General features: G+C 34.9%; 85 protein-coding genes, 4 tRNA genes and 5 pseudogenes. 54 read left to right on the forward strand and 40 right to left on the reverse strand.

The genetic code is table 11. The features are described 5' to 3' along the window. Positions 1 to 178 precede the first annotated feature (178 nt). The 5 genes and pseudogenes from EKM01_RS06785 to EKM01_RS06800 all read right to left on the reverse strand — a co-directional run bounded on the left by EKM01_RS06785 (position 179) and on the right by EKM01_RS06800 (position 1,594). Positions 179 to 568: a hypothetical protein gene (locus EKM01_RS06785; RefSeq protein ID WP_126767528.1), complete on the reverse strand. Its 390-nt coding sequence runs from the start codon at positions 566 to 568 to the stop codon at positions 179 to 181. Between the two features lie 333 nt (positions 569 to 901). Next, positions 902 to 1,000: pseudogene (locus EKM01_RS14930) on the reverse strand (heavy metal-binding domain-containing protein); the annotation flags it as partial. A gap of 327 nt (positions 1,001 to 1,327) precedes the next feature. Next, positions 1,328 to 1,401 (reverse strand) — tRNA-Arg (locus tag EKM01_RS06790). A 21-nt stretch (positions 1,402 to 1,422) separates the two neighbouring features. Further along, positions 1,423 to 1,497 (reverse strand) — tRNA-Pro (locus EKM01_RS06795). Between the two features lie 13 nt (positions 1,498 to 1,510). Beyond that, a tRNA-Ser gene (locus EKM01_RS06800) sits at positions 1,511 to 1,594 on the reverse strand. A gap of 230 nt (positions 1,595 to 1,824) precedes the next feature. Between EKM01_RS06800 and EKM01_RS06805 the strand changes: the two genes are divergently transcribed. Both EKM01_RS06805 and EKM01_RS06810 read left to right on the forward strand, forming a co-directional pair. Then, on the forward strand, positions 1,825 to 3,003 hold the full coding sequence (locus tag EKM01_RS06805) for an acetyl-CoA C-acyltransferase (RefSeq protein WP_126767530.1): 1,179 nt from the start codon (positions 1,825 to 1,827) through the stop codon (positions 3,001 to 3,003). Positions 3,004 to 3,074: 71 nt separating this feature from the next. After that, entirely contained in the window at positions 3,075 to 3,836 is a 762-nt protein-coding gene (locus EKM01_RS06810; protein WP_126456224.1) for a C40 family peptidase, read from the forward strand. Positions 3,837 to 3,897: 61 nt separating this feature from the next. On the opposite strand, the gene EKM01_RS06815 is transcribed toward EKM01_RS06810, so the two are convergent. Together EKM01_RS06815 and gyrA are read right to left on the reverse strand one after the other, a co-directional pair. Beyond that, entirely contained in the window at positions 3,898 to 5,166 is a 1,269-nt protein-coding gene (locus EKM01_RS06815; RefSeq protein WP_126767533.1) for a tetratricopeptide repeat protein, read from the reverse strand. A gap of 121 nt (positions 5,167 to 5,287) precedes the next feature. Then, positions 5,288 to 7,909, reverse strand: coding sequence for a DNA gyrase subunit A (gene gyrA, locus EKM01_RS06820; protein WP_126515427.1), 2,622 nt, complete (start codon positions 7,907 to 7,909; stop codon positions 5,288 to 5,290). Between the two features lie 256 nt (positions 7,910 to 8,165). Here gyrA and EKM01_RS06825 point away from each other — a divergent pair, with 256 nt between their 5' ends. The 3 genes from EKM01_RS06825 (at position 8,166) to EKM01_RS06835 (ending at position 12,796) form a co-directional block, all read left to right on the forward strand. After that, a complete protein-coding gene (locus EKM01_RS06825; protein WP_126462449.1) occupies positions 8,166 to 10,712 on the forward strand; it encodes an ATP-dependent Clp protease ATP-binding subunit in 2,547 nt (848 codons plus the stop codon). Between the two features lie 138 nt (positions 10,713 to 10,850). After that, complete coding sequence (rimK, locus tag EKM01_RS06830) at positions 10,851 to 12,221, forward strand: 30S ribosomal protein S6--L-glutamate ligase (protein ID WP_126462452.1); 1,371 nt, start codon at positions 10,851 to 10,853, stop codon at positions 12,219 to 12,221. Positions 12,222 to 12,280: 59 nt separating this feature from the next. Next, on the forward strand, positions 12,281 to 12,796 hold the full coding sequence (locus EKM01_RS06835) for a DUF421 domain-containing protein (RefSeq protein WP_126462455.1): 516 nt from the start codon (positions 12,281 to 12,283) through the stop codon (positions 12,794 to 12,796). 229 nt (positions 12,797 to 13,025) lie between these two features. Here the strand turns inward: EKM01_RS06835 and EKM01_RS06840 are convergent, their stop codons facing one another. The 3 genes from EKM01_RS06840 to hutH are packed head-to-tail and all read right to left on the reverse strand — an operon-like array spanning position 13,026 to position 16,547. Beyond that, positions 13,026 to 14,309, reverse strand: a complete 1,284-nt coding sequence (locus tag EKM01_RS06840) for an inorganic phosphate transporter (protein WP_126743093.1) — start codon at positions 14,307 to 14,309, stop codon at positions 13,026 to 13,028. A 29-nt stretch (positions 14,310 to 14,338) separates the two neighbouring features. Continuing rightward, the gene (locus tag EKM01_RS06845; protein ID WP_126462461.1) at positions 14,339 to 14,983 is read right to left on the reverse strand and encodes a DUF47 domain-containing protein; all 645 of its coding nucleotides are present in this window, start codon (positions 14,981 to 14,983) and stop codon (positions 14,339 to 14,341) included. Positions 14,984 to 15,032: 49 nt separating this feature from the next. Then, positions 15,033 to 16,547 (reverse strand): histidine ammonia-lyase, encoded by a 1,515-nt coding sequence (hutH, locus tag EKM01_RS06850; protein ID WP_126462464.1) that lies wholly within the window; start codon positions 16,545 to 16,547, stop codon positions 15,033 to 15,035. 917 nt (positions 16,548 to 17,464) lie between these two features. Between hutH and thrA the strand changes: the two genes are divergently transcribed. The 4 genes from thrA to EKM01_RS06870 all read left to right on the forward strand — a co-directional run bounded on the left by thrA (position 17,465) and on the right by EKM01_RS06870 (position 24,433). After that, a complete protein-coding gene (thrA, locus tag EKM01_RS06855; RefSeq protein ID WP_126739993.1) occupies positions 17,465 to 19,912 on the forward strand; it encodes a bifunctional aspartate kinase/homoserine dehydrogenase I in 2,448 nt (815 codons plus the stop codon). Positions 19,913 to 20,019: 107 nt separating this feature from the next. Further along, the gene (locus EKM01_RS06860) at positions 20,020 to 20,946 is read left to right on the forward strand and encodes a homoserine kinase (RefSeq protein ID WP_126462470.1); all 927 of its coding nucleotides are present in this window, start codon (positions 20,020 to 20,022) and stop codon (positions 20,944 to 20,946) included. 124 nt (positions 20,947 to 21,070) lie between these two features. Beyond that, positions 21,071 to 22,360 carry a threonine synthase gene (thrC, locus tag EKM01_RS06865; RefSeq protein WP_126767536.1) on the forward strand — a complete coding sequence of 430 codons (1,290 nt, stop codon included), beginning with the start codon at positions 21,071 to 21,073 and terminating at the stop codon, positions 22,358 to 22,360. A 663-nt stretch (positions 22,361 to 23,023) separates the two neighbouring features. After that, complete coding sequence (locus EKM01_RS06870; protein ID WP_126743098.1) at positions 23,024 to 24,433, forward strand: hypothetical protein; 1,410 nt, start codon at positions 23,024 to 23,026, stop codon at positions 24,431 to 24,433. A 102-nt stretch (positions 24,434 to 24,535) separates the two neighbouring features. On the opposite strand, the gene EKM01_RS06875 is transcribed toward EKM01_RS06870, so the two are convergent. Then, complete coding sequence (locus EKM01_RS06875; protein ID WP_126767539.1) at positions 24,536 to 25,444, reverse strand: SH3 domain-containing protein; 909 nt, start codon at positions 25,442 to 25,444, stop codon at positions 24,536 to 24,538. A 217-nt stretch (positions 25,445 to 25,661) separates the two neighbouring features. On the opposite strand from EKM01_RS06875, the gene EKM01_RS06880 reads away from it, so the two are divergent. The 7 genes from EKM01_RS06880 to EKM01_RS06910 all read left to right on the forward strand — a co-directional run bounded on the left by EKM01_RS06880 (position 25,662) and on the right by EKM01_RS06910 (position 36,339). Then, positions 25,662 to 25,961, forward strand: coding sequence for a transposase (locus EKM01_RS06880; protein ID WP_126767541.1), 300 nt, complete (start codon positions 25,662 to 25,664; stop codon positions 25,959 to 25,961). 510 nt (positions 25,962 to 26,471) lie between these two features. Continuing rightward, positions 26,472 to 27,080, forward strand: coding sequence for an RNA polymerase sigma factor (locus EKM01_RS06885; RefSeq protein ID WP_126577054.1), 609 nt, complete (start codon positions 26,472 to 26,474; stop codon positions 27,078 to 27,080). Between the two features lie 79 nt (positions 27,081 to 27,159). Next, positions 27,160 to 28,266, forward strand: a complete 1,107-nt coding sequence (locus EKM01_RS06890) for a FecR family protein (RefSeq protein ID WP_126767544.1) — start codon at positions 27,160 to 27,162, stop codon at positions 28,264 to 28,266. A gap of 143 nt (positions 28,267 to 28,409) precedes the next feature. Then, the gene (locus EKM01_RS06895) at positions 28,410 to 31,976 is read left to right on the forward strand and encodes a SusC/RagA family TonB-linked outer membrane protein (protein ID WP_233589306.1); all 3,567 of its coding nucleotides are present in this window, start codon (positions 28,410 to 28,412) and stop codon (positions 31,974 to 31,976) included. Positions 31,977 to 31,986: 10 nt separating this feature from the next. Beyond that, positions 31,987 to 33,417 (forward strand): SusD/RagB family nutrient-binding outer membrane lipoprotein, encoded by a 1,431-nt coding sequence (locus EKM01_RS06900; RefSeq protein ID WP_126554161.1) that lies wholly within the window; start codon positions 31,987 to 31,989, stop codon positions 33,415 to 33,417. Between the two features lie 16 nt (positions 33,418 to 33,433). Then, on the forward strand, positions 33,434 to 35,116 hold the full coding sequence (ggt, locus tag EKM01_RS06905; RefSeq protein WP_126767547.1) for a gamma-glutamyltransferase: 1,683 nt from the start codon (positions 33,434 to 33,436) through the stop codon (positions 35,114 to 35,116). Positions 35,117 to 35,247: 131 nt separating this feature from the next. After that, on the forward strand, positions 35,248 to 36,339 hold the full coding sequence (locus tag EKM01_RS06910) for an alpha/beta fold hydrolase (RefSeq protein ID WP_126767550.1): 1,092 nt from the start codon (positions 35,248 to 35,250) through the stop codon (positions 36,337 to 36,339). 231 nt (positions 36,340 to 36,570) lie between these two features. On the opposite strand, the gene EKM01_RS06915 is transcribed toward EKM01_RS06910, so the two are convergent. Continuing rightward, entirely contained in the window at positions 36,571 to 36,711 is a 141-nt protein-coding gene (locus tag EKM01_RS06915; protein WP_126462499.1) for a transposase, read from the reverse strand. Between the two features lie 171 nt (positions 36,712 to 36,882). Here EKM01_RS06915 and EKM01_RS06920 point away from each other — a divergent pair, with 171 nt between their 5' ends. After that, the gene (locus tag EKM01_RS06920) at positions 36,883 to 37,836 is read left to right on the forward strand and encodes a Fic family protein (protein WP_126767552.1); all 954 of its coding nucleotides are present in this window, start codon (positions 36,883 to 36,885) and stop codon (positions 37,834 to 37,836) included. Between the two features lie 104 nt (positions 37,837 to 37,940). On the opposite strand, the gene EKM01_RS06925 is transcribed toward EKM01_RS06920, so the two are convergent. Beyond that, positions 37,941 to 38,984, reverse strand: a complete 1,044-nt coding sequence (locus tag EKM01_RS06925) for an NAD(P)-dependent alcohol dehydrogenase (RefSeq protein WP_126462502.1) — start codon at positions 38,982 to 38,984, stop codon at positions 37,941 to 37,943. A 182-nt stretch (positions 38,985 to 39,166) separates the two neighbouring features. On the opposite strand from EKM01_RS06925, the pseudogene EKM01_RS14760 reads away from it, so the two are divergent. Next, positions 39,167 to 39,599 (forward strand): annotated as a pseudogene (locus EKM01_RS14760) (DUF6526 family protein). A 101-nt stretch (positions 39,600 to 39,700) separates the two neighbouring features. Then, on the forward strand, positions 39,701 to 40,270 hold the full coding sequence (locus EKM01_RS06935; protein WP_126462505.1) for a pentapeptide repeat-containing protein: 570 nt from the start codon (positions 39,701 to 39,703) through the stop codon (positions 40,268 to 40,270). Here the strand turns inward: EKM01_RS06935 and EKM01_RS14975 are convergent. Further along, positions 40,220 to 40,396, reverse strand: coding sequence for an ATP-binding cassette domain-containing protein (locus tag EKM01_RS14975; RefSeq protein WP_317125144.1), 177 nt, complete (start codon positions 40,394 to 40,396; stop codon positions 40,220 to 40,222). The two genes, EKM01_RS06935 and EKM01_RS14975, sit on opposite strands and share 51 nt — an antisense overlap. Positions 40,397 to 40,598: 202 nt before the next feature. Beyond that, complete coding sequence (locus tag EKM01_RS06945) at positions 40,599 to 41,009, reverse strand: OsmC family protein (RefSeq protein WP_126462508.1); 411 nt, start codon at positions 41,007 to 41,009, stop codon at positions 40,599 to 40,601. Positions 41,010 to 41,250: 241 nt separating this feature from the next. Here EKM01_RS06945 and EKM01_RS06950 point away from each other — a divergent pair, with 241 nt between their 5' ends. Genes EKM01_RS06950 through EKM01_RS06960 form a run of 3 tightly spaced genes read left to right on the forward strand, consistent with a single transcriptional unit; the run spans position 41,251 to position 42,780 of the window. Next, positions 41,251 to 41,871, forward strand: coding sequence for a hypothetical protein (locus EKM01_RS06950; protein ID WP_126564041.1), 621 nt, complete (start codon positions 41,251 to 41,253; stop codon positions 41,869 to 41,871). A 43-nt stretch (positions 41,872 to 41,914) separates the two neighbouring features. Continuing rightward, positions 41,915 to 42,298, forward strand: coding sequence for a hypothetical protein (locus EKM01_RS06955; RefSeq protein WP_126462513.1), 384 nt, complete (start codon positions 41,915 to 41,917; stop codon positions 42,296 to 42,298). Between the two features lie 14 nt (positions 42,299 to 42,312). Continuing rightward, the gene (locus tag EKM01_RS06960; protein ID WP_126462516.1) at positions 42,313 to 42,780 is read left to right on the forward strand and encodes a PEGA domain-containing protein; all 468 of its coding nucleotides are present in this window, start codon (positions 42,313 to 42,315) and stop codon (positions 42,778 to 42,780) included. Between the two features lie 248 nt (positions 42,781 to 43,028). Here EKM01_RS06960 and EKM01_RS06965 read toward each other — a convergent pair whose 3' ends face one another. After that, positions 43,029 to 44,087, reverse strand: coding sequence for a sensor histidine kinase KdpD (locus tag EKM01_RS06965; RefSeq protein WP_126462519.1), 1,059 nt, complete (start codon positions 44,085 to 44,087; stop codon positions 43,029 to 43,031). Positions 44,088 to 44,722: 635 nt separating this feature from the next. Here EKM01_RS06965 and panB point away from each other — a divergent pair. The 6 genes from panB (at position 44,723) to EKM01_RS07000 (ending at position 50,422) form a co-directional block, all read left to right on the forward strand. After that, a complete protein-coding gene (panB, locus tag EKM01_RS06975; protein WP_126462522.1) occupies positions 44,723 to 45,541 on the forward strand; it encodes a 3-methyl-2-oxobutanoate hydroxymethyltransferase in 819 nt (272 codons plus the stop codon). 91 nt (positions 45,542 to 45,632) lie between these two features. Further along, the gene (locus EKM01_RS06980; RefSeq protein ID WP_197037243.1) at positions 45,633 to 46,322 is read left to right on the forward strand and encodes an RluA family pseudouridine synthase; all 690 of its coding nucleotides are present in this window, start codon (positions 45,633 to 45,635) and stop codon (positions 46,320 to 46,322) included. 71 nt (positions 46,323 to 46,393) lie between these two features. Next, positions 46,394 to 47,734: a hypothetical protein gene (locus tag EKM01_RS06985; protein WP_233589307.1), complete on the forward strand. Its 1,341-nt coding sequence runs from the start codon at positions 46,394 to 46,396 to the stop codon at positions 47,732 to 47,734. Positions 47,735 to 47,760: 26 nt separating this feature from the next. Beyond that, positions 47,761 to 49,089: an aldehyde dehydrogenase gene (locus EKM01_RS06990; RefSeq protein WP_126462528.1), complete on the forward strand. Its 1,329-nt coding sequence runs from the start codon at positions 47,761 to 47,763 to the stop codon at positions 49,087 to 49,089. A 263-nt stretch (positions 49,090 to 49,352) separates the two neighbouring features. Continuing rightward, positions 49,353 to 49,607 (forward strand): nitroreductase family protein, encoded by a 255-nt coding sequence (locus EKM01_RS14765; RefSeq protein ID WP_255416381.1) that lies wholly within the window; start codon positions 49,353 to 49,355, stop codon positions 49,605 to 49,607. A 32-nt stretch (positions 49,608 to 49,639) separates the two neighbouring features. Further along, positions 49,640 to 50,422, forward strand: a complete 783-nt coding sequence (locus EKM01_RS07000; protein ID WP_231507442.1) for a hypothetical protein — start codon at positions 49,640 to 49,642, stop codon at positions 50,420 to 50,422. A 543-nt stretch (positions 50,423 to 50,965) separates the two neighbouring features. Here the strand turns inward: EKM01_RS07000 and EKM01_RS14770 are convergent. Beyond that, entirely contained in the window at positions 50,966 to 51,151 is a 186-nt protein-coding gene (locus EKM01_RS14770; protein WP_233584064.1) for a hypothetical protein, read from the reverse strand. Positions 51,152 to 51,173: 22 nt separating this feature from the next. On the opposite strand from EKM01_RS14770, the gene EKM01_RS07005 reads away from it, so the two are divergent. The 3 genes and pseudogenes from EKM01_RS07005 (at position 51,174) to EKM01_RS07015 (ending at position 56,448) form a co-directional block, all read left to right on the forward strand. Next, a complete protein-coding gene (locus EKM01_RS07005; RefSeq protein WP_233589308.1) occupies positions 51,174 to 54,554 on the forward strand; it encodes a PAS domain S-box protein in 3,381 nt (1,126 codons plus the stop codon). 126 nt (positions 54,555 to 54,680) lie between these two features. After that, positions 54,681 to 54,941, forward strand: a pseudogene (locus EKM01_RS07010) (neutral zinc metallopeptidase); the annotation flags it as partial. A gap of 226 nt (positions 54,942 to 55,167) precedes the next feature. Beyond that, positions 55,168 to 56,448, forward strand: coding sequence for a DEAD/DEAH box helicase (locus EKM01_RS07015; RefSeq protein ID WP_126515451.1), 1,281 nt, complete (start codon positions 55,168 to 55,170; stop codon positions 56,446 to 56,448). An 808-nt stretch (positions 56,449 to 57,256) separates the two neighbouring features. Here EKM01_RS07015 and EKM01_RS07020 read toward each other — a convergent pair. Beyond that, the gene (locus EKM01_RS07020) at positions 57,257 to 58,612 is read right to left on the reverse strand and encodes a RagB/SusD family nutrient uptake outer membrane protein (protein WP_126767557.1); all 1,356 of its coding nucleotides are present in this window, start codon (positions 58,610 to 58,612) and stop codon (positions 57,257 to 57,259) included. 11 nt (positions 58,613 to 58,623) lie between these two features. Then, positions 58,624 to 61,644, reverse strand: a complete 3,021-nt coding sequence (locus EKM01_RS07025; RefSeq protein ID WP_126554148.1) for a TonB-dependent receptor — start codon at positions 61,642 to 61,644, stop codon at positions 58,624 to 58,626. 665 nt (positions 61,645 to 62,309) lie between these two features. On the opposite strand from EKM01_RS07025, the gene EKM01_RS07030 reads away from it, so the two are divergent. The 3 genes from EKM01_RS07030 to EKM01_RS07040 all read left to right on the forward strand — a co-directional run bounded on the left by EKM01_RS07030 (position 62,310) and on the right by EKM01_RS07040 (position 66,137). Next, positions 62,310 to 62,525, forward strand: coding sequence for a hypothetical protein (locus EKM01_RS07030; protein WP_126462544.1), 216 nt, complete (start codon positions 62,310 to 62,312; stop codon positions 62,523 to 62,525). 189 nt (positions 62,526 to 62,714) lie between these two features. After that, complete coding sequence (locus tag EKM01_RS07035) at positions 62,715 to 65,243, forward strand: serine hydrolase (RefSeq protein WP_199749411.1); 2,529 nt, start codon at positions 62,715 to 62,717, stop codon at positions 65,241 to 65,243. Positions 65,244 to 65,285: 42 nt separating this feature from the next. Then, positions 65,286 to 66,137 (forward strand): cyanophycinase, encoded by an 852-nt coding sequence (locus tag EKM01_RS07040; RefSeq protein WP_126462550.1) that lies wholly within the window; start codon positions 65,286 to 65,288, stop codon positions 66,135 to 66,137. Positions 66,138 to 66,783: 646 nt separating this feature from the next. On the opposite strand, the gene EKM01_RS07045 is transcribed toward EKM01_RS07040, so the two are convergent. Continuing rightward, positions 66,784 to 67,569: a pseudouridine synthase gene (locus tag EKM01_RS07045; protein WP_126767560.1), complete on the reverse strand. Its 786-nt coding sequence runs from the start codon at positions 67,567 to 67,569 to the stop codon at positions 66,784 to 66,786. Positions 67,570 to 67,697: 128 nt separating this feature from the next. Continuing rightward, a complete protein-coding gene (locus tag EKM01_RS07050) occupies positions 67,698 to 69,233 on the reverse strand; it encodes a YifB family Mg chelatase-like AAA ATPase (RefSeq protein WP_126462556.1) in 1,536 nt (511 codons plus the stop codon). A gap of 234 nt (positions 69,234 to 69,467) precedes the next feature. Here EKM01_RS07050 and EKM01_RS07055 point away from each other — a divergent pair, with 234 nt between their 5' ends. From EKM01_RS07055 to EKM01_RS07070, 4 genes are all read left to right on the forward strand, one after another. Next, a complete protein-coding gene (locus EKM01_RS07055; protein ID WP_126767563.1) occupies positions 69,468 to 72,464 on the forward strand; it encodes an amidohydrolase family protein in 2,997 nt (998 codons plus the stop codon). Positions 72,465 to 72,508: 44 nt separating this feature from the next. Next, the gene (locus EKM01_RS07060; RefSeq protein WP_126462562.1) at positions 72,509 to 73,813 is read left to right on the forward strand and encodes an amidohydrolase family protein; all 1,305 of its coding nucleotides are present in this window, start codon (positions 72,509 to 72,511) and stop codon (positions 73,811 to 73,813) included. A gap of 8 nt (positions 73,814 to 73,821) precedes the next feature. After that, positions 73,822 to 74,199: a PH domain-containing protein gene (locus EKM01_RS07065; protein WP_126462565.1), complete on the forward strand. Its 378-nt coding sequence runs from the start codon at positions 73,822 to 73,824 to the stop codon at positions 74,197 to 74,199. A 321-nt stretch (positions 74,200 to 74,520) separates the two neighbouring features. Further along, on the forward strand, positions 74,521 to 75,837 hold the full coding sequence (locus EKM01_RS07070) for an ammonium transporter (protein WP_126462568.1): 1,317 nt from the start codon (positions 74,521 to 74,523) through the stop codon (positions 75,835 to 75,837). A 251-nt stretch (positions 75,838 to 76,088) separates the two neighbouring features. Here EKM01_RS07070 and EKM01_RS07075 read toward each other — a convergent pair whose 3' ends face one another. Continuing rightward, complete coding sequence (locus EKM01_RS07075; RefSeq protein ID WP_126767566.1) at positions 76,089 to 77,936, reverse strand: CocE/NonD family hydrolase; 1,848 nt, start codon at positions 77,934 to 77,936, stop codon at positions 76,089 to 76,091. Between the two features lie 494 nt (positions 77,937 to 78,430). Between EKM01_RS07075 and EKM01_RS07080 the strand changes: the two genes are divergently transcribed. Genes EKM01_RS07080 through EKM01_RS07100 form a run of 5 tightly spaced genes read left to right on the forward strand, consistent with a single transcriptional unit; the run spans position 78,431 to position 83,693 of the window. After that, positions 78,431 to 79,903, forward strand: coding sequence for a sodium:solute symporter (locus EKM01_RS07080; protein WP_126462574.1), 1,473 nt, complete (start codon positions 78,431 to 78,433; stop codon positions 79,901 to 79,903). Continuing rightward, positions 79,884 to 80,318 carry a GNAT family N-acetyltransferase gene (locus tag EKM01_RS07085; protein WP_126515464.1) on the forward strand — a complete coding sequence of 145 codons (435 nt, stop codon included), beginning with the start codon at positions 79,884 to 79,886 and terminating at the stop codon, positions 80,316 to 80,318. Before EKM01_RS07080 ends, EKM01_RS07085 begins: the two co-directional genes overlap by 20 nt. A 6-nt stretch (positions 80,319 to 80,324) precedes the next feature. After that, entirely contained in the window at positions 80,325 to 81,479 is a 1,155-nt protein-coding gene (locus EKM01_RS07090; protein WP_126767569.1) for an amidohydrolase, read from the forward strand. Next, the gene (gene alr / locus EKM01_RS07095) at positions 81,469 to 82,620 is read left to right on the forward strand and encodes an alanine racemase (RefSeq protein WP_126462583.1); all 1,152 of its coding nucleotides are present in this window, start codon (positions 81,469 to 81,471) and stop codon (positions 82,618 to 82,620) included. The genes EKM01_RS07090 and alr overlap by 11 nt, the downstream gene beginning before the upstream one ends. Then, positions 82,620 to 83,693, forward strand: a complete 1,074-nt coding sequence (locus tag EKM01_RS07100) for an alanine/ornithine racemase family PLP-dependent enzyme (protein WP_126462586.1) — start codon at positions 82,620 to 82,622, stop codon at positions 83,691 to 83,693. Before alr ends, EKM01_RS07100 begins: the two co-directional genes overlap by 1 nt. Before the next feature lie 172 nt (positions 83,694 to 83,865). Here EKM01_RS07100 and EKM01_RS07105 read toward each other — a convergent pair whose 3' ends face one another. The 3 genes from EKM01_RS07105 to EKM01_RS07115 are packed head-to-tail and all read right to left on the reverse strand — an operon-like array spanning position 83,866 to position 88,514. Next, on the reverse strand, positions 83,866 to 85,890 hold the full coding sequence (locus EKM01_RS07105; protein WP_126767571.1) for a thioredoxin family protein: 2,025 nt from the start codon (positions 85,888 to 85,890) through the stop codon (positions 83,866 to 83,868). Then, the gene (gene tilS, locus EKM01_RS07110) at positions 85,890 to 87,200 is read right to left on the reverse strand and encodes a tRNA lysidine(34) synthetase TilS (RefSeq protein ID WP_126767710.1); all 1,311 of its coding nucleotides are present in this window, start codon (positions 87,198 to 87,200) and stop codon (positions 85,890 to 85,892) included. Before tilS ends, EKM01_RS07105 begins: the two co-directional genes overlap by 1 nt. Positions 87,201 to 87,227: 27 nt before the next feature. Continuing rightward, positions 87,228 to 88,514 carry an anthranilate synthase component I family protein gene (locus tag EKM01_RS07115; protein WP_126462592.1) on the reverse strand — a complete coding sequence of 429 codons (1,287 nt, stop codon included), beginning with the start codon at positions 88,512 to 88,514 and terminating at the stop codon, positions 87,228 to 87,230. A 142-nt stretch (positions 88,515 to 88,656) separates the two neighbouring features. Between EKM01_RS07115 and EKM01_RS07120 the strand changes: the two genes are divergently transcribed. Both EKM01_RS07120 and EKM01_RS07125 read left to right on the forward strand, forming a co-directional pair. Continuing rightward, a complete protein-coding gene (locus tag EKM01_RS07120) occupies positions 88,657 to 89,061 on the forward strand; it encodes a VOC family protein (protein WP_126462595.1) in 405 nt (134 codons plus the stop codon). Positions 89,062 to 89,097: 36 nt separating this feature from the next. Further along, entirely contained in the window at positions 89,098 to 89,478 is a 381-nt protein-coding gene (locus tag EKM01_RS07125) for a DoxX family membrane protein (protein ID WP_126462598.1), read from the forward strand. Between the two features lie 77 nt (positions 89,479 to 89,555). Here the strand turns inward: EKM01_RS07125 and lpdA are convergent, their stop codons facing one another. The 3 genes from lpdA to EKM01_RS07140 form a co-directional block, all read right to left on the reverse strand. After that, positions 89,556 to 90,959 (reverse strand): dihydrolipoyl dehydrogenase, encoded by a 1,404-nt coding sequence (lpdA, locus tag EKM01_RS07130; protein WP_126554111.1) that lies wholly within the window; start codon positions 90,957 to 90,959, stop codon positions 89,556 to 89,558. A 127-nt stretch (positions 90,960 to 91,086) separates the two neighbouring features. After that, the gene (locus tag EKM01_RS07135) at positions 91,087 to 91,311 is read right to left on the reverse strand and encodes a hypothetical protein (protein WP_126767574.1); all 225 of its coding nucleotides are present in this window, start codon (positions 91,309 to 91,311) and stop codon (positions 91,087 to 91,089) included. 347 nt (positions 91,312 to 91,658) lie between these two features. After that, positions 91,659 to 92,117, reverse strand: coding sequence for an Lrp/AsnC family transcriptional regulator (locus EKM01_RS07140; RefSeq protein ID WP_126462604.1), 459 nt, complete (start codon positions 92,115 to 92,117; stop codon positions 91,659 to 91,661). A gap of 280 nt (positions 92,118 to 92,397) precedes the next feature. Here EKM01_RS07140 and EKM01_RS07145 point away from each other — a divergent pair, with 280 nt between their 5' ends. Continuing rightward, positions 92,398 to 93,603, forward strand: a complete 1,206-nt coding sequence (locus EKM01_RS07145; RefSeq protein ID WP_126462607.1) for an aminotransferase class I/II-fold pyridoxal phosphate-dependent enzyme — start codon at positions 92,398 to 92,400, stop codon at positions 93,601 to 93,603. A 104-nt stretch (positions 93,604 to 93,707) separates the two neighbouring features. On the opposite strand, the gene EKM01_RS07150 is transcribed toward EKM01_RS07145, so the two are convergent. From EKM01_RS07150 to EKM01_RS07165, 4 genes are all read right to left on the reverse strand, one after another. Then, a tRNA-His gene (locus tag EKM01_RS07150) sits at positions 93,708 to 93,783 on the reverse strand. A gap of 74 nt (positions 93,784 to 93,857) precedes the next feature. Further along, on the reverse strand, positions 93,858 to 94,574 hold the full coding sequence (gene bshB1 / locus EKM01_RS07155) for a bacillithiol biosynthesis deacetylase BshB1 (protein WP_126554109.1): 717 nt from the start codon (positions 94,572 to 94,574) through the stop codon (positions 93,858 to 93,860). A 52-nt stretch (positions 94,575 to 94,626) separates the two neighbouring features. After that, entirely contained in the window at positions 94,627 to 95,703 is a 1,077-nt protein-coding gene (locus tag EKM01_RS07160; protein ID WP_126767576.1) for a chorismate-binding protein, read from the reverse strand. Beyond that, positions 95,703 to 96,140 carry a PaaI family thioesterase gene (locus tag EKM01_RS07165; protein WP_126462616.1) on the reverse strand — a complete coding sequence of 146 codons (438 nt, stop codon included), beginning with the start codon at positions 96,138 to 96,140 and terminating at the stop codon, positions 95,703 to 95,705. Before EKM01_RS07165 ends, EKM01_RS07160 begins: the two co-directional genes overlap by 1 nt. Positions 96,141 to 96,255: 115 nt before the next feature. Between EKM01_RS07165 and EKM01_RS07170 the strand changes: the two genes are divergently transcribed. The 6 genes from EKM01_RS07170 to EKM01_RS07195 all read left to right on the forward strand — a co-directional run bounded on the left by EKM01_RS07170 (position 96,256) and on the right by EKM01_RS07195 (position 106,636). Further along, positions 96,256 to 97,782, forward strand: a complete 1,527-nt coding sequence (locus EKM01_RS07170; protein WP_126462619.1) for a hypothetical protein — start codon at positions 96,256 to 96,258, stop codon at positions 97,780 to 97,782. Between the two features lie 151 nt (positions 97,783 to 97,933). Then, on the forward strand, positions 97,934 to 99,709 hold the full coding sequence (locus tag EKM01_RS07175) for an endonuclease (RefSeq protein WP_126462622.1): 1,776 nt from the start codon (positions 97,934 to 97,936) through the stop codon (positions 99,707 to 99,709). 309 nt (positions 99,710 to 100,018) lie between these two features. Then, positions 100,019 to 101,854, forward strand: coding sequence for an endonuclease (locus EKM01_RS07180; RefSeq protein ID WP_126577066.1), 1,836 nt, complete (start codon positions 100,019 to 100,021; stop codon positions 101,852 to 101,854). Positions 101,855 to 101,945: 91 nt separating this feature from the next. Beyond that, positions 101,946 to 105,698: a phosphoribosylformylglycinamidine synthase gene (gene purL, locus EKM01_RS07185; protein ID WP_126767579.1), complete on the forward strand. Its 3,753-nt coding sequence runs from the start codon at positions 101,946 to 101,948 to the stop codon at positions 105,696 to 105,698. Positions 105,699 to 105,971: 273 nt separating this feature from the next. Next, complete coding sequence (locus EKM01_RS07190; RefSeq protein ID WP_126577068.1) at positions 105,972 to 106,325, forward strand: type II toxin-antitoxin system RelE/ParE family toxin; 354 nt, start codon at positions 105,972 to 105,974, stop codon at positions 106,323 to 106,325. Between the two features lie 5 nt (positions 106,326 to 106,330). Beyond that, positions 106,331 to 106,636, forward strand: coding sequence for a helix-turn-helix domain-containing protein (locus EKM01_RS07195; protein ID WP_126462634.1), 306 nt, complete (start codon positions 106,331 to 106,333; stop codon positions 106,634 to 106,636). A gap of 155 nt (positions 106,637 to 106,791) precedes the next feature. On the opposite strand, the gene EKM01_RS07200 is transcribed toward EKM01_RS07195, so the two are convergent. From EKM01_RS07200 to EKM01_RS07220, 5 genes and pseudogenes are all read right to left on the reverse strand, one after another. After that, positions 106,792 to 107,193, reverse strand: coding sequence for a group II intron maturase-specific domain-containing protein (locus tag EKM01_RS07200; protein WP_370274238.1), 402 nt, complete (start codon positions 107,191 to 107,193; stop codon positions 106,792 to 106,794). A 291-nt stretch (positions 107,194 to 107,484) separates the two neighbouring features. Further along, the gene (locus EKM01_RS07205; protein ID WP_126460856.1) at positions 107,485 to 108,072 is read right to left on the reverse strand and encodes a hypothetical protein; all 588 of its coding nucleotides are present in this window, start codon (positions 108,070 to 108,072) and stop codon (positions 107,485 to 107,487) included. 65 nt (positions 108,073 to 108,137) lie between these two features. After that, positions 108,138 to 109,052, reverse strand: a pseudogene (locus tag EKM01_RS07210) (IS1595 family transposase). A gap of 835 nt (positions 109,053 to 109,887) precedes the next feature. Then, complete coding sequence (locus EKM01_RS07215) at positions 109,888 to 110,451, reverse strand: helix-turn-helix transcriptional regulator (RefSeq protein ID WP_126767582.1); 564 nt, start codon at positions 110,449 to 110,451, stop codon at positions 109,888 to 109,890. 42 nt (positions 110,452 to 110,493) lie between these two features. After that, on the reverse strand, positions 110,494 to 110,829 hold the full coding sequence (locus tag EKM01_RS07220; protein ID WP_126767585.1) for a type II toxin-antitoxin system HigB family toxin: 336 nt from the start codon (positions 110,827 to 110,829) through the stop codon (positions 110,494 to 110,496). Positions 110,830 to 111,263: 434 nt separating this feature from the next. Here EKM01_RS07220 and EKM01_RS07225 point away from each other — a divergent pair. After that, a pseudogene (locus EKM01_RS07225) lies at positions 111,264 to 111,758 on the forward strand (transposase); the annotation flags it as partial. Between the two features lie 268 nt (positions 111,759 to 112,026). Here EKM01_RS07225 and EKM01_RS07230 read toward each other — a convergent pair. The 3 genes from EKM01_RS07230 to EKM01_RS07240 all read right to left on the reverse strand — a co-directional run bounded on the left by EKM01_RS07230 (position 112,027) and on the right by EKM01_RS07240 (position 113,415). Next, positions 112,027 to 112,311, reverse strand: coding sequence for an addiction module antidote protein (locus EKM01_RS07230; RefSeq protein WP_126563982.1), 285 nt, complete (start codon positions 112,309 to 112,311; stop codon positions 112,027 to 112,029). Positions 112,312 to 112,314: 3 nt separating this feature from the next. Next, entirely contained in the window at positions 112,315 to 112,614 is a 300-nt protein-coding gene (locus tag EKM01_RS07235) for a type II toxin-antitoxin system RelE/ParE family toxin (RefSeq protein WP_126577069.1), read from the reverse strand. Positions 112,615 to 113,058: 444 nt separating this feature from the next. Further along, positions 113,059 to 113,415 carry a hypothetical protein gene (locus tag EKM01_RS07240; RefSeq protein ID WP_126767588.1) on the reverse strand — a complete coding sequence of 119 codons (357 nt, stop codon included), beginning with the start codon at positions 113,413 to 113,415 and terminating at the stop codon, positions 113,059 to 113,061. Positions 113,416 to 114,183: 768 nt separating this feature from the next. Between EKM01_RS07240 and tgt the strand changes: the two genes are divergently transcribed. Continuing rightward, entirely contained in the window at positions 114,184 to 115,314 is a 1,131-nt protein-coding gene (gene tgt, locus EKM01_RS07245) for a tRNA guanosine(34) transglycosylase Tgt (RefSeq protein ID WP_126460838.1), read from the forward strand. Positions 115,315 to 115,343: the final 29 nt, after the last annotated feature.

Below are 115,343 nucleotides of genomic sequence, written 5' to 3' on the forward strand. Positions count from 1 at the left end.
AAGTCTAAAAACATTTTAGTTATGGAGTAACCTAAAACTCTTAAACGTCTAGTTAGTGATGAATGCTAATGGAATTGATACAACGTATCGTTCGCTATACGTAAATAGCAAAGTATATTTTAAAATAGCAATCAGAAATATTTAAAATATAACTAATTATGGTTTAAAATAAAATTAATTAACTCAACTTAGGGGGAAGCCAGATAGAGGTAAAAACGCTGGAAATGTAAAAATCCTGACTGAAAGCTACAGTGCGGTTTAGATAAATAATAGTAGGCTTGCGAAAAGAAAACGTTGTTTGGTTTATAAAAGCAAGAACCGTATTTACATTTGTATTAATTGTCTTGAAAGGTAAATTTTGATGACTATCTTTTTCTTTACTTGAATGTTGATGACTATCATTGTAATGAATAGCTATAAAATCAAGTAATGAAATATTCTGACCAATGTTATCTTCTTGGTGATCTGAAAAGTGTTGTAGTAAGTTCGGCAATTTAAATAACTGTCCAATCTCTGTGTTAGCACACAAAAAAGCAAAAAGGAATGATATGACAACTATTTTTTTCAAGATTGTAAAAGTACTAAATTTTATTGATTGCCAAAAATTTAAAATTGTAAGTAAATCTTGATCTACAGAAATTCCTAGCTAATGTGTCTGATGACACATTATTTTGGTTTTCTTTTTGATTGCAGTATTTATTATAATATTTCGTGTCCAAAAATCAACGAATCTATTTGATGCAGTATTAAAAACTCAAGCGAAATGATGGAACACCAGGAGCAACATCATATCATTTTTGGATTCTTAAGCTCCATAAAGTATTGTGTTTTTTGGTGAACCTGTAACTACTTTTGTGGGTACTACTTTATTTTGAACCATCAGTTACTAATAGAATTTTCACTCTTTTTTCTCCACTAAATTCATTCCGCATTTGGGACATTTTCCGGGTTTATCCAACGTAACTTCTGGATGCATTGGACAGCTATACGTTTTTTGAGTTTCCATTTTTTTTCACTACTAACCGACTAAATAAATTCAAGACAAAGGGCCACTTTTAACAGTAAGCCCTTTTTTTCATATCTTTTGGTTACCAAATCAAAAAAACATTATAGCGGAATGAGCGTAATAAGAAACAACAGCCAAGAAGATACACCGCCCGACGCAATAATAATTGATTTTACAGATTAATCAAAAAAGCCCCGATAAACTAAAATGTTATCGGGGCTTTTTGTCTAGTAAAAAGTTATCAACATGTACAAAAGGCAACTAAACTGGCAACTAGAAATAAAAAACCCTCATAATCAATAGATTACAAGGGTTTTATCGTGAAGGCAGAAGGATTCGAACCTTCGACCGCCTGCTTAGAAGGCAGGTGCTCTATCCAGCTGAGCTATGCCTCCATTGCTCATGTAAAAAACTAGTCGGGGTGGCAGGATTCGAACCTGCGGCCTCCTGCTCCCAAAGCAGGCGCGATAACCGAGCTACGCTACACCCCGAAAAAATATAAAGCGGAGGGACAGGGACTCGAACCCTGGCACCGATTGCTCGATGACAGTTTAGCAAACTGCTCCATTACCACTCTGGCACCCCTCCAAGCTCAAAGAAACGTGTCCTGTTTTGCGGTTGCAAATTTAACACATCTTTACGTTCCTCACAACTATTTAGACCTTTTTTTTAAATATTTTTTATCCTAATTCTAAAAAGACTTCACAATCAAACATATAGAATATAAATAAATTTTTAAAAGAGATTATCCCAACATCAAAATACGAAATTGTTTAAAAAAGATTAAATTTGCTACATAAACCAACATTATATAAATCATGAACAAAAGAGTTGTTATCGTTTCTGCCGTTAGAACACCTATCGGTAGTTTTATGGGAGGATTATCTACAGTTACCGCTCCTAGATTAGGTGCTGTGGCTATAAAAGGAGCTTTGGACAAAATAAAATTGGATCCAAATTTAATTGATGAAGTATTTATGGGTAATGTAGTTCAAGCTGGTGTAGGACAAGCTCCTGCTCGCCAAGCTGCACTATATGCTGGTTTACCTAATTCTGTTGCTTGTACTACAGTCAACAAAGTATGTGCCTCTGGAATGAAAGCTGTAATGCTAGGTACTCAAGCCATTTTATGTGGTGATGCTGAAATTGTTGTTGCGGGTGGAATGGAAAACATGAGTTTAATTCCTCACTATATGAATTTGAGAACAGGAACTAAATTTGGTCCAGCAACATTTATTGATGGTTTACAAAAAGATGGACTTGTTGATGCTTACGACAACAACGCAATGGGCGTTTGTGCGGACTTATGTGCTGCTGAATATAATTTTACCCGAGAAGACCAAGACAACGCCGCAATTCAATCCTACGAGCGAAGTGCAAAAGCTTGGGAGACTGGAAAATTTGATAATGAAATTGTCTCTGTAACCGTTCCTCAAAGAAAAGGAGATCCTATTATAATTTCTAAAGACGAAGAGTTTTCTAATGTAAAATTAGACAAAATACCTTCATTAAATCCTGTTTTTACAAAAGACGGTACAGTTACCGCAGCAAACGCTTCTACAATAAACGATGGAGCAGCAGCTGTGATATTAATGAGCGAAGAAAAAGCAATCTCTTTAGGATTGAAACCTCTGGCGTATATAAAAGGGTATGCAGATGCCGCACAAGAACCAAAATGGTTTACAACAAGTCCATCAAAAGCAATTCCTAAAGCATTAGAAAAAGCAGGAATAGCCATTACTGATGTTGATTATTTCGAATTCAATGAAGCTTTTGCTGTTGTTGGCCTAGCCAATGCCAAAATTTTAGGACTAAAGAGCAGCACGATTAATGTGAATGGTGGTGCTGTATCATTAGGACATCCTTTAGGTTGCTCCGGAGTAAGAATTATTGTTACTTTGATCAACATATTAGAACAAAATAATGGTAAAATTGGAGCTGCTGCAATCTGTAATGGTGGTGGTGGTGCTTCAGCAATTGTTATTGAAAGAGCTTAAAATAATTATAAATTAGGAGTTGTATTTTAAAAACATATAACTCCTAATTCTAAACTCATAAATTACCCTAAATGTTCGGAATTTGTAATCTAGCAATGATACCACTTCGGTTTGAACCCAGTGATAAAAGCGAAATTGTTTCTCAAATTTTATTTGGAGAACATTTTGAAATTTTAGAGCAAATGAAACAATGGTCTCGCATCAAAGTACAGTACGACGAGTATGAAGGCTGGATCGATTCTAAACAATTACAGTTGATTTCAGAATCAAATTTTAATCAATTATCCGCAGAAACGATCATATTGAATTCCGATTTAATTGAATATATCACTACTCCAGATAATCAATTAATTCCTATTCCGCTCGGATCCTCGGTTTCATTTATAAATAACAGTGAGATAAACATTTCGAATTTTGAGTTTGATGGAACAAAAACAAGTGGCAAAAAAACAAAAGAGCATTTGATAAAAACTGCCTTTATGTATTTAAACGCTCCTTATCTTTGGGGAGGGAAAACTCCTTTTGGAATTGATTGTTCAGGATTTACTCAAATGGTGTATAAACTGAACGGATATAAATTGCTTCGTGATGCCTCTCAACAATCAAAACAAGGGGAAGCTTTAAGTTTTATAGAAGAAAGTGAACCAGGAGATCTCGCTTTTTTTGATAACGAAGAAGGCAACATAATCCATGTAGGAATAATTATGGATGATAATTACATCATTCATGCCAGTGGAAAAGTACGAATTGACAGGCTTGATCATTTAGGAATATTTAATGCCGAAACCAATAAGCATACACACAAATTAAGAGTCATTAAAAAAATCATATAAAAAAAACCTCTCTCAAAATAGTAATTCGAGAGAGGTTATTTTTAAATTTAAAAATCTAGCATTAATTCTTTGCCTTCAATGCCTTGTATTCAGCTGTCATTTCTAAAGCGCTATATACGCCTAAAAGTGTTTTTGAAACATCCTCATTTTTAGGATCTAGTTCAACTGCTTTTGCAAGAAAAGGAATTGTAGCTTTGAATAAATTTTCTCTTTTCTTTTTCAATTCATCATAGCGCCTCATATCCTTAGTAGAAGTTCCTAATTTATTCATTTCATCGATAATTACCTTTTCATCCTCTAACTTCATGGCCGCTAAATTGATGTAAGCATTAATGTATTTAGGATTAATTTCAATAACTTTTAAATAGTACTTTTCAGCGTCTACCTGATTTTTTGCATTAGCACTAAGAACTCCTAAATTAAAAACTAAATCAGCATCATTAGGATTTTTCTCTAATACTTGAGCGATCAGCTTTTTATACATTTCAAAATCTTTTGTTTCTAAATAAAGATTTGCTTCTGTCAAAACCAATGAAGTATCTTCAGGATTTGCTTGTCTTGCATCCGATATTGCTTTTTTAGCCTCTTCAATTTTTCCGTTTTGCACTAAAATTAAAGCTATGTTTTTATAGATCTCTCCTCTTTTAGAAGGAATAGCCTCTGTTCTTGGTTTTTCGTGAGTCCCTATTTTCACTACTCTGTCTCTTTCCGGAGCCGTTGTAAAAAGATCTTCTTCATTAGTGATTTTATTCACCGCAAAAAAACTGGTTCCTTTTCCAGAATAATTTAAGTTTTTCAAATCATCATACAACTTAAGTGCTGTGTCATATTCTGCTGCATTCACATAAGTAGAGGCCGCATAATACAAATTGATAGTGTCTTTTTTATCTAATAAATATGCATCATACAGTTTTTTTGCACTATTTGAATGCTTATTGATTTTTGAATCCGCTATGGCAGCATTAATCAATTTATATTTAATTTCTGTAATTGAAGCTGCAGCTTCTGTAGAAAATTTCAATTTACCGGAAACTTTTTCAGCATCAATTAAATCTTGATATGCTTTTGCCGCAAGCGAAAGATTAGCATCTGCATCCACTTTTTTATTGGCTAAATCCAATAAAGCTTTTCCTTTTACAAAGAAAAATTGTGCTTTCTCCGCCTCTTTAGCATTAGCGATGAGAGATTCGGCTTCCATCAAAATGGTAACTGCTTCTTGAGATTTACCCCCTTTTAATGCTTTTTCAGCGGCTTTAATTTGATCTTTTTGAGCAAAAGTGGCTACTGAAATCACTAACGCTGATGCTAGTACTACATATTTACTTTTCATGGTATTCGATTTTGTTTAATAGTTCTTGTTTAATAGTTCTTTTTTAATCTACACTTATTTAATTTCAAAATTTCCAATCCAATTGGATTGGAAGTTTTGAAACCAGTTATTAGTATTCATACTAAGCTTCGTCATCTGAATCGTCTTCGTCTTCAGTGTCTTCGTCTTCACTTTCAGAATCGTCCTCTTCATCCTCCTCTTCAACTACACCATCCTCTTCAAGAACTTCAAGGACAGGTTTTACTCTTTCGATAGCTTCCGACTCAATAATATTTCCGTCTTCATCAACAACTACTTCCGCCACATCGTCTTTCATTACTTTAGTGACTGCAGCTATGGAATCGTTTCCTTTTATATTGATCAGTTTTACACCTTGCGTAGCACGTCCCATTACTCTCAAATCCTCTACAGCCATTCTGATAGTCAATCCAGATTTATTAATAATCATTAAATCATCCGCATCAGTAACGGCATTAATAGAAATCAGCTTCCCAGTTTTCTCCGTAATATTCAAGGTTTTTACTCCTTTACCCCCACGATTTGTAATTCTGTATTCGTCAAGGCTTGACCGTTTTCCATAACCGTTTTCAGCAACTACTAATATTTCGCTGCTCATATCGTTTACAGTGACCATGCCAATTACTTCATCCGTATCATCCTTAAGTGTAATTCCGCGAACTCCTGAAGCTGTTCTTCCCATTGGACGGGTTTTAGTTTCTTCAAAACGAACTAATTTACCAGATTTCACAGCTAAAATAATTTGGCTTTGCCCGTTCGTTAATTTTGCTTCTAATAACTCATCCCCTTCTTTAATAGTAATTGCAGCAACTCCATTCACTCTGGGTTTAGAATATTTCTCTAAAGATGTTTTCTTAACCTGCCCTTTTTTAGTCACCATAATAAGGTTGTGACTTTTGATGTAATCTTGATCTTTTAAATCCTGAGTACAAATAAATGCTTTTACTTTATCGTCGCTTTCTATATTTACCAAGTTTTGGATTGCTCTTCCTTTGGCCGTTTTACTTCCTTCTGGTATTTCGTAAACACGCATCCAGAAACATTTCCCTTTTTGGGTAAAGAACATCATATATTGGTGATTCGTAGCCACAAACATGTGCTCTAAGAAATCCTGATCCCGTGTTCCTGCACTTTTTTGTCCAACTCCGCCTCTGTTTTGAGTTTTGTATTCCGTAAGATTTGTACGTTTAATATATCCTGCATGTGAAATCGTGATAACTACATTTTCATCGGCAATTAAATCTTCAATACTAACATCTCCTCCTGAATATTCAATTACAGAACGGCGTTCATCTCCATATTTATCACGAATTTCAGTTAGTTCTTCTTTAATCAAGGCTATTCTTAAGTTTACATCTGCTAATAAAGCTTTTAGATGCTCGATTAACTTCATGATTTCATCGTATTCTGTTCTTAACTTATCTTGTTCAAGACCTGTTAATTGACGCAAACGCATTTCAACAATGGCTCGAGATTGAATATCGGATAAATTGAATCTTTCGATTAATTTTTCTCTTGCTTCTTCGGTGCTTTTTGAAGCTTTAATTAAAGCAATTACTTCGTCAATATTATCCGAAGCGATAATCAAACCTTCTAAAATATGGGCTCTTGCTTCTGCTTTTTTCAATTCAAATTGCGTTCTGCGAGTCACTACATCATGACGGTGCTCTATAAAATAATGAATCAGATCTTTCAGATTCAACATTTGCGGACGCCCTTTTACAATGGCAATATTGTTTACACTGAAAGAAGACTGTAATTGTGTAAATTTATAAAGTGTATTCAAAACTACGTTTGGCGTAGCATCTCGTTTCAAGATATAAACGATACGCATCCCGTTTCTATCCGATTCATCTCGGATATTCGCAATTCCATCAATTTTTTTATCGTTAACCAAATCAGCCGTACGCTTAATCATATCGGCCTTGTTAACTTGATAAGGAATTTCGGTAACGATAATACATTCTCTTCCGTCCACTTCTTCAAAACCTACTTTGGCACGCATTACAATACGTCCTCTACCTGTTTTGAATGCTTCACGAACGCCTTCATATCCATATATAACACCTCCTGTAGGAAAATCTGGGGCTTTGATATGCGTCATCAACTCATCAATCTCAATATCGCTATTGTCCATGAAAGCCAATGTCCCGTTTATCACCTCAGTCAAGTTATGAGGGGGCATATTAGTGGCCATACCTACTGCAATTCCTGTTGCCCCATTTATTAATAAGGTAGGAACGCGTGTTGGCATAACTGTTGGCTCCTCCAGCGTATCGTCAAAATTTAATTTAAAATCAACAGTTTCTTTATCTATATCCGCCAAGATTTCTTCTGAAATTTTACGCATTCTAGCCTCTGTATAACGCATTGCTGCAGGACTATCGCCATCTACTGACCCAAAATTACCCTGGCCATCAATCAATAAGTAACGCATACTCCATTCTTGTGCCATACGAACCATTGCATCATAAACTGAGGTATCACCGTGTGGGTGATACTTACCAAGAACTTCCCCAACAATTCTTGCGGACTTTTTGTGGGCAGATCTAGAATTTACACCCAAATCATGCATTCCAAATAGGACTCTTCGATGTACTGGTTTCAAGCCATCTCTAACATCTGGAAGTGCTCTTGATACAATTACCGACATCGAGTAATCGATGTAGGCCGTTTTCATTTCATCTTCAATGTTAATAGGAATTAACTTTTCTCCTTCAGACATAAGTTGTTATATTAAAAAATTATATTAGTTTCAAAACGTGCCAATATACATCTTTTTGAAATTTTTAAACCTATTTTAAAACACTAATTTCAATGATTTATTAACAAATAAAACTTCGCTTTTAGTTGATAATTTAAGGTAAATTTAACTTTAATATCTTGATAATTTTTGTCACTTAGCTGACACGACTTCATATAGGAATGGTTTTTGTTTTTCTATCACTAATTCACTAAATTTACGATATCAAATATATATTATGGATGATAATTTTTCACCAAGAGTAAAAGACGTTATTACTTACAGCAAAGAAGAAGCTTTGCGACTAGGACATGACTTTATAGGAACAGAACACTTAATGCTGGGAATTCTAAGAGACGGTAACGGAAAAGCAATTCAAATATTGAATAACCTTGACGTCGATTTAGACCATTTACGCAGAAAAGTAGAGATCTTAAGCCCCGCAAGTCCTAGTGTAGAAGTAAATGTTGAGAAGAAAAACCTGCACCTGACACGCCAGGCAGAACGGGCTTTGAAAACCACTTTTCTAGAAGCTAAGGTTTTTCAGAGTTCCTCTATCAGCACCGCACATTTATTGTTATGCATATTAAGAAATGAAAATGATCCAACAACCAAGCTATTGAATAAACTGAAAATTGATTATGATATAGCTAAAGAACAATATCTAAACATGACTCCAAACGAAGAAGAATTTATAGAGAAATTGCCAAGAAACGAATCATATAATGACGATTCAGGACAAGATGACAGTCTAAAAGAAGGCACCTTTAACAATCCAGCCAACAAATCCAATAAAAAATCGAAAACCCCTGTTTTAGATAATTTTGGAAGGGATTTAACAGAAATGGCCGAAGAAGGAAAACTGGATCCTGTTGTAGGGCGTGAAAAAGAAATCGAACGCGTTTCGCAAATTTTGAGTCGTAGAAAAAAGAACAATCCATTACTAATAGGAGAACCAGGTGTGGGAAAATCAGCCATTGCCGAAGGTCTAGCGTTGCGAATTATTCAGAAAAAAGTATCACGTACTTTATTCAACAAACGTGTTGTTACCTTGGATTTAGCCAGTCTTGTTGCCGGAACAAAATACCGTGGGCAGTTTGAAGAGCGTATGAAAGCAGTGATGAATGAATTGGAAAAAAATGATGATATCATTCTTTTTATAGATGAAATTCACACCATTGTAGGTGCTGGTGGTGCAACTGGATCTCTGGATGCATCTAATATGTTTAAACCGGCATTAGCGCGCGGTGAGATTCAATGTATTGGCGCTACAACATTAGACGAATACAGACAATACATAGAAAAAGATGGTGCATTAGAGAGACGTTTTCAAAAGATAATTGTAGAACCTACATCCGTCACTGAAACGATTACAATTTTGAATAACATCAAAAATAAATATGAAGACCACCATAATGTTACTTATACACAAGAAGCTATTGAGGCTTGTGTAAAATTAACTGACAGGTACATGTCTGAGCGCTTCTTACCGGACAAAGCCATCGATGCTTTAGATGAAGCAGGCTCCAGAGTTCATATTACCAATATTGAAGTTCCCAAACAGATTTTAGATTTAGAGCGTCAATTAGAAGATGTTCGAGAACTGAAGAATGTTGTGGTAAAAAAACAAAAATATGAAGAGGCCGCTAAACTTCGTGATGACGAAAAACGTATTGAAAAAGATTTAGCTATTGCACAAGAACAATGGGAAGAAGATTCAAAAAACAACAGAATAGAAGTTACGGAAGACAATGTAGCCGATGTTGTATCGATGATGACCGGAATACCTGTGAACCGAATAGCACAAACCGAAAGCAATAAATTGGCTAAATTACCAGAACTTATTGAAGGAAAAGTTATTGGACAAAGAGAGGCCGTCATGAAGATTGCACGTTCGATACAACGAAATCGCGCCGGGTTAAAAGACCCAAATCGACCTATTGGATCCTTTATCTTTCTAGGACAAACCGGTGTTGGTAAAACACAACTTGCTAAAGTATTGGCTAAAGAGTTATTCGACTCTGAAGATGCTTTGGTACGCATTGACATGAGTGAATACATGGAGAAATTTGCTATCTCTCGTTTAGTTGGTGCACCTCCGGGATATGTAGGGTATGAAGAAGGCGGTCAACTGACTGAAAAAGTGCGAAGAAAACCCTATTGTGTGGTCTTATTGGATGAGATCGAAAAAGCGCATCCTGATGTTTTCAATATGTTATTACAAGTGCTGGATGACGGATATTTAACGGATAGTTTAGGCCGAAAAATTGATTTCAAAAATACCATAATAATCATGACTTCGAATGTTGGTGCCAGACAATTAAAAGATTTTGGACAAGGAGTCGGTTTTGGAACTGCTGCCAAAGTAGCGCAGGCTGATGATAATTCAAAAAGTATTATTGAAAACGCCTTAAAGAAAACTTTTGCTCCTGAATTCCTTAATAGAATTGATGATGTAATTGTATTCAATGCTTTAGAAAAACATGATATTGATTTAATTATCGAAATCGAATTAAAAAAATTATTCGCCCGTGTTGCCGAATTAGGGTATCAATTGAGTCTTTCTGACAAAGCAAAAGCATTTATAGCTGAGAAAGGTTTCGACAGGCAATTTGGCGCAAGACCACTAAAAAGAGCCATTCAGAAATATGTTGAAGATACCCTTGCAGAAGAAATTATCACTTCGAAAATAACAACCGGAGATGAAATCTTCATGGATATCGAAGAAGGGGCACAAGAATTAACGGTTCAGGTTCATAAAGCCGGCGAAGCCACAAATCCTTAAATAATTCCTTTGAATCTTAACCATAACCCGTTACGTTTTTATAACGTAACGGGTTTTTTCTTTATGATAAAATACACTTTTTTTGAAAACAAATATTTACATTTGGTTTTTATAACATTGATCCATTAAAATTACTTTATGTCTGAAAACAAAGTTATCCTAGGTAGTGAAGAATGGTGCTCATTCCCTGAAATAGGGATTCCAACCATTAAAGCACGTGTTGATTCCGGTGCTAAAACATCTGCGCTACACGCTATAAATATTGCTCCATTTATTAAAGACGAAAGCAATTGGGTGAAATTTGACATTAACCCAATCCAAAATAATTTAAAAACAATAATTCATTGTGAAGCGCCTTTAATTGATAAACGCATCGTTAAAAGTTCAAGTGGCTTTAGAGAACAACGCTATGTAATTCAAACAAATCTACAAATAGGAAGTTCAAAATGGCCTATTGAGATGACATTGACCAATCGAGATTCCATGGGTTTCAGAATGCTTTTAGGCCGTGAAGCCATGAGCGGAAGAGTATTGGTTGATCCGGAGCAAAAATATCTTTTAGGACAACCCACACCCGACAGTCTAAAAGAATTGTATAAAAATTCCGAGAAAGCAAGTTCCGGATTACGCATCGGACTTTTGGCCAGTAATCCTGAATTGTACAGCAACAAGCGTATAATGGAGGCTGGCGAAATGCGTGGTCACGAAATGCACTTTCTGAACATCAAGGAATGTTATATGAAACTGGATGCAAAAACGCCAGAAATTCATTATCGTGGCGGTAAGATACTAAATCAATTTGATGCCATTATACCCAGAATCAGACCTAGCATTACATTTTACGGTTGCGCTTTGACCAGACAATTTGAAGCATTAAAAGTATATTGCTTAAATTCATCGAATGCTATTACGCAATCACGTGATAAATTATACTCTTTGCAATTACTATTGAATCATGGGGTTGAAATTCCTACCACCGGTTTTGCTAATTCCCCTTTGGATACGGATGATTTGATAAAAATGGTGGGCGGTTCTCCACTAATCGTGAAATTACTAGAAGGAACACAAGGAAAAGGAGTCGTGTTGGCAGAAACAAAAAAAGCCGCAGAAAGTGTCATAAATGCTTTCAAAAGCTTAAATGCCAATATATTAGTTCAAGAATTCATCAAAGAAGCCAATGGAAAAGACATTCGTTGTTTTGTAATTGATGGAAAAGTAGTGGCTGCTATTCAGCGTGAAGCAATGCCGGGCGAATTCAGGGCTAACATTCATCTTGGAGGAACTGCATCTATTATAAAAGTAACCGCTGAAGAAAAACGTATTGCCATCAAAGCAACCAAAGCAATGGACCTCAAAGTGGCAGGTGTAGACATTATTCGTTCCGCTAAAGGCCCGTTGTTATTAGAAGTAAATTCATCGCCAGGACTAGAAGGAATTGAAGGAGCTACCAATAAAGATATTGCCGGCGAAATGATCAAAGCAATCGAGAAAAATTTTAAAATAAAATAGCAGTCAGTAGCCGTTTACAGTCTATTGAAAACTTTTAAAATTACTTTAAAACTAAAAAAATGAACGAATATCTTGATATAATTCTTCGAAGTATTTTCGTTTATTTTTTTATGGTTATTGCCTTGAGACTTTTTGGCAAGAAAGAATTGTCTCAACTAAACACTGCTGATGTAATATTAATTCTGCTAATCAGTAACTCTGTTCAAAATGCAATGGTAGGAAACGACACCAGTTTATCGGGAGGTTTAGCTGCGGCAACTGTATTGTTTACCATCAATTTTATTTTAAAAAAATTGATGTTTAAGTACCCAAGATTCAGTGATTTCATGCAAGAAAAACCAGAAATCCTTATACACAACGGCAATTTGGATTTTAAGACTCTTAGCAAATTAAATATCACTTCTGATGAATTAAAAGAAGCCATGCATGAACATGGAGTCGAATATTTTAAAGATGTAAAATTAGCAATCCTAGAAATAGACGGAAATATTAGCATTATATCCGGAGATGCTAATTTAAAACAGACCCATTACAAACGAAGACGCATTCATAAAAATTTGAGTGGAATAAATTAGACATAAAAAACTCAATATATATTCACGAAATTTATTTTCTTGAAATAAAGTGCTGTTAAAAAATTAAACACACCTATAAAATTACAAAATTTGACCTTAACGCCTTTTAATAAAAAACATATTTAACGAAAGAAAGATAAGATCTTCTGTTTTAAACAAATATATTTTTGGAGCATAAAAAAACCATTCTCAGTAAGAATGGTTTTTTATTATGATTTTTCTTTTAGTATTAAATAAAAATACTAAAAATATAGTAAATGATTGCTGCTAATATTGCTGAAATTGGAATGGTTAAAACCCAAGCCCATAATAAACTTACGGTCATTCCCCATCGCACGGCTGAAACTCTTTTAGTAAGTCCAACTCCAATTATAGATCCAGTAATAGTATGCGTTGTACTTACGGGCACTTTAAAATGCTCTGTAAAATATAAGGTCAGTGCCCCAGCAGTTTCTGCGGCAACACCTTCAAAAGAGGTCACTTTTGTTATTTTAGAACCCATTGTTTTCACGATCTTCCAACCGCCGCTTAAAGTCCCTGCTGCAATAGCAGAATAACAGGCAAGTGGAATCCAAGTTGGCATTTTAAAGGCTCCTTCGTCATTAGGAAGCACCACATCTAACCAAGCAGGAAGCGATTCCTGAGCAACACCACTGGTGTGAATATAAACCGCAACCGCTGCTGCAATAATACCCATTACTTTTTGGGAGTCATTCCCTCCATGCCCTAAACTAAAGGCTGCTGAAGACAGTAATTGCATTTTTTTTAACCAGGCCGTAGCTTGATTTAAATTTAAACTACTAAATATCAAACAAAATGTACTTATAGACAGAACGATGAATGCCACTAAAAACCATTTGATATTATGGGATTCAAACGCAACACTCCAAAAAGGAGAATCAAAACGAGGGTCTTTAATCTGGTCGTAATAGATCATTTGACTTTCTACAAACCAGATGGTCAAAATCATTAAAGAAGCTGTAAATATTTTAGGATAAATGCTTTTTTTAGAGGCATTTAGTAACCAAATTGATATTAAATAAGACATTAAAGCGCCTAACAAAGGTGCCAATATAATAAATGCAATGATGATCAAAACACCCGAAGGCATTCCTCCATCTTTTCCAACATTGTACCAAGAAACCACACCAAATCCGGCATGAGCGATAGCTGCTCCGGCAAAACCACCAATTAAGGTATGTGAAGAACTAGAAGGAATTCCTTGCCACCAAGTGAATAAATTCCAAATGATAGCGGCGATTACACCCGCTAAAATAACGACTAAATTGATATCCATCGTATTGGCTGTTTTTGCCACAGTATCTGCAACACCAAAACCAAAAACCCAATACGCCAAAAAGTTAAAAAAAGCGGCCCAAACAACTGCTTGAAAAGGAGTTAATACTTTTGTGGCAACAACGGTTGCTATAGCATTGGCAGCATCATGAAAACCATTAATGTAATCAAAAATTAAAGCCAGGACTATAATAACTATAAGTAGAGTAAATTCCATAATTATAATTTCAGAATAAAACGAATGAATTAAGAATGTTTTACAGAAATGGATTCTAAAACACTCGCTACACTTTTACATTTATCAGTAGCCGTCTCTAAAACTGACAATACTTCTTTGTACTTGATAATGTTTTTTGCATCCGTTTCATTTTCGAATAAATCAAGAACTGCTTTATCATAAACATTATCTGATTTATTTTCTAATTTGTTAATTCTGACGCAGGCATCCGTGATGTTCTTCATATTTTTTAAATCTCTCAATTCTCTTACCGCTACATCAATATTTTGACATGCTTCAAGATTGATTTCAGTCAATTTTCTAATGGATTTCGTGATTTTATCAACTTGATACAATTTCATCCTGCTCGCTGCACCATGAAGATTATCCGCTACATTATCAATTGAAGTGATTAGAGAGTGTATGTCCTCTCTGTCAAATGGAGTAATAAAATTTCTACTCAACTCTAAACTTGTTTGACGTGTTATATCCTCTCCTTTTTGTTCTAATGCATCAATTTTTCGAAAAAGATCCTCACGCTCCTTTAATGGAAGGTTTACAGCTTCGTGCAAATTTGTAGCAATTTCAATTAAATTACTTGATGCTTGTTCAAAAAGCGGAAAAAACTTTTTGTCTTTAGGAACCAAAAATTGGAAAAAATTATTTATGTTCATTTCATTAAAATTTAGTCCGGCAAAATTAATTCATTATTAATTGTTAATGTTAAGCTATTGTTAACAAATCATTTTCTATTTGAAAACTGTTCAAAAAAGAAACCGTCTTTTCAATATCATAATGCAAAATTCGATCTTCTTTAATCAAAGGAACTTCTTCACGATAGGCCTGTAAAAACATTTCAATAAAATCACTTGACAGCATTGGCCGTCTGTATTCAATGGCTTGCGAAGCATTCATCAATTCTATTGCTAAAATGCGTTCCAGATTATCCAAAACCCGCAATGCTTTAGTAGCAGCATTTGCCCCCATACTCACATGATCTTCCTGCCCGTTGCTGGAAACAATACTATCTACACTGGCGGGAGTTGCTAGTTGTTTATTTTGGCTGGCAATACTGGCAGCTGTATACTGAGGAATCATCAAACCAGAATTCAAACCGGGATTATCTACTAAAAATGCCGGAAGATTTCTAGTTCCGGAGATCAATTGATACGTTCTTCGTTCAGAAATACTTCCCAACTCAGCCAAAGCGATTGCCATAAAATCTAAGGCTAAAGCCAAAGGTTGTCCGTGAAAATTACCTCCGGAAATGATTTGGTCACTTTCAATAAAAATATTAGGATTATCAGTAACGGAATTGATTTCAGTCTTGAACACTTTTTTTACATAATCAATTGCATCTTTTGAAGCCCCATGCACTTGTGGCATACATCGGAACGAATATGGATCTTGGACATGATTTTTTTCCTGTTCGATAATTTCGCTCCCTTCCAAAAATCCTTTTATGCGGTTAGCAGTTACAATTTGCCCTTTGTGAGGCCTTATAAAATGGATCAATTCATTAAAAGGTTCTATTCTTCCATCAAATCCTTCAAGTGAAATAGCACCTATTAAATCTGCTAAATAAGAAAATTTGCTGACTTTCATTAAGATATGTACTCCATAAGCACTCATAAATTGTGTTCCGTTCAATAAGGCCAATCCTTCCTTAGACTGCAGTACTATTGGCTCCCAGCCAAAATGTTTTAGAACTTCGCTGGAATGCACTTTCTTACCTTCAAAATACACATCACCTTCACCTAATAAAGGCAATGATAAATGCGCCAAAGGAGCCAAATCTCCCGAAGCGCCAAGCGATCCTTGGGTATAAATTACCGGAAGAATATCATTGTTATAAAAGGCAATCAATCGTTCCACTGTTTGCAATTGAATGCCGGAATGACCATAACTCAACGATTGAATTTTTAGCAACAACATTAGTTTCACAATCTGAGTTGGTACTTCCTCTCCCGTTCCGCAGGAATGCGATTTGACTAAATTTTCCTGAAGTTTTGATAAATTTTCATTCGAAATCTTAACATTACAAAGCGACCCAAAACCTGTATTTATACCGTAAATGGGATCCGAATGTGAAGCCATTTTTTTATCTAGATAATCGCGACATTTTTGAATATTTATTTTTGCTTCATCGGACAAAGCCAATGATTTATGATGTGAGACAATTTCCTCTAGCGTTTCCAGGCTAAGTAACTCAGTACTAATGTAATGCGTATTATCCATTTTGATAGTGTTTAAAAGGTAAAATTGAATAAATCTTTATAAATACACAACATTTATTGCTAATAATTTACATTTCATAACCCGTTGGGTTCAATTAATTTTTGATGATAATTTTCGTCAGTTCGAGTGATCCCGCTTTTGGGCGGGATTATATCGAGAACTAGAAAATTAGTATTAAAAACGGTTCTCGATACATTTTTTGTTCCGTTTTTACTACACAAAAAAACACTCGAACTGACGTTTTGAATAATTACACCCAACGGGTATTTTATAGTTAAACAAAAACCAAATAATAGCTTTCAGATAACGATAACTATATGACTTTAACAGATCAAATTTTGATTGTTCCTTTCCTTTTCCTTAGAACATTAAAGCACTAATTCATAAAAACACAAACCCATTAACCTGCTTGGAATGCAAATTAAGGAGAATTAAATTCTTTAAGCACTACAAAAAATAGAACTTCAGCTGCATACATTTTTATAAACTTTAGAGATTTATACGAATAGCTTTATCTGAGACTGAATATATCATACAATATTTCATAATCCGCAAATAGCCTCTCCTATTTTAAAATATTCGCAAAAAGACTGTCAAACGCTTTGTTTTTTATAAAAAACTGTACTTTTGAAAGATCAAAATGGAAAACAACAAAGCTACATATCACGCTTCGATAACAACTCAAATCTGGGTTAGCACTGCTGTTACGTTTACTACAACAACTACAACTACCCCTTTGGGGTAAATTTTCAACATATAATCATATTTATCATATTTTTTTCACAAGAAAGAAAGACCTTGAGTGTATAACAAACATTACATTTTTCAAAAAAAACAACACACACCATTAGATCTCCTGCAGGCAATTAATCCTGAAAATGGCGACTCCCCATTACATTAAAAACAAATAACTTGCTATGAAAGTATTAAAATTTGGCGGAACTTCGGTTGCCAATGCACAAAATATAAAACTGGTTTTAGCTATCGTTAGCGATAAAGCAAAAGAAGAAAAATTAATCGTTGTGGTTTCTGCTTTCAGTAAAGTTACTGATTTGCTTCAAATTGCCTCCCAAAAAGCGGCCGCTGGAGACGAAAATTTCAAAGTTATCCTTGCCGATATAGAAAAAAAACACTTAGATACCTTAAAAGAACTTATACCAGTAAGCGAACAAAGCAGTCTTTTGAGCCATATCAAAAGAATCATCAATCACCTGGAAACCTTATTGGATGGATGTTACCTTTTAGGCGAATTATCTCCCAGAACTTCAGATACTATTTTGAGTTTTGGTGAATTACTGTCCTCGTATATCATTGCTGAAGCATTAAAACAAGACCTAAAAAACAGCTGTTATAAAGACAGCCGAGAATTAATAAAAACCAATAACCATTTTGGAAAAGCAATTGTTAATTTTGATGCTTCCAATGAATTAATTGTTGCTTTTTTTACTTCGAATGAGAGTCAGGTAGTGGTTATGCCCGGATTTATTGCTGCCTCTTTAGACGGAATCAATACTACTTTAGGGCGCGGTGGATCTGATTATACAGGCGCTATTCTTGCAGGCGCTCTTGATGCAACTGACTTGGAGATTTGGACTGACGTCAACGGAATGTATACTGCAAATCCAAAAATTGTAAAACAAGCACAACCTATAGCTTACATTTCTTACCAAGAAGCCATGGAGTTGTCACATTTTGGTGCCAAAGTCTTATATCCGCCAACAATTCAACCGGTATTAAGAAAGAATATCCCAATTCTGATCAAAAACACTTTTGAACCTAAGGCTGAAGGAACCTATATTTCAAATCAGGTTTTTGCGCAATCCAATCCTGTAAAAGGAATCACACATATTGATGCTATTACCTTAATTACGCTTGAAGGCTCCGGAATGATTGGCGTTTCCGGTTCATCCAAAAGACTTTTTGAAGTATTATCCAATAAAAACATCAACGTAATTTTCATCACTCAAGCCTCCTCAGAGCACTCGATTTGTATTGGAATTCTAAATTCGGATGCCGATGTGGCGCAAGAGGCCATCAACAAAGCTTTTGAAGTGGAAATTTTACAAAATAAAATAGACCCATGCATTGTTGAAAATAACCTTTGCATCATTGCTTTGGTTGGCGAAAATATGAAAAACCACCAAGGATTGAGCGGTCGAATGTTCAGTACTTTGGGTAAAAACAACGTCAACATCCGAGCGATTGCTCAAGGTGCTTCCGAAAGAAATATTTCGGCAGTAATCAACGAAAGAGATGTGAAAAAAGCATTGAATTCATTGCACGAAAACTTTTTTGAAGAAAATACCAAACAGTTAAACCTATTTGTAATGGGCGTTGGAAATGTGGGGGAGAAATTCATCGAACAAATTCACCAACAAAAGAAATTCCTAAAAGAGAAGCTCAAGATAAACCTGCGCGTCATTGCGTTGTCAAATTCCCGAAAAATGCATTTTGATGAAGACGGAATCTCCTTAAAAGAATGGAAATTTGCTTTAGAAACTGGAGAACCTGCGGATAAAGAACAGTTTATTGCAAATGTAAAAGAGCTCAATTTACGCAATAGTATTTTTGTGGATATCACGGCAAATGAAAGTGTGTCTAAAACCTACGAACAGTATTTAAAAAGAAATATTGCCGTAGTAACCTGCAACAAAATTGCCTGCGCCTCCGAATACGACAATTATAAAAAACTAAAAAAATTATCCAGACAGTTCAATGCGCCTTTCCTATTTGAAACCAATGTGGGAGCTGGATTACCAATCATTGATACGGTAAAAAATCTCGTTGCCTCCGGCGATAAAGTCAATAAAATCCAAGCCGTTTTATCTGGAAGTTTGAACTTTATTTTTAATAATTTTGATGAAAATAACACTTTTCATGACGTTGTTAAAGAAGCTGGTGTACAAGGATTTACAGAACCTGACCCGAAGATTGATTTGAGCGGAATTGACGTTGCCAGAAAGATATTGATTCTGATACGAGAAAGCGGTTACAAAATGGAAATCGATGAAATCACAAACGAATCGTTCCTGCCAGCAGAATGTTTGAATACGACTTCAAATGAAGCATTTTTCGAATCTTTACAGACACATGCCGCTCATTTTGAAACTATTTATAAAGAAGCGTTAAGCAAAGAATCTCGTTTGAAATACGTAGCGCAATTCGAAAACGGGAAAGCAAATGTTGGGTTGCGATTCATTCCTAAAGACCATCCCTTTTACAATTTGGAAGGAAAGGACAACATCGTATTATTCTTCACAGATCGTTACGTAGACCAACCTTTATTAATAAAAGGTGCTGGTGCCGGAGCTGCAGTTACCGCATCAGGAATATTTGCAGATGTAATTAGAATAGGAAACGTATAAATTAGTCGTAAAGTCAAATGTCGTAAAGTCTGAAAGTTAGCCACTTGATTTTATGTTCATTCCTAAGACTTTACCACTTTATGACTTTAGAATTTAAGACTACTATTATGAATGAAATAAAAATATTTTGCCCTGCCACAATCGCCAATCTTTCTTGCGGGTTTGATGTCCTTGGTCTGTGTTTAGAAACTGCTGGTGACGAAATGATTATTCGGAAATCAGACATAAAAGGGATTCGCATCACTAAAATTGTGGGTGCCGACTTGCCTTTAGAAACCGAAAAAAATGTGGCTGGTGTATCCGCTTTGGCTATGCTGGAAGCTGTTGAAACGGAATTTGGATTCGAAATCGAAATCTACAAACACATCAAAGCCGGTAGTGGAATTGGCAGCAGTGCCGCCAGTTCAGCGGGAGCAGTTTTTGGAATCAATGAATTATTAGGGCGTCCATTTACACGCAAAGAGTTGGTTTTATTTGCCATGCAGGGCGAAAAACTAGCCAGTGGAAATGCTCATGCGGATAACGTTGCTCCTGCCCTTTTGGGTGGATTCACGCTAGTAAGAAGTTCCAATCCATTGGATATTATCAAAATAGAAAGTCCCTCTGAATTGTATGCCATCGTGGTTCATCCTCAAATTGAGTTGAAGACTTCGGATGCGCGATCGGTGTTGAAGCAAACAGTTTCCTTGAAAAGTGCGATTATGCAATGGGGAAATGTAGGCGGATTAATCGCTGGATTGTACACCAAAGATTATGACTTAATTGGTCGATCATTGCATGATGAAATCGTAGAACCGTTGCGTAGCGTTTTGATTCCGGGATTTGATTTAATCAAGCAAACTGCTTTAGAAAACGGAGCTTTAGGTTCCGGAATATCAGGTTCTGGTCCTTCTATTTTTGCTTTAAGCAAAGGAAAGGAAACTGCCGATAAAATTGCCAAAGCCATGAGTGTTATTTACGAAGAAATGTATTTACCATATGAAATTCACGTTTCTAAAGTGAATGATGAAGGAATTAAAATAATAGCCCCCTAACCCCCTAAAGAGGAATAAAAAAAAACAGCGATTTTAAAATTACAATAAATACATTCTAAATCCAGTTTCGTCTCCCTTCCCTTTGGGGAGGGTTGGGGTGGGGATTCTATAAATACTATACACAATGAAATATTACAGTTTAAACCATAACGCACCAAAAGTTTCTTTCAGAGAAGCCGTAGTACAAGGATTAGCCACAGATAAAGGATTGTATTTTCCGGAAACAATTACCCCATTAGCACCTGCTTTTTTTGATACCATCGAAAACTTAAGCCATGAGGAAATTGCTTTTGAGGCGATTAAACAATTTATAGGTGACGAAATTCCCACAGACACTTTAAAACAAATCATTGCCGAAACCCTGTGTTTTGACTTCCCCGTGGTCGAAGTCGAAAAAGATATTTATTCCCTTGAATTATTTCATGGACCAACAATGGCTTTCAAGGACGTAGGCGCGCGATTCATGTCGCGTTGTTTGGGGTATTTCAATAAAGATAACGCCGACAGTAAAAACACGGTTCTTGTTGCCACTTCCGGTGATACGGGAGGTGCTGTCGCCAGTGGTTTCCTTGATGTAAAAGGTGTGGAAGTGATTATCCTTTATCCATCAGGAAAAGTGAGCGACATCCAGGAGCGACAATTGACTACTTTAGGACAGAATATTAAAGCGCTTGAAGTGGACGGCGTTTTTGATGATTGTCAGGATATGGTAAAGAAAGCGTTCTTGGACGAAAGTCTAAAACATAAAAACTTAACATCAGCGAATTCAATAAATATTGCACGCTGGCTGCCACAGATATTTTATTTTTTCTTTGCGTACAAAGCATTAAAAAAACGAAATAAACCATTCATTTTCTCTTGCCCAAGTGGGAATTTTGGGAATATCTGTGCGGGGATCATTGCTAAAAAAATGGGCTTGCCTGTTCAACATTTTGTAGCGGCTACGAATGTAAATGATACGGTTCCTCGCTTTTTAGAAAACGGAATTTACTCCCCAAAACCTTCTATAGCTACTATTTCGAATGCGATGGATGTGGGGAATCCAAGTAATTTTATCCGAATTCAGGAAATGTATCACAATGACTTAGAGCAATTCAAAAAAGATTTCTCTTCGTTTACTTTTTCTGATAAAGAGACTTTAGAAGCCATGAATACCATCTATAATACATCCGGCTATATTACTGAACCTCATGGAGCAGTGGGTTATTTAGGATTGAAAAAAGAATTACAAAATTACCCAAATGCTATTGGTATTTTCTTAGAAACCGCCCACCCTATTAAATTTTTGGATACGGTTGAACCAACATTAAACGTAAAACTCCCAATTCCTACCCAAATTGAAAGTGTTTTAGGAAAGGACAAAGTAAGCGTGAAAATTAAAACCTATAAGGAATTGAAAGCATTTTTGGAATAAAATTTTCTCAAAACAATTAAACTACTATGGCTTAAATATCCATAGATTTGGTTTGGCAGACTAAAGTCTGCAAGGTTAAAATGGGAACAAAAAAATCAAACCGCAGATTCGCAAATTAAACACATCAAAGCTGAATAAATAATTCGCATGTTCTTGGTGAAATTTTTAGAAGCGAAAGTGAAATGTACCAAAGTGCATAGTTTTAACTATATTCTGTATGAAATAATAAAAAACGACTTAGAATTCAATTTTAGTCATTTTTTATATCCAAATAAATCTGGTCTTAAGATGGTTCTAAACTTTTGTTTTAGAACACAAAAAAAACAATTCTACCAATTTAACGCATCAATTTTAAATATATAATTATGAGTAATTTACAGGAAAACAAAGCGATAAATTCTGTCACAGAAAAATAAAATTCAAGATCTAAAAATATAGCTTGAATATGACTTATTTAATACTTACTTTTGCAAAAAAATTGAGTTGTCTTCTTTAGGCCTTGTATGGGTATAAAAAACAACATCAACCCCATTAAAAAAACGAAGTATTTAAGAATCTGTTTAAATGTAACTAAAACAACAGATAAAAACACTCCAAAAAAACTACCTGATAAAGTAGCTTCCCATATCAACATAATTTATTAAAAAAAGGAGAAAAAAGTGTATGACGGATCATAGCATGAATGCTGTTAGTTTTGAAATTGAATTATTGGATAAACACAAAGACTATAGAAATCATTACAGATCAAATGATTTGTATTGGGGCGTAGGAATCGAAAATGAATGCTATTTAGAGTTTGAAAACCATCGTGTGGTGGACAAAGATTTTTTGCTTACTAAAGGACTTCATGAAAAGTATAGTGTTAATCATTTTAAGAATTACAAAGAAAACATATACCAGAATTCATTGCTGAAAATATTATCCGATAAAGAATATTATTTGCCGGTACTGATGAATTCCCATTCGTTTACAAAAACGGACATTAACAACCAACATAAGACTTTTGATCCCATAGATAATGAACCAAATCCTGACTATTCAGGGGAAAGTATCTTTGAAATACTACAAAAAAACAATCCTTATTTTATAGATGAGCTTCAAAAAGAATTCATTTTTGATGGTGACACAGTTGAATTTGTTACGCAAAAATTTTACAAAACAGATGTTGACTCGGTTATTGCTGAATTAGCTACAATAAAACAAGGTTTCATACACCATTTACAAAACGCTTTTGATAAAGACAAAATCTTTACGGAATACGGCCCTGTAAAAATATGTGCTGTAAACCATCCCTTTGCCATATTTATTTCAAACGATACGAATTATTCTGTTTTTAATAATATGACCTATCACTTCAATTTAACTATTCCAACTGAGTTAAATAGTGATGGAGAAATTAAGGACAAATTAGGTTTTATAAAAAAACACCAGAGGGCTATTCGATTATTCCAATGGCTGAGCCCCTTGTTTATGATAAAATTTGGTTCTTCTGATTATTTGTCGCACAATGACAGCAGCGTCAATTTGACAAAAGCATCACAACGATGTGCTATGTCAAGGTACATTGGTGTGGGCACTTATGACACCAATGTGATGAAAACCGGGAAGATTGTCCAGATGAATTTTGACGAACATCCCATGCATGAAAATCCAATGTGGTGGGTGAACCGTTATTCTGAAATATCAGATTACGAAAAGATTGATAAAATTGGCCTAGACATCAATTTTCACAAGCACAAAAATCATGGTATTGAGTTTCGAATATTTGACTATTTCGACGAAAAATACCTACAGGAGGTTTTGAATTTTCTTGTTTTTATTCTGGATCATGCCCTATTACACGAAATAGAAAATCCTATTTGCGATTTAGAATGGAATAACTTTGTTTATGAATCTATTATACACGGCAAAGAAACGGATGTACCAGCAAACCTTATCGCACTTTTAGAAAACATATTGTCTATTACAATTGAATCAAATGATCCTTTAGCAATTTACGAACAAATATACAACAGTTTACACGCTCGTTATTACGAAAATGGCTTTTGCAGTTCTTTACTAATTAAAAAGTAAGTACTGCAAATGCACTAATGTCTTTTTAGAAAAACCTGAAAGTATGTATACTTCTTAGTGACTTAACCCCACAAGAAGTAAACTATTTACAAGAGATTTTAATTAATCATGATAATAAAAAATAGCAGAAGCATACCCACTTTCAGGATCATTATTACTCCACCAATCTGCTCTAATTTCTGAAAAATAATTATAATTATCAGCTCCTGCCTGAGACTGCAGCGGATAAATTACTTTGCCCTCTTTCCTGTAGGCTTTATCAGTATCTGTTTCTGGCACCACTACTACTATATGCCCGGATTTATTCAAAATAATTCTTTTGGCACAGATGATTCCTACGCCACCATTCGCATTTACTTTCTCTTGAAGTTCAGCAACATCCGCGATTCTTTCCCATCCAAATTTATTTCCTGATTGTAAAAACCAATCATAGATATAATTTGAATAAAAAGGCCTTACCGTTTCATCAAAAACAACAGCCACTTCGTTCCCTTTCTCCAGTTGTTCGATGGCCTTATCCGTCCATCTCAATCTGGGAATATAGACCTTGGCAAAAAAGCAATAATCAAAAGTATAAATATTACAATAGGTATCCGATGCGTCTTTCTGATACCGAAAACTTTTTGAAACATCCAGTGCAGTGATGATGTTGCGAATTGACGTCAGTTTAGACTCAAGACTAGTTAAATCCCTAAAAGGAATTGAAGGATCACCAATAGGTTTGTACGTTTCCTCTTTACTGTCCAGACTTGCTCGTGCACCCAGTTCAAAATTAGGCACTTCAATATCCGTACTTTTTTCAGTGGTTTCATCTACGAGCTCAATATCTTTTGATAATACAAAACCCTCTTTTTCAGTGTTCAAAAGCTTTACTTTCCACCAATCTGATGCAGTTTTTTCAATTAATTTAACGGTATGTCTAAACGGTATTTTTATTAAAATTTTGGAATTATCATGCGTTGCCGGAAAATCTCTTAGATTTAATGACGGGGTAGCTACTCTATATTTCATACTAATCAGTTTCTTATAAATGATTCTACTGCCAAAATACTAAAAACAACTAAGAAAGTATCACCAGAAGCCGTTAATTTAAGATTTTTTTTAGAAACTAATAGTCTCCAATAACAATAAGGAGCGCTATCTAGCCTGTAATAAAGAGTGTGCACATTCTGGACATGCTAACTTTACCAGCATAAAAAGCTAAGAATAAAAACCTTAATTTTAACTTATGAAACAAGTGCGAAAAATTTATGACCGAGTTCTTAAAGAGAAAGCAATTCAATTGAGTTATGAGAGACATAATATCTCCGAACTTGCCAGAGAATTAGGTATAACTGCTTCACAGTTATATAAGTGGCGAAAAGAGTATGAAGAGTTCGGACAAGGAAGTTTTCCAGGTAACGGCAATTTAAAGCAAACGCCAGAACAGGAACGAATTTCTGAACTTGAAAGAAAACTAAAAGATGCGGAACTAGAGCGAGATATATTAAAAAAAGCAATTGGCATCTTTTCCAAAAACGGTCGATGATTTATACTTTCATCAGAAACAATGAAAAGATATTTCCGATTGAAAAGATGTGTAAAGTATTGCAAGTTGGTCAAAGAAGTTATTATCAATGGAAAAGTTTTATGAATGTAAAATTAAAAACAAACAATTATTCTTTTAAAACATTTTTTTAATTAAGTTATTATTAAGAGTTTTGTTAATAACAAATTAATATTTAATTAAATTAATAAAATAATCAAACAATCTTAATAATGTAAAAGTATATGTTTTTTCTTAAAAAAATTACAACAAAAACTTATTTTTTTATTTAAAATGATACCCGTACTATTAATTAACCGTCTTGCAAAGAATATTTATAACATACAAAAAGTCATATTACAGTCATTTATAAATGTAGTTTTTAGGCAACCAATAATTAATTACGACTTACTACTTGTTAACTATCTTATTACCAAGACCTAAAAGCTGATTTAACAAAAACCTATGTTATAATTTTTATATAAAAACAATACTCTAACGCCAAAATTAATTTTGAATAGCCAAAAACTACTTGTTGATAATTTAGATGATTCTGTCCTTTGGAAAGCTTTAAAATCAGGAGACGAAAAGGCTTTTTCATCACTTTTTAAAAAGTATTACAGTCATTTAGTGCGATATGGGAATTCGTTTACTCCTTTTCCTGAAAAGGTACAAGATTGTGTGCAGGACGTTTTTACAGACGTATGGGTTTACAAAAATTCCCTTAATGATAATGTTGTCGTAAAAGCTTATTTGTTATCAAGTGTCCGAAAACGTATTGCCAGACTTCACGAAAGAGACCATATTTTCAGAAAGTCCACTACTGTAGATTTGATTCCGTTTACTTTTGATTTTACCATCGAGGATATTCTTATCGCTGATGAATCTATGGCTGTCAAAGTTTTAACACTCAACCAGCTCATCAATAATTTACCAGCACGACAGAAAGAGGCTTTATATCTGCGATACCATCAAGGACTAAGCGTTGAACAAATTGCAGAACTACTCGGAGTTAATTATCAGTCAGCAAACAATTTGATTCACAGGTCTTTACTAAATATTCGTAAAAATTGGAAAGAAAATAAGTCTCTTCTTTTTTTATTGTTATCTCAAGTATTTTAAATTTTTTGAAAAAATTTAGAATTAAGTGAGTATCAATTTAAAAAAATGTCCTCTTTCATTTTATAACCCATTTTTATTCATGCAAAACCGTAATAATTATATTGAAATAGGCGAATTTTTGGCCGATGAATCCTTCAAAAGATGGGTACTACAACAAAACGACCAACAAAATTGGGAGCTTTGGACTTTGGAAAACCCCGTAAGAGCTAAATTAGTTGAAGAAGCGCGCGTATTGATTTTTGCAATGAAAGTTCCCGCAGACGATTTATCAGCTGATGCAGTTCAGACTGCTTTAGAAGCTACTTGGCATAAAATTGAGAATAAAAAGAAAACCACTCGCAAAACCAAAGTGTTGTTTTTAAGAAACAATTGGATTAAAGGCATTGCAGCAACACTTGTATTTGGGCTGATATCAACTTGGTTTTATCATAATTTTTTTAATGCCAATGATGGAGAGCTTAATTATAATGAATTAATTAAAGAGAATTCCGATGGCCTGTTAGAGCAAACAAACAACTCCAATAAGTCCCAAGTTATAATCTTGTCAGATGGCAGTTCGGTTTTATTACAACCAAAAAGTAAATTGAGTTATCCTAAAATATTTGTCGGAAACGAACGAAAAGTTTATCTGTCTGGTGAAGGTTTTTTTGAAATAAGCAAAGATGCTAAAAAACCGTTTTTGGTTTATTCAAATGAAATAATAACTAAAGTTATAGGAACAAGTTTTAGAATAAAATCCTATGAAAACGATTCTAATGTGGAGGTAATAGTTAGAACAGGTATTGTCAAAATCCATTCCAATAAATCTGCTTTTAATTCAACAAAGAAAGAAGTGATTTTATTGCCTAATCAAGCACTTCGTTATGGTAGAAAAACCCTTATATTCAATAAAATTACCAATATAACACAAGATGAATCATTAACTAGTGCTCTTGGTGACGTAGAAAAATTAAGTTTTGAATTTACCGATATTCCGGTAGTCCAAATTTTTAGAACTATAGAGCAAGCGTATTTAGTAGATATTGATTTTCCAGAAAATAAGTTAAAAGAATGTCATATTACTACTTCACTAACTGACCAGCCCTTATCTGAAAAATTAAAAATAATCTGTAAAAGTATTGGAAATAACACAACGTATCAAATGAATGGTAACCAAATTAGTATTCAATCAATTGGTTGCAACTAAATTACAATTTATATTAAATTAAAAAAAGCGCCGAAAATGCTGTAACATTTACGACGCCGTAAAAAATCAATTGATCTCCTGTAAAAGACAATTGTAATGTTTCGCTAATAACCAATTAAAGTATTAACCAAAAAACCAAAATTATGAAAAAAACTGTAGTAAAACAACGACGACGCTATCGTATCATAAAGTTAACATTATTCCAATTTGTTTTAGCTCTCATTTTTTCTAATGTAGTATTGGCAGATAGTGGTAAAGAACAAAGAAAACTTGACACTAAGGTGACAATTAGCTTGACGAATGTGAGTCTGGATGATGCTTTATTTAAACTTGAGAAATCAATACACGTTAAGTTTTCTTATAATTCAAGAATGACTCAGTTAAAACAAAAAGTGGACATAGAAGCCACTAATGAATTATTATCCAGCGTACTTTCACGCATTTTAAAACCACTTAGCATTAAGTATGACGAAATAAACAATCTGATTGTACTACAAAGAGAGAGCATTTCGATGATAAATACAGCAACAGAAAGTTTGGATCAGACAGAAATTAAAGCAATAGCTGCTATTATAATAATAAAAGGAAAGGTAGTTGATGAAAAAGGATTAACGATCCCAGGAGCTAATGTTCACGTTAAAGGATCTACTATTTCGGTTCAAACAGACATTGATGGAAGTTTTGTTATTGAAGTGCCTTCTGTAAGATCCGTTTTAGTAATATCATTTATTGGGATGGAAACCAAAGAAGTTAATTTAGGAAGTGGCTTTCTGACTGTCGTTTTAAAAGAGGAAGGACAAAGCCTTAATGAAGTTGTAGTTACCGCTTTTGGTATTCGACGCAAAAAAAACACGCTGCCTTATGCGGCTCAACAAATAAGTGGTGATGATGTCAATAAAACGCAAGTAGGAAACGTTGCAAGTGGACTATCCGGAAAGATTTCAGGTTTACAAATAACTCAAGGTAACTCTGTAGGAGGATCAGTAAATGTTGTAGTTAGAGGAAATAAATCATTGACAGGAAACAATCAAGCATTATTTGTAGTAGATGGAGTTCCGGTGGATAATTCGAATACAAATTCAGCGTCGCAAAGATCAGGGGCAGGCGGTTATGATTATGGTAATGCAGCGGCTGATATTAATCCAAATGATATCTTATCGATTAACGTGTTAAAAGGAGCTGCAGCCTCTGCACTTTATGGTTCAAGAGCAGCAAATGGGGTAATAATGATTACCACCAAAAAACCAAAAAACGGGCTTGGAATTTCTGTAAATAGCGGAGTTACGGTTGGCAATATAGATAAAACAACATTTGTAAAATACCAACAAGAATATGGCGCTGGGCGTTCAATTCCTCAGGATAAAGATGGGTTTCTATTTTTTGATGCTAATGCTGATGGAATTAAAGACTTGGTAGTACCTACATTTGCGCCACGTTCATGGGGTCCACGTTATGACCCAAATTTATTAGTATATGATTGGGAAGCATTTGATCAGGCATCACCAAATTATCAAAAACCAAAACCTTGGATTGCACCTAAAAACGGACCGGACAGTTTTTATCAAACCGCTATTTCTACGAATCATAATGTTATGATTGATGGATTAGTTGCTGACAAAGGTTCTTTTAAAATTGGATATTCCAGAAATGATGAAAGAGGCGTATTACCAAATGCAAGTGTTTTAAAAAACATTGTAAATCTTAGTGCTAGTTATAATATAACAAACAAACTGGTGGTAAGTGGATTAGTAAATTATTCCCAAGTTGATGGCAAAGGAAGATATGGAACAGGTTATGATAGTGGAAGGAATGTGAATAGTAATTTCAGACATTTTAATCAGACTAATGTTGATGTTTTAGAATTAAAAGATGCCTATTTTAGAAATAGAAAAAATATTACTTGGAACTGGGCTGATCCTACAAAACTTACCAATTTAACTCCCGGTTTTTCAGATAATCCATATTGGGTTGTTTATGAGAATTATCAAAACGATACTAGAAACAGGGTCATTGGAAACGCAACAATCACCTATAAGGTTACCGACTGGTTAGACCTTTTAGGCCGAGTTTCAGTAGATACCTATTCAGAAATGCAACAGGAAAGAAGAGCCGTGGGAAGTGCTGGAATTTCATCTTATTCTCGTTTTGATAGAAATTTTAATGAAACTAATTACGATTTATTGGCAACAATAAATAAAAAATTAAATGACGATTTCAGTCTTAATGCCTTAGCTGGTCTCAATATTAGAAGAAATACAATAAGTTCAATTTTTTCTCAAACTGCAGGAGGTTTAGTTGTTCCAAAACTTTATGCCGTTTCTAATTCAAAAGGAACTGTCCCTGCAGCGATTGAATCGTATCAACCAAAAGCAGTAGATGGTGTATTTGGTGGCGTAACAATAAATTACAAGGAATTACTTCTTTTAGATGCAACCTTGCGTAGGGATAAATCTTCAACCTTGCCTGAAGAAGCAAATGCATATAATTATTATGCCGTTTCCGGCAGTTATATTTTTTATAATCATCTTCAAAATTTACCCTGGTTATCTTCTGGAAAGCTTAGACTAAATTATGCTACTGTTGGAAATGATGCCGCTTGGGGAAGTCTAAGAGATGTGTATGATAAGCCAAATCCTTTTGATAGCACATTGCTTTTTTCTTTACCTAATACTAAAAACAATAGTGCATTAAAACCTGAGAATACAATCAGTAAAGAAATTGGCTTAGAAATGTCCTTTTTTAATAACAGAATAGGTTTTGATGCCTCTTATTATCATACTAACACAGTAGATCAAATTATTCCTGTAGCTGTTTCTACTGCTATAGGTTACTCCAGCAAATTTATTAATGCCGGTGATATTGAAAACAAAGGTATCGAAGTTTCTATATTTGCAACTCCGGTAAAAGGCGCCGATTTCTCTTGGAATGTGAATTTAAATTTCACAAGAAATCGTAATAAAGTTTTATCCTTATACAACGACAGTAAAAACTTGCAATTAGGAACTTTCCAAGGTGGAGTTAGCTTAAATGCTTCGTTAGGTAAACCTTATGGCGAATTACAATCGGTGACTTATGAAATGTTAAATGGGGAACGACTTATAAAGGATAACGGTTTATATCAATTTACAACTACTACCTCAAATGTAATTGGAAATGTTAATCCAGATTGGATTGGTGGCTTGAGTAATAGTTTCAGATATAAAAATTTTAACTTAAGTTTTTTAATTGATGTAAAAAAAGGAGGTCAATTATTTTCTTTAGACATGTACTACGGTACAATGTCGGGTATTTTACCCGAAACTGTTGGACTTAATGATCTTGGAAACCCAAAACGAGATGCTGTTGCCAATGGAGGAGGTATAATTTTGGCAGGAGTTACAGCGAATGGAGAACCTAACACAAAAAGAGTTACTATAGTTTCAGGCACTAGTGGATATCTTCCTCAATCAAATTTTGTATATGATGCGAGTTTTGTTAAACTTCGCGAGGTAGCGATTTCATATTCTCTTCCAAAAAAAATAATGTCAAGAATTAAATCTATAAATGAAATAGAATTTTCGTTGACTGGAAGAAACTTATGGTTAATCCATAAAAATGTTCCCTACGCTGACCCTGAAGAAAACTTATCTTCAGGCAACATACAAGGCTATCAAAGTGGATCTTACCCTACAGTACGTGCTATTGGGTTAAACGTAAAAGTAAAATTATAAACTTACAATCATGAAAAAAAGATTTATTTCAATAGTAGTATTGGTGTTACTAATTAGCGCCTGTACAGACGACATTACTCGTTTTAATGATGAAACTAAACGGGCTAGTGAAGTCCCTCCGGGTAGTTTATTCTCAAATGCCGTTAAAACATTGTCAGATGGCTTAGCCTCAGCCAGTGTAAATGTTAACATCTTTCGACACTTTGTAAATCATTGGGCTCAGGCTGTTATTCAGGAAGAGGCACAATTTAATTATGTCACAAGGTCGATTAATGATGCATGGTGGACTAGAATGTATAGAGATGTTTTGAATGATTTAAAAGAAAGCTCCCGTATTATAACAAATGATGTTACTTTAAATCCAATTATAAAAACAAATCAATTAGCAATTATCGATATCATGCAAGTGTACACCTTTAACATTTTGGTGACTACTTATGGCGATATTCCTTACTCCAAGTCGTTAGATGATCAGCTACTTTTCCCAGTTTATGATGACGCCAAAACTGTTAACAAAGAATTAATGATCCGATTGGAAAATGACATAGCCAAATTAAGTATTAGTGCTCCTGGCTTCACATCGTCAGAAGATATTATTTTTCAAGGTTCTGTAGCAAAGTGGATTTCTTTTGCAAACTCTTTACAGGTAAGAATGGCTATGACAATATCTGACGTAGATAATTCATTAGCGAAAACAGCCTTTGAAAAAGCCAATCCAAATGCTATTAACGCGATATCTAATAATGGTTTTGTTAAATATTTTACCGCAATACCTAATAATAATCCGTTGTATGATCAACTGGTGTTGGCCAATCGCACCGATTATATTGCAGCAAAAGATTTAATGGATGTTCTGAATAGCTTTGAAGATCCACGTAAACCAGGTTTTTTTGGAGTGAATAATGTAGGCTTATACGTTGGAGGCATAATGGGCATCCCAAGTGATTATCCAAAAATGTCAAAGCCAAGTACTCGTGTAGCTGACCCTAGCGCGCCAAACGTATTAATAGATTACGTGGAAATGGAATTTTATAGAGCTGAAGCAAAAGAGCGTGGCTACAACGTAACTGGTTCTGCAGAATCTCATTATAATAATGCCATTAAAGCTTCAATACTATATTGGGGCGGTACTGAGGCAAATGCTGATAAATACTTATTAAGATCGGACGTTGCTTACACGACCGCTGCAGGTGGATGGAAACAAAAAATAGGTTTCCAAAAATGGATTGCATTATACAATCGCCCATTTGAAGGATGGTTGGAAGTTCGCAGATTAGATTTCCCAAAATTAACAATACCCGTAAATGCTTTTTCAGGTTATCCAAACCGGATGAAATATCCAGCAAATGAGCAACAGTTAAATGGAACTAATTACACGAACGCGGCTACAAAAATAGGTGGTGACAAAAGCGAAACTAAATTATATTGGGATATAAACTAATTAAAATCATACACAAATGAAAAATCGATTCCTCTTTTTGTTGCTGATATCAACAACATTTATACTTGCTCAAGACCGGTTAACGGGCAGGAATTTTGCTTCAAGATCTGAAGTTATTGGGCAACACGGAATGGTAGCATCCAGTCAACCCTTAGCAACACAAATAGGAATCGATATTTTAAAAAAAGGAGGTACAGCAGTGGATGCCGCAATAGCTGTAAATGCCGCATTAGGCTTGATGGAGCCAACAGGTAGCGGCATTGGTGGTGATCTTTTTGCGATAGTGTGGGATGCAAAAACCAAAAAACTCTATGGCTTGAATGCCAGCGGACGATCTCCAAAAGCACTAACTTTAGATTACTTCACTAAAAATAACATTACACACATTCCACCAAGTGGTCCCCTGCCAGTATCGGTTCCAGGTTGTGTTGATGGTTGGTTCGAATTGCATAATAAATTTGGAAAACTACCCATGCAGGACATCTTAAATCCAAGTATAAAATATGCTGAAGAAGGTTTCCCAACTACAGAATTAATTGCTTATTATCTGCAAGTCACGATAAATAAATATATGAAACAGTACCCTAATATCAAGGAAACTTATACTGTAGATGGCAAATTACCTCAAAAAGGAGATATTATTAAAAACCAATTTTTAGCTAATACCTATAAAAAAATTGCCAAAGGAGGAAGAGATGCTTTTTATAAAGGAGATATTGCCAGAGAATCTGCTAAATTTATTCAAGCTCAAGGCGGATTTTTAGCGTATGAAGATTTTGCAACACACCATTCGGATTGGATTGAACCTGTCGCAACAAATTACAGGGGTTATGACGTATGGGAATTACCACCAAACGGACAAGGAATGGCTACTTTGCAAATGCTTAATATTATAGAAGGTTATGATTTTAGTAAAATACCCTTTGGTAGCGCTCAACATTTGCACATTGTAAACGAAGCAAAAAAACTTGTTTTTGAAGATCGCGCGAAATATTATGCGGACTCAGATTTTATGAAAGTTTCTGTAAATGATTTATTATCTAAAGAGTACGCAACTGAAAGAAGGGATTTAATTAATCCTGACCGCGCAGGGACTTTTAAAGCTGGAAAAGAAAGCAGTGGCGGTACAATTTATTTGACTGTCGCCGATAAAGAAGGAAACATGATTTCTTTAATTCAAAGTAATTATAGAGGCATGGGATCTGGAATGGTTCCACCAAAATTAGGATTTATGCTCCAGGATAGAGGCGAATGCTTCAATTTAGTTGAAGGAATGCCAAATTCTTATGCCCCTCAAAAAAGACCTTTTCATACTATTATTCCAGGTTTTGTTACTAAAGATGGAAAACCATTTATGAGTTTTGGTGTAATGGGAGGCGATTTTCAACCTCAAGGTCATGTTCAAATATTAATGAACCTGATTGATTTTGGTATGAATTTACAGGAAGCAGGAGATGCACCAAGGTTTGAACACATTGGTTCAACTGATTTTACGGGCGAGCTGTCAACAGGCAAAGGCGAAATCCTAATTGAAAGTGGTTTTGATTTTGAAGAAATAAAAAAATTGATCCAGAAGGGACATAAAATTGGCTTTGGAGGCTATTATGGAGGTTATCAGGCAATTATGTATGACGCAATAAGAAAAGTGTATTTTGGAGCCTCAGAAAGTAGAAAAGATGGTGCGGCCGCAGGATATTAACTGTCTGTTTTTAAGTAATATAATGTTTGAAAGAACTTTTCTTTATTCGAATAGTCTCATCAAAATAAAAGAACAAATAATATAATTTATCCTGATCTTATTCCAAAATTATTAATTTAAATTTTAATGAAATGTTAATAAAAAACACATGTGCTTTTATTTTATTTTATATTTTATCTGTCCAATGTGTTTCTGCACAGACAGATTTCCCAGCACCAATTGAAGGAGATTATCTAATAAAAAACTTTACTTTTAATAGTAAGGAGCAATTAGACCAACTAAAACTACATTACACAACCATTGGGAAACCAACAAAAAATAAGAAAGGTCAAATTAACAATGCTGTTTTAATTATGCATGGCACCACTGGAAGCGGAAGCGCCTTTTTGAGCAAACAGTTTGGAGGCAATTTATTTGGAAAGGGTCAATTGTTAGACGCCACAAAGTATTTTATTGTTTTAACAGATGATATTGGACACGGAAAATCGAGCAAACCAAGCAATGGCTTAAAGATGGCATTTCCCAAATACAATTATGACGATATGGTTTTGGCAAACTATAAATTACTGACTGAACATTTGAAAATAGATCATCTTCGATTGGTAATGGGAACATCAATGGGCGGCATGCACACTTGGGTTTGGGGTTACACCTACCCTGATTTTATGGATGCACTAATGCCTTTGGCAAGCTTACCAGCAGAAATAGCCGGTAGAAACCGCATTCAAAGAAAAATGGCGATTAAATTAATCGAAATGGATCCTGAGTGGAAAGAGGGTAATTATATTCAACAGCCACAACAAGGAATGACTGGCGCTATATTATCTCTGATGTTTATGGTGAGTAGTCCGTTACAATGGCAAATTGCAGCCCCAACCAGAGAGAAAGCAGAAATAATGATGGAAAATACTTTAGCCCGATATTCATCAACATTAGATGCTAATGATCTGATTTATGCTTTTGATTCCTCAAGAGATTACAATCCGCAACCTTACTTGTCAAAAATTAAAGCCCCTTTAATTGCTATAAATTCTGCCGATGATCAAGTAAACCCTCCTGAACTCGGATTAATGGAGAAAGAAATTAAAAACGTTAAAAATGGAAAATATATCTTATTACCTATTACAGATAAAACCACTGGCCATGGCACACATTCCAATCCAAAAATATGGGGTAAATATCTTAAAGAATTACTTAAAAAATCTGAACCCAAAATTAAGTAAAATTCAAGCTTATAATATTGTTTTCCAGAAATCAAAACTTACTAAGGTAGATTTTAAGTTTACGATTTATGTTTCTTAACGGAAAACAGGAAAACACTTTTATGTTGCCTCCAAATTAGCCATATTGATTTCAAGTGAGTGAGTGCATTTGTTAATAGTAAATTTTGTTAACTACTGAAAAAACAATACAAAATTTCCATTCCCAGAAAAACTTCTTTGTCAGAACTCTTCTTATTCTTTTCGCCATCTATACAACTGGGGAGCGGTAACTTCCAATTCTCTGGCTAGTTCAGAGATCTTATGTCTATCATAACTCAATTGAACGGCTTTCTCTTTAAAAGCTCGGTCATAAATTTTACGCACTTGTTTCATAAGTTAAATTAAGGTTTTTGTTCTTAACTTTTTATGCTGGTAAAGTTAGCAAGTCCAGACGCATTATATTGTTGAGGTATTGTAAATAAAAAAAAGCAATTATTAAATTACGATCTTATTGGAAAATATTCTTAAAAAAATTACTTTTGATACTATCAAATGATAGCATCAATGAAACCTCCTTACGACATAACATCGAATATTTTAAAACTGATACGTTCTATTTCTGAAAAGATTGGAGAAGTAAACGCTACCTATCTCAACAAACAGTCTCCTCAACTTCGAAAGCAAAACAGAATTAAAACCATTCACTCTTCACTACAAATTGAAGGGAATACTTTGACAGAGGAACAGATTACCGCATTAATCGAAAACAAAAAGGTAATGGGTCCTGAAAAAGATGTACTAGAAGTCATAAACGCTATTAACGTTTATGAAAAATTAAAAGACTTTAATTTTTCCTCAGACAAAAGTTTCTTAAAAGCGCATCAGGAATTAATGAAAGGATTAATCGATAGCGCGGGAAAATATAGAAAACAGGCTGTTGGAATTGTGAAAGGAACTAAAGTGGAACATATTGCTCCTCCGCATGAAAATGTTCCTTACTTAATGAAAGACTTGTTTGAATATCTCATGGATTCCGAAGAACTGACTTTAATAAAAAGCTGCGTTTTTCATTATGAAATGGAATTCATCCACCCCTTTTTAGATGGTAATGGTAGAATGGGTCGATTGTGGCAAACCTTAATTTTAAGATCTGAATACCCGGTCTTTGAATTCCTCCCATTTGAAACATTAATTAGTCAATCACAAAACGAGTATTATAAAGCATTAGCGCTTAGTGATAAGGTCGGAAAATCTACTCTTTTTATTGAATACATGCTGGGAGTAATTGACGAGTCTTTAAAAAATCTACTCAATTACAACAATAGAATTTTACGGGATATTGACAGATTAGATCATTTTATTACTCTTGGACTCAAAGAATTTACAAGAAAAGAGTACATGAATATCTTTAAAGATATATCATCGGCAACGGCAAGTAGAGACTTAAAAAAAGGGGTCGCATTGAATCTCTTTGAAATCGTAGGAACTCTGAACAAAACAAAATACCTGATAAAATAATTATTGTCAACACTACTGTAGCATTCCTATTTACACATAAAAAAGCCCCTAAAAAAGCCGAAATGTATCAATTTTTTTTAGGGGCTTGGTTTTTAAACTTATTTTTACAATGTAGCCATGTCTATTACAAAACGATACCGGACATCTCCTTTTGTCATTCGGTCATATGCTTCATGAACATTTTTGATATCAATCATTTCTATTTCAGAAACAATACCATGTTCCGCACAATAATCTAACATTTCCTGAGTTTCAGGCAAGCCGCCTATAAGCGAACCTGCAAGACTTCTTCGTCCCCCTATGAGACTAAAAGCTTGAATTTCATAAGGTGTTGGTGGTACGCCCACACAAATATGCACGCCGTTTACTCTCAATAATGACAAATACAAATTTAAGTCGTGTGGTGCAGAAACAGTATCCAGAATAAAATCAAAAGAACCAGCTACACTTTCGAGTTGTTTGGCATCTTTAGTAACGATAAAATTATGTGCTCCTAATTTTCTGGCATCGGCTTCTTTATTTGCTGATGTACTTAACACGGTAACTTCAGCTCCAAAAGAAACTCCAAATTTAACCGCCATATGTCCCAAACCACCCAAACCAAGAACGGCTAATTTATGCCCTTTCCCAACTTTCCAGTGTCTCAATGGAGAATAGGTCGTGATTCCGGCACATAATAAAGGCGCTACAGCAGCCAAAGGCAATTTATCTGAAACTTGCAGAACAAAATCTTCATGTACTACAATGGTATTCGAATAACCGCCATAAGTAGGTGTTTTTCCGTCTTGTCCTAAAGCATTATACGTGTCGGTTCTTCCTTTCAAACAAAATTGTTCTAATCCCTCTTTACAGTTTTCACAACTTCTACAAGAGTCTACCAAGCAACCTGTCCCTGCTATATCTCCTATTTTAAACTTCTTTACATGACTTCCTACCTTTACCACTTTACCTACAATCTCATGTCCCGGAACCATTGGGTAAATTGAACCGCCCCAGTCATCTTTAATTTGGTGTAAATCACTGTGACAAACACCACAAAACAGGATGTCAAATTGTACATCATGTGGTCCAACTTCTCTTCTTTCGAAATCCCAAGGTGCTAAATCTGTCTTAGCATCTTGTACTGCGTATCCTTTTGTAGCTATCATTTTTTTATATTTTCAATAAAATTATTGAATTTATCTTGAAAAACGAGTTATCGAAATGTTAAAGAAATCTAAAGAAATTATAAAGGTCTACTCCGTTAAAAAAAACCTCATAGTAATTGCATAGCCTTTAATGCTTTAAATCCATAGTTTAATTTATATTTAATTTTTTTTAAACTACATTAATGAAAGCACAATCTTATAAAAATCACATTCGGTACTATCCGCCTCATCATTTTATTCATTATCCAATAATCATGACATTGCTGCCTTCAGTATTTATTTTAGTTGTACCAAAAGAAGATTCTTTAATCTGGATATTTATTAGTGTACTCTTTGTCGTGCTTTTGCCTTGTTTTTATGTTGCGTCAACATTATGCGTTGATCCTACAAAACCGAATTGTCTATTTAGAACTTCGGTACCGTTATTTTTCTCTTACCGGAAAAATATTGGAAGATTTTTAACGTCATTTAAATGACGATCAGCTATTTGCGTTACGTTTTGCCTCAGATGATGAATTTCAAGCGTTAACTCTAAGAGCGCTGAATGAAAATCTTTCGGCAAAGGAAATTAAAAAAGCGATTCAGCACTGGAAAGCGGATTACGAAAGAGTTTAAAATTCCAAAAATAATAAGACTAATTTATCCAATTTAACAATTTCGAATTTTGTTTCTTTGTGATGAAAAGATAGCAATAAAACTGAATTTAAAACCACTAAATGCCCGAATATTTTCTAGATATTGAATACAAAGACATTACGTACAAGGAAGAGGAAGTCAATTTTAAGGAATTTGAATGCTGTACTTTTACAAATTGTAATTTCTCCCAATGCGTTTTTTTAGCGGTAACTTTCATTGATTGTACCTTCAATGACTGCACTTTTAGCAATGCTAAAATTAATTATGTGGCCTTTAGAACCGTAACTTTTAATCGGTGTGAAATCAAAGATGTCAATTTTGCCATGTGCGATAAATTAATTTTCGAAATCGCTTTTAAGGATTGTATTTTGGATTTCTCTAAATTTTACACTTTAAAAATCAAAGGAACCTCCTTCTCTAATTGTAGTCTTATTGCCGTTGATTTTATGAGCACTGATTTGACCGAAGTTGTTTTTGAAAACTGCGATTTATACCGTTCTGAGTTTGCAAAAGCAATTGCCAACAAAGCTAGTTTCAAAACAAGCTATAATTATACAATTGATCCCAAAACAACAAAATTAAAAAAAGCCGTTTTCGCTTTAGAAGGATTGAAAGGATTGCTCTATAAACATGAAATCATAGTAAAATAGTGCTTTATGAATCAATATCTGATCGTCATACTCCGTATCCATCGTAGAAAGCAAATACAACAACGTCGATTTTCCACAGCCAGATTTTCCTATGATTGAAACAAACTCTCCATGTTTGACACGCATATCCAGTGATAATTATTTAATGAAAGTAACATTAGTTTTATTTACAAGTTTTTAAATAGTTATTTTACTGATAATCAAAGAGTAATTATACGTTCATTAAGTAAAAAAATTTGTATTACTATTTTTTTGAAACATTCCTTTTACAGACATCAAAAAGGCTCGATTTAAAATTAAACCGAACCTTTTTGATGTCTGTATATTTTTAAACTAAGGAAGCAGTCGAAGAAATTGCAGCATTCAAAACTTTAGAAATAGGACAATTTTTTTCTGCTTTAGTTACTAATTGTTGAAAAGCATCTTCTGTTATTCCGCTAATTTTTGCTTGAAGCATCAGGTGCGAGGTAACAATGGTTCCATCAACTAAATCAATGTCGCATTTGGTTTCGATACTTTCGATTTCAAACCCTTCTTCACTAATGTAGGCCGAAAGTTGCATCGTAAAACAGCCTGCGTGTGCTGCGGCGATAAGTTCTTCAGGATTAGTCCCCACTCCTTCTTCAAAACGAGATTTGAATGAATATTGGGTATCTTTTAGTGTGGTACTTTGTGTAGTTAGTTTTCCGGCTCCTTCTTTGAGTGAACCATTCCAGACTGCGGTTGCATTTCTTTTCATAATTATAAATTTTCTGTTTTCTCAAATTTAGTTCTTTTTAAAAAAAGAGTATAGTATATCCACTATTTTTAACTAAAATTTAAAATTAAATCAAAAAAAATTAACAAAAACGTGGTTAAAATAAATACTGTTTAATTTTAATAGTATCAGTAAATTCTTTATGTTTGCTTTTTGAAAAAGTATACTTTACTTACAAAAAAAACTAATTGACAACCAATAAAAAAAACTAATTAATCAGCAAATGAAATTAACTACAATTATTTTTTTATTATCGATTGTAATTTTACTAAATAGTTGTGCTTCAGGATACAAACCAATACAACCCGCTTCACTTAATTATATTTCGAACAACACACTTCATGGAGTAACGCTGGAATACAAATATGATTTATTAAATAAGAAATACGCAAAGAAAGAGACTAAAAAAGGGCTTCGACTAGTGGCTGTTAAAGTAAAAAACAACACTGAAAAAGATTTGGTTTTTGGAAAAGATATAAAATTAAATTTTGAAAGCGGAAATGAATTGTATCTATTGGAGAATGAAAAAACATTCAAATCTTTAAAACAAAGCCCAGCCTCCTATTTGTTTTATTTATTACTATCTCCAATTCAATTTTTTACCACAAAAACCAATTCAAACGGAATGACGGAGCAAACCAGCTCGACACCAATAGGACTGATTATTGGACCCGGATTAGCCTTAGGAAATATGATTGTTGCGAGTAATGCCAATAAAAAGTTCAAAACTGAGCTGAACGATTACTCCATTAATGGCAAAATAATAAAAAAAGGAGAAACTGTTTTTGGACTTATTACTTTTCAGTCTGATAATTATGGTGCTATTAAAGTTAGAGTAGAATAAAAATTACCCATATAATAATAATAATAACCAATTCCATCTGACAATGAAAAAATTATCTCTTCTCGTTTTTGTATTTTTAGCTTTTAGCTGTAGTCCAAAAATCACTTCTAATTTTGAATCTTCAGAAAAACCACTAACAATTGAAGACCCCGTAGCCTTTCTTGATGTTCATCATGCAATTCCTGAAGGTGCCAAAAAAATAGGAAATGCCAGATATCAGGACAGTGGTTTCACAACCGATTGTGATTTTAACTCACACCTGACAAAAGCCCGAAAATTAGCCCGAGAAAAAGGCGCTAATCTTGTAAAAGTAACCGAAAAGAGAACTCCCGATATATGGAGTCTTTGTTATCGCATCAAAGTAGATTTCTATTATTATGACGGAGACGTAACCACAATCCCCCAATATAAATTACAACTTAATTAATTATACACACTCTAATGAAAAAAACAATCCTTATTTCTACATTATCCCTAGCGCTACTAATGAGTAGTTGTGCTACAATTGTTTCCGGCTCTAAACAAAAAGTAAATTTTAGAAGCAACCCTGCTGCTGCCTCTATTTTTATTGATGAAATCGAAGTAGGAAAAACGCCTTTTGAAATCAAACTGGAACGAAAAAAAGAACATCATGTGATGATTAAATTAGAAGGATACCAAACTTTTGAAACTAACTTGACCAAAAAATTCAATGCTTGGTATATTGGAAATATTTTATTTGGTGGCTTGATTGGTATCATTGTAGATCCTATTACTGGAGCAATTTACAACTTAACACCTAAAGAAGTCAATGCTGAAATGAATAAAGGAACTGCTTTCAAAGTAAATAAAAGTGAAGTGTACATCGCTGTCGCTTTAAATATAGATCCAAACTGGAAAAAAGTAGGTCAATTAGAAAAAATAAACTAATACTAAGTATTTACACCAAAAGCTAAGGTGGCAAAAATATGGTATTAGGTGTACTAAAAAGCACCGGTTTTGCCGTTCTATTTTTATCCCTGTCATAAACTAAAAGCTGTAACGCTATTCCAAATCAAGAATAGAATTACAGCTTTTTTTTATATTGCACCTAGTAATCTTGTTGTTTACAGTGCTTAAAATATTTTCTCAGATTTCGTACGCCCTAAGAAGAACAAAAACACATTAGAAAACTATTTTTAGCCCTTTTTTGTATCAAAAACAATTGAAAAAGTAGCCCCTTTATTTGTCCCACTGCTTTGTGCATAAATTACACCGTTGTGTCGTTCTACTATGTTTTTGCACAAATACAATCCAATTCCTGTAGAAGGCTCATTTGAAGTGCCAGACATACTCATTTTAGTGAATTTTTTAAATAATTCGTCACTCTGTTTTTGAACAAAACCTACTCCTGTATCCTTCACTTTTAAATACAGTTTAGTGCCATCAAGATACACATGAACCTCAATTTCACTATTTGGGTAGGAGAATTTTATAGCATTATCAATTACGTTGACTAAAACTCGAATCAACAACTCGTCGTCAATTGATAAAAGTGCTTCCTGAACGTCAATTGATAAAACTAATTTAATGTTTTTGACCACTAATACCTGATCTAATTGTTTTGCCACCATAGAAAAAACAGGTGAAAATTGAATTAGGGAGTCCTGAGAATTTCTTTTTATAATTTGATCTTGTTCCTTTAATAATGTGATAAAACTTTCAATATAATGAAATTGTTCACCACTGGATTGAACTATTAACTCCGCTAATTCTTTTATATAATCCGAAGAATCCTCTTCTAAAATAAGCAATGCGGCCGATTTTGAATTTCCTACAAAATTTCTTAGATCATGCGAAAGCAAATAAACTAAATCTTGTTTTTCAGTAATGAAATTTTCGTTATCAGCTATTGATTCTTGAATATTACTCATTAACAACCCTGCTTCATCCGAAAAATTAGTTGGCAAAGAAGGTATTGTTCTGTCTTTTCTATAGGCAATTAATGACCTGGAAGCTACCTCAATTGGTTTAATTAGTTTTTTTAAAAAAAATAAAGTGACCGCTGTTGCTAATAAAGTAATAATCAGCGCAAAAATTAAAATAGAATCGGCTGAAATTGTTTTACTTGCATAAAGCACAAAAAATAACAATCCAATTAATGGAATGTGAATGCCTATAAATGCAACAAACAGGAATTTGAAGGCATAACTATTTTTGAGAAAACCAATCCGAGACAATTTTTCATACAACTGCATAAATTTATTTTTTTAAAATGCAAATGTATTAGTAAAAAATTACAGAACCCAAAAATTACAATTAATTTTTATCTTATTTGTAACACACAATGAATATTCTAAAAATAACTCATCAAACTACTTTCTTCGAGTGTCAATAAGATAAATAATTTTCCAGTGGTTGTCTTTTTTGAAAAGTGTAAACGCATTTACCTCAGTATGACTTAGTGTACCATTAACATAAAACTCATACGTTGTCCAGACATGCGCCATGGCTCCGTTTATTTGAATGGAATACCTGAGAATTTTTTCTTGAAATTTTAAGCTATAGATTTATAAAATGCCCCCTGGTTTTTCATGAGAAAGCAAAGTGCCTTTTTCATTCTCAGCAATGGATTGCAATATCTTTGTATCATCACAAAGTAAATGCAATTGAGGTGAATCTCTGGCATGGAAGGCTTGAAAAAAAGTGTCAATTACGCTTTGAACTTCTTGATATTGAGCCTGCTAATATACTGAGGAGAGCAATAAAGTCAGTACTAGAATTTTTCGTATGATTACTTTTTTGATTAATTTGTATCCGATATAATATAAGTGCTACATTTTCAACCTAAAATTATACATTTTAGTACCTTTACACTCTCAAAAAAGGAAATATGTCTGTCGCAAAAAAAGATTATAAAAGAATTACAACAAAGTCATTGATTGAAATGAAGGCTAATGGAGAAAAAATTTCGATGCTCACCGCATACGATTACACCATGGCAAAAATCGTTGATACGGCAGGAGTTGATGTAATATTAGTGGGAGACTCCGCTTCAAATGTTATGGCTGGTCATGAAACTACATTACCTATTACGCTGGATCAAATGATTTATCACGCCTCCTCTGTGGTAAGAGCCATTGAAAGAGCTTTGGTAGTGGTGGATTTACCCTTTGGAAGTTACCAATCCGATCCTAAAGAAGCCTTGCGCTCTGCCATCCGAATCATGAAAGAAAGCGGTGGTCATGCCGTAAAACTAGAAGGTGGTAAAGAAATTAAAGACTCTATCAAGAAAATATTAAACGCCGGAATTCCTGTTATGGGACATCTAGGTTTAACACCACAATCCATTTATAAATTTGGAACCTACACCGTTCGTGCCAAAGAAGAGGAAGAAGCTCATAAGTTAATCGAAGATGCTAAATTACTAGAAATACTAGGCTGTTTTGCCTTAGTTTTAGAAAAAATTCCAGCTCATCTAGCCGAAAAAGTAGCCCAAAGCATCTCGATTCCAGTTATTGGTATTGGTGCTGGGGGTGGTGTTGACGGACAAGTATTAGTAATTCATGATCTGTTAGGAATGAACAACGAATTCAGTCCTCGTTTCTTAAGAAGGTATATGAATTTATATGACGGAATGACAACGGCCATTGGCCAATATGTTGCAGATGTAAAATCAAGTGATTTCCCTAATGCAAATGAACAATATTAAATTTGACTTCTTAGATGAGTAGCCTTTAAGAGAATTTGATTATTGTCGAATACTCTAAGAGTATTGGAAATCCAACAATCTAAAAATCCAAATGAAAATAATTTCTACTAAAAACAACCTTCAAATCCTTCACGAAGACAATCATCTTATTGTAATTAACAAACGTGTAGGAGATATTGTTCAAGGGGACAAAACGGGTGATAAACCCTTATCAGATGTGGTTAAAGAATACATCAAAGACAAATACAACAAACCCGGGGAGGTTTTCCTGGGTGTTGTACATCGCTTAGATCGGCCAACAACCGGAATAGTTGTATTTGCCCGAACCAGTAAAGCTCTGACTCGAATGAATGAATTATTCAGTACCCGTGAAACTCAAAAAACATATTGGGCCATTGTCAAAAACAAACCTGCCAAGCCCACTGATACACTCGTTCATTATTTAAAAAGAAACGAAAAAAACAATAGTTCAAAAGCGCACGAAAAAGAAGTCCCTGAAAGCAAATTAGCCAGTTTAGAGTATACAATTATCAAAGAACTAAACAACTACTATGCGCTTGAGATCAATCTTCATACTGGAAGACACCATCAAATAAGGGCTCAACTTTCAGCGATTGGATTACCTATAAAAGGGGATTTAAAATATGGTTTTGACCGAAGCAATCCGGACGGAGGAATCCATTTGCATGCTAGAAAATTAATGTTCATCCATCCTGTTACAAAGGAAAATATAAAAATAATTGCTCCTGCTCCAAATGATGTGATCTGGAATGCCATTTAATACTAAAAAAACAGTATTTTACTTTCAACCTTTCAATAACTCAATAATAAATATTCACAAAAACAAATTGTATGAAAAAACTACCTATTATTTTTTGTTTCATTTCGTTCTTAAACATGACCGCTCAAGACCATTTTTCAGGAATCAATATGTCTACTAGAGTCGGAATACTTAATGCCGGTATGAATCCTGCGGAACTGTCTAATTTAAGTTCAAAATATGAAATAAATATTTTTTCGGCCAGCGTAAATGCTTCTAATAATAAAATAGGATTTAGTGATATTGTTAATGGTGAAAACTTAGAAAATTTGTTATTTACAGGAAATACCCCTGTAAATATGCGCGTAGATGCTGAAATATACGGCCCAGGTTTTGCTATGAAAATGGATAAATGGGCTTTTGGTTTTACTACAAAAGCTGCTGCAAAATTAAATTTAATTGATATTGACCCACAACTTGGTGCGGCGATCAATACCGGAAATCTTATTGGTTCTTCATCAATAAGCAATGATTACAACCAACGTTTAAATGGAACAAGCTGGGGAGAAATAGGAATTTCAGCAGCCAGAAACGTATTTGAAAATGAAAACCATAAATTTAATGCGGGTGCTACCTTGAAATTATTATTTCCAGGCTCGTACACCAACTTAGGCCTGGATCAATTTCAGGGAACCATTAATACTATTGGTGCCGAAGCGTATTTAAATAATACTCAAGCGTCAATGAATATTGCGTATTCCGGGAACTTCAATGATGGTTTTACTGATTTTAATAATTACTCTGAATCCGTTTTTGGAAAACTAAACGGAGTTGCAGCTGATTTTGGTGTAAATTACCAATGGAAAGACCAAGACGGTTACAAAATAAATGCGGGTATCGCAGTGCGAAATATTGGTACGATGACCTTCAAGGATGATGCAAATTCCTCTGCTAATTATGCATTAAACATACAGTCTACTTTTTCTAACCCAAATGGTTTGGCATTAAGCCAATTTCAAAACACTACTACTTTAAAGGAAGTAGAAACCATTTTAGTAAACGACGGATACTTAACTAAAACCACATCCAGCAAAAACTTCAAAGTAACCTTACCTACTGTTTTCTCCGCCTATGCAGATATAAAAGTAATACCTAAATTTTTTGTTGCGCTTTACACACAACAAAAATTAAAGGATGACACCAGCGATAATCAGGTGACAACACAAAATGTGGTTTCTATTACACCTCGATTTTCTTTGAAAAATTATGAAATTTATTCCTCTTGGTCAGATAACGAAATTTCCGGAATTACTGGTGGTGTCGGGTTAAGAGTGTATGGCTTTTATATGGGATCCAGTTCTATAGTGACTGCTTTGGCCAGCGACAGTAAACAAGCTGATTTTTATGTAGGCTACCGACTTGGGTTAAAATAATAAATCTGTACCTTTAAAATCATAATATGAAAAATGAAAATAGTGTAGACTACCGAAAAGAATCTTTAAAAAAACTATTGCATACCATCATAAAACAGGAACAAGCAATTATTAAAGCGCTCTACGATGATTTTAAAAAACCAGCCTTTGAAGCCGTTTTAACAGAAACAAATTATGTCATAAGTGATTTAAAAGAAACCATTAAAAACATTGATTCTTGGGCTAAACCCAAAAAAGTTCTCGCTTCTTTTTTGAATTTTCCATCGTCAGATTACATATATAGTGAGCCTTACGGAAATGTATTGATCCTTTCGCCTTGGAATTATCCGTTTCAATTGGCCTTATGCCCTCTGATTGCTGCTGTTGCTGCCGGAAATAAAGTAACCCTAAAACCCTCTGAACTTACCCCAAATACGTCTACTATAATAGCGAAAATTATAAATGAAACTTTCCCTGTAAAAGATGTCGTCGTCATTACCGGAGACGCGACTGTTGCTCAGGAATTATTAAAAAAACGTTGGGATTATATTTTTTTTACAGGAAGTGTTGCCGTTGGCAGAATTGTAGCAAAAGCTGCAGCCGAAAACCTAACTCCAGTTACGCTGGAATTAGGCGGGAAAAGTCCTTGTATTGTTGATGAAACTGCCAATTTAGAATTGAGTGCCCGCCGCATTGTCTGGGGAAAAATTATAAATGCCGGACAAACATGTGTTGCCCCTGATTACATAGTGGTGCACCATAAAATGAAAGCTACTTTCATAACTTTACTAATTCTGGAAATTGAAAAGGCACTAGGTCCAAATCCGGAAGAATCCCCTGATTACGCCAGAATTATCAATTTGAAAAACTGGCAACGCCAATTGCATCTATTGGAAAACCAAAAAATACTTTTTGGAGGTCAATACAATAAAGACACTTTATTCCTTGCTCCTACGCTATTGGACGAGCCAAAAATGGACAGTCCGGTGATGACCGAAGAAATTTTCGGCCCCATACTTCCTATACTCTCATACCATTCAGAGGCAGATATTGAAAAAATAATTTTAAGTTTCGAAAAACCATTATCGTTGTATTTATTCTCTCAAAACAAATCTTTTATTGCAGAAGTTTTACAAAAATATTCTTTTGGCGGTGGCTGTATCAATGATACCGTAATCCATTTAGCGAATAATCGCTTGCCTTTTGGCGGTGTTGGTACTTCAGGAATGGGAGCCTATCACGGAAAACGGAGTTTTGATACTTTTTCGCATAAAAAAGCCATTGTAAAAAGGGGGACATGGCTGGATTTACCCCTTCGGTATGCGCCTTACAAAGACAAATTAAAGACCTTTCAAAAAATATTAAAATGGATGTAACCCATGAAAAAACCGTCAGTGCATCCATAAAATACCAACGCTCAGTTCGGGTTTTTATAAATGAAACTATTGTGCAAAAAAAGTAAAAAAGTGTATTTACTTAGCCACAATATGGCAACAAGCTGGAAGCAGAATATTCAAAAAGAGAACAATTTGCTTTTCATCATTATCAAAAAATCGTTCCGTTGTTTTAATTTGATATCACAGGAATTATTGGAATAATCAAATTTATTGCATTTCAATTCATTGGGTTATTCAAACCCATATATGGACAGGTAAGACAAAGTGACATGCACATTGTAGCCCATAAAAGTGCCAGACTTACGGCACAAAATTTCATGATCAACATGACTGCTATAAACTATGATACGTGCCAAATGGAAGGTTTTGATTCGCTACGAATAAAAATATTACATTTACCGGCATCATCCGAAATTAATATGCTACTGGGTAGCGGAAAAGGAGTGTACGGAAAACGATTCAGAGTTCCTTTTGAATACGTTTATTTTGAAAAATAACAGAATAATTAACCCACTAAAACGACCAACAAATGTTGAAAACTACACAAAACCGAATACACGAAATAGAAAAAAATGGATATCCTTTAGATTTTGGAATCGTTTTTAACCATGCTTTTGAAAATTATAAAAAAATTGCGATTTATGCCGGTTTAATTATTTTTGTGTTTTTTATACTGCTGATTGTTTTTGTATCAGTAATATTTGTTGCCTTTTTTGATTCTGCCATGATACTGGAAAAAATGAAACCGGAAAATTTACAACCGGAAAATTTAAGTTTAAACTTTATTTTAATTGTATCCGGGGTTTCTGTTTTACTATCGAGTTTATTTAGTCCTATTAGCGCCGGTTTAATCAAAATGGCGTATTGTGCTGAAAGAGATGAAGAATTTCATGTATCAACCATGTTTGAATACTATAAAATATCGTATTTCAAAGAACTCTTCATTGCTACTTTACTAATTTCAATTTTTAGCACCTTACTATCATCATTGATTGACTATGCACAAATACCCTTCATCGGATTTATTATCACAGTAACTATAACATTATTCACGATACTGACCATTCCACTTATTATTTTTGGAAACTTAAATGCTATTGAAGCTTTAAAATCAAGCATACTAATCGTGGTAAAACAACCGCTTATTTTGCTGGGTTTATTGGTAGTGGGTGCCATTTCTACATTAGTGGGACTCATTGGGTGTTGCATTGGTATAGTATTTACAGTACCCTTTATGTATTCTTTATACTATGCGATTTATAGTGAAATTATTGGTTTTGAAACTACACTAGAACCGGAACAAATGTTCTAATAAAACCGCTTTTTACTAAAAGCCAGAACATAATTACAAGCTGATTTTGGCTTTTTGTAAAAAATAATCTTATATTTATTTTTTACAAAAAGCCAAATCTAGTCTTTAAACCTAACAAACAGTTTCTATGGTGTTATACTGTAGCTTATTATTTACCATTGACTCAGAGTCAATTTTATTCAGCGTTTATAATTCTTTTGCAATCAATAATTTTTTGTGGATTGTAATTCCTGTTTTATTTGTTTTTCTAGTCTGTAAAATTTTTAAAATAAAAATACTATTAAGCAATTCCTTTATTAAATACTATAATGAAGAGGATAGTAAAAACATAGAAAACCAGCGCTATCTTTTATATTTGGGCATACTAATTCCGGTACTTGAAACCCTATTTGAAATTTTCAAAATAAGACCTGTAAGCTTACTGATTTCAAATCTTGGTATCGGTACTTTTTTACTGATTCTCTATTTTATCAGCAAAAAATCAGCTGTTGTGTTTCAAAACCTGGGAAAAATATTTATGATAGTGTATGTAATCTGTTTTAGTTACATATCAATAAATTTGATTTTCACACCCTCTGACAGCATACCTATAGCCGCTTTTGTACTAGCTTTATTCTTTTCGTATACCATCATCAAACCCACCAAACTATATTGGATTTTCCTTATGTGCGTATTTATCTTTTTATTTATACTGTATTTTTTTGAAATAATACCCTTACGATCAATCATTATTTTATCAAATTTTTCATTAATGATCCTAATTATAAACTACATACGGTACACCTCTTTATTAAAAATTACTGATAAACTACGTTTTACTAATGAAATTGTAAATAAAGGCAACTCTCTCATTCTTGCTACCAATAAAAAAGGAGAAATTGTATTTTGCAGTGAAAATGTAAAGACTATTTTAGGTTATTCAGTAAATGAAGTTATGGGATTGGGCTACTGGAAAGTTACTGAGGACAAAGAATTTTATGGTGAAGAGTATCATATTAATTTTAAGGATGATCAGTTGTTTACCAGCAAAGTAAAATGTAAAAATGGAGCATACAAACACATTCAATGGAATGATAAAAAATTCTCAGATGATTTGATCATTGGGATAGGACAGGATGTAACAAATGAAATTAAAATACAAAACCAATATAAAAATTTAATTGAAAATGCTATTGATCTAATTTTTGAAGTCGATAATGAAGGAGATTTTATATTTGTCAATGATTATACTATTAAATCTTTGGGATACAAAATAGATGAAATCATAAATCGAAATTATTCAGAATTTATACGAGAAGATTACCTTATCAGTATCAAAGATCTCTACCAGAATTTATTAATAAATGAAAATTATTTTTCTACCATTGAATTTCCATTGATAAAAAAGGATGGGCAAGAATTGTGGGTTTCCCAGAAAGTGATTATCCGGAGAAATGAATTTGGAGAAGTGGTAGCTTATTCTAGTATTGCCAGAGATATCACTAAGTTTAAAGACATAGAAAACGATATTAAAATACGTCAGGAAAAAGTAGAGGAATACAATGAAGCTGTAAAAAAACTATCAACAACCAACTTTAGTAATTACAAAAACCTGGATGTTAGTGTGATGCAAATAATTGAATTAGCTGCTAAAGTATCAAAGTGCAATCGGGTAAGTTATTGGAAATATACCGAAGATACAATTACCTGTGAAAATTTATATGACTTGGACCATAATTCTTATTCTAAGGGCTCCGTTTTAGAAAAGAAAAATTATCCTATTTATTTTGAGTCCATCAAAAACAAAACACAAATCAGTGCTCCTGATGTTTTTAATAAATATGAAATATCTGAATTTATAAATGACTATTTTTTAAAAAACGATATCAAATCACAACTTGCCATTCCCATTTTCATAAATGGAGACTTATCTGGAACCATTAGCTTTGAAACAGTAAAAACACAACGATACTGGGACAACGAGGACATTATTTTTGCCCGAACCATCTCGGATATTATATCGTTGACTATGATTTCTCACAGTTGGTATGAAACAGAGAAGAAATTAGAATACAAGAGTGACCTTTTATCTGCTATGGCACTTTGTACAGAGAAATTTTTGAACAGCAATGACATCAACGATATTTTCTCAGATGTACTCATTATTATGGGTAAAACTACAAAATCCCATAGAGCGTATTACTACGAAAATGATAGTAATACAGGTTTTATTAGCCAAAAATACAGATGGATAATTAACAATCATAAAATAACGGAAAACAATATTAAACTTCAAAATCTACCTCATGTGTTTTTTGAAGAATTGTTGATACCGCTTTTAAACAACAAAGTTTATGATGCAATAATTTCAAAAATTGAGAATCCTTCCTTAAGGAATAAATTAGAAAATCTTGATGTTGTATCAATAATCCTTTTTCCAATTTTTATCAAAAATAGGTTTCGTGGCTTTTTGGGATTTGATGATACTCAAAATGAGAGATGTTGGTCCGAAGATGAGGTCAATATTTTACAAACATTAGCTAGGAATATAGCCTCATCAATAGAACGTATTACGAACGAGACCGCGATATATGAAAGTGAAGAGAAATTTAGATTATTAGCCAATAATATTCCAGGAACCGTTTATTTATCAAATTATGATGAAAACAACACAAAGATCTACATTAATGATGAGATTGAAAAGCTTACCGGATATCCAAAAAATGATTTTCTAACGAACCATTTATCCTTTATTGATTTAATTCATCCCGAAGACAAATTAAAAACCATTGCTACTCAAAAAAATGCAATAGATACTAAAATTCCGATTCATATTGTTTACCGGATTATACACAAGAACAAAACGGTTGTATGGGTGGAAGAATTTGGTGATACCATATACAAAGATGGGAAAATTGCATTCTTGGAAGGAATTTTTATTGATATTACAGCAAGGAAACAAACCGAAACCATAGTCAAAGAAAAAGAACTAGCAGAAGCTGCCAATAAAGCAAAATCAGAATTTCTGGCCAATATGAGTCATGAAATAAGAACACCGTTAAATGGGATTATTGGATTCACAGATTTGTTAATGAAAACACAACTTGGCTCAACCCAAGAAAAATACATCAATACAGTAAAACAATCCGCATATTCCTTGCTGGATATCGTAAATGACATTCTTGATTTTTCAAAGATTGAAGCCGGAAAACTAGATTTACACATTGAAAAATATAACGTAAAAGATGTTCTGGGTCAGATTATTGATTTAATATTATACGAATCCAACCAAAAAAATCTAAGTTTAAAACTAAATATATCGTCTGAAATTCCTGAATATTTTTGGATAGACATTGTCCGATTAAGACAAATTTTAATTAATTTATTGTCAAATGCTGTAAAATTCACAGAAAAGGGTTCCATTAAATTAAATGTTTCTGTGATTGAAAAAATTGATGCGTCGCATGTTAAGATTCGATTTGCAGTGATCGATACAGGAATTGGAATATTAGAAAAAAACAAATATAAAATTTTTCAGGCTTTTTCACAAGAAGACAGTTCTACGACAAGAAAATATGGAGGAACAGGATTAGGCCTGACAATTTCAAACCAATTACTTGGTATAATGAACAGTACCCTGCAACTGGAAAGCACCATCGAACTGGGAAGTACTTTTTATTTTGATTTAGATTTAAAAACCAGCAACGAAACTCCAAAAAATAGTACTGATCCTGAAATAGATCTAGATAAAAAAATACCCATTACAACCGTCAAAAATGCTAAAAAAATAAGCGTTATGATTGTAGAGGATAACAAAGTAAACATGTTACTGCTTAAAACCATTATCAAAAATTTATTTGTAAATCCAATAATTTTCGAAATAGTCAACGGCAAAGAAGCTATCGAAAAATTTGAAATACTCCGGCCTGATCTTATTTTTATGGACATTCAAATGCCCGAAATGAATGGTTACGAAGCAACAAAAATAATAAGAAGCTTGAGTTCGGGTAAAAACCTCCCTATTATTGCAATAACTGCGGGCACCGAAAAAGAAGAGAAAGAAAAATGTCTCGCTGCAGGAATGAATGATTATATTTCAAAACCTATAGTCAAAGGAGTCATTGAGGAAACAATTGCTAAATGGATACTGTAGCCAACTATTTTTCTTTTAATTTATGTACATTTTATTTAAGTACATGACAAAAAGCTAAACAGATTGTTTTCTAAAGACTTAAATCCTGTCAAAAGAAATTTTGACAAGTAATCTAATCCGATAGCGGATTTGCAAGCTGATTTTTATGCGGGCGTATGAACACATTACAATCAAAAAATGAATGATTTACAGGAGGAAGGTAATATTGATGAAGCTTTAAGTGCAGCACATGCAGTTGGTGATGATGCGATTCAAGCTAAAATTCAAGGACACATTGTTCCGGAATCCTTTACACACGGAAGTTCCGCACAACGGAAAGTCTGGTTTATGAAAGGGTATCAATCTGGAGATATTACTCAAGGCGATACTTTTGTAGGAATTAATTAAAAAAGTGTTTAGTCTAATATGAATACTGAACTTTACATTATTTTCCTTTTTTAACTTAGATAATTGGTACCACCAAAGCTTTAGTATAGGAACGGATTAAAAATAACGTACTCGCTTTAAGTAAACAAAGTTAAACAATAAAACCATAACAGGGAAATTAGCAGTACCTTTGCGCCAAATTAAAGGAGTACACTAAATAATAGTGTTTGCTTCATAAACACCATTTATGTCATTTAACTCATTAGGCTTATCGGATGCTTTACTTAAAGCCATCAGCAAAAAAGGATACACAACCCCTTCTCCAATACAACAAAAAGCAATTCCACCCATTTTAGAAGGCAAAGATGTATTAGCATCCGCACAAACGGGAACAGGAAAAACGGCTGGTTTTACACTGCCTATTTTACAATTATTATCGCAAGGGCAACAGTTGCGACAAAGGCCCATTCGTGCTTTAATATTAACGCCAACCAGAGAATTAGCCGCACAAATATTAGCCAATATAAAAGAATACAGTGAATTTTTAGACTTAAAAAGCACCGTTATTTTTGGAGGTGTAAACCAGAATCCACAAGTTACCCAACTGCGTCAGGGTATCGATATTTTAGTCGCCACACCAGGTCGGTTAATCGATTTGCAAAACCAAGGTTTAATATCGCTTGCCAAAGTTGAAATTTTAGTTTTAGATGAAGCGGATCGCATGCTAGATATGGGTTTTGTGCGAGACATTGAGCGTATTATAAAAGTATTACCTGCAAAAAGGCAAAATTTGATGTTTTCGGCAACCTTTTCAACAGATATAAAGAAATTGGCCATGGGCATTTTGCATCATCCCGTTCATGTGGAAGCAACCCCAGAAAATACAACCGTGGATGCTATTACTCAAATAGTGTATCCTGTTGCCAAAGAGAAAAAAACAGAACTCATCATTAAATTGATTACAGAGGGAAACTGGAAACAAATTTTGGTTTTCACCCGTACGAAACAAGGTGCTAATAAGCTGACAGAAAGCATGATTAGTGCCGGAATTAAAGCAGCTGCTATTCACGGAAATAAAGGCCAGGGCGCACGTACCAAAGCCTTGGCGGGCTTCAAAGACGGAAGCCTGACCGCGTTGGTCGCTACAGATATTGCGGCCAGAGGTCTGGATATACCATTATTACCACATGTGGTCAATTTTGAATTACCCAACATTCCAGAAGATTACGTTCACCGCATAGGACGTACAGGAAGAGCTGGAGCTAATGGAGAAGCTATTTCATTATTCAGCCCGGACGAAACAGTCTTTCTACGTGATATAGAAAAATTAGTGGGTTTGAAATTACCTAAAGAAAACATCAAAGGTTTCGAGCCAGATCCTAACGCTTCCAAAGAACCTATCAAACAAGGACAAGGAAGACAACAACGCGATTCAACTCCGCGAAAACCAAAAACAGAGACCACAAACCGCACCAGCAATAACAGTTTTGGTCCAAGACGCCCGAGTCAAAATAATGATCGACGTTAAACTAAATAATAGTTTAAGAAAATACATTTTTTTTAGGAGCAGAACGAGTTCGTTTTTTAAGAACGTATTTCCCGCTATACATTAAAATCCTTATTAGGGCTGAACACCAGCCCTAATAAGGATTTTCATTTCTATCGGGGCTATTTAGAGCGTTTTTATTTTTATCATAGCATTTTGTATTCAACTCTTTGAAAAACAAAGTCGAACTCGTTTCCCGCTGCACGCTGCGCAAAGTCTCCGACTTTGAGTATGTGTTTTTCAGTCTCCGACTGATCTTAAAACCCCGATAGGCGGATTTGCAATGTGCCTATTCAAACCGCTAATCGGGGCTCAAAACTACTCTTATTGGTTTCAACTATATCCAAAGCACAACTATCATTGACCATCAGCAGATTGTTTTCCCGCTGCGCAAAGTCTCCGACTTTGAGCATGTGTTTTTCAGTCTCCGACTGACCATAAAACCCCGATAGGCGGATTTGCAATGGGGCTATTCAAACCGCTTAATCGGGGCTCAAAACTACTCTTGTTGGTTTCAACTATATCCAAAAGCACAGCTATCATTGACCATCAGCAGATTGTTTTTCTTATAAGACAATAACTATTTATAAAAATTCTGCAAAATCAGAAAATGTTTAAAGAACTTTTATTAAAAGAATGGCTGAATGATATTTATTTCTATTAATAGTTAATTTTATATTAGCATTCAAAACACAATACTTGATCCAATTAATTTAAAATTTTAAACGTAAAAAAAGGAGCTCTGCTATACAAACAGAACTCCTTTTTAACTTTAAAACTAAATTTTTATTTAATACCCATCATTTTGAGTTAAGTTTTTATTTACATCTATTTCTCTTCTCGGAATAGGTAAAATTAAATTATTGGCATCGTAAGGAAGAGATCCAATATTTTGTTTTAATCGTTTTGCATCAAATAAAGCAAATCCTTCAAAAGATAATTCTCTTTTTCTTTCCATTAAAATAGTAGCCAAATCAACAGTGATAAATAGAGCTGCACCCGAACGTTGGCGTAGTATATTAACATCATTAACAGGAGAAAGCCCTGTAACCGTTCCTAGTCTAAAATTAGACTCAGCCCTTGTTAAATACATTTCAGCTAGACGTAGCATTGGTATATTCGCAAATTGGCTTTTCCATTTTGTTGTACACCACCATTTTGCTTTGTAAAAGAAATCGGCTCTCTTATCATTCGGATCATCATAAATATCCCAATGCTGTGATAAAATTTCCACATCTGGATTTCCCACGCGACCTCCAAAAGCGGAACCGGCCCAAAACACATTAAAATCATTAGAGCTAGCATCCTGACTCGTTATTTGCCAAGCAAATAAATCTTCATTTGAATTTTCTAAATTATTAAATGCTTGTGCAAAAGTAGTCGTTAAAGTCGCGGGACTTTCATTAATAACGATATCAGCCATATTTCGGGCATTGGCATAGTCTCCTTTTTGCAAATAAACTCTAGCAAGAAGTGCCGCTGCACTGTATTTTGTTGCAAAAATATCATTCGATGCTGGTAACAAAGTGTAAGCATCTTTTAAATCCGCAATAACCTGAGTGTATACTTCTTCTAAAGTGTTCCTTTTAGGAAATTCAATCTGACTAGGATCCAGCACCCCTCTAAGAACAATAGGAACTCCAAGCTGACTATTTACGGATCCCGAAACATAGGGTTTCGCAAATAATCGTGCCAAATCAAAATATACCAGACCTCTAAGAAATTTTGCTTCTCCTTCGGTAACATCTTTATCAGTCACGTCGGTGATTACAGCTAAATTATCAAGTACGATATTAACGTGATTACTAATTCCATATCCGTTTAGCCAAATACTTGCAACAAAACTATTGTCCGTTAAAATAGCTTTCTCATTATATTCTCCTGGTTGAATATAAGTTCCGTTCCAATAAAGATCACCGTCATTGGCCAGTAATTCTGAAGCTAGTGCGATTCCACCGCCATAACTAGAACTGGACCTCGCAACACCGTAAGCATTGATTAAAATCTTATGTATGTTCTCTGGAGTTGAAATGGCTACCTCTTTTGAAATGGCTTGTTCCGGCTTAATATCCAAGTTATCATCACAACCCACAAAGAAGATAGTAAGTAATGACATTAAAATTATTATGTAGTTATACTTTTTCATAAATGTTTTATTTATAGATCAATATTTAATCCAATAGTAATTGTTTTAGCAGGAGGAGCGGAATAAAATGCAATTCCTTTTTGAATATTAGAATCGCCATTATTATCAAAAGAGGCTTCTGGATCATATCCACTATAATTAGTAAAGGTTAGCAGATTGACTCCTGTTAAGTAAAGTCGTACCCTGTCGACAGACAATTTTTGAATGAGTGTTTTAGGAAGCGTATATCCTAAAGATAAATTTCTTAATCGAACAAAATCAGTTTTTTCTAAATAACGTGTTGAGGCTTGTTGCCCGTTTGTAGAATACATTCTGGCTTGAGGTACCATAGTAATATCCCCCGGATTTTGCCATCTATTTAACTGATCCGTTGTTTGATTGTCTTCATATCGGGCATTCCCTGATTGGAATTTCCCACCTTCATTATACATAGAAGATCCCCATTCGCCTTGAAAAGTAAAAGAAAAATCAAAATTTCTAAAAGATACCGTATTGGTCATTCCTGTCATAAACGTAGGATATGGACTTCCTGAAATTACTCTTTGTGCTTCACTATAATTATTAGTTGTTGATTTATCTAAACTACCATCTGGATTTGCCGTATTTCGATAAAATAAAGCATCTCCATTTGCGGGGTCAACCCCAGCATATTCCACTATATAAAAAGAGGAAATGGTTTCACCTACCCTAACAATATTATGTCCAGCTACAATATCTCCACCAGGCAAAGCAGTCACTTTATTATCTAAAGTCGAAAGGTTTAAAGACGTTTTCCAATTAAAATTAGTTGTTTTGATATTGGTAGTATTCAATACAAATTCAAACCCTTTATTAGTCAAAGATCCTACATTACGAGTTAAAGAACTCCAGCCTGAAGTTCCCGGAAGTGGTTCATTTAATAAAAGATCATTTGTTTTTTTAACGTAATAATCAATTTCACCGCTTACTCTGCTATTCAATATTCCAAAATCAATTCCCACATCAAATTGATTTGTCTTTTCCCATTTTAAATCTTGATTTACCAATTGAACTGGATTAATTGCTGATCGTTGATTATAGGAGGATCCTTCAAAAAGACCTAAACTAGCAAAGTTGCCAATACCTGCATTTCCCGTTACTCCAAAACTTCCTCTAACTTTTAATAAGTTGATGACACCACTGTCTTTCAAAAAATCTTCTTCAGAAATAATCCAACCTGCAGAAGCAGCAGGAAATACTCCGTATCGGTTTGATACTCCAAATCGCGAAGAACCGTCATAACGTATGCTTCCTTTTAAGAGGTATTTATCCATAAATGAAAAAGTAGCTCTACCAAAATAGGAAAGAAAATTATACTTTGTTCTACTTGAAGATCCAGCTATTATTTCAGAAGCACTTTCTATAGTTTGCAGCGCATCTGACGGAAATCCTGTTCCCGCAACATATTGCCTGCTTCGAGAACTTTCTTCAAAGCTCATTCCTCCAACAAACTCTACGTCATAATCCTCATTAAATGTTTTAGCATAAGTAAAATAATTATTAATACTGTACTTATCTGACTGAACTGCATTGGCATCTGCATAACCATTAGTAGAAACAGATTCCGTCAGACTTCCTGAAAAATATTCTTCCGTTTGATTGTTATTATCATAGCCTAACTCTGTTTTAAAAGTCAATTCAGGCAAAATTTTATATTCCAAATAACTATTCATTAAAGTTCTAAAAATATTTACTCCCCAACTTCCATTGAATTCTTGCATTAAAAAATTATAATAGATGGTAGATTGATTGTTAGGTGTCACCCCATCGTCTAAATAAGCGGGAGATAAAGGGGATTGTGCCACCGCTTGCAATGGAGTTGCAAAAGAATTATCTGCTCCAATTCTTGCAATATTTGTTTTACTTAAACTCGTATTAAGTCCCACTCTTAATCTATCGGAAACTTTATGATCTAAATTCCCTCTATAAGAATAACGCTCCATACTGTTCCCTCTAATAATTCCTTGCGTGTTATTATAACCACCTGAAATAAAGAATACCGTTTTTTCATCACCTCCTGATATAGAAAAGGTATGGTCTTGAACTGATCCTTTTACCAAGGCTAAATCTTGCCAATCCGTATCAACTTCATTAATTCTCCAATTTTTACCATTCCCCTGTTGATCAAAAACACCTCCAGGTTCCGTTAACCATAAATCCGCAGCTCCATAACTATTTGCAGAAGCTTCGGTAAAAAGCTCCGTATATTGTGCTGTATTTAACCAGCTCATTTTATTGGTTGCTTCGCTCCAACCTGCAGAGGTGTTCAAAGAGATTTTCGTTTTCCCAGATTTCCCTTGTTTAGTTGTAATCAAAACAACTCCATTCGTTCCTCGAGCTCCGTAAATGGCGGCAGATGAAGCATCTTTTAATATTTGAATAGATTCAATATCATTAGGATTTAATGAAATTAAAGGATTAATAGGGGCGCTTCCCGTACTTTCATTATCATTTATCAATGGCAACCCATCGATTACGTATAAAGGCTCTTGAGACGAAGAAATACTAGAAATTCCTCTTATTCTCATTTTCACACCACCTTCTACTTTACCATTTATTTGAGTAATTTGGACACCCGCAGCTTTACCAACAAGTGCATTTTGCAAATTTGCTACTGGAATTTGATTAATTTGATCAGAAGAAATAGAAGCGATGTTATCCGTTAATTTACGCTTGGATTGTTTTCCAAAACCAATTACTAGAACTTCTTTTAGCTCAGCCGAATCTTCTTTTAAAATTAAATTTAGGGTACTTATCCCTGCTACACTTAATTCCTGAGTTTTTAATCCAATGTAACTAAAGATTAAAACGGCATTAGAGCCAACATTTTTAATCGTAAAATTTCCATCCATATCTGTAAGTACGCCATTGGTTGTTCCTTTAACTAAAATAGTGGCTCCTGGAAGGGGACCATTAGAATCCGACACTCTACCAGAAACCTCTTGTGAATAGGTCATAGTAGTACAAAACATCGTTAGAAACACCATCAAGCCTTTGAGTAGACTATTTTTCATAAATAATAAATAAGTTAGTTAATACCTGTTGTTATTTGTTATAATTTTAACAAATATACACAAATAAGTTAAGAAAATATTAATTGATAACTGATAATAATCAAAAGAGAAGGAATTAAATTTAAAATAGGAAATCATTTACCAAGCGTTAAAGAGTATCGCTTTGAATGAAAAAATTTAAGCAATAAAGCCTAAAACATTAAAAATCATAACTTTAGAATACAAAACAAGGAGGTGATAATTTGTTTTTAAAAGGTATAAAAATCTTAAAAAATTATACTCATTTTTAAAAAATAAATAAAATATAGGTTAGCACGTGTTAAAATAATAAAATATGAAATTAAAATTTGGTATTCATACAAAAAAAAGAAAATATCGTTTACATTTTTTAACAAAAAACAAAGTACTATTAAATAGTAAATTTCCGTTTTTCCGTGAGAATTCAGAACAAGAGAATAATCAGTCATAATGTAAATCCCTTTCTTTTTGAATCGATTGCAAAACTGACTGTATTCTCTAATTTATTTTTAATTTTATGCTCTACAAAACCATAACTCTTATACTCTTTTGGAACATAAACCAGAATTAAATGTTTTTTAAAGCGAATAATCTCTGTTGTTTGTTTTAAAACGGAAATATTTATTGCCTAAACCAAAAGATATCGGATGCCTTACATCCAATACATTTTCTATGACTATGCCGATGAAAGTGGACATTCTATAACATCTCCACGAATTGAGGCTGAAATGGTTGTGTTTTTTGCTTTTTTACAAACTGCAAAACGCTATTTTAATTTCACATCGAATCCTGTTTTTTTGATTACTTTTATCATTTTCTCATTCGAAAAGAATCAATGCAGGCTTTTAAACTTGGAGGAATAGAATCCAATAATTACAAAAAAAAATAAAATATAGAAAAAATAATGTTCACTTTCTTTAAACATCAGTTTTTCTACTTGAAAGCTAGTCTTGTATTAAATTTAAAAGTCTTGTATTAAAAAATAAATTGTATTTTGGATCAATTCGATAGTTAATCCCATAGAAATTAATTGTAATTTTTTAACTAAAAAGATGAAAAATGTTGTAATAAACTCGATACTGATTATGAAAAAACTGTTATTTCTTCTACTGTTTCTTGTTCCCATTATCATTTTTTCACAAGAATCCAAAAAAATTGCTCATATTGATTCAGTACTGAATTATTTGCATCAACGACAACTTTTTAACGGCAGCCTATTGATTGGAAAAGAAGGAAAAATCCTTTATAAAAAAACATTTGGCAATGCAGACCCAAAAAATGACACTCCCTTAAATAATTCTTCAGCATTCAACCTTGCTTCTGTCTCCAAGCAGTTCTTTTCGATGATGATTATGATATTAAAAGAACAAGGTAAATTGAATTATGACGAATCTGTACAAAAATATTTACCAAACTTTCCATACAACAACATCAGCATTCGTCAACTGATGAATCATACTTCGGGACTTCCCGATTATTTCGAAATAGCGAAAGGCGACATGACATTGCTCGATACACTCAGCAATAAATCGCTGTTGGAATTACTAGCCCTCAAAAAACCAAATCTTGTTTTTCAGTCAGGAGAAAAATGGCAGTACTGCGATACTAATTATGCCATACTTGCCTCCGTCCTGGAAATGGTTTCTGGTAGCACGTCCGACAAATTTTTTCAGCAATATATAGCTGCTCCACTTAAAATGAACAACAGTTATGTCTATCATTTGAAGATGAAATCCTATCCGCCATCACGTGTTTTTGGCATGCGATATGAAGGAGGAAAGCCTGTGTCTAATGACCTGATTCGGTTTGATGGCGTTGTTGGCGATGGTAATGTGTATGCTTCGGCAGAAGATCTATATAAATGGGATCAGGCACTCTACACCGAAAAACTTTTGAAGAAATCAAGCTTTGCAGAAGCAATTACAGCCGGAAAACTGAATAATGGTGCCGAAACTAAATATGGTTTTGGCTGGAGCATAATAGAACCTGGAAAAACGGTGGCACACACCGGTAATTGGGTTGGTTTCAATACTGCCATCATTCGATACATCGATAAAAATCAAACGCTAATTGTACTTGATAATTCTTCCAATTCTTTTGCAAATAACTTGATTCGGGATATTTGGGAAGAAAAAACTATACGACTTCCCGTTACACAACTTATCACCAATGTAAAAGTAATTGATGGAACGGGTCTTCCGGCTTATGCCGCTAATGTTCGCCTTGTGGATGATCGCATACAAGACATCGGATCACTAAAGGTTTTCAAGAATGAAAGTACTACCGACGGAAAAGGAAAAGTACTGGCTCCTGGTTTTATTGACAGCCATAGTCATCATGCCTCAGGACTTGATGAAAAACCTGAAGGAATCGCAGCAACAAACCAAGGTATTACAACTATTGTAATAGGGCAAGATGGAGAATCAGTACCCATCGACACAATACTTTCATCGATAAAAAAAATCCCCGTAAGTATAAATATCGCTACATACACCGGACAGGCTTGGTTACGCGAAAAAATAATGAAGGATGATGTAGGTAGAAAAGCTACTACTCTTGAAATTGATGCTATGAAAATTTTGCTAGCATCTGAGATGGATAAAGGTTCGCTTGGACTTAGCACTGGACTTGAATACGAGGCAGCTTATTACAGTAGTCGCGATGAAGTAGTTGAACTTGCCAAAGTAGCTGCCTCCAAAGGCGGGCGTTACATTAGCCACATTCGCAGCGAAGATATGCATCTCGATGAAGCTATTGATGAAATTATTGATATTGGAAGAGAGGCAAAAATTCCTGTTCAAATCTCTCATTTAAAAATTGCCATGCGTAGTAGATGGGGCAATTCTGGTCTTATTCTTAAAAAATTACAACAGGCACGACTCGAAGGTATCAATATCACAGCCGATGTATATCCTTATACCATGTGGAATTCTACGCCGAGGGTTTTATTTCCAGAGAAAGATTTTGACAATCTCGCCAGTGCTGAATTTGCAACACAAGAATTGTTTGATCCTGCTAATTCAGTAATGGTCCGTTACGCACCAAGTCCTACTTGGCAAGGAAAAACGGTGACCGAAATTGCTGCAATAAATAATGAAACTGCTGCGCAGGCGCTCTTGCGCATCATTCGCGAGACATCAGCAATCGGTCAGGATGGAACTATTGTGGCAAAATCAATGAGTGAAACTGACATCAGCAATTTCCTCAAGTGGCCTTTTAGCAACGTCTGTTCTGATGGGTCGATGGGTGGACATCCTCGTGGACATGGTTCTTTCTCCCGAGTGCTGGGTCGCTATGTCCGTGAGCAAAAACTGATACCACTAGAAACGGCCATACAAAAGATGACTAGCTTATCTGCAGAAAACGTAGGCATAAAAAATCGCGGACTCATTGCCACAGGTTACTTTGCCGATTTAGTCTTGTTTGATCCTAATACTATAATGGATAATGCCACAGTAAGCAATCCTACGGCTCTTTCCACAGGAATACAGAGCGTATGGGTAAATGGAAAACTAGTTTATAACGAGCAAAAATCAGTTCCGAATTTTACGGGTAAGTTTATTAAAATGGAAAAAAATTAAATACAAAAAAGCAATCAAAATAATTATAAAACACCTAAAACCATGAACAAATCTATTTCAATTTCTAAATTTCATTTTATAATTTTTCTATTATTGGCCTTTTGTTCCATTCAAGCTCAAACTCCAAAAGGAACCTTATTTATCATTGGCGGTGGAAACAGATCAGATAAACTGATGACCTGTTTATTGTCGCTTTCTAAATTAGAAGCAAAAGATTATATCGTCGTATTACCCATGTCCAGCGAAGAGCCAGACAGTGCCTACATTTACTTCAATGATCAGCTAAAAAGGCTAACGCCAAATCCCATAGTGATGCTCAATTTTGATAAAAAAACCGCAACTAATCCAAAATGGATTGACTCTCTTCAAAAGGCAAAACTCATTTTTATAAGTGGAGGCGACCAAACCCGATTCATGGATATCGTCAAAAACACTCCCATTAAAACAGCCATTCATCAAGCCTACAAAAACGGAAGTACCGTTGCCGGAACAAGTGCTGGAGCAGCGGTAATGTGCGAACACATGATCACCGGAAATCAAAAATTAAATCCGGTATATACTGGAACTTTTGACAACATACGCCACAATAATCTCGAAACAACAGAGGGTTTAGGCTTAATGAAAAACGTGATTATTGATCAGCATTTTCTAAAAAGAAGTCGATACAACCGTTTATTATCTGCTATGGTAGAATTCCCTTCTCACGTCGGAATAGGAATTGATGAAGCCACAGCTATCATTGTTCAAAATAAAACTATAGAAATTACAGGAGAAAGCGAAGTTATCGTAATCAAAAATCCAAAAGGGATTCAAAAGTCAGGTACAAATAATCTTATATCCATAGAAAGTCTGGAAATGAGTATTTACAATAATGGTCAAAAATTTAAAATATAAAATTATTATCCAATTATAAAAACGGTCTGAAATTTATCTTACTTACGCTTATGTAAACTCTCCGGTATTTATCAGAATTCCAACTACTAAGAACACAACACCACAAACCGCACCAGCAATAACAGTTTTGGTCCAAGACGCCCGAGTCAAAATAATGATCGACGTTAAACTAAATAATAGTTTAAGAAAATACATTTTTTTTAGGAGCAGAACGAGTTCGTTTTTTAAGAACGTATTTCCCGCTATACATTAAAATCCTTATTAGGGCTGAACACCAGCCCTAACAAGGATTTTCATTTCTATCGGGGCTATTTAGATCGTTTTTATTTTTATCATAGCATTTTGTATTCAACTCTTTGAAAAACAAAGTCGAGCTCGTTTCCCGCTGCGCGCTGCGCAAAGTCTCCGACTTTGAGTATGTGTTTTTCAGTCTCCGACTGATCTTAAAATTCAAAGATTCAAAAAACAAAATCGGTTAAAAACCGAAAGTCACTTCCTCAAAATCCGAGATTTTGTGGAACGTTGTGATAAACATCTGAAATTAAAAATTGTTGATCAAAAACCCCAACTCTGCTCCACTTTACACTGAAAATTGTTGTTCCCAAATACAACAATAATTTAAAGCTTTATTTTACAAATAAGTATTCTATTCATATGTAGATAATATTTGTTTTTTATAGCAATATGGTATCGCCAGATCTTCATTGGTGTTTGCGACAGCTTCTGTCATGGCGATTTCATACGTATTCAAATCTAGCTTAAGAATAGTACCTACTCTGCTAAACTCTTCATTAATCTTTGCATTCAAGATTAGTTGTTCATTTGTTATTGGATGATTAAAAATTAACTGATGCGCATGAAGCATCATTCCTTTCAGTTCAAAATTCTCCAACCATAATTTATTTTGCTTGTTACAACCATGTGGCCGACTTCCTAAAATGGGATGAAAAATATGTTTGAAATGTTTTCGTAATTGATGCATACGTCCAGTTTCAGGAATCGCTTCTACCAAACAATATCGTGACGTTGGTTGATTGTTAAATTCTAACTCAATTTCGGTAGTTTGCAATCGATGAAAGTAGGTTATTGCATTTTGTATAACACCATCATCATTGGTTAAATCATAATCAATCGTTAGTTCTTCGGGTGACCAACCACGTAAAATTGCTAAATACTTTTTTTCGACTTCGCGCGTGGCAAAACGATCATTCATAATTTTTAAAACCTTTTTATCCAACGCAAATAACAAGACACCAGATGTTTTGCGATCTAACCGATGAATAGGATAAACGTGTCGCCCTCCTATTTGATTTCTCAATTCTTGAATAGCAAAAACTTTTGCATCACGCGCATAGAATGATTTGTGAACCAACAAGCCACTTGGTTTATTAATTGCTATAATATATTCGTCTTGGTAAAGAATTTCTAACATTTGGCAAAAATAAAAGAGATTTCTATCGAAATCTCTTTTTTAACTTATTTATTTCTATTCTTTTCTTTTTCCCCCGCTAGCGCGAAGGTATTCTCATTTTTGCAGCCGTGAAACATCTGAAATCTATTTTAGCCCAACCACCCATCACGATCCAAACTTCTATACTGAATTGCTTCAGCAATGTGGCTGGAAACCACTATTGGAGCCGCATCAAGATCAGCGATCGTGCGTGCAACCTTCAAAATACGATCATAGGCTCGAGCCGATAAATTTAATCGTTCCATCGCTGTTTTCAATAATTGTTTTGAAACATCGTCCAAGGCACAATATTCCCGAATGTGTTTGGTATTCATTTGGGCATTGTAATGGATATTTTCCATTTGCTCAAAGCGTTCGGTTTGAATTTCTCGAGCCGCTGTCACTCTTTTGCGAATGTCTACACTACTTTCTGCTTTTTGATCATCCGATAATTTTTCGAAAGGGACTGGTGTCACTTCGATATGAATATCAATTCTATCTAATAAAGGTCCTGAGATTTTACTCAAATACCGCTGCATTTCATGTGGTGAAGAAGTTTGTGGCGAATCCGGATCGTTGAAAAAACCACTTGGACTCGGATTCATACTTGCCACCAGCATAAACGAGGATGGATAAGTAACTGTAAATTTAGCTCTGGAAATAGTCACTTCTCGATCTTCCAGTGGCTGGCGCATCACTTCCAGAACATCGCGTTTAAATTCCGGCAATTCATCCAGAAACAAAACGCCATTGTGCGCCATTGAAATTTCGCCGGGTTGCGGATAACTGCCGCCGCCAACAAGCGCCACATTCGAAATAGTATGGTGCGGGCTACGAAACGGACGCTGATTCATCAAACCTACTTCCTTCAATTTTCCGGCAACACTGTGAATTTTTGTGGTTTCTAATGCTTCACGCAACGTCATGGGAGGCAAAATACTGGGCAGTCGCTTAGCTAACATGGTTTTTCCGGCACCCGGTGGACCAATCAAGATAATATTATGCCCGCCGGCAGCCGCAATTTCCATACATCTTTTTATAGACTCCTGCCCCTTGACATCACTAAAATCAAATTCAGGAAAGTCTAATGTTTTATAAAATTCGGCTCTAGTATCGATTGTTGTTGGTTCCAAAGTCCCTTTTCCTTCTAGAAAGTCAATTACTTCCTGTATGTTTTCTATTCCATACACATTTAATCCTGCAACAATTGCTGCTTCTTTCACATTTTGCTTTGGAAGAAAAAAACCTTTAAAACCCTCTTCTTTTGCTTTGATAGCAATCGGCAAAGCGCCACGAATGGGTTGCAAACCTCCGTCAAGCGAAAGCTCTCCCATGATTACATACTGGTCAATTTCATCGGCTTTAATCTGCCCAGAGGCTACCAGAATACCAATTGTCAAAGTCAGATCATACGCAGAGCCTTCTTTACGTAAATCCGCAGGAGCCATATTGATGGTGATTTTTTTGCCGGGCATCGCATAGCCATTGTTTTTAAGAGCAGCCGCAATACGGTAACTGCTTTCTTTAATAGCATTATCTGGTAATCCAACTAAATGGTATCCAATCCCTTTATCAATATTTACCTCAACGGTAATTGTTGTGGCTTCAACGCCAAAAACTGCACTTCCAAAAACTTTAACTAGCATCTGTTTTTATTTGATTTTAAAATTAATGAAACTTTTCTTATTGTTATTATAAATCTTACATAAATTCCAATAAAATAATGAACAGCAAAAATTTCATCAAAAAGACACTCAAAATACTTTGGTATACAGCTCTATACGATACATTTTTCGCGAAAACAAAATGTTAAAATTAAAAAAAGTGAAGGTATAATATTAACATTTTTCTACTTTTAGAAAATAATTAGAAACCACACTATGAAAAAAATCCTACTCCTACTCTGTTTGAGTTTTTTGGTACCAAAAACCTATGCTCAGGAATACTTTCCTAATAACGAAAGTGTTCAAAACAAAAACACCAATTTCACTGCTTTTACCAATGCCAAAATTTATGTTACCCCAACACAAATTATTGAAAAAGGCACTTTATTAATTCAAAACGGAAAAGTAATTGGTGCCGGTGCTACCATTACTATTCCTAAAAATTGCGTTACTATTAATTTGGAAGGAAAATCAATATATCCTTCCTTTATTGACATTTATACCAGTTTTGGAATTGAAAAACCAAAAGGAATAACAAGTACGGAAAGAAATCCTTTGTACGATACTAAAAGAGTGGGATATTATTGGAATGAAAGTATTCGCTCAGAAGTAAATGGATATGAAAGTTTTAAATACGACCCAACTAAAGCTGAGGAGTTGTTAAAAGCAGGATTTGGTGTTGTAGGTACTCACGTTCCGGATGGAATTGCCCAAGGATCCGGAATGTTAATCGCTTTGAACAACGCTGATAAAAGCACACAATTATTATCTGACAAAATCACTAATCACTTTGCATTTACAAAAAGTGCCACTACAAATCAATCCTATCCCAGCTCATTAATGGGAATGATGGCCTTATTACGCCAAATGTACTTTGATTTAGATTGGTACAAAAAAGGGAATGCTGCAACCAAAGATTTATCATTAGAAGCCTTATCAAATAATGAAAAATTAGTTCAAATTTTTGCTTCGGAGGATAAATTAAATAGTGTTAGAGCTTCTAAAATAGCAAAAGAATTTGGATTGAACTACGTATTGAAAGGCATGGGAAATGAATTTGAAAGAATTGAAGAAATAAAAAAAACAAATTCTAAATTTATTATTCCAATCAATTTCCCGGAAGCTTATGATGTGTCTGATCCGTACCAAGCCAATCAAATGGAATTGAAAGATTTGCGTTTCTGGAATCAAGCGCCTACTAATTTGAAGGTTTTGTCTGAAAACGGCATTGTTTTCGCCTTGACTACAGACAAATTAAAGAAGGTGGAAGATTTCAGAACTAACCTTCTAAGAGCCATTAAATATGGTTTTGATACAACCAAAGCATTAGAAGCACTGACAACAATTCCAGCATCAATTTTAGGAAAAAGCAACGAAATTGGAAGTTTAAAAACCGGAAGTCTAGCTAACTTTGTGATCACCTCCGGAGAAATATTCGAAGAAAAAACCATCATTTACGAAAACTGGGTTCAAGGAAGTAAGTATGTCATCAATGATATTATGGTTAAAGACATTCGTGGCAAGTATGACTTAACGGTCAATAACACCAAATACAAATGGACTCTTGACGGCGACATAGCTGCACCAAAATCAGAAATCACAAGTGTTGATGCTAAAAAAATAAAGTCTAAACTTACCATTGCTAATAACTGGATTTCAATAATAATCAAACCCAATGATTCTACAAAAACCAGCTTTACAAGAGCAACAGGATACATAGACGATATTGAGAAAATTTCTGGAAAAGCAATTTTATTCAATGGAAATGAAGTGAAATGGAGCGCTGTAAAAACGGCTCCTTTTGTAAAAGCGGTTGATTCTTCAAAAATTGAAAAAAACAATATGATCCTCCCTACAACATTTCCAAATGTTGCCTTCGGGACGGTAAAAAAAGCAACACAACAGACACTTTTATTCAAAAATGCCACGGTTTGGACCAATGAAAAAGAAGGTGTATTAGAAGAAACAGATGTTTTAATCAAAAATGGGAAAATTGCTGCTATCGGCAAAAACCTTTCTGATGCATCCGCCACAGTTTTAGATGCGAAAGGCAAACATTTGACCAGCGGAATAATCGATGAACATTCCCACATAGCCATTTCAAAAGGTGTCAATGAAGGGGGACACAACTCCAGTGCTGAAGTAACAATTGAGGATGTAGTCAATTCCGAAGACGTTAATATCTATAGAGATTTAGCTGGTGGTGTAACAACTTCGCAATTATTGCATGGTTCTGCTAATCCTATCGGAGGACGCTCTGCCATTGTAAAATGGAAATGGGGCGCTTCTGCAGAAGAAATGCTTTACAAAGACCAACCAAAATTCATTAAATTTGCTTTAGGTGAAAATGTGAAACAAGCCAACTGGGGAATTACCAACCCTACTCGTTTTCCTCAAACAAGAATGGGTGTGGAACAGGTTTTTACAGATTATTTTCAACGTGCAAAAGAATATGACTTGGCTTGGAAAACTTATAATTCAAGTGGTAAAAAAGGAAAAGGGAAAGCGCCAAGGGTAGACTTAGAACTACAGACTCTAGCTGAAATCCTTAATAAGGAACGTTTCATTTCCTGCCACTCTTATGTACAATCTGAAATTTTGATGTTGATGAATGTTGCCGAAAAATTTAACTTTAGAGTAAATACCTTTACACATATCCTTGAAGGATACAAAGTAGCCGATGAAATGAAAAAACACGGAGTAGGAGCCTCGACGTTCTCGGATTGGTGGGCGTATAAATTTGAAGTGAATGATGCCATTCCGTTCAACGGTCCAATCATGCACAATGCGGGACTTGTAGTAGCCTATAACTCTGATGACGCTGAAATGTCCAGAAGATTAAATCAAGAAGCTGCAAAAGCAGTGAAATATGGAAACATTTCAGAAGAAGAAGCATGGAAATTCGTGACTTTGAATCCTGCAAAATTATTGCACATTGATGATAAAGTGGGAAGTATAAAAATAGGAAAAGATGCTGATGTAGTACTTTGGAACAACAATCCTTTATCTATTTATGCTAAAGCTGAAAAAACAATAATTGAAGGTGTCGTTTATTATGATGTGCAAAAAGATGAAGCACAAAGAGTAGCAGTTGCCAAAGAAAGAAATGAGTTAATAGGCCAACTATTGCAAGAAAAAAACAAAGGAATGATCACTCAAGAGCCTAAAAAGAAGGAAAAAATAGAATATCATTGTGATTCTTTGGAACATTAAGCTCAAGAAATCTACGTTTCTTAAATCTAAAACAACAAAATAGGATGAATAAAAATATATATATTTTACTATTGGTATTTAGCATATCAATACTTACAAAGGCACAGCAAGCTCCTGCTTCAAAACAATCAAAATCTATTTTAATTCTAAATGCAACAGCACATTTAGGAAATGGCGAAATAATCGAAAACAGTGCTATAGGATTTGTAGAAGGCAAAATTACATTAGTGGCAGATGCCCGATTAATAAAACTAGCTCAAGGAGCGTATGATATTACCATTGACGCCAGCGGAAAACACGTATATCCAGGATTTATAGCGCCCAATTCTACCTTGGGCTTAGTCGAAATAGATGCCATAAAATCTTCTGATGATGAAAGCGAAATAGGAAATATGAATCCTCACGTAAGAAGTATTATTGCCTATAATGCTGATTCAAAAGTAATTGAAACCATTAAACCAAACGGAATTTTGATGGCGCAAATTACCCCACGTGGCGGAAGAATTTCAGGCACTTCATCCATCGTTCAGCTTGATGCCTGGAACTGGAAGGATGCACTGATAAAAGAAAATGATGGGATTCATCTTAATTTCCCTTCTAGTTTTAAAAGAAGTGGTTCCTGGTTTGAACCCGGAACAATTGAAGCAAATAAAGACTATAGCAAACAACACTCAGAGATAACTACTTTTTTGACTAGCGCAAAAGCATACTTAGCAGATAGCCCCAAAGAAAGAAATTTGATTTTTGAGGCTACAAAAGGATTGTTTGACGGAAATCAAACCTTATTCATACACGCAAATGAAGAAAAACAAATTATTGATGCTATACAAATGGCAAAAGAAAATGGAGTTAAAAAAATAGTAATTGTTGGTGGTTATGAAGCGTATAAAACGGCTGACTTACTTCAAAAAAATAACATTGGAGTATTATTAAAAAGAGTGCATGATATGCCTGAAAATGAAGATCATGACATTGATTTACCGTACAAAAACGCTAAATTATTGACAGATAAAGGCGTTGTTGTAGGCTTGGAAAACAGTGGATCCATGGAGCGTATGAATACCAGAAACTTACCTTTCCTGGCCGGAACATGTGCTGCTTATGGACTTGACAAAGAAAAAGCGCTACAACTAATAACATTCAATACCGCCAAATTATTAGGGATCGATAAACAATGTGGTACTTTAGAACAAGGAAAGGATGCTACCTTATTTATTTCTGAGGGTGATGCTTTAGACATGAGAACGAACAAACTAACTAATGCTTTTATTCAAGGCAGAATGATCAGTCTTGAAACACACCAAACAAAAATGAACGATATTTATAAAACAAAATACAATCAAAAATAACAAATACAATGGGACTATTTAACGCCATCCTGGGCAATGCCTCTGAAGTAAACATTAAAGATGTTGCTACTGAATTTGAGCCAATCCTAATTGATGGAGAAACAATCGAAAAAGCATATAAATTAATTCGGGATATGTTTGTTTTCACCAATAAAAGATTGATTCTGGTCGAAAAACAATTGGTTGGAACCAAGGTTGATTATATGTCAATTCCGTATTTGAGTATCAAAAAATTCTCTAAAGAAAGTGCTGGAATATTAGATATGGATGCCGAGTTGAAAATTTGGTTAAACAATGACGCAACCCCAATTGTAAAACAATTTGGTAAAGGTGGTAATAACATTAATGAAGTTTACAAACTTTTAAGCAAACATCTTTTAAAATAAGGAGATCCTTTAGTTTTTGAAAAATGCATCACTTGTAGCTATACAATTGGTGCATTTTTTATATATCAAATTTTGTCTTAATGCTAAGTGCATTAAAATTCCCAGATTGGAAGTCTAATTTTTTACCACAAGACCCCAAGTATTCATTAAATTGGTGATTTTATTTAAATAAAAAACAAATTTTATCTTTAAAATATAAAATACCCATAAAAAAATAGGGGCTAGATTGCAAAAATCATAAAAATAAAACATTAACGCGCTTTACAATAGGGGTATGTTAAACAATTTTATATTTTTATCAAAATTTAAAACTGAAAAACGATGCGAAAAATTATTTTAAGTGTGATATTGATCACGATTTTGGTATTAACCCTTTGTTCAAATTATTTCTTAGCAGAAAGTCCAGCTCCTACAGAAGCAGTAAAATTTGATACCGGCGATACCGCTTGGATGATCGTTGCAACTGCACTTGTATTAATCATGACACCCGGTTTAGGTTTCTTTTACGGTGGAATGGTAGGTAAAAAAAATGTCATTAGTACCATGCTTCAAAGCTTTATGGCAATGATAATCGTTACCGTGTTGTGGGTTGTCATCGCTTTCGGATTATCTTTTGGTCCAACTATTGGAGGAATAATAGGGAATCCAATTCCAAATTTATTTTTTCAAGGCGTAAATACAAATACATCTTGGGGTCTAGCTCCAACAATTCCATTTATGCTCTTTGCCTTATTTCAAGCAAAATTCGCCATCATTACACCCGCTTTAATCACCGGCGCTTTTGCAGAACGAATTCGTTTTTGGGCGTACTTACTATTTATGGTTTTATTCATACTGCTCGTTTATACCCCGCTGGCTCACATGACATGGCATCCAGATGGTATTCTCTTTAAAATGGGCGTATTGGATTTTGCTGGTGGAACTGTAGTTCATATGAGTGCTGGTTGGGCTGCTCTGGCTGGTGCCATTTTCTTAGGCAAAAGAAAAGCAGAAAAAGGAAATCCCGCACGTATAACATACGTAATGTTAGGTACCGGATTGTTGTGGTTTGGATGGTTCGGGTTCAACGCTGGTTCCGCTTTAGGAGCTAATGGGCTTGCCGTACAAGCACTGGGGACAACTACTATTGCTGCTGCTGCTGCTGGAATGGCTTGGGTATTTCTTGATAAAATTCTTGGTCATAAATTGTCGGCAATGGGAGCTTGTATTGGTGTAGTGGTCGGATTAGTTGCCATTACTCCTGCAGCTGGTTTTGTTAGCATTCCTCATGCTTTGTTCATAGGAATTTTTGCAAGTATTGTGAGTAATCTGGTGGTTAGAAGTTTCCACAAATGTAAAATTGATGATGCTTTAGATGTATTTGCCTGTCACGGTGTAGGTGGCATCATTGGGATGCTTTTGACAGGTGTATTTGCTTCAAAATCAATAAACGCGGCAGTTGGTGATAACCAAGGACTTATTTTTGGAGAAACAACATTATTCTTAAATCAATTATTTGCTATGGTTGTCGTTTCCATATTTGCATTCTCAATGTCTTATTTCCTTTTCTATATTGTAAACAAAATAACTCCTCTAAGAGTAAGTGAAGAAAAAGAAGAATTAGGCTTAGATATTTCGCAACACGGTGAATTTCTATAAATCTTCGGTATAAAGTTAGAGACGCTCTGAAATTTCAGAGCGTTTTTTTGCTCTTATCCGTTCTAAATACCTATAATATACAAAGCAATTCTTATTCTTTAAACAATAAACTAAAAACTTTAAAAATAGCGTAGTACATATTAATTTTGCCTGCATCCTTTAAAACTAAAATCCCAATCTTTAAAAAAAGATTGGGATTTTAGTTTTAAATATAGTCGAATGCTTTTATGGCGCACAACCCGATTGCCGTTTTATTTTAAAACAGTACACTCAATTTTAGAGTCGTTATAAATCTTGTGCGTTTGTTTCTTAAAATCTTCAGGTTTTGCATAAAAGATATTGTCAACAAATGTCTGTGGATTCAAATCTATAAATGGAAACCACGTACTTTGAACCTGAATCTGGATTTTGTGTCCTTTTTTGAACGTATGAAATACATCTTGTAACTTAATATTAACTGCTGTTTTCTCATTGGCTACAAAAGGTTCTGGTTTTGAAAAACTATTTCTAAAACGGCCTCGCATAACTTCACTTCGTACCATCATGTGGTAATTACTCATCTTTAGATACGGAGCTACTTCTTTTGTTTCCGGTTCGTCGTTTGGGAAAACATCAATCACTTTTACAATCCAATCCGCATCAGTTCCTGTAGTAGAAACTTGTAATTTAGCCAAGATTTCTCCGGCTAATGTGGTATCATCATTCAATACTTCTGTTTCAAAAACAATCACATCCGGACGTCGTGCAGCAAAACGCTGGTCATCGGTCATGTATTTCCTTGGAGTAAGTCCGTTTTGTTTAATATCCTCCGAATAGGGTACCGGTTTCTTAGGATCACTAATAAATTCTTCAAAAGAAATATTTTGCTTAGCCAATTTTGTCAATTTACTCCCTTGCAAAAAGAAATCTTGTTTTTCAGTATTTACGGGAGGCCAGGCATCATAGGTTTTCCACTCTTTTCTTCCGGTGTCAAAAACATAAGCTTCAGGCAATTTATTAGCTCCTTTTCCATTATTTTTCAAAAAATGGCGGAAGAAATTAGATTCAATATTTTTTTGATAAAAACCAGAAATACTATCTCCAAAATTAATATTACCAATCACTTGCTTTGCTGAATTCCTAGCCCAATCACCATGACTCCAGGGTCCCATAACAATTGTGTTGTAGTTTTTACTGCTCTTTTCTATCGTACTGTAGGTATTCAAAGGACCGTATAAATCTTCGGCATCAAACCAACCTCCTACTGTCATTACCGCTGGTTTAATATTATTCAAATGCTGTAAAATTCCACGCTTTTGCCAAAAATCATCGTAACTGGAATGGTCTTTCAGCTGTTGCCAAAACTCATTCTCTTTTCCATAATATTTGTCTAAATTAGAGAGTGGTCCTGCATCCAGGAAAAACTGATAATCATCGTTTGTACCCGCATTCGTAAATTTGTACCAAGGTTCCGTAGTACGTTTTGTTTTTTGAGGGCCAAATAACGGAGTGACTTTCCAATAACTCAACAAATACGCTCCATTGTGATGAAAATCATCAAAAAAGAAATCAGCGATACATGCCTGAGGCGAAACGGCTTTCAAAGCTGGATGATTACTCAATAAAGAATATGTAGCGTAAAAACCTGGATATGAGATTCCCCAAGTTCCAACATTTCCATTATTGTTAGCCACATTTTTCACCAGCCACTCTATTGTATCATACGTATCCGAAGCTTCATCCGTATCTTTCTTGCCTTTTTTATTTGGAATAAAACCACGCATGTTGTCATACAAACCATCACTCATGAATCGTCCTCGAACATCTTGATAGACTACAATATATCCTTCTTTCATCATCGTTTCACTGGGAGAAATGCTTTTCTTGAACTGATTTTCTCCATAAGGCCCCGAGTTATATGGTGTTCTTTGCATTATAATTGGATATTTTGTAGAAACATCTTTGGGAGTATAAATGGCAGTAAACAACTCTACTCCATCACGCATTTTAATATACACTTCCTTTTTAGTATAATTTTCAGACACATAATTGGCTTTATTGTCTTGGGCAAACAGAACTGCACCAATAAAAAAAAGCGAAATACCTAATAGTTTTTTCATGAATTTTTTTGAGTTAAAATAATTTTTAAAGATAAAAAATCTCTTCGAATATTGCATCCATATTCCTTCTTTTTTGAAATTTATGAATTTTAGTTTATCAAAAAAACACCAAATATGTTAAAAAAAATAATCGTTTTTAGGATCTTTTTAAAGAAAACTGCACGGTCAGATTGGCATTTTTCATCAAAAATTTCATTCGATTTTACCTCTATAAAACCAATACTATTAATGCAAAAAGTGGCCGTTATTTGTTGCAAAAAAGACAATATCTGCATTTTAAAAGGATTTTTTAGATAATTTGCCTTACATTTGTAAAATACCAAATTATTTTTTGCGGTTAATAAAGTCTTTTTTTTGCACTTTTAACCCAAAGCTAAGATCCCTTATTTTAGAAAATATTCTAAAAAAAATCATCTTTTTTTGCAGTTTACTGCACCTTTTGCCTTTTGGAAAAATTCCATGTACAGGCTATTAAATAATCGAAAATTAATAATATGCACCTAATAGATTATGCAATCTTTGTTGTTTACATGCTGGTTATGCTAGGCGTTGGCGTTTATTTTTTCAATAAGAATAAAACCGCGGAAGATTTTTACGTTAGCGGAAGAAATATGAATAGCTGGCACATTGGTTTATCCGTTGTAGCCACAGATGTAGGTGGTGGATTCTCAATAGGATTGGGCGGTCTGGGTTTTACGATGGGAATATCCGGTTCTTGGATGCTGTTCACCGGACTGCTGGGCGCTTGGCTGAGTGCTGTTTTTCTAATTCCAAAAGTAAGTGCATTAGGACATAAATATAAGTTTTTCACTTTTCCCCAAATATTTGATCATTTTTATAATGCTAAAGTAGCGCTACTGGCCGGAATTATTTCGGCTATTGGATATCTTGGATTTACGAGTTCTCAGGTTTTGGCTGGAGCCAAATTAGCGTCGGCAACCATAGAAGGACTTAATTTACAAACAGCGCTAATTGTAATGGGACTTATCGCGGTAATTTATACAGCTATCGGAGGATTAAAAGCCGTTATTTATACCGATACAATCCAGTGGTTAGTCCTTATTGGCGGATTGGTTTTTATAGGAATTCCAGTTGCCTACAATGCCGTGGGAGGGTATGAGGCGATCAAGACTACCCTGGCACCTGAATATTTATCACTGACCAATGTAAAATGGTATCAGATTTTAAACTGGTCCATAACCATTATACCCATTTGGTTTGTAGGAATGACTTTATACCAGCGGATTTATGCTAGCAAAGGAGAGAAAGAAGCTAAAAAAGCATGGTTGATTGCGGGTGTTTTTGAATGGCCTATAATGGCATTTATGGGAGTGATTCTGGGAATGCTGGCTAAAGTGGCTGCAAACAAAGGAATGTTTGACGGTATTACAGATGCAGCCAATATGGATAGCGAAATGGGATTGCCTATTTTACTGGCCACTATACTCCCCGTTGGATTAATGGGGCTGATGCTTTCTTCCTATTTTTCGGCCATACTTTCTACCGCGGACAGCTGCTTAATGGCAGCTTCCGGAAATATTGTCACTGATATTATTGCTAAATTTTCAAAAAAAGAATTGAGTCATAAAAAAGAGCTTCGGCTCTCACAATTGGTCACCTTAATTGTAGGTCTTCTTGCTATTTTAATTGCTTCCCAAATGCAAAATGTACTGGAACTGATGCTCTACTCCTATGCTTTTATGGTGTCGGGACTATTCGTTCCGGTAATAGGCGCTTTATTTTGGAAGAAAAGCCATCCAACAGCTGCTTTTTGGAGCATGTTATTTGGGGGTGCCACCACAATCCTGCTAATTGTTACAGAGAATAAACTACCTTTAGATTTAAAATTACCGGAACATTTAGATGCAAACCTTTATGGAATAAGTATTTCTCTTATTTTATTCGTTACAATATCACTTTATCACCATAACAAAAAAGAAAGACAAAATGGAATTCAAACAAATTAATGACACAACCGGAGAAGATACAATTTATACCAATCAAATTATAGCATTATTCCTTTATACCCATTTAGAACAATATGGCGATACGATTGAAGACATTCGAAAATGTATTGATTACGTTATGAATCCTACAAAAGGAGGCAACATTGTAGTGGGAATCGAAGATCAAAAAATCGTAGGAGTTGTCATCTTGAACAACACGGGAATGAAAGATTTTATTCCTGAAAATATTTTGGTATACATTGCCGTGGACAACAGCCAACGGGGAAAAGGGTTTGGAAAACAATTGATGCAAAAAGCAATATCAATTGCCGAAGGAAATATTGCCCTGCATGTAGAACCAGATAATCCTGCCAAAAAACTGTATGAAAGCTTAGGTTTTACCAATAAATATTTGGAAATGCGCCTCATTAAATAATCCAAAATGGAAAACTCAAACCCGTCCATCGAGACACTTGTACGGTTACGAAAGGAGCTTCACAAACACCCAGAGGTTTCGGGTAAAGAAAATCAAACAGCAAAACGCGTCCTATCTTTTCTCGAAAATTACCCTCCGGATGAATTGATTACCGGAGTAGGAACAACTGGTGTGGTTGCAATTTATAAAGGTAAAAAAAATGGGAAAACAGTATTATTCCGATGTGAATTAGATGCTTTGCCAATTGAAGAAACGAATCGTTTTGAACATCGTTCACTAATTGATGGTGTCTCACACAAATGCGGACATGATGGACACATGGCTATTCTTTGTGGTTTGGCAGCTGAATTGCATCAGAACAAACCGGACTCAGGAACCGTCATTTTGCTGTTTCAACCGGCTGAAGAAGATGGTAGTGGTGCTCAAAAGGTGTTTTCAGATACTAAATTCACTTTGATTCAACCTGATTACGTCTTTGCGCTGCACAATTTACCAGGGTTTCCAATGCATCAAATTGTAGTAAAAAACGAAACTTTTACCTGCGCCGTAAATAGCATTATCATAAAATTAAAAGGAAAAACAGCTCATGCCGGTGAACCTGAAAGAGGAATTAATCCTACTCTGGCAATAGCCGCCATTATCAATCAATTTAATGCTACTATTCAGACCGATATTACCAAAGAAAACTATTGTCAGATAACTCCCATTTATACCAAAATAGGTAAAAAAGCATATGGCGTAGCAGCTGGTGCGGGAGAAATTCATTTTACAGTACGAAGTGATAGCAATTTACAGATGAGAAAGATCGAAATAGCTTTAGAAAATGCAGCCCGATCAATCGCAAAAGAATATCAACTGAAGTGTAAAACGCAATGGACACAAAGTTTCCAAGCCAATGAGAATGACAAAACTGCTGTAGCATTCATCAAAAAGGCAGCAGAAATTAATGGTTTTGAACTATTCGAAAAAGAGAAACCATTCACTTGGGGCGAAGATTTTGGTTTGTTCACACAGCACTATCCCGGCGCCATGTTCGGACTGGGAGCTGGGGTAAACACTGCCGCACTACACAATCCTGATTATGATTTTCCTGACGAAATTATAGCAACTGGAGTGGCTGTTTTTCATCACATCAGCAAACAAATTACAAATGCACACTAACTCAATAATAGAGCTTAATCGCTCCGCGTATCAAAAAAACATCGATTTTCTAAAAAAGACCTTTGGAAAAAAAGTACTGATTTCCTCTGTCGTAAAAGGAAATGCGTATGGTCATGGAGTACAGCCGTTTGTGGCTATGGCTTTTCAATGTGGTGTAACTCATTTTTCTGTTTTTGATGTTCAGGAAGCCAAAGTCGTAAAAACAACACTACAGGACAAAGCAACTATTATGGTTATGGGACTCGTTCAGGATGAAGATATGGAATGGGTAATCAAAAATGATATTGAATTTTTTGTCTTTGATAAAACTCGACTGACGAAAGCTATGAAAACAGCTAAAAAACTCGAAAAAAAAGCAATTCTGCACATTGAAGTAGAAACCGGAATGAACCGAACTGGTTTTGATAAGAACGAACTGAATACTGTTATTACTTTTTTAAAGAAAGAAGAACAACATCTTACTTTCAAAGGGCTTTGTACTCATTATGCCGGGGCCGAAAGTATAGCTAATTATTACAGAGTGGATCAGCAAATCAAGAAGTTTGAAGAAATTTATGCCTTTTTTTGTAAAAATGATCTGAAGCCACAAATGAGACATTCTGCTTGCTCTGCAGCATCAATAATGTTTCCACAAACCAGAATGGATATGGTGCGAATCGGAATAATGCAATACGGATTGTGGTCCAGTCCGGAAGTATTTGTTACCTATCTCAATTCTAAAAAAAATAAAATAGATCCGCTGCAACGCGTTATCACTTGGAAAAGTGCTATAATGAGCGTAAAGAAAGTAAATATTGGTGATTTTATTGGGTATGGAACCAGTTTTATGGCCAAAAGAAAAATGAAAATTGCTGTTATCCCTATTGGTTACTGCCACGGATACAGTCGCTCGTTGAGCAACCAAGGTCGTGTACTTATTCATGGACAACGCTGTATTGTAGTGGGTTCCGTAAACATGAACATGATGACTGTCGATGTTACTGATATCGACATGGCAAAAAAAGAAGATGAAGTGGTCTTGATAGGCACACAAAAAGAGCTATCCGTTTCTGTAGCTTCCTTTAGTGATTTCAGCAACCAACTCAATTACGAATTATTAACTCGGATTTCCAAATCAATTCCACGTAAAATCATAGAATAATGGCTTTTATAAAACTATATCGCAAAAAACTTGAAGAAAATTATGCCTTTCTGGATACTATTTTTAAATCCAGAAATATACAATGGGGCGTGGTTTCCAAACTATTGTGTGGAAATAAAATTTATCTCAAAGAAATCATCGCTTTAGGAGTACGTGAAATTCATGATTCCAGAGTAAGTAATTTGAAAAAAATTAAAGCCTTGGATCCGGAAATCCAAACCGTGTATATTAAACCACCTGCTAAACGAAGTATTGAAAGTATTGTGCGGTATGCTGACATCAGTTTTAATACTGAAATCTATACCATACAATTACTTTCAGAGGAAGCCGTAAAACAAAACAAGACCCATAAAATCATCATTATGATTGAAATGGGAGACCTTCGTGAAGGTGTAATGGGAGAAGAATTGATCGATTTTTATGGCACAATTCTAAAAATGCCTAATATTGAAATCTCTGGAATTGGTACCAATTTCAATTGCCTTAGCGGTGTAATGCCCACGCAGGACAAATTGATTCAATTGAGCTTATACAAACAGCTAATTGAAGCTAAATTCAATATCAGTATTCCATTTGTCTCCGGAGGAACTTCTGTAACTGTACCGCTACTCCTAAAAAATGCCCGACCAATGGCCGTGAATCATTTTCGAATAGGGGAAGCCCTATTTTTCGGGAAAGATTTGTTTACAGGAAATACCATAGAAGGAATGCACAATGATGTTTTCAAATTATACGCTGAAATCATCGAAATTACAGAAAAACCAAATACACCAACAGGGGAGTTAGGCGAGAATGTAGCCGGAAATTCCTTTTCGATGGATGCTGTCACTGATTTAGGCGATACTTCCCTTAGAGCTATTCTAGACATTGGTTTGTTAGACATGCAACCACAATACATCGAATCTGATGATACGGATATCACTATAGTAGACGCCAGTTCTGACATGCTGGTTATAGACATTTCAAATTCTAAAAAAAATTATAAAATTGGGGATTTAGTGGCGTTCAAAATACGATATATGGGCGCATTGTACCTTTTAAATTCTGCTTATATCGAGAAAATAATCGAATAAAAGGCAATTTTATACCCTACCTTGTATACGCATCTCACGCATCAAAACCGAGTAAATTAAGTCTATAGTATTAAATATAAACACAAATTACACGAATTTCCACGAATTAAATCGTAGAAATTAGTGCAATTCGTGTTTAATATTAGATCTAGTATTTTTCCAGACGTACCTGTTATTCTACCTTTTTAAATCTATCAATTCCTTCTCTTAACCATCCTTTGTAGGCATTGATATCTGAGTTATAACTTTCTGGTTTATCAGACAGCATATTCTCTTCTACATCTAAAACAATGTAATACGGTTGCGCATTGGCTTTGTACCTTGTAATTTGGAAATCGCTCCATTTATTACCCACACTTACAATTTCTTTACCCGTTTCTTTAGATACGTATTGCTCGCTTTTTGGTAATTCTCTTTTATCATCTACATACAAAGAAATCAATACCACTTCTTCTTGTAATATTTTTAAAATCGCAGGATCTGACCACACATAATCTTCCATTTTTCTGCAATTCACACAGGCATAACCCGTAAAGTCAAGTAAAATAGGTTTGTTTACTGATTTGGCATAAGCCAATCCTTTTTCATAATTATCAAAAGCAATAAGATCATGTGGCCCTAAATGTGCGCCTTCCGGCAAAATTTGGGCAGATGCATTTGAGCCACCTTGGGAGTTTCCTACTCCGTAAGGACTTTCGCTATAGGTCATTGGCGGCGGGAAACCAGAAATTAATTTTAATGGCGCTCCCCAAATCCCAGGAATCAAATAGATGGTAAAGGCCAAAACTACTAATCCAAAGGACAGTCGTCCTACTGAAATATGTGTCATCGGGCTATCGTGCGGCAACGTAATTTTTCCGAATAAATAAAAGGCCAATGTTCCAAAAATAGCGATCCATATTGCCAAGAACACTTCTCTTTCCAAGAAATGCAATTGCAAAACCAAATCAGCATTCGACAAAAATTTAAATGCCAAAGCCAATTCTAAAAATCCTAAAACAACTTTAACAGTATTCAACCAACCACCGGATTTTGGCAATGAATTCAACCAACCCGGGAACATCGCAAACAACATAAAGGGTAAGGCTAGAGCCAATGAAAACCCAAACATACCCACAATTGGAGCTATTCCGCCTTTAGAAGCCGCTTCGACTAATAGGGTTCCTACAATCGGTCCGGTACACGAAAAGGAGACAATCGCTAACGCCAAAGCCATGAATAAAATTCCAACTATCCCACCTCTATCCGCTTGATTATCCACTTTATTTGCCCAAGAATTAGGCAGCATAATCTCAAAACCACCCAAAAATGAAGCTGCAAAAGTGACTAACAAAACAAAGAAAATAATATTGAACCAAACATTCGTGGACAACGCATTCAGCGCATCGGCACCAAAAATCCACGTCACTAAGAATCCTAAAACTACATAAATGAATATGATAGCTACTCCATAAATAATGGCATTACTAATCCCTTTTGCTTTTGTTTTGCTTTGTTTAGTAAAAAAACTGACTGTCATAGGAATCATTGGGAAGACACAAGGCGTAAGCAATGCGGCAAATCCAGATAAAAAAGCAATGAAGAAAATAGACCATAATCCTCTTTTTGTAGCTGGTTCAGAGTCTAGAGGAACGATTTTTTCAGGAGTACTCACCTGCTCCTCCGTAATTGCAATTTGCGAAACTACGGTATCAACTTTTACAGAATCTACTATGGTTACATCCGTTGCTACTGCCGTTGTTTTTGAAACCGCAGGAATTGCAAACGTGAAATTCTTCTCCATATTAATACAAACCTCTTTGCACACCTGATAATTAAAATCGACTTTAATTTCGGTCAACTTTGGATTTGTTAGTGTAATTTCCTGTTGAATTTGACCTTTCTTTTCGAAGAATGTTTCGTTAACTTCAAATATGTCATTAAAAGCAGTTCTCGTTTTGCTTTCTTTGGCTTTGCCCACTAAAGTGAAGTTCCCTTTTTGGTTTTTGAAAATGATTTCCAGTGGCAACGGCCCTCCGTCTGGAGTAAATTGAGAATACAAATGCCAATCCTTTTCTATAACAACATTAAAAGTAAGGATATAATTAGTGTCCGATTTTTTTTCTATTTTAGTTGTCCATTTGGCGGGATCCAGAATCTGGGCATTTCCATTGGCAAAAGCCAAAAAAGCAATAAGTATAAATAGTAGTTTCTTCATTATTCTGATTGTATTTTAAGTATATTTTTAGTTGTGTTGTCTATTCTAAAGCGTTCATCCTGACGTAGACCAATTATCCAGACTATTTCATCATTCGAACATAAAAGCCAAGAATTTTCTTTTTCTAGCAAGGATAATTTTTCATCTTTAAAAAACTTGCTCACTTTCTTTGACTTACCGTTCATCCCAAAAGGCTGAAAACTATCGCCTTCGTTCCAATGGCGTAAAATTAATGGATACTGCACTTTATCACCATCTACAAAGATAGTTTTATTTGAAACGATACCAATGTCGGCTACTTTGCAAAACGTAAGATTTAAGGGAATATTAACTTCTTTTTGATTTTCATCTATAAAATATTTGTCCTCTACATTTACGAAATTTATCGGACTTAGGATTAAGTAATCCCTGTCTTTTAATACTCTATATTCTGGAGAAAAAACATGTTTCCCAGATTGACTATCAACCAAATCATAAATATCATCCCAAGCTTTGAATCCAAATTCTTTCAGCCATTGGTACAAATAAGATTTGTAATTGGGTAATTTTTTTAGTTTTTTTAAATCAAAATAAATAGTCTCATTCTCTTGCTTTACCACTTGCTGATAAATCATAATCGAAGCATCTTCAGCCATAACTTGCGCGTCTTGCAAATACAGTTGTGTTTTGTGAAACGAGGAAAGAAAATTAGAATTCAATTCTTTTAACATCGGAACCAGATGATGCCGAATTTTATTCCGAAGGTATTTATCGGATGCATTACTGCTGTCCTCGCGCCATTTAATGTTATTTAATTTGGCATAATCTTCCATTTCTTTTTGGTTAAAGGCCAAAAGTGGGCGAATTACTTTATCGTTCTGCTCCGGAATTCCTGTCAAACCTTCTAATCCTGTTCCACGACTCAGATTGATTAGGAACGTTTCCAAATTATCATCGGCATGATGTGCTGTGAGAATATAATCGAATTTTTCAGTCTCTAATAACTCATAAAACCAGTTATATCGCAACTCGCGGGCTGCAACTTGTGTCGAAATTTTATAATCTTCAGAAAAAGCTTTGGTGTCAAATTGTGTTATAAATACTGGAATAGCATTTGCCGCAGCATATTCCTGGACAAAATTTTGGTCTTCAAAACTTTCCATTCCACGCAATTGAAAATTACAATGGGCCATTCCTATTGTATATTTCAATTGCTGAAACAAATGCACCAATACCATACTGTCTTTCCCGCCACTTGTAGCAAGAAGTATTTTTTTTCCGTTCAAGAACTGGAAATTATGAAGAAGATGGTTTTGGAATTTCTGTAGCATATTCAAATTTAATTCATTCATTTTGATTTAACTTAAAACTTCTCGCATCGCTTTTGCTTTAAGCAAACATTCTTCATACTCCTTTTCAGGAATTGATGGCGACGTGATAGCGCTTCCAACTGAAAAAGAAACATATTTTTTTTCTTGATTGTACAAAATGCTTCGGATAACTACATTAAAATCGAAATCACCATTTGGTGTAAAATACCCCACAGCACCGCTATATAAACCGCGTTTTGTTTCTTCGAGTTTTTCAATTATTTTCATCACCGAAATCTTTGGTGCACCCGTCATACTTCCCATTGGGAAAGTTGTTTTTAAAGTATCTACTATAGAATAGTGCGCCTCTAACTTTGACGTAACCGTTGATATCATCTGATGCACTTGCAAAAAAGAATAAATTGTACACAACTCTTGTACTTCAACGGATCCTTTTTGTGCTGTTCGAGACAAATCATTGCGCACTAAATCCGTAATCATAATATTTTCGGCTCGTTCTTTTGGGTCTAAAGCCAATTGCATTTTCGATTTTTCATCTTCAATTGGGTCTGAAAATCGTTTTGCAGTTCCTTTAATCGGTTGCGAAATAATAAGTTCTCCTTCTTTCCTTAAATAACGTTCCGGTGTCGCCGAAAGTAAAAAGTGATTGTTGTTTTTAAAAAAAACGGCAAATGGCGGCTGAGAAATTTCGTTGAGTTTTATAAATTTTTCTATGGGATCAATCGTTGCATTTTCAGCAAAAAATTCCATACAGAAATTGGCTTCATAAATATCGCCCTGATGAATGTGTTCCAATATTTTTGAAACTTTTTGAAGATAATTCTCTTTCGGAATCCGTTGTTGGATCGTTATTTGTGAATTTTGAACGCTCAACGCTGAACACTGAACACTAATTTCTTTAAAGTCTGCCTCCACTTCCTCCACACACATATTGAGATATTGAATTTCGAGTTGATTTCCTTTCAATAAAAACAGTTTCTTAGGTTGGAAAAAATACAAATCCGGAAAATCCAGCCCGTCAAAATTAGCAGATTGCAACTGCTCAATATCATTTTTTAAATCATACGATAAATAACCAAAAAGCCAGTCTTTCGTATTTTGCTGGTACTGTTTCAAATCCTCAAAGGCATTGTAAACATCTGTTTTGATGGAGGTAAAAGCATCTACGGCAAGAATACAATCGCAACTGGAGTACTGTTGCGGATACTCATTACTATCCATAAAAACAACTTCACGAAATTGTTGTGACCAAAGTAAAAGTTGTTGTTTGAACAATTTTGAATCAGAAATAGACTTATAAATTGAAGTTCTCAAAAAGTTTTAATGTTTAAAAATTCAAAATTACAACAAAAAAAATTCTTCAATAACTGGTTATGCTAAAATTAGCTTATTTTTTTGTAAATTTGGTAGTGCGTGATCAATTTTGGATTTTTTTAATCGTTTAATCATTCCCGTTATGGCTTCAAAAATTTTCCTTAATTTAGCAGTTAAAGACCTTAAAAAATCCATTGTTTTTTTTACACAACTCGGATTTTCTTTCAATCCTCAATTTACTGATGAACAAGCCACTTGCATGATTACAGGAAAAAACATTTTTGTGATGCTGCTTACTGAGCAACGATTTAGAGACTTTACCAAAAAAGAAATTTGCAATGCCCATAAAAATACCGAAGTATTAATCGCAATAGATGTTGAAAGCAAAAAAAAAGTGGACGAAATAGTACAAAAAGCGATATTTGCGGGTGGTACAACGTATATGGAGCCACAAGATCACGGATCGATGTATGCCCATGGTTTTGCGGATTTGGACGGACACCAATGGGAAATTATGTGTATGGATGAACGTGCAATTCCCCAATAATTATTCTCAAATATGTAACCAATAAAACCATATACTATGAAAATTGTAATTATTATTATCCGAACTTTAATTGGAATTTTACTTCTTTATGCATCAATTAGTTTTTTTCTGAAACTAGCTCCAGAACCGGAGGTTACCGGAAATTTCAAGGCTTTTAATGTGGGCTTGGTTGCCTCTACTTACATTATGCCATTAGCCAAGTCTATTGAGTTGTTATGTGGCCTAGCCTTTTTGACAGGGCGTTATGTTACTCTTGCCAGTATTTTGATTTTACCAATAACCATCAACATTTTATTCATAAATTTTTTCTTGTCTCCAGAGGGAATTCCTACTGCCCTTTTCTTATTCTTGGGAAATATGTTTCTAATTTTTAACCATTGGAACAATTATAAAAGTTTATTTATTGCTAAAGACTAAATAAGTGCACCTCATAACAAAAAAACCCGCTCAATGTAGCGGGTTTCTTTATTCTAAAGCAAAAATTTATTCTTTAATTACACATGCAACGCTCTATTGTCAGTAGCGGCTAGTGCTGCTTCTTTGATCGCTTCTGCAAATGTTGGATGAGCATGAGACATTCTGGAAATATCTTCAGCAGAGGCTTTGAATTCCATTGCAACTACTGCTTCAGCAATTAAATCCGCACAACGAGCCCCAATCATGTGAACGCCTAGTACTTCATCTGTTTTTGCATCAGCAAGAATTTTTACAAATCCGTCTAAATCTCCACCAGCTCTTGCGCGTCCTAAAGCTTTGAAAGGAAAACTTCCTGCTTTATACTCAACTCCGGAAGCTTTCAATTGCTCCTCTGTTTGTCCTACAGCAGCCACTTCTGGCCAAGTGTACACAACTCCGGGAATCAAATTATAATCGATATGTGGTTTTTGACCTGCTAATATTTCAGCCACCATGGCTCCTTCTTCTTCTGCTTTGTGTGCTAACATTGCGCCACGCACCACATCGCCAATTGCATAAATAGTAGGAACTGAAGTTTGCAAATGATCATTTACTTCTACCATTCCTCTATCTGAGATTTTCACACCTGCTTTATCAGCATTTAATCCGTCAGTATACGGACGACGACCTACAGAAACTAAGGAATAATCCCCTTCCAGCGTAATTGTTTCTCCTTTTGTATTTTCAGCTTGAACTACAACGCCTTCACCATTTCGTTCTACGGATTTCACTTTGTGTGAAACATAGAATTTCATGCCTTGTTTTTTTAATACTTTAGTCAATTCTTTAGACAATGAAGCATCCATTCCAGGAATAATTCGGTCTAAATATTCTACAACAGAAACTTGTGATCCCAATCGCAAATACACTTGACCTAATTCGATCCCGATAACTCCACCACCAATAATTACTAAATGTTTTGGTACTTCTTTAAGTTTCAATGCTTCGGTTGAAGTGATGATTCTTTCTTTATCAATTTTGATAAAAGGCAAAGAAGATGGTTTTGAACCTGTAGCGATAATGATGTTTTTGGCTTCGATAGTTTCAGAAGTTCCGTCTGCTTTTGCCACCGCAACATGCGTAGCATCAACAAATGAACCCAATCCTTCCAGAACTGTAATTTTATTTTTGTCCATTAAAAATTTCACACCACCAGAAGTCTGATCTACAACTGCTTGTTTGCGCGCAATCATTTTTTCAAGGTTTACTTTTACTTCCCCGGAAACTTCAATTCCGTGATCTGCAAAATGTGCAATTTCACTGTAATGATGAGAAGAAGCAAGCAGTGCTTTTGAAGGAATACAACCAACATTGAGGCAAGTTCCTCCAAGAGTGGAATATTTTTCGATAATTGCTGTTTTAAAACCCAGTTGTGCACAACGAATTGCTGATACATATCCGCCTGGTCCAGAACCTATAATGACTACGTCAAATGAACTCATAGTATTTTTTTTTATTGTGTTTTTATAAAATGTTCCACAAAATTAAGGAATTAAGTTTTGTTTGAAGTTTAATTCAGAAGGTTTTTTGTTATGAAAATGACATAACCAATATTCATCAAAAAATTATTTATGGCTTTTTAGAAGGATCTCTATAAGTATGAAAATCAGAGTAAATAATAATTTCATCATTAAATACTTCATAAATAATTACAAAAGGGAATTTTTTAAAGGATAATTCTCTGAAAAACGGTTCTTTTTTTAGTGGGAATAGTTCAGGATTCATTTTTAATATTTTTAAATATCCTTTCAGGTAAACAAAAAAACTTTCCCTAATCCCTTTTTTTACTTTCATAAATTTCAATAGCCTCAATTATTTCAATTTCTGCTAATTTTGAAATAACTATTTTAAAAACCATATTTGGCATTTAATTGCTTCTCCAAATCTTCCCAAGAAGTTGATAAACTATTCCCGGAATGATAGACGGTTCTGGCTTCTTCCACTTTTTGATACTGATTATCCGAAACTAGGGAAGCTTTTTCTCAGTTTAAAATAGCGTCAAATATTCCTTCCAAAACGACTAATTTTGAATCATCCTGGATAAGTTTTCCAAAATTCACAATACCCTTTTGTCTAATTTCTTTAGTTTTCATGGAGCAATTGATTTATTCTAAATTTAATGACATTAAAACAATCAACATTTATATATCAACGACAGTCGTGCTTTTTACTTCGCTAATCATAAATGTGCTGTGCGTACTTCCTATATGTTGTAATGTCGTTAGTTTCGTTACTAAAAACTCTCGATAAGCTTCCATATCTTTTACCACAATTTTCAGGATATAATCATAATCACCGCTCACATGATGACATTCTAAAACTTCTTTTAGTTTCACCACTTCACTTTCGAACTTCGTGAGAAACTCTTTGGTATGCTGTATCAATTTGAGGTGACAAAAAACCACAAATCCTTTCTCGGCTTTGGAGCGATTAATCAACGCAACATACTTGTCAATAACCCCTTCTCTTTCTAATTTTTTAATGCGTTCATAAACGGCAGTAACGGAAAGATTGAGTTTTAAGGACAATTCTTTGGTTGTTTTCTTACTATCATTTTGTAATAAAAAAAGTAATTTTTTGTCTGTTGAATCTAATGTCATTGTGTTGCAAATTTCAAATTGATAGATAATCTATAAAAATCCTGATTACCGAACTAATTTAGTGAAAAAAATTAATTATTTAGTGTTATATAGTTTTATAATCTAATAAAACTACAGACTATTGATTTTTAATCTTAAAATATTTTGTTTTGAATAGGATTTCTTGACATACCGGAATGTCCAAGCCCTGATAGCAACGGCATCCTTTTACTTTTTTCTTTAAAAAGTAAAAGATAGAGTGAATAGCAGGAATAGCTTCAAATAACAATAAAAAATAATTATGAAAAATTTCAATCCCGCAGACAACATTCAGGATTTGCAGTACTTTGGCGAATTTGGTGGTGTGAATCCCTCTATTTCTGACTCCTCAACCTACACTTTTTTATCGGCAAAAACGATGTTCGATACTTTTGAAGGCAATATGGAAGGCTGTTATTTGTATTCACGTCATTCCTCGCCGAGTAATTTATACCTGGACAAAGCCTTGGCAGCCATGGAAGGCACGGAAACAGCGAACGTTTCGGCATCCGGAATGGGAGCGATTACGCCTACTTTGTTGCAATTGTGCGGTTCCGGCGACCATATTGTTTCTAGCAGAACCATTTATGGCGGAACGTATGCATTCCTGAAGAATTTTACACCTAGATTAGGTATCAAAACCACATTTGTTGACATCACAAAACTTGAAGTTGTAGAGGCTGCTATTACTGCTGAAACTAAAGTTTTGTATTGTGAGACGGTGAGCAATCCTTTATTGGAAGTGGCTGATATTGAAGGTTTATCAAAAATTGCAAAAAGACATAATTTGAAATTAGTTGTTGATAATACTTTTTCGCCACTATCCGTTTCGCCTGCTAAATTAGGAGCTGATATTGTGATTCACAGTTTGACAAAATACATCAACGGAAGCAGTGATACGGTGGGCGGAGTAACATGCGCCTCTCAGGAATTTATTGATAGTTTAAAAAATGTAAACAGTGGAGCCAGCATGTTATTGGGGCCAACGATGGATAGTCTGCGATCTGCCAGTGTGATGAAAAACTTGCGTACGCTGCACATCAGAATGAAACAGCACAGCCATAATGCGATGTATCTGGCGGAACGTTTTGAAAAAGACGGAATCAAAACAGTCTATCCGGGGTTAAAAAGCCATCCCAGTCATGAGATCTATAAAAGCATGATTAATCCTGAATATGGTTTTGGCGGGATGATGACGCTGGATGTTGGAACTTTGGTGAAAGCCAATGCTTTGATGGAGTTGATGCAGGCCAAAAATCTAGGGTATCTGGCGGTGAGTTTAGGCTTTTATAAAACCTTATTCAGCGCGCCGGGAACCTCAACTTCCAGCGAAATCCCTTTGGAGGAACAAATTGAAATGGGATTGACAGACGGTTTGATTCGGTTTTCTATCGGATTAGACAATGATATTGAAAGAACGTATCAAAGTATGAAGGTCTGTATGATGGAATTGAATCTGCTAAAATAAGGAGCCATAGTCATAGAATGATTATCCTTTAGCCGCGTATCATTTTTAAGAAAAACTAGAAAACACAAAAAAAGCTTCGAATTTCTTCGAAGCTTTTGCTTTCTGGGTGGAAGACGGGGCTCGAACCCGCGACCCTCGGTACCACAAACCGATGCTCTAACCAACTGAGCTACAACCACCATTTGCTTAGCGGTTGCAAATATACGATATAAGTTTATTTCTGCAAATATTTATTTCAAAAAATTACATGAAAATTAGATCAAATCTGCTAAGCTATTGACTGCCAAATATCTTTCAGTCGTAAAACCTTCTGCATGATCCAGTCCTGCAATCCTTCCTAAATCTCTGGAGCGATAATTCAGGCTTTCCAGAAAGTTTTTGCTTGTTATTGGGGATTCCGGTTCCTTTGAGTTGGCATCATAAAACTGGGAACTGTAGGCTAAAATTGCTTCAATTTTTTTATCGGTAAAACCTGTAATGTCGACTACAAAATCCGGCTCTATATTTTTCCATTGAATGTAATGGTAGACAATTTTTGGCCGCCAAGGCGCTTGCTTTTCGCCTGCTAATGAAGTTTCTATCTTGATCAACCCGGATAAAAAACAAGCATCAGACACTAATTTACTTCCTTTTGCATGATCAATATGGCGGTCATCAATAGCATTGCATAGAATAATTTCCGGCTGGTACTTGCGAATCATTTGTATAATTTCTAATTGGTGTTTTTCGTCATTGACAAAAAAGCCATCTCGCATTTCTAAATTCTCACGCACTGAAACGCCCAATATTTTTGCAGCAGCATTCGCTTCCTGATCTCTGATATCAGCGGAACCGCGAGTCCCTAATTCGCCACGTGTCAAATCAATAATCCCAACTGTTTTTCCTAAGGACATTTCTTTTAAAATGGTTCCCGCACAACCCAACTCTACATCATCAGGATGCGCACCAAAAGCCAATATATCTAATTTCATTATTTTCTGTTTATTTTATTTAAAGTTATACTAACTCGCCTTCATCTAATATTTATAATACTTTTTTCATTGTCATTGATTTATGGACGCTTTCCTCCCACTCTTTTTCAGGGACGCTATCTTTTGTGATACCACAACCCATATACAAATATGCGCTAGTCAATGCGAGATTCGAATCAAAATCAATTTGCATGCACCGCAAATTTACAAACAAATCAGAACTTACGGTATTGGTCGTGAAACTGCTGTTCAATTCCCCCAGAAAACCGGTGTAAAAACTCCTGTCGTACTGCTCGTTTTCTAGAATAAAAGTCTTAGCACTTTCTTTTGGCAATCCACAAACGGCAGGTGTGGGATGCAATAACTGAATTACTTTTTGCAAGCTGGAATCGGAATTTAAACGTCCAGAAATATCTGTTTTTATATGCCAGATACTTCCCGCTTTGACGCTGTACGGCTCCGTCACCAAAACTCCGGAAGCCACACTTTCCAGTTTTGAAACAATATAATCCGTTACAAACTGCTGTTCTTCTTTTTCTTTTTTGTGCCAAGTAATTTCGGATAAACCCAAATCTTTCTGCGTTCCCGCCAAAGAAATCGTTTCAAAAACGGCTTCAGTTGCTTTCAGTAATTGCTCCGGTGTAGCGCCCAACCAAGTTCCAATTTTTGGATGATAAAAACAATACACAAAAGTAGAAGGATAAAGCTGTACTAATTTTTCGAAAGTGGAAACCAAATCAAAATCTGCTACTTCAACGGTTTCTTTTCTGGAAAGCACTACTTTATTACATTCGTTATTCTTTATGGACTGGATCCCTTTGGAAACTAAAGCTTCAAAATTATTTTTAGCCAAGGCATCTACAATCGTAAATTCATTTTGAGAAATAGCATTTTCTTTTTTTTCCAAAGTAACCCGCACCATTTCCGATTCATTTTCAGGAATCAAATGCGTTTTTGCTCCATCAAAAGAGGCAAAAACAAACCCTTTTTCGGTAAAATCAACAGCTGAAAATACCGTGTCATTTTGTTGAAAAAAACCAATTACTTCTGCTGAATCAGGCTTACAATACAAAACAAAAGGTAGTTTTTCCTGAAACTGTTTTTTGGCTTTAGCTATAATTGCTTCCATTATTTGTTTTCGCTTTTTCTTTTTGGCAAAATCATATTAGTCAATTTACAAAGCGATATTAAGGTATTATTTTCATCCGTAATTCGTATTTCCCAAAGATGAATGCTTCGTCCTTTGTGCACGATTCGAGCTGTTGCCGTTACAATTCCGTCCCGCTTTGCTTTCAAATGATTGGCTGAAATCTCGATTCCGCGCACTTCACTTAGCTCAGAATTCACATACAGCATAGAAGCGGCACTGCCCACACTTTCTGCTAAAGCTACTGAAGCACCACCATGCAACAATCCCATTGGCTGATGTACGGATGGATTAACAGGCATTGTGGCTACTAAAAAATCTTCTCCTGCATCAGTATATTCAATATTCAACGTTTGCATTAAGGTGTTTTTAGAAATGTGATTGCAATATTGAAGTATTTTTTCTTTGTCGAATGTCATGTTATTGGCTTTAGAAACGTAAAAATAAATAAAAGATAAGTCACAAAACAGTAATTGCAATTGTTATTCTGATTTCGAAATAGATTTTTCCTATTTTTACAAAAAATACAACTAGATGCGTGCCAAAATAGTCCTGCTTTTTATTGGAATAGTATTCTCCATTTGTTCCTGCCGATCTGATTTTGAGACCGTAGCCAGCACCGGTGATTTAGCTTTTTCCAAAGACACTATTTATCTCGACACTGTTTTTTCAAACATTGGTTCCAGCACGTACCGACTCAAAGTATTCAACAAAAGCAAAAATGACATTACCATTCCAACCATTAAATTAGGAAAAGGATTAAGTTCTAAATACCGAATGACCGTTGACGGAATGCAGGGAACGGAAGGTAAAATTTTTACTAATGTGGCTCTTTTAGCCAAAGACAGTTTGTATATTTTCATAGAAACCACTGCAAATAGTACTGATGCTAACCCAAACGATTTTTTATACACCGATCAAATTCAGTTTGACAGTGGCGAAAACCGGCAAAATGTAGAACTGGTAACGCTCATTCAAGACGCTGTTTTTCTTTATCCAAAGCGTTTTACTAATGGAACTACTGAAACACTTCCTATTGGAGACCAAAAAATAGATGGCTTTTATCTGGATGAAAACGATCCTGTAAATGGAAATGAATTACAGTTTACCAATGACAAACCCTATGTAATTTATGGCTACGCAGCAGTTCCTTCGAATAAAACAGCCACTTTTGAGGCGGGAACCCGAGTTCATTTCCATGCTAATTCTGGGCTTATAGTAACCAATGATGCCTCCATCAATATTAATGGAACAGTATCTATAACGGATAAACTGGAAAACGAAGTCATTTTTGAAGGCGACCGTTTAGAAACTAATTTTTCGGATGTTCCGGGACAATGGGGAACCATTTGGCTTACTGATGGCAGTACGAATAACACATTGAATCACCTGACGATTAAAAATGCCACTATCGGATTATTGATTCAAAATAATGATGGCAGTACAGTTTCTATCAAAAACACTCAAATTTACAACAGCAGTACCTTTGGAATTTTGGCGCAGACCGCAAAAATAAATGGAGAAAACATAGTCATCAATAATGCCGGATTAGCCAGTTTAGCCTGTACGTATGGCGGAAATTATTCCTTTACACATTCAACCTTCAATAACAACTGGAACAGTTCCCAACAAGTGGCGGTTTTGATAAATAATTATATTTTGGGAGCAATTCCGGAAGTTAAAGATTTAACCGCAGCTACTTTTAACAACTGCATTATTTACGGTTCCTATTCAAACGAAATGAGTTTAAACAAGAAAACGGGAGCCACTTTTGAATACCAATTTAATAATTGCCTGATTAAATTTGATAACACATCGAATCAATTTGCAACGAATCCTGATTATCAATTCAGTACGGATACGGCACATTACAATGCGATACTTTTGAACAAGGATCCAAAATTCTTTAATATAACACAGAACAAATTTAATATTAACGAAACTTCGGCTGCTTTCGCAAAAGGGAATTCGGCATACCTGATTCCGTTAGATATTACAGGAAACACCAGAAGTTTACCCCCTGATTTAGGCGCATATCAAAACAAAGTATTCCCAAAATAAACAACTTTGAATGACAACACAAACTAAGACAAAACGCCTCCTATAATTAACTATTTAGTAACCTGATACACCGATTTAAAGAGTAGTTTTATCAAAAATTTTACTCAAAAATCCAATCTATTTTAAAACCAATTTAATCTATTATCAGACTATGAAACAAATCTACTCACTTCTCTTTTTATTTCTTTTCACGGCAGGTTTTGCGCAAGCGCCAGCAGGATATTATACCAATGCCACAGGAACGGGCTACACGTTGAAAACTCAATTATACAACATCATCAAAGACCATACAGTACAAACGTATGCAGGCTTATATGTTACTTATGAAACTTCCGATATTGATAATTTCTTTGAAAAGGACGGAACAGTTTTAGATATGTACTCTGAAAATCCTGCCGGAGCTGATCCATACACATACACTATTGCAACTACGCAACGATGCGGAAGCAGTGGTTACGCAAAAGAAGGAGATTGTTACAATCGAGAACACATTATACCGCAATCTATATTCAGCGAAGCCTTACCAATGGTTTCTGATGCGCATTTCATAACGCCTACTGACGGAGAAGTAAATGGAATCCGATCTAATTACCCGCATTCTGTAGTAGCAACCGCTACTCAAACTACCCTTAACGGAAGTAAACTTGGAGCCAGTACAACAGCAGGTTATACAGGTCCTGTTTTTGAACCAATAGATGAATTCAAAGGGGATATTGCCCGTATGTATTTCTATTTTGCCACTCGTTATGAAAATACAGTTGCCGGATACAATTACCCAATGTTCAACAATTCAACTAGTAAAGTATTTACCACCGCATTTTTAAATCAACTGCTGGCTTGGCACAATCAAGATCCGGTAAGTGCCAGAGAAATTGCCCGTAACAACGCTATTTATGCGCGCCAGAACAATAGAAATCCTTACATTGACAATCCTAACTATGTAACGGCTATTTGGAAAACTGAAGCGGTTGATATTGAAGCTCCCTCTGCTGTTACAAACTTAATAGTAACCGAAACAACTTCAAACTCGGCTACTTTAACATGGACAGCAGCTACAGATAATGTTGGTGTTACCGGTTATGATGTGTATGTAAACGGTACATTAAAATCTACCGAAACAGGGTTAACTGCTACAGTAAACGGTTTAGTTGCATCTACCACTTATTCCTTTTATATTATAACCAGAGATGCTGAAAGAAATTCTTCGGTTGCCAGTACATCAGTAAATGGAACCACCAAAGCACCAGCTGCCGGTACCACTTTTTGTGCCTCTGAAGATTTTCAAACTATTCCTGCAAATGCAAGTTCTTATGCTACACAAACGTGGACTAACGCAGGAATAACATGGACCTCTACTGATTCTCGTACCGACCAAACATTAAATTCAAGAGCAATAACAATACGAAATGGCGCTCTTACCTCTTCATCTGTTGCTAATGGTATCAAGGATTTGACAGTTACCACCCAGCTTATTTTTTCTGGATCTGCAGGATCTTTTAAACTGAATGTCAATGGAACAGAAGTTGGCACTATCCCTTACAGCAGTACGTCAACGACGACGACAATACCAAACATCAATGTAACTGGGAATGTGATTATTACCCTTTCTGGAAACAGCACAGCATCAAATCGTGTTCGATTTGATGATCTTTCTTGGACTTGTGCCGCTTCACTTGGTGTTGATCAATTAGAAACAAAAAGTTTTGAAATTTATCCCAATCCATCCAATGGAAATATCAAAATAAATTTCAATAATTCAAATGAAAAATACTCGGTTCAAGTATTTTCAGTATTAGGACAAAAAGTTTTTGAAAAAGAGTATACCAACAGTTCTTCTGCAGCGGTTAACAATCTTCAAAAAGGAGTTTATTTAATTAAAATAACCAACGATTCTAAATCAGTTACTAAAAAACTAATTGTAAACTAATTTAAGTACGAACCATTTCTTTTAAAGCGGCATTTATTGCCGCTTTTTTTGTTTTATTTTAGACTTGTTTTATACATAAAAAATTGCTTTAGCTCCTTTACAACTTAACGCTACAGGTTTGCTGTTTATTTTTCTAAAAAAAATGCAACCTGTTGTACTTCAAATGTTACTAATTATGTTAATAAAAATGCAAATACCTTCATAATTTCATAACATATACCATCCAAAATGTTATAAATTTGTGAGTCTTCAGTATTTTCCCATTTGGAAGCCTGAGACTAACCCCAATAACCAAAACAAATTTAAATTATGAAAAAAATCTACTCTGCATTATTATTACTGTTCGTCACAGCAACGATAGCCCAAATACCAAGTGGTTATTACAACACCGCCACAGGAACTGGCTACACACTCAAAACACAATTATACAACGTCATCAAAGGGCATACGGATAACGGATATGGCGGTTTATACACCATATATCAAACCTCGGATAGGGATTATTACTTTGAAAATGACGCCACAATTTTAGACATGTATTCTGAAAATCCTGCCGGAACAGACCCTTATAACTACTCCGCCGGAACAACCCAAAGATGCGGCACTTATAGTGTAGAAGGAGATTGTTACAATAGAGAACACATCATTCCGCAATCTACTTTTGGTTCTGCAGCCCCAATGGTTTCAGATGCCCATTTCATCACACCCACAGACGGAAAAGTAAACGGTCAGCGTTCTAATTATCCGCACGGACCGGTGACTTCAGCATCTTGGACTTCCTTAAACGGAAGTAAACTTGGAACGAGTACAACTTCTGGTTATTCAGGACCTATTTTTGAACCTATCAATGAATTCAAAGGCGATATTGCCCGAATGTATTTTTATTTTGCCACCCGTTATGAAAATACAGTTGCTGGTTATTCCTATGCAATGTTCAATGGATCGAGTAATCAAGTGTTCACGACCGCTTTTTTAAACGTATTGATTACTTGGCACAACCAAGATCCTGTCAGCACTAGAGAAATTGATCGCAACAATGCCATTTATAATTCTCAAAACAATAGGAATCCTTATATTGATCATCCTGAGTATGTACAGGCAATTTGGAACCCAAGCGCTGATGCACAAGCCCCAACTACTCCAACGAATTTAGTTGCTAGCGGAACAACATCAAATTCCGTTTCATTAAACTGGACGGCTTCCTCTGATAATAGTGGAGTAACTGGCTATAATGTGTATATGAACAGTGCTTTAAAAACAACCACAACCGGAACAACAACCACTATCACTGGGCTAACCGCTTCTACTGCCTACTCTTTCTTTGTAAAAGCTAAAGATGCTGCAGGAAATATCTCTGGCCCAAGTAACACGGTGAATGTGACAACTGCTGCAGCAAGTGGTTCAACTGCAACAGATTTATTATTTTCAGAATATATTGAAGGCTCTTCAAACAATAAAGCTTTGGAAATTTCGAACGCAACTGGCGCCGCGATCAGCTTATCGATTTATAGCATAAAAAAACAAACGAATGGTTCCGGTGCCTGGAGTACAGGATTAGCCCTAACAGGGACTTTGAATACCGGCAGTAAATTCACAATCGTAAATAGTTTAATGGCGTCTAGTTGTTATCCTACAAGCTCAGCAAACCTTTCTACATCAGCAACTGAAATGACTTTTAATGGGAATGATGCTGTAGGTTTATTCAAAAATGGCGTCTTAATTGATATCATTGGAACTTTTAACGGTGGAACTGCAAACTTTGCGGCGGATCAAACCCTGAGAAGAAAATCAACCGTTACGGCACCAACAACTACTTTTAATAAAACAACCCAATGGGATTCCTTTACATCAGATACGTGTAACAATTTAGGAAGTCGTACGATTGAAAAAACACCAAAAACCAGTGTGGCTTTAGATATAAATGATATTGCCCTCTATCCAAATCCATCCAATGGAACTTTCTCTATCAATAATTCGAATAAAAGCTATGCTATCGAAATTTATTCTATAATTGGTCAGAAAATTTACAGCGACGAAAACAGCACCAAATCAGAAATTACGCTGCCAAATAGTGTAAAAGGAACGTACTTGGTTCGAGTGACTATTGATTCCAATTCAGTCCTCAAGAAATTAATAATCAACTAATTAACAAAGCGGCAAATTGCCGCTTTTTTTTTACTCCAAATTTAATCTTAATTGACTAAATTTGCACCGCAATACAACAAACTACATAACAATGATCCATTTCTTTGAAAACCAAAGCAAGACTGTTTATGCCGTACATACGCAAAACGCATTGAGCGAAGTCGAAATGTCAGCTCAAGACATTTCAAGACTCAACTGGCTTTTTGCCAATTCAAATAAAATAGAAAAATCCGTACTGACGGATTTTTTTGTTGGTCCTCGCGCCACAATGATAACCCCTTGGAGTACTAATGCTGTAGAAATCACCCAAAACATGGGAATATCCGGCATCATTAGAATCGAGGAATTTCATAAAGCGACCGCTGATTTTTCTGATTTTGACCCGATGCTTTCGCAAAAGTACACCGAGTTGAATCAAGATATTTTTACTATCAATGTACTTCCGGAAGCTATTTTGGACATCGATGATATTGCTGCTTACAACAAACAAGAAGGATTGTCTTTGAGTCCGGAAGAAGTAGCATATTTAGATAATCTAGCGCTTAAATTAGGGCGAAAACTAACGGATTCTGAGATTTTTGGTTTTTCACAAGCCAATTCAGAACACTGTCGCCACAAGATTTTCAACGGAACTTTTATAATTGACGGAGAAGAAAAAGAATCTTCTTTATTCAAATTAATCAAGAAAACATCCCAAGAAAATCCGAACGATATTGTCTCGGCTTACAAAGATAACGTTGCTTTTGTAAAAGGGCCTCGGGTACAACAATTTGCTCCAAAAAGCGCTGATAAACCTGATTTTTATGAAGTCAAAGAATTTGATTCGGTTATTTCATTAAAAGCAGAAACACATAATTTTCCAACAACGGTAGAGCCTTTCAACGGAGCTGCAACTGGTTCTGGTGGAGAAATCCGGGACCGTTTAGCAGGTGGACAAGGTTCTTTGCCAATGGCAGGAACTGCAGTTTACATGACTTCCTACTCTCGTTTAGAAGCCCCATTCGACTCCGCTCAGGGCAGTAGACCTTGGGAAAATGGTATGGCCGAAAGAAAATGGTTGTATCAAACGCCAATGGATATTTTGATCAAAGCGTCCAACGGAGCTTCTGATTTTGGGAATAAATTTGGACAACCGTTAATTACAGGTTCTATCCTGACTTTCGAACACGAACACTTCGACACGCTCAGTGTGACGGGTCGAAAATTAGGGTACGACAAAGTAATTATGCAAGCGGGCGGAATTGGGTACGGAAAATTAGATCAAGCGATTAAGAAAAAACCACAAACAGGCGATAAAATTGTTATCCTTGGTGGTGAAAATTATAGAATTGGAATGGGTGGAGCAGCAGTTTCTTCAGCAGATACCGGAGCTTTCAGTTCAGGAATTGAGTTGAACGCCATCCAACGTTCGAACCCAGAAATGCAAAAACGTGCTGCCAATGCCATTCGTGGTTTGGTAGAAAGCGATATTAATCCAATTGTTTCGATTCACGATCACGGTGCTGGCGGACATTTAAACTGTCTTTCGGAATTAGTGGAAGAAACTGGCGGATTAATTGATTTAGACAAATTGCCTGTGGGAGATCCTACCCTTTCCGCAAAAGAAATCATTGGTAACGAATCTCAGGAAAGAATGGGATTGGTTATTGCAAAGGAAAACATCGATTTATTGCAAAAAATTGCGGATCGAGAACGTTCTCCAATGTACCAAGTGGGAGACGTAACCGGAGATCACCGTTTTACTTTTCAATCAAAATCAACAGGAGCTAAACCAATGGATTTCGCTTTAGAAGACTTTTTTGGAAGTTCTCCAAAAGTGGTTATGACAGACAAAACAATTGAAAGAAAGTACACTGATTTAGTATATGACAAGAAAAACATTTCAACCTATTTAGAGCAGGTACTTCAATTGGAGGCTGTAGCTTGTAAAGACTGGTTGACCAATAAAGTAGACCGTTGTGTGGGTGGTAAAGTTGCCAAACAACAAAATGCCGGACCCTTGCAATTGCCTTTGAATAATTGTGGCGTAATGGCCTTGGATTATCAAGGAATAGAAGGAGTTGCCACTTCGATTGGGCACTCGCCTATTGCTTCATTAATTGATCCGGTGGCAGGAACAAGAACTGCCATTGCTGAATCTTTATCAAACATTGTTTGGGCACCAATAAAAGACGGATTAAAGGGAATTTCACTTTCGGCAAACTGGATGTGGGCGTGTAAAAACGAAGGCGAAGACGCCCGTTTATACGCAGCTGTTCAAGCCTGTTCGGATTTTGCAATCGAATTGGGAATCAACATTCCAACCGGAAAAGATTCTCTTTCCATGAAACAAAAATATCCAAATGAAGAAGTAATTGCGCCAGGAACGGTGATTATTTCAGCAGGTGGAAATTGTACCGATATTAGAAAAGTAGTAGAGCCTGTTTTACAAAGAGATGGCGGTTCTATTTATTACATTAATTTATCCCAAGATGATTTCAAATTAGGCGGTTCTTCGTTTGCACAAACGTTGAATACTATTGGAAAAGAAGTACCAACGATTAAAGACGCTGCATTTTTCAAAAGAGCGTTCAATACCATTCAAGAATTAATTTTAGAAAACAATATCCTTGCAGGACACGATATTGGAAGTGGTGGTTTGATTACTACTTTATTGGAAATGTGTTTTGCCGATGTGAATTTGGGAGCTAAAATAGATTTCTCTCCCGAAGCTTCGGGATTCGAAGAAAAAGACATCATCAAATATCTTTTTGCTGAAAATATCGGAATTGTTTTCCAAGCAAAATCGGATGCTGAAGTAGAATCTAAATTGAATGCTAATACCGTTTCTTTCTATAAATTGGGAATCCCCTCCCCAGCCCTCCCCGAAGGAGAGAGAGCCAAACTGGAAATAATCAGTTCTTCTTCTGAAATTTTGACTTTCGACATCGCTAAATACAGAGATATTTGGTTCAAAACTTCTTTTTTATTAGACCAAAAACAATCGAAGAACGGAATGGCTCAAGCACGTTTTGATAATTATAAAAATCAAGCGTTACAGTATACTTTTCCAACACATTTTACAGGAAAAAAACCTGTAATTGATGCTTCTAAACCGCGTCCTAAAGCAGCTATTATCCGTGAAAAAGGAAGTAATTCGGAGCGTGAAATGGCAAATGCCATGTACTTAGCCGGTTTTGATGTAAAAGATGTTCACATGACCGATTTAATTTCAGGTCGTGAAACCTTGGAAGACATTCAGTTCATTGGCGCGGTTGGTGGATTCTCGAATTCAGATGTATTGGGTTCTGCCAAAGGTTGGGCGGGAGCATTTTTATACAATGAAAAAGCAAAAACCGCTTTAGACAATTTCTTTAAGAGAGACGACACCTTGTCTGTTGGAATCTGTAATGGTTGTCAATTGTTCATGGAATTGGAAGTAATTAATCCGGAGCATGACGTACACGGAAAAATGCTGCATAACGAAAGCAACAAACACGAAAGTATTTTTACATCAGTGACTATACAGGAAAACAATTCAGTGATGCTTTCTTCATTAGCAGGAAGTACGCTTGGAGTTTGGGTTTCGCATGGCGAAGGAAAATTCAACTTGCCAATGGGGGAAGAAAATTATACTATTGTTTCTAAATATGCCTATGAAGGTTATCCTGCTAATCCAAACGGATCGGATTACAATACGGCCATGCTTTGCGACAAAACAGGACGACATTTAGTAATGATGCCACACATAGAGCGCTCTACATTTCAATGGAACTGGGCACATTATCCAAAAGATAGAGACGATGAAGTTTCGCCTTGGCATGAAGCTTTTGTCAATGCCAGAAAATGGGTTGATAAAAAATAATTTATTCTATACTTTCTTAAAGCGTTCCTGAAAAGGAGCGCTTTTTTTATGGAAAAGAATTTAAAAGCCATTTTGATGATTTGTAAGAAAATTTAAATATATTTGAAAATAGACAAAGTGAAACAAACCTTCGCTAATCTAGTCAATTTTAAGTGTATGTGAGAAGGTTTGTATCGCCTATAGACTAGTTGGCGGGAATACCAAAGAACTGCAAAGTTGAAAATTACCAGTCAAAAACTTTGCTAAAGTTATCTAATTGACTAACTTTGCCCAATGAGTCAGAAATTTATAAGAGAAGTTGTTTATTACGAAGACTATTATCTTAATTTTTTTAACGCTCAAAAAGAAGACGTTAAGAAAAAATTTAACTGGACTTTACAGTTAATTTCAACTCAACAAAGAATCCCCGAAAAGTTTTTCAAACATTTGACTGGTGCAGACGGAATATTTGAAGTTCGTGTTGAAGTCGGTTCAGATATTTTTAGAGTTTTTAGTTTTTTTGACAAAGGAAAGATTGTTGTTTTAGTAAATGGATTTCAGAAGAAAACACAAAAGACCCCGAAATCAGAAATCAAAATGGCTGAAAAACTAAAAGCAGAATATTTAGAAAATAAATATAAAAAGTAACGATTATGAAAACTGAAAATAAAAAAATTACAACATTTGCCGAACACTTAGATGCTCAATACGGGAAAACAGGAACCGAAACCCGTGAAAAATACGAAGAAGAATACGAGACCTTCGAACTTGGTGTTATGTTACAAGAAATGCGAAAAGAACGTGGAATGACACAAGAACAACTGGCATTAAAATGTGGAACAACAAAATCGTATATATCTAAAATTGAAAATAACACCAGCGATATAAGACTTTCTACATTAATGAGAATAATTAGACTAGGTTTAGGTGGACACTTAAAGTTAAGTTTAACCGAATAAAGGTACTACCCCGCCAATCGAGTAGACGGCTCCGCCAGAAACTGACGGAGTGCGCCTCTCACACCACCGTACGTTCGGGTCTCGTATACGGCGGTTCGCAAAGTGATGGGTTGAGTTCCATGTAAATCTCCAACATTGATTGATAGCCTTTCTTCTTAAGTCGCAGTAGGGTAATTGTAGTGGTTAGAATCGGACTCTGGGCAATACGCCATCCTCCTTTTACTCACGCTTTGGTATTGTATTTTTGGTATTCGTGAATGCAGAGCATTTCTGGTTCTGCTCCAAGCATAAGCGTGGTCTTTGTCAATCCCTAGTCGCATCAGGTTTTTCCTTTTGCGCTTGGGCTTTTTCCAGTCCGTCCAAATGCAGTAGCGCAGTCTATTGTGCAACCATCCATCAATATCTCGTAACTTTCCTCGAATACTCGTTCCTCGAAAATAGTTTAACCATCCTCGTTGGATTTGCTTCGCCAGTTCGCCTTTCAGGCTCGGGTCGTTGATTTTTCGGACAACGATAGCGATTTGCAATCCGTGCCCACAAAGAGAATGATTCAGCAAGAAATTATGCCCATTTAGAGTGCGAAATAGAAGTGGTTTTATTAGACTTATTTTTGTGGCAAATTGGAATTGGCACTGTTTGCAAAATTATTCCAACGATTCTCAGCAAACACTCGCGGTCTGGTTATAAATTCAATCGAAGATATTTTTAAGATAAAACAATGAAAAGACTAATCATTGCTTGGAGTTAATCATCGATGGAATGAACTATAGGTAATTAAACGGACAAGCCTATTTATTTTAAGTACTTACTGTTAAAAGTAGCCCTTTGTCTTGAATTTATTTAGTCCGTTAGTAGTGATTTATTTTATAAACAACTTTAATAAAATTACTGCCTATAATTGGAACACCGCTAACAGACGCCTTTCCATTTGTAATATCCATTGTATTTCCATACATAGCCTTCAAGTCGTTTCTGGGTAAGGCATTAAATAAATATTCTACAGCTATATCATCTGATAAATCCCACCTAAGCCCTAAATTCAACCCTAACGATAAATGAGAAGACTCTTGATTATACCCAATTCCTCCTCCCCAATCACCATTTCTGTTTATTAATGTAGGTTCTATACTAGGTATAAAAACAGTGTGAATAACTCTTCTAAATAAATTTACATAGAAATGGGTGTGATATCCCACTCCAATCGTATACTTAGAAAAATCTAATCTTGGAAACGTTTCATACCCTATGTTGACTTCTACATCTTTGCTAACCATTGAAAATTGCACTAAAAAGTCTTTAGCTGATTCATTATTTGTTGGTTCACTTCCCATAATTGTATTCCTAACGTCAAACGCAACCGAAAAGGCTAGATAATTATCTTGTGCAGTTAATTTAGTAACAAATAAAGCAACTACAATTGTTATTAATTTTATCATGATTCATTAGTGCTGATAAAGTTATACAATACTATATTATTACATATGACTATCAGTAACTAATACTAAGTTGTTTCTAAAGCATTAATCATGAGTCTATCCAATAGTTTGTTTCCAAAATACCGTCTGTTAAATTTGTAGCAGAACTCATCAAGATAATTATGTACATATTACTGGTTTACACAATTATGATGAATATCTAAAAGTACTTTTTTGGTATTACTGATTGTTCTATTTACACAAGGAAATATCTTTGCCGCCTTTTTCTTGTCTGGCTCTACTACAACATAATGATTTGTTATCACTTCTTTGAGTTTAGCATACCCTGGTGTAACCATCGCTTAACACAGATGCTGTTTTGTTTGCAGATTTCAAATCTTTCATAACTATCCTTTTTAGACAACCAACTTTTCTGTTTGGTTTACCCTTTTTTGGTGCAGAGATACTGGGTTTCGATTCAACTATTACCAATACCTTTCCTTGTCTTTCACTTCCACGATCTCGCTTATTAGGAGTAGATTCTTGACTGTTTTATTTTTCTTTTAATTGATAACATCTTTTATGTCAATTATTTAAAACAATCTTTCATCAAATTCAACACAGCCTTTTAATTGATATTTTTCGTCACGCATACTATCTTATGCATCATAAACCAAATGTGTTCATACCGTTTGTGACCCTACATACGTTGCATTTCTAATGCCGAAAAACTCTTTTTTGACAGCGTCATGAGTTCAATACAGATCATCCAATATTGAAAAGGCAAATTAGTATTCTCCATAACAGTACCTGAACGAAGACTGACACGACTACCGCATTTTTTACATTGAAATTTCAAATCTGTCTTACGAAAGTAATGTTCGCTGTGTTTACACTTTTACATACAATTCCCATTTCAAGTCGTTTAGCTTTGATCCCTTATCACATGTGGCTTAATCAGGGTATTTTTCGAAAAATTCAGGCAGGTTCTTAATTTGAATTTAATGGGTTCATGACTCAAATATAAGCTTTTTTTAGCATTTGTACAAGTAGAAGGATAGTCATGTTATTTTATTTGATTATTGTTGTGGGTGAACTAATTCCCAAAAGTCGCAACTAATCTTGATATCTTTTAAAATGAAAAGATTTATTCATGTCTTTAATAAAATATAAGTCAAATCTGCATTTTAATGGTTTTTAAAAATAAATTCCCTTATCCCAAATTGATTTTACTTACAACATCAGTAAATTCTACTTTTAAACATCTAGGGTTTTATACCCGATCACTCCGATATACCACAACAGTTAGCGCAGTTTTATAAACTGTGCTCACAATATGGCTCGTGTCTTTGGGAAAATTAGAAAATCATATTATTTTTATTGTGGGGTAGTGCCATAGCCACTAACGTTCTGGGACTACAGCGGGTTTGGGACTAAATTCATTCCTATTTTCGGATTTGCCACCCGAGCGATAGCGAGCAGCCATAGCCCATAACATCAGTTCTCCTGTACAGTTTAAACCGGAATAGGGTGTTCAGTTTGCCCCGGAATATCCAGCCAAAGTTCAAATTCCTATAAAAGCTAAATTATGGGTAAGGGCAATTATGCTCAATAGTGATGGAAAACACGAAAAAACTAAGCAGAAAACACTCCAAAAAAAAAGAGGCTCGCTTGCCTCTTGTAATTCTCTCTAAAAAAATTTCGATAAGTTCATAGTGATGACGGACGTACAATCGGTTCCGTTCAACCCGGGTTTACCTCATTGAATTTATTTTTGTTGGTATTCGGTGATTATAATTCATTGTTCGTGCTGCGCACGCAACGAATCCCTAGCTGTTAGGCGAAGCTTTTCTCTAAATCTACTTTGGTTAATTTTAGGCTAGGTTTATTTATTTTTAATATTGATGCTTTAATTTTACTTCTATCTTTTTGAGGTATAATTGTAGGAATTAGATTTTCAAGTTTAATGTGAAATAAACGATGAATAATTATTAAATCTCTATTGTTAAAAGGGCTAATTCCATTCATGAGTTCTGACATATAAGATTTACTATGGCCTAAAATTATACCTAAATCTTGTTGATTTATACCATGTTCGGAAATTTTATCTTTAATTACATTTTTTCTGTTTTCTAAAAATATTCTTTCTTGTTCCGCTATAAACTCTGCAAAATCACTTTCTTGTATTTTTTCATCAGAAATGATTGAATCTTTACTCCAGTGTTTATTTTCATATTCTTTGATAATTGCTCGAAGGTGTTTTCTTTCGTCTGCTAATTCAGGGTTGTCTTTAACAAGTAATCGAAGTTTTCTATCTAGAATCATTGCTCTTTCAAGACCACTTTCATCAGAAATATGCCCTTTTTTTAATATCTGTTTTAAATCTATTTGTGTTTTCATTTTTTTAAAATTATTGCTAACGTTTATTTATAAAAGAGTTTATCAAATATGGCCTTTATTTTTTAACCATTTCTTGATAGTATTTTTATTGTTTTTAAATGTAGTTTCATATTCATCATGATTTCCACACCATACTATCGTTGATTCATCGTCTTCAAATTCTATCAATATAAAAACTCTATGAATATTAAGGTCAAAAAAATAAAAATCATCATAAACACAATCCGCATCCGGTCTATCATTAATAAGATCCAATTTATTGTCCCAATTGTTATCTTTTAAATCATCAAATAATTTATCTATTGCATTGTGTAATAAGATGTTTCCCTTATTCTTACTTTTCAGCTTTTCTAAATGCTTTTTTCCAATTATTTCCATAATGAGTACAAATATATGCATAAAGTTCTAATTATTTCAGAACTTTTATAATTTTATATTTACGAGTTTTTTTGAATTGCAGTTGCGATAAAGTTTCGCCTAACGTCAGTTCGTCTAAAACCTCTAAACGAACTCTATTTTGTTACTCATTGAGTAAATATGTGTTATTAAAACTATATTTAAAATTCGTTCTGGCAATAGTCACTTATGATTATTAAAATAAAACAGTCCGTAAATAGGGTTGGGAATTGCTCTTAAGTAACAGCCACTGTATAATGTCGTGTTTTAAAATTAGACAAAATGACGCAACAGATTGATTTTAAACTACTGTTTGCAATAGTGTTCCTTTTGACTTTATGACGTTTAAACTTTCGACTTACTTAGTATCCCAAAATACAAAATGATTTTTTTAGAAGATTGCACTGAATACGAACCAAATCCGGCGGGATTTATGGCGTAAGCCTTGGGTTGTATTTGCAAAGAAACCTTTTGGAAGTCCCAAATCGGTGGTGGAATATCTAGGACGTTACACTCATAAAATTGCCATTAGTAACAATCGAATTAAAAGCATTGACAATGAAAACATAACTTTTGTTTACAAGGATTACCGAGTAGCGGGCGTTAAAAAACAAATGACGCTCCCGCATCAGGAATTTATCAGGCGGTTTTCGTTGCATATTTTGCCCAAACGGTTTGTAAAAATCCGTCATTATGGTTTTTTGAGCAGCACTTGGAAGCGTCAAAAGCTGAAACTTTTACAGGAAAAACTTAAGGTAAAAGTTTTAGAAAAAGCAGAAAAGAAGTCCTTTTTACCCAAATGTCCGTGTTGTAAAACAGGAAATTTACACCGGATAGCAGTCTTTGACCAGCGAGGTCCACCTGCTTGGTATCTTGGCGGTAGCCAAAGTTCAAGTTCTCATGAAAATTAATTTTATGGGTAAGGGAATTTATGTTCACAAGTGAAGGAACACACGAAAAAAACCAAGCAGAAAACACTCCAAAAAAAAAGAGGCTCGCTTGCCTCTTATAATTCTCTCTAAAATCTTTACGATAACTCCATAGTGTTGACGGACCTACAATCGGTTCGTTCAACCCGGGTTTACCTCATTGAATTTATTTTTGTTGGTATTCAGTGATTATAATTCATTGTTCGCGCTACGCACGCAACGAATCCCTAGCTGTTAGGCGTTCGTTTTTTTATGCGGTTAATGGATTTATATGTATTTGTCCTCCAACTGCCTTCAAAACTTTCATTATCGTTGAAAATCGTGGTTTGGACCCTTTCGACAATGCTTTATACAAACTTGGTCTGCTCATTCCAGTTTCTTCTGCAATTTTGGTCATACCAATTGCTTTTGCAATATGTCCAATTGCGGTAACAATTTCAGCATCATTGCCTTCTTCCAAAACTGTATTTAGATATTCAGCAATCATTTCGTTGCTGTCCAAATAATCTGCAATATCAAATTCTGACGTTTCCATTTTTTATTTTTTTAATTTTTTCCAAATTTCTTTTGCTTTTTCAATGTCTTTTTGTTGAGTAGATTTATCTCCTCCAATAAGTAAAATAATAACTTTCCCATCAATTTCTTTGAAATAAACTCTGTAACCTTTTGCGTAGTTAATTTTCAGTTCTCTAATTCCATCTCCAACAGGTTCGCAATCTCCAAAGTGTTCGTCCTTTTCTAACTTTTGAAGTCGGAACAAAATTTTTGCTTTTGCTCTAAAGTCATTCAGTTTATTAAACCATTTGTCAAATTCCGTCGTCTTTTCAAGAAAGTACATCCTTTAAGTTGTATTCGTTTGGATACAAAATTATAAAAAATAATTTAATCTTGCAAATTCAGTTTTGAACGTTCTGTCTAGGCAAAATGACGCCTAACGTCAGTTCGTCTAAAAACCTCTAAACGAACTCTATTTTGTTAGTCATAGAGTAAATATATGTTATTTAAACTACAATTAAAATTCTTTAAGAGATGAAACTTATATGTGGTTAAAGAATTAAAAAAGGCAAATAACTCTACAAAAAAAGAGGACACTAAATCCTCTTCGTATTCTCTCTAAAAACTTTCCGGCAACTCCATAGTGTTAACGGACGTACAATCGGTTCCGTTCAACCCGGGTTTACCTCATTGAATTTATTTTTGTTGGTATTCGGTGATTATAATTCATTGTTTGTGCTGCGCACGCAACGAATCCCTAGCTGTTATGGGCTGGTTTTATTTTTATTTACATACTAAAATAAGCTCTACCATAATTTGGGATATCTACAAAATGTGTAAAATTATTTTTAATAGCCATAGGATTATTTGGATTTAAAACACTTGGCTTTGTTCTTTGATAAATGCGAGCTTGTAGAGTCATTCCAGCTTGTATGTCAGGAAATTGACACCTAGTAATAACTCCGTCAACTAAAAAAACATAACCCTCAACCCATTCATTTTGAATTTGAACATAAGCACTGATACTAATCTCATTCTGCTGTGAGAAAGAAGGAATAATTTTAGCTGTCTGTTTTTGTTTAATTGATGCACTCAAGCTCATTGAAACGAATGCTACTACGATAAATAAAAGATTTTTTTTCATTGTATTAATTATTTAATTTCATCTTACTCTTCAGGATTTTCAGATTACTCCTCGTTTATTTAAGTGGTTTCTGAACTCCACTTCTATTTATACGAAATTAAAGTTATTGTTTGGAATTCGTTTACGGTTTTCCACATTCAACCCAATTAATTTCTATTTTATTTTTCTAATTGAGTTTTTTTAGACGTTTTTAGCGCTAAACTAGCCCATAACTAGTCTATATGCGAAACGAACCTCCGGATATACACCCAAATATGAGTAGATTGGTGAAGGTTTGTTTCACTTTGTCTATTTTCAAATATATTAAAATTTTCTTACAAATCATCAAAAGGACTTTTTATTTGCTGGATGCTTTTTGAATAGTAATGGGAAAATTTAGTTGCTGTTAAACCAAATCTCGCGTGAGGGATAATAGTAGAAATCCTTTTATGAAGCGCAGCGCAGTAAAAGATTATAACGGATAGCCCGACCTTTTTAGGGCACGCCCAAGTCCATGTGCTAAATGGTATGTGTGTTTTTGAATACTATTATTGTTTAATTATTTCTTAAAAAAAAAGGTTGTTTTGGTTGTCATCCCACAGCTTTCGATGCACTTTATTACTTTGCGGGATGGCAAACATTTTTTTGATGTAGGTTTCAAATTAACCTATCTTTGCCAGCCGAACAATCGGTTGAAATACGTTGCTATGTTCTGCGCTGCGGTAAATGTTTGGTAAAACAGCTTTATTGGCGAATAGCATGTGACCGAAAAAACAATAAAAATACTAGATGAAGTTTGATTTATTAAAAAAAGATCCGCTGTCCAAAGCCAGAGCGGGAAGTATTACTACTGATCACGGGGTGATTGAAACCCCAATTTTTATGCCTGTGGGTACCGTAGCTTCGGTCAAAGGAGTGCATCAACGGGAATTGAAACAAGACATTAACCCGGATATTATTCTGGGAAATACCTACCACCTATACTTGCGACCTCAAACGGAAATCCTAGAGAAAGCCGGAGGTTTGCATAAATTCATGAACTGGGACCGTAATATTTTGACGGATTCTGGTGGCTACCAAGTATATTCGCTTTCGGCCAATAGAAAAATCAAGGAGGAGGGCGTGAAGTTCAAATCGCACATTGATGGTTCCTATCACTTTTTTACGCCAGAGAATGTGATGGAAATTCAGCGTACCATTGGTGCCGATATTATCATGGCGTTTGATGAATGTACGCCGTATCCCTGTGATTACAACTATGCAAAACGCTCGATGAAAATGACACACCGCTGGCTGGATCGTTGCATCAATCATTTAGACACGCAGCCTGTAAAATACGGTTACGATCAGGCTTTTTTCCCAATTGTTCAAGGAAGCTGTTATAAGGATTTGCGTCAGCAATCAGCGGAATATATTGCAAATTCTAATCAAGTAGGAAACGCCATTGGTGGACTCTCCGTAGGGGAACCTGCCGAGGAAATGTATGCCATGACCGAAATAGTTTGCGAAATTTTACCGGAAGACAAACCGCGTTACCTGATGGGCGTGGGAACTCCTATAAATATTCTGGAGAATATTGCCCTTGGAATTGACATGTTTGACTGTGTGATGCCTACGCGAAACGCCAGAAATGGAATGTTATTTACAGCGAATGGCACCATCAATATCAAAAACAAAAAGTGGGAAGCTGATTTTTCGCCCGTTGACGAAATGGGAATCACCTTTGTAGATACAGAATATACGAAAGCGTATTTGCGTCACCTTTTTGCTGCCAATGAATACTTGGGGAAACAAATTGCCACGATACACAATCTTGGTTTTTATATGTGGTTGGTTCGGGAGGCCAGAAAACATATCTTAGCGGGCGATTTTAGACCTTGGAAAGAAATGATGGTGAAAAACATGAACCAGAGATTGTAAATTAGGTTAGGGGTATTAGGTTTTAGTAA

The sequence above is a fragment of the Flavobacterium sp. RSP46 genome (genome assembly GCF_003984825.1).
Taxonomy (GTDB): domain Bacteria; phylum Bacteroidota; class Bacteroidia; order Flavobacteriales; family Flavobacteriaceae; genus Flavobacterium.

Excerpts from the sequence above, each read along its gene's own strand:
- EKM01_RS06805 (WP_126767530.1), top strand. The coding sequence starts at position 1,825 with ATGAACAAAAGAGTTGTTATCGTTTCTGCCGTTAGAACACCTATCGGT.
- EKM01_RS06810 (WP_126456224.1), top strand. The coding sequence starts at position 3,075 with ATGTTCGGAATTTGTAATCTAGCAATGATACCACTTCGGTTTGAACCC.
- EKM01_RS06815 (WP_126767533.1), bottom strand. The coding sequence starts at position 5,166 with ATGAAAAGTAAATATGTAGTACTAGCATCAGCGTTAGTGATTTCAGTA.
- gyrA (WP_126515427.1), bottom strand. The coding sequence starts at position 7,909 with ATGTCTGAAGGAGAAAAGTTAATTCCTATTAACATTGAAGATGAAATG.
- EKM01_RS06825 (WP_126462449.1), top strand. The coding sequence starts at position 8,166 with ATGGATGATAATTTTTCACCAAGAGTAAAAGACGTTATTACTTACAGC.
- rimK (WP_126462452.1), top strand. The coding sequence starts at position 10,851 with ATGTCTGAAAACAAAGTTATCCTAGGTAGTGAAGAATGGTGCTCATTC.
- EKM01_RS06835 (WP_126462455.1), top strand. The coding sequence starts at position 12,281 with ATGAACGAATATCTTGATATAATTCTTCGAAGTATTTTCGTTTATTTT.
- EKM01_RS06840 (WP_126743093.1), bottom strand. The coding sequence starts at position 14,309 with ATGGAATTTACTCTACTTATAGTTATTATAGTCCTGGCTTTAATTTTT.
- EKM01_RS06845 (WP_126462461.1), bottom strand. The coding sequence starts at position 14,983 with ATGAACATAAATAATTTTTTCCAATTTTTGGTTCCTAAAGACAAAAAG.
- hutH (WP_126462464.1), bottom strand. The coding sequence starts at position 16,547 with ATGGATAATACGCATTACATTAGTACTGAGTTACTTAGCCTGGAAACG.
- thrA (WP_126739993.1), top strand. The coding sequence starts at position 17,465 with ATGAAAGTATTAAAATTTGGCGGAACTTCGGTTGCCAATGCACAAAAT.
- EKM01_RS06860 (WP_126462470.1), top strand. The coding sequence starts at position 20,020 with ATGAATGAAATAAAAATATTTTGCCCTGCCACAATCGCCAATCTTTCT.
- thrC (WP_126767536.1), top strand. The coding sequence starts at position 21,071 with ATGAAATATTACAGTTTAAACCATAACGCACCAAAAGTTTCTTTCAGA.
- EKM01_RS06870 (WP_126743098.1), top strand. The coding sequence starts at position 23,024 with ATGACGGATCATAGCATGAATGCTGTTAGTTTTGAAATTGAATTATTG.
- EKM01_RS06875 (WP_126767539.1), bottom strand. The coding sequence starts at position 25,444 with ATGAAATATAGAGTAGCTACCCCGTCATTAAATCTAAGAGATTTTCCG.
- EKM01_RS06880 (WP_126767541.1), top strand. The coding sequence starts at position 25,662 with ATGAAACAAGTGCGAAAAATTTATGACCGAGTTCTTAAAGAGAAAGCA.
- EKM01_RS06890 (WP_126767544.1), top strand. The coding sequence starts at position 27,160 with ATGCAAAACCGTAATAATTATATTGAAATAGGCGAATTTTTGGCCGAT.
- EKM01_RS06895 (WP_233589306.1), top strand. The coding sequence starts at position 28,410 with ATGAAAAAAACTGTAGTAAAACAACGACGACGCTATCGTATCATAAAG.
- EKM01_RS06900 (WP_126554161.1), top strand. The coding sequence starts at position 31,987 with ATGAAAAAAAGATTTATTTCAATAGTAGTATTGGTGTTACTAATTAGC.
- ggt (WP_126767547.1), top strand. The coding sequence starts at position 33,434 with ATGAAAAATCGATTCCTCTTTTTGTTGCTGATATCAACAACATTTATA.
- EKM01_RS06910 (WP_126767550.1), top strand. The coding sequence starts at position 35,248 with ATGTTAATAAAAAACACATGTGCTTTTATTTTATTTTATATTTTATCT.
- EKM01_RS06915 (WP_126462499.1), bottom strand. The coding sequence starts at position 36,711 with ATGAAACAAGTGCGTAAAATTTATGACCGAGCTTTTAAAGAGAAAGCC.
- EKM01_RS06920 (WP_126767552.1), top strand. The coding sequence starts at position 36,883 with ATGAAACCTCCTTACGACATAACATCGAATATTTTAAAACTGATACGT.
- EKM01_RS06925 (WP_126462502.1), bottom strand. The coding sequence starts at position 38,984 with ATGATAGCTACAAAAGGATACGCAGTACAAGATGCTAAGACAGATTTA.
- EKM01_RS06935 (WP_126462505.1), top strand. The coding sequence starts at position 39,701 with ATGCCCGAATATTTTCTAGATATTGAATACAAAGACATTACGTACAAG.
- EKM01_RS14975 (WP_317125144.1), bottom strand. The coding sequence starts at position 40,396 with ATGCGTGTCAAACATGGAGAGTTTGTTTCAATCATAGGAAAATCTGGC.
- EKM01_RS06945 (WP_126462508.1), bottom strand. The coding sequence starts at position 41,009 with ATGAAAAGAAATGCAACCGCAGTCTGGAATGGTTCACTCAAAGAAGGA.
- EKM01_RS06950 (WP_126564041.1), top strand. The coding sequence starts at position 41,251 with ATGAAATTAACTACAATTATTTTTTTATTATCGATTGTAATTTTACTA.
- EKM01_RS06955 (WP_126462513.1), top strand. The coding sequence starts at position 41,915 with ATGAAAAAATTATCTCTTCTCGTTTTTGTATTTTTAGCTTTTAGCTGT.
- EKM01_RS06960 (WP_126462516.1), top strand. The coding sequence starts at position 42,313 with ATGAAAAAAACAATCCTTATTTCTACATTATCCCTAGCGCTACTAATG.
- EKM01_RS06965 (WP_126462519.1), bottom strand. The coding sequence starts at position 44,087 with ATGCAGTTGTATGAAAAATTGTCTCGGATTGGTTTTCTCAAAAATAGT.
- panB (WP_126462522.1), top strand. The coding sequence starts at position 44,723 with ATGTCTGTCGCAAAAAAAGATTATAAAAGAATTACAACAAAGTCATTG.
- EKM01_RS06980 (WP_197037243.1), top strand. The coding sequence starts at position 45,633 with ATGAAAATAATTTCTACTAAAAACAACCTTCAAATCCTTCACGAAGAC.
- EKM01_RS06985 (WP_233589307.1), top strand. The coding sequence starts at position 46,394 with ATGAAAAAACTACCTATTATTTTTTGTTTCATTTCGTTCTTAAACATG.
- EKM01_RS06990 (WP_126462528.1), top strand. The coding sequence starts at position 47,761 with ATGAAAAATGAAAATAGTGTAGACTACCGAAAAGAATCTTTAAAAAAA.
- EKM01_RS07000 (WP_231507442.1), top strand. The coding sequence starts at position 49,640 with ATGTTGAAAACTACACAAAACCGAATACACGAAATAGAAAAAAATGGA.
- EKM01_RS14770 (WP_233584064.1), bottom strand. The coding sequence starts at position 51,151 with ATGATTGATCGTAAGGGTATTATTTCAAAAAAATACAGTATAAATAAA.
- EKM01_RS07005 (WP_233589308.1), top strand. The coding sequence starts at position 51,174 with ATGATCCTAATTATAAACTACATACGGTACACCTCTTTATTAAAAATT.
- EKM01_RS07015 (WP_126515451.1), top strand. The coding sequence starts at position 55,168 with ATGTCATTTAACTCATTAGGCTTATCGGATGCTTTACTTAAAGCCATC.
- EKM01_RS07020 (WP_126767557.1), bottom strand. The coding sequence starts at position 58,612 with ATGAAAAAGTATAACTACATAATAATTTTAATGTCATTACTTACTATC.
- EKM01_RS07025 (WP_126554148.1), bottom strand. The coding sequence starts at position 61,644 with ATGAAAAATAGTCTACTCAAAGGCTTGATGGTGTTTCTAACGATGTTT.
- EKM01_RS07030 (WP_126462544.1), top strand. The coding sequence starts at position 62,310 with ATGCCTTACATCCAATACATTTTCTATGACTATGCCGATGAAAGTGGA.
- EKM01_RS07035 (WP_199749411.1), top strand. The coding sequence starts at position 62,715 with ATGAAAAATGTTGTAATAAACTCGATACTGATTATGAAAAAACTGTTA.
- EKM01_RS07040 (WP_126462550.1), top strand. The coding sequence starts at position 65,286 with ATGAACAAATCTATTTCAATTTCTAAATTTCATTTTATAATTTTTCTA.
- EKM01_RS07045 (WP_126767560.1), bottom strand. The coding sequence starts at position 67,569 with ATGTTAGAAATTCTTTACCAAGACGAATATATTATAGCAATTAATAAA.
- EKM01_RS07050 (WP_126462556.1), bottom strand. The coding sequence starts at position 69,233 with ATGCTAGTTAAAGTTTTTGGAAGTGCAGTTTTTGGCGTTGAAGCCACA.
- EKM01_RS07055 (WP_126767563.1), top strand. The coding sequence starts at position 69,468 with ATGAAAAAAATCCTACTCCTACTCTGTTTGAGTTTTTTGGTACCAAAA.
- EKM01_RS07060 (WP_126462562.1), top strand. The coding sequence starts at position 72,509 with ATGAATAAAAATATATATATTTTACTATTGGTATTTAGCATATCAATA.
- EKM01_RS07065 (WP_126462565.1), top strand. The coding sequence starts at position 73,822 with ATGGGACTATTTAACGCCATCCTGGGCAATGCCTCTGAAGTAAACATT.
- EKM01_RS07070 (WP_126462568.1), top strand. The coding sequence starts at position 74,521 with ATGCGAAAAATTATTTTAAGTGTGATATTGATCACGATTTTGGTATTA.
- EKM01_RS07075 (WP_126767566.1), bottom strand. The coding sequence starts at position 77,936 with ATGAAAAAACTATTAGGTATTTCGCTTTTTTTTATTGGTGCAGTTCTG.
- EKM01_RS07080 (WP_126462574.1), top strand. The coding sequence starts at position 78,431 with ATGCACCTAATAGATTATGCAATCTTTGTTGTTTACATGCTGGTTATG.
- EKM01_RS07085 (WP_126515464.1), top strand. The coding sequence starts at position 79,884 with ATGGAATTCAAACAAATTAATGACACAACCGGAGAAGATACAATTTAT.
- EKM01_RS07090 (WP_126767569.1), top strand. The coding sequence starts at position 80,325 with ATGGAAAACTCAAACCCGTCCATCGAGACACTTGTACGGTTACGAAAG.
- alr (WP_126462583.1), top strand. The coding sequence starts at position 81,469 with ATGCACACTAACTCAATAATAGAGCTTAATCGCTCCGCGTATCAAAAA.
- EKM01_RS07100 (WP_126462586.1), top strand. The coding sequence starts at position 82,620 with ATGGCTTTTATAAAACTATATCGCAAAAAACTTGAAGAAAATTATGCC.
- EKM01_RS07105 (WP_126767571.1), bottom strand. The coding sequence starts at position 85,890 with ATGAAGAAACTACTATTTATACTTATTGCTTTTTTGGCTTTTGCCAAT.
- tilS (WP_126767710.1), bottom strand. The coding sequence starts at position 87,200 with ATGCTACAGAAATTCCAAAACCATCTTCTTCATAATTTCCAGTTCTTG.
- EKM01_RS07120 (WP_126462595.1), top strand. The coding sequence starts at position 88,657 with ATGGCTTCAAAAATTTTCCTTAATTTAGCAGTTAAAGACCTTAAAAAA.
- EKM01_RS07125 (WP_126462598.1), top strand. The coding sequence starts at position 89,098 with ATGAAAATTGTAATTATTATTATCCGAACTTTAATTGGAATTTTACTT.
- lpdA (WP_126554111.1), bottom strand. The coding sequence starts at position 90,959 with ATGAGTTCATTTGACGTAGTCATTATAGGTTCTGGACCAGGCGGATAT.
- EKM01_RS07135 (WP_126767574.1), bottom strand. The coding sequence starts at position 91,311 with ATGAAAGTAAAAAAAGGGATTAGGGAAAGTTTTTTTGTTTACCTGAAA.
- EKM01_RS07140 (WP_126462604.1), bottom strand. The coding sequence starts at position 92,117 with ATGACATTAGATTCAACAGACAAAAAATTACTTTTTTTATTACAAAAT.
- EKM01_RS07145 (WP_126462607.1), top strand. The coding sequence starts at position 92,398 with ATGAAAAATTTCAATCCCGCAGACAACATTCAGGATTTGCAGTACTTT.
- bshB1 (WP_126554109.1), bottom strand. The coding sequence starts at position 94,574 with ATGAAATTAGATATATTGGCTTTTGGTGCGCATCCTGATGATGTAGAG.
- EKM01_RS07160 (WP_126767576.1), bottom strand. The coding sequence starts at position 95,703 with ATGGAAGCAATTATAGCTAAAGCCAAAAAACAGTTTCAGGAAAAACTA.
- EKM01_RS07165 (WP_126462616.1), bottom strand. The coding sequence starts at position 96,140 with ATGACATTCGACAAAGAAAAAATACTTCAATATTGCAATCACATTTCT.
- EKM01_RS07170 (WP_126462619.1), top strand. The coding sequence starts at position 96,256 with ATGCGTGCCAAAATAGTCCTGCTTTTTATTGGAATAGTATTCTCCATT.
- EKM01_RS07175 (WP_126462622.1), top strand. The coding sequence starts at position 97,934 with ATGAAACAAATCTACTCACTTCTCTTTTTATTTCTTTTCACGGCAGGT.
- EKM01_RS07180 (WP_126577066.1), top strand. The coding sequence starts at position 100,019 with ATGAAAAAAATCTACTCTGCATTATTATTACTGTTCGTCACAGCAACG.
- purL (WP_126767579.1), top strand. The coding sequence starts at position 101,946 with ATGATCCATTTCTTTGAAAACCAAAGCAAGACTGTTTATGCCGTACAT.
- EKM01_RS07190 (WP_126577068.1), top strand. The coding sequence starts at position 105,972 with ATGAGTCAGAAATTTATAAGAGAAGTTGTTTATTACGAAGACTATTAT.
- EKM01_RS07195 (WP_126462634.1), top strand. The coding sequence starts at position 106,331 with ATGAAAACTGAAAATAAAAAAATTACAACATTTGCCGAACACTTAGAT.
- EKM01_RS07205 (WP_126460856.1), bottom strand. The coding sequence starts at position 108,072 with ATGATAAAATTAATAACAATTGTAGTTGCTTTATTTGTTACTAAATTA.
- EKM01_RS07215 (WP_126767582.1), bottom strand. The coding sequence starts at position 110,451 with ATGAAAACACAAATAGATTTAAAACAGATATTAAAAAAAGGGCATATT.
- EKM01_RS07220 (WP_126767585.1), bottom strand. The coding sequence starts at position 110,829 with ATGGAAATAATTGGAAAAAAGCATTTAGAAAAGCTGAAAAGTAAGAAT.
- EKM01_RS07230 (WP_126563982.1), bottom strand. The coding sequence starts at position 112,311 with ATGGAAACGTCAGAATTTGATATTGCAGATTATTTGGACAGCAACGAA.
- EKM01_RS07235 (WP_126577069.1), bottom strand. The coding sequence starts at position 112,614 with ATGTACTTTCTTGAAAAGACGACGGAATTTGACAAATGGTTTAATAAA.
- EKM01_RS07240 (WP_126767588.1), bottom strand. The coding sequence starts at position 113,415 with ATGAAAAAAAATCTTTTATTTATCGTAGTAGCATTCGTTTCAATGAGC.
- tgt (WP_126460838.1), top strand. The coding sequence starts at position 114,184 with ATGAAGTTTGATTTATTAAAAAAAGATCCGCTGTCCAAAGCCAGAGCG.